A 114,711-nucleotide genomic window follows, 5' to 3' on the forward strand; every position below is an offset into this window, starting at 1 on the left:
CCGTGCCCGCCGCCCACGGCCGGGCGCCCCCCGCCCCGCCCCCGCCGCCCCCCGCCGCCGCCGCCACCACCGTCCACGGCCGGGCGCCGCGCCCGCGCAGCGCCCGGCCCAGCAGCGCTCCGATGCCGGCGAGCACCAGGACGTACAGGAAGAGGTAGTCGTTCCAGGTACGGGCAGCGGTCACGACGCGCGGGCCGAAGACCGGATAGGTGACGACGGTGCAGAGATAGCCCGAGACCAGGACGGCGAGCACACCCGCGCAGGCGAGCGGCAGCGGGCGGCACGGGCGCAGCGCGGCCGGACCGTTTCCGGTGCGGGCGGGACGGGAGAGCAGGCCGAGCAGGACTCCGGCGGCGAGGACTCCCCCGTACTCCCAGGTCGTCAGGACGGTCCCCGTGATCCGGGCGAAGCCGCCGGCCGAGGCGAGCAGGGAGTCCGGCGCCAGGATCGAGGTGGTCTCCGCGCCGAAGCGCTCGCGCCTGCGGAGGGAGCCCGGCGAGGTCATCAGCACGGCGGTGCCGACCGCGATCCCGGCCGCGGCGGTCAGCGCCCACGTCCGCAGGAAGGGCCACACCCGGTCGGTGACGAACCCGCGCCCGAACAGCAGCAGTCCCCCGAGTACCACCAGCGCCACGACCGAGGTCTCCTCGGAGAGGGTGCCCGTGAAGACCCCGGCGGCGGCCGCGACGGCCAGGGCGGCGATACGGCCGCGCCGCGTCCCGGCGACCAGCGCCGGGAGGACGGCGGCGCAGGCCAGCGCCGGGGCCACGGTGTGCGAGACGGACCCGGCCGGCCAGTAGAGGGTCTTGTAGGTGTTGGGGGTCGCGAGGAGGAAGACCGCGGTGGCCGTCGCGGCGACGAGCGGCGCGACTCCGCGCGGCACCGACCGGCGTGCTCCACGCAGCAGCAGGACGACGAGGGCCCACAGCACGGCCAGGACGAACAGCGTGCTCAGGGCCGCGTACCACTGGTGGCCCGCCACGGGGAAACGGGCGTACAGCCCGACGAGGAGGCCGTTGCCCACGCGGCCGTTGTCGGTGACGTAGAACTTCCCGATCATTCCGCCGATGCCGTGGTCGCGCACCACGGGCAGGAAGCACCACTCGTCGGCGCTGGGACGCACATGGCGGCCGAGCCAGGCGGCCGTCGCCAGCAGCGAGAGCGGCAGCGCGGCGAGGAGAGAGGCACCGGCGGTGACGGCGGAGGGGTGCCGCCACCGGCGGCCCCTCCCCCGGCCGTGCTGCCCTGAGGAGTCACCCGGTTCCCGTGGAACGGTCATATGAGATGCGCCGACGGCCATGTTCGTGACTAGTTGCACGGACCGTGGTCCGCTCAACCGCTCCACGGTCATCCGGAGCAGCAACAGGCCCCGATGGGCTCCGGGCGGGCGCGACGATCGCGTGTCGCCTTGCCGGGGCCGCTCCGGACGGTCGCGGTGGTTTCGGGAAGCCGGGCGAGGGGCTCCGACGCGGTGCACGGCGCACCCGCCAGGGTGCGCGGCCGGCCGGGAGGCCCGGTGCGAGGGTCTTCCCCGGGGCCGGCTGAGGGCACGACGGTCCGCCCGCTCCGGGCGCGGCAACGATCGGCGGACCGCGCGTCAGGGCCGTTCGGGCGGCTCCGGCTTGCGTCCGACGTGCTCGCCCGGCGTCGCCAGCTCCTCCACCGCGTCCGCCGCCACCACCGCGCCGGTGGACTTCCTGCCGCGCCGGAGCCGGCTCTCCAGCCGGGCCGCGAACGAGGTGAGCGCGAAGTTCAGCACGATGAAGATCACGGCGACGACGGTGAAGCTGGCGATGGTGTTGGCGCCGTAGTTGGCGCTCATGGGCCGCACCGACGCCAGCAGCTCGGAGAAGCCGAGCATCGCGCCGCCCAGGGCGGTGTCCTTGACGATCACCACCATCTGGCTGACGATCGCCGGGAGCATGGCCGTCACCGACTGCGGCAGCAGCACGTAACGCATCGTCTGGCCCTTGCGCATGCCGATCGCCCTCGCCGCGTCCGACTGGCCCAGGGGCAGTGCCAGGATCCCGGCCCGGACGACCTCGGCGAGGACGGAGGAGTTGTAGAGCACCAGACCGGTCACCACGGCGTACAGCGGCCGGTTGTCGGGGCTGATGTCGGAGAACGCTGCGTAGGCCGCGTTGGCGAACAGCATCAGGATCAGCACGGGGATGGCCCGGAAGAACTCCACCACCGCGCCCGCCGCGCCGCGCACCCACCAGTGGTCCGACAGCCGGGCGATGCCGAGGACCGCACCGAGCGGCAGCGCGATCGCCAGTGAGAGCGCAGCTGCGACGAGGGTGTTCTCCAGTCCGGGCAGGAGATAGGTGGTCCACACCCGTGAGTCGGTGAAGAACGGCGACCATTTGGACCATTCCAGCTGGCCCTTGCCGGCGAGGCCGGTGAGGACCCACCACGCCAGGGCCGCCAGAACGACCAGGAAGCCCAGCGTGTACAGGACGTTGCGCCGCCTGGCCCGGGGCCCTGGGACGTCGTACAGGACGGAACTCATCGCTTCACCGCCACCTTCTTGCCGACCCAGCCGAGGAACAGACCGGTGGGGAGGGTGAGGACGATGAAGCCCGCCGCGAAGACGGCCGAGATCAGGATGAGCTGCGCCTCGTTCTCGATCATCTCCCGCATCAGCAGCGCGGCCTCGGGGACGCCGATGGCCGCGGCCACGGTGGTGTTCTTGGTCAGGGCGATCAGCACGTTCGCGAGCGGGCCGACGACCGAGCGGAAGGCCTGGGGAAGGACGACGAGCGTGAGCACCTGGACGAAGCCCAGCCCGAGGGCTCGCGCCGCCTCGACCTGGCCCACGGGCACGGTGTTGATTCCGGACCGCAGGGCCTCGCAGACGAAGGCCGACGTGTAGGCGATCAGCCCGAGCACGGCGAGCCGGAAGTTGATCACGTCGAAGGTGTCGGCGCCGAGGCTGACGCCCAGGGTCTGGAACAGCCCGAGTGACGTGAAGACGATGATCACGGTGAGCGGGATGTTCCGGACCACGTTGACGTACCCGGTGCCGAAGCCGCGCATCACGGGCACCGGGCTGACCCGCATCGCGGCCAGCACGGTGCCCCAGACCAGGGATCCGATCGCGGACCAAAGGGTGAGCTGGACGGTCGTCCAGAACGCCCCCAGCACGTCGTACCCCTGCAGGAAGTCGAACACGATTGCGCCTCGATGACCTGGTCTCTGTGATGTCTGTGGTCTCTGTGCCTAGAGGTTCTCTGTGGTCTCTGTGCTTTAGGTTCTCTGTGGTCTCTGTGCTTTAGGTTCTCTGTGGTCTCTGTGCTTTGAGTGGCCTCGGTGGCCTGGGAGTCCCGGCGTCTGGGTGGCCTCGGCGGCCTGGGTGGCCTCAGCCGGCGAAGACACCGATCCGCGGCGGGGGTTCGCTCCGGTAGCCGGCCGGTCCGAAGTTGGCCTCCACCGCCTTCTTCCAGGAGCCGTCCTGGACCATCTTCTGCAGCGCGGCGTTGATCTTGTTCCTGAGTTCGGTGTCGCCCTTCTTCACGCCGATCCCGTAGAACTCGTCGCTCAGCTTGAAGCCGCCCAGCCGGAACTTGCCCTTGAACTGGTCCTGCGCGGCGTAACCGGCGAGGATCGCGTCGTCGGTCGTCAGCGCGTCGATGGTCCTGTTCTCCAGGCCCGTCAGGCATTCGGAGTAGCCGCCGTACTCCTGCAGCTGGGCCTGCGGCGCGATCTTCGTCTTGACGTTCTGCGCCGAGGTGGAGCCGGTGACCGAGCAGAGCTTCTTGTTGTTCAGGTCGGACGGCTCGGCGATGGACTTGTCTCCGGCCCGGACGAGCACGTCCTGGTGCGCCAGGAAGTACGGCCCGGCGAAGTCGACTTTCCTGCGGCGTTCGTCGTTGATCGAGTACGAGGCCGCGATGAAGTCGACGTCGCCGCGCTGGAGCAGCGTCTCGCGGTCGGCGCTCTTGGCCTCCTTGAAGACGATGTCGGACGGGGCGTAACCGAGTTGCCTGGCCACGTACCGGGCCACGTCGACGTCGAAGCCCTCGTAGTCGCCGTCAGGCGTCTTCAGGCCGACCCCGGGCTGGTCGTACTTGATTCCGACGGTGATCCTCTTCCCGTCGTCCGAAACACCGCCGCCGTCCGAACCGCAGGCCGTGGCGGCGAGTGCGAGCGCGAGCACCGCGGCGGCCGCGGCGGAGGGCTTGCGAGGCATCATGGTGATCATCCCTGGGGATCGCTGGACGGTGCGTGGTCCCGGCACTCGCGCGCGGGCGCCGGGGCCTCAGTGGTGGAGGATCTTCGAGAGGAAGTCCTTGGCTCGGTCGGTACGGGGGTTGGTGAAGAACTCTTCGGGGGTGGTCTCCTCCACGATCCTGCCGTCGGCCATGAACACCACGCGGTTGGCGGCCGAACGGGCGAACCCCATCTCATGGGTGACGACCACCATGGTCATCCCGTCCGCGGCGAGCTGCCGCATGACCTCCAGCACCTCGTTGATCATTTCCGGGTCCAGGGCCGAGGTCGGCTCGTCGAACAGCATGATCTTCGGGTCCATGGCGAGCGCCCTGGCGATCGCCACTCGCTGCTGCTGTCCGCCGGAGAGCTGGGCGGGGTACTTGTCGGCCTGCGTCCCCACGCCCACCCGGTCCAGAAGGGTGCGGGCCCGCTCCTCGGCACTCCTCCTGTCCTTCCCGCGAACCTTGATCTGTCCGAGGGTCACGTTCTGCAGGACCGTCTTGTGCGCGAAGAGGTTGAAGGACTGGAAGACCATGCCGACGTCGGCGCGCAGCCGCGCCAGTTCCCGGCCCTCGGCGGGCAGGGGCCGGCCGTCGATGGCGATCTCGCCGGAGTCGATGGTCTCCAGGCGGTTGATGGCACGGCAGAGCGTGGACTTGCCTCCGCCGGAGGGGCCGATGACGACGACCACCTCACCGCGGTCGACGGTCAGATTGATGTCCCGCAGGACGTGCAGCGGGCCGAAGTGCTTGTCGACGTGGTGCAGCTCGACCAGCGCACGGCTGCTCATGCCCGGGGTGAAGGGTTCCTCGCTCACGGCCGCTCCGCTCATCGGCTACATAGTCCGTCCGCTCCGGCCGGGCCGCACTCCGGGGACCGCCGCGCCGGTGAGGCCCGGCCCGCCCGCTCCCGGGGCCCGGTGCCGGGACGCCGCGCCGCGGAACCGGCCATTGTCGCACTTCCACTGAGTGACAATGCGCACACGTTGAGCGACCGGATGTGGAGGGTGCGAGCACGGGCATTGTCCGGCGCATATGCACCCAGGCGGACGCGGGGCGCGGAGCGCCGGGCCCGCGCGGGTCCACGGCGGTTTCACGCCGGGCGGCATCCGCCCCGCCCCGAGCGGGGCAGACGAAGCCGCCGGCGCTCTCCTAGCCTCCCGGCCCATGCGCATCACACACCTGAGACGACTCGGCCAGTCAGCCGCTCTCGCCACCGCCCTCGTCTGCCTCGGCGCGGCTCAGCCCGCCGCGGCCGACACCCCGGACCTGGCCTTCACCGTCGACCAACCGGTGACCACGCCGGGCTCGACGGTGTCGCTGACGATGACCCTGACCAACAACCAGTCGACGGACATCTGGTTCGTGTACCAGTCGGTGCAGCCGACCTGGGCGACGACCCAGCGCAAGGACCTCAAGTACAGCTTCGTCTCGTGCACCGCCCAGGGCGCCGCCTGCTCGGGCACCGGCTCGACCGCCCTCGGCGTCAACTACGAGATCCCGCTGGCCCCCGGCACCTCGCGGACCGTCAACCTGACGTACCAGGTCGCGGCCGACTCGGGCTGCAACGGAACCATCGGCTTCTACTCGTATCTGTACTACGAGTACGAGAACGGGCAGCGCACCAAGGACGGCATCCACAACACGCCGGAGACCCGGGTGGCCTGCGCCCCCGCGGACCCCGCCGCCTCCTGACGGCCCGGGCGACCCCGGCACTCGCGCCGGGCCGCCCCCATCGGCTCCACCTCCCCGACCTCCCCGGTACACCGCGGCGGCCACCGGACGCACTCGCGACGGCGGCCGCCGTCGGCCGTGGGCGCACGGCTTCGAGCGGCGGCGGCCGGCCGACAGGAGCCCGCACCGACGGCCGGCCGGTGCGGACCCGCTGCCCCTCGGGCCCGCCGGGCCGGTGCACGCCACTGGCCGAAAACGCTCATCCGCCACGGCCGTTGCCTTGTCCTCCCGACCGGCGCCTGCAAGCGTTTACCCGCCGCCCCCGTCCGGCCCCCAGGCGTGCCAACTGCCCCGGCCCATCGCCGACTTCCGTGCGACACCTGCGCTTTTCCGTCAATTTTCACCGTAGGCGCACAGAACCCACACGCAGCCACCACTATGTCTCGGGACAGGGCACAACGGCACGGCGTTTCCGGGGGGAGCCGCCGCGCCGTTGTGCCGGGGGGTCAGGGGGAGGGACACCACCGCATGAAACTGATCCGCGTCCGGCGGACCATACGCACGACCGCGATCACCGCAGCAGCGCTCGTCATCCCGCTCGGCGGACTGTCGGCGGCGCCGGCGGGGGCCGCCGAACCGGCGCCGAGGATCGACCTCCGGGTGCTGGTGGTCTCCGACGGGGGCCCGGCGACCGCCGCGATCGCCGCGGAACTCAACAGCGCGGGCACCCCGTACACCGTGGTCGACCTCGCGGACGAGGCCCGGCCCGTCATCGACGCCGCCTTCCTCGCGGACGAGGTCGACGGCCGTCCCCGCGCCAGGTACCAGGCCGTGGTTCTGCCCAACGACCAGCCGTTCCCCACCGGTTCGCCGGAGATGGCCGCCCTGGCCGCCTACGAGCGGACCTACGCCGTCCCGCAGGTCGACGCCTACACCTACGCCCGGCCGCAGGCGGGGCTGGAGTACCCCGTGAACGGCGGATACGCGGGGCCCGTGGACGGCATCACGGCAACGGTGACCGCGGCCGGGAAGGCCGGCCCCTTCGGCTACCTCGACGGAGTCCTCACCTTCGAGGACAACGACCCCGCGGTGGACGAGAGCTGGGGCTTCCTCTCCCGGCCGCGGGCGGGCGCCGACTTCACCACCTACGTCGACGCGCCCCTCCCCGGCGGAACCGCCCGGGGCTCGCTCGTCGGGGAGTACCGGCACGACGGCCGCCGCGAACTGGTGGTCACCTTCGTGGCCAACCAGCACCAGCAGCAGTTCCGCCTCCTCGCCCGGGGCATCGTCGACTGGATGACGCAGGGGACGCGCCTTGGCACCTCGCGGAACTGGTTCTCGGTCCACGTCGACGACGTCTTCGCCGCCGACGACCGCTGGGACACCGAGCTCAACTGCACACCGGGCGACGTCGACTGCCTGCCCGGTCAGGGCACACCGAACCCGATACGGATGACGCCCGACGACGTCGGACGGGCGGTCGACTGGTCGCGGTCCCGGGACTTCACCCTCGACCTCGCGTACAACGGCGGCGGCAGCGTCGAGTACCGGGAGGAGCACGACGGGGCGGATCCGCTGGCGGACCGGCTCACCGGTGACCGTGAGGCTTTCCGCTGGATCAACCACACCTACGACCACCCGTACCTGGGCTGCGAGCAGGACGTGAGCGTCGTTCCGTGGAAGTGCGCCACGAACGGGGACGGCAGTGTCCGCTATGTCGGGCGGGACGAGATATCACGGCAGATCTCCGACAACCGGCAGTGGGCCGAGCGCGCCGGACTTCCCCTGGAGAACGGCGAGTTGGTCACCGGCGAGCACTCCGGCCTGAAGCTGCTGCCACAGCAGCCCGAGGACAACCCCCACCTCGCCCCGGCGCTCGCGGACAACGGCATCACCTGGCTCGGCTCGGACAACTCCCGTGACCCGGTGCAGCGGCAGGTCGGCCCGGCGCTCACCGTCTCGCGCCACCCGATGAACGTGTTCTACAACGTGGGCCGGGCCGCGGAGCAGGTCGACGAGTACAACTGGATCTACACCAGCAGGGCCCAGGGGGGCAGCGGCATCTGCGAGGACTCGGCCACGACCACCTGTCTCGACGAGCCCCTCGACCCCGCGACGGGCTACGCGGAGCACATCGTGCCGCTCGAGGCACGGATCGCCCTGGGCCACGTCCTGGCCAACGACCCCCGGCCGCACTTCGTCCACCAGTCGAACCTGGCCGAGGACCGCATCGCCTACCCGGTCCTGGACCGTGTCCTCGACCAGTACGCGGCGCTGTACGCGGACAACACCCCGCTGGTGAACCCCAGGATGAAGGACGTCGGGGCTGAGCTGCGCGAACGGGCCGCGTGGGACCGCGCGGTGAAGGCCGGTCAGGTCACCGCGTACCGGATCGGCGACACGGTCACCGTCACGGCTCCGGCCGGTACCGCCGTCCGCGCCACCATGCCGGCGGGCACCACCCGGGTGCTCGCGGACGGGACGGCGGCCTTCGGGGAGCCGTACGCGGGCACCGTCTCCGGCAGCGTGCCGCCCGGTCCGGGCCAGGACACAGTGTCCCTCTCACTGCCGTCGGCGCCCGCGTCAGGGAGCCCGGCAGCCGGCCCCGGCCGGGCCACGGCCCCGGCCCCGGCCCCCGACGGTCCCGTGCCCCCGGGCGTCGCCCGCCCGGTGGTCCCGGGCGCCGAGCGCTGACCCGAACGCACCGGCCGCACCAGCACACCGCGAGGACGCGGGTTCCGGACGCCGCACGCCGGCCAGGGCGTGCGCCGTTTCCCGCCGGGAAGGCCCGGACCCCTCCCCGCCCCGCCCTCCTGCCGTGGAGCCCATCCATGCACGCATCGCCTCGTGCGCCGCGCCGAGACGCGGCACGCGTCACCCTCCTCACCGAAGGCACCTACCCGCACAGTCACGGCGGGGTGAGCGTCTGGTGCGACCAGCTCGTCGGCGGCATGCCCGACATCGACTTCGACGTCATCGCCGTGACCGGCACCGGACGGGAGTCCGTCGTATGGGAACTGCCCCCGCACGTGTCCGAGCCGGTCACGGTGCCCATGTGGGGTCCCGCACCGCCCGGTTCACCACCGCGCGGCCGGCGGGAACGCCGGCTGATGGCGGCGTACGAACGCTTCCTCACGGCGCTGGTGGACCCCTCCGCCGAGGAGGGGTTCTCCCCCGCCCTGTACGAACTGGCCCACGCCGCCCGGGACGGGGTGCTCGGTCCCGCGCTGCGCGGGGACCGGGCGCTGCGCGTCCTGACCGCGGTGTGGAACCGCCGCGGCCTGACCGTCCGGGAGGCGCGGCCCAGCCTCCACGACGCGGTCACCGCGACGGCGCTGCTGGAGCACGCCCTGCGACCGCTCGCGGCTCGGCCGCCGGAGCGCGGAGTGGCGCACGCGGTCAGCGGCGGTGTGGCGGTGCTGCCGGGGCTGGCCGCCCTCGAACTCCACGGCGTCCCCCTGCTGCTCACCGAACACGGGGTCTATCTCCGCGAGCGCTATCTCGGTTACCGGACCGCTCCGTACCGCTGGCCGGTCAAGGCGGTGCTGCTCGGCTTCTTCCGGTTGCTGGCCGAGGAGAGTTACCGCCGCGCCGCCCTCGTCACGCCCGGCAACCGCTACAACCGGCTGTGGGAGGAGCAGGGCGGCGCCGATCCCCGGCTCATCCGCACCGTCTACAACGGGGTGGATCCGTCCGCATTCCCACCCGCCGGCCCCGAACCCCAGGGCCCGACGCTCAGCTGGGCAGGTCGCGTGGACCCCATCAAGGACCTGGAGACCCTGATCCGCGCGTTCGCCGAGGTCCGCGGGGCGCTTCCGGCCGCCACCCTGCGGCTGTTCGGCGGCACACCGCGGGGAGGCGAGGCGTACCGGGAGCGGTGCGAGGCACTCGCGGCATCGCTCGGTCACGGCGACGCCGTCACCTTCGAGGGCCGGGTCGACGACATCAAGGACGCGTACGCCGCTGGCAACATCGTGATGCTGTCCAGCATCAGCGAGGGATTCCCCTTCACGCTGATCGAGGCCATGTCCTGCGGCAGGGCCACCGTCTCCACCGACGTCGGAGGCGTCCGGGAGGCCGTCGGCGACGCCGGACTGGTCGTCCCGCCCCGCGACCCCGCGGCCATGGCCGCCGCCGCACTGGAGCTGCTGGCCGACCCCCCGCGCCGGGCGGCGATGGGCGAGGCAGCGAGGCTGCGGGTGATCGAGCAGTTCACACTCCGGCAGACCATCGACACCTTCCGCGCCATCTACCTGGAACTGTCCGTCCGCGGGGTGCGGCTGGCCGATCCCTGGGGCACCCCCCTCAGCGACGAGGCGCCCCTGGGGAGCGTGGCCGGATGAGCGGGCCGATGGCTCTCGAACCCGACGACGGGCAGGGCGACACCCTGGCCCTGCGGCTCGCCGCACCGGACGCCACGCTGTCGCTGCGCCTGCCCCGGCGCAGACGCGTGCCGGACGACCCGGTGGACGTCCTCGCCGCCGAACTCGCCGATCGCATCGGACCCGCGGTGCACGCGTACGAGGTGGCGGCCCTGCTGGAGTCCGAGGGTCTGACGGGCGAGCAGATCCAGGAGCGCTACGGGCGTCCCGATCTGTTCGCGCTCGCCGCCGATCTGTACGGGAGGGTGCCGCGCAGTTTCCCCGAACCCCCGCGCGGGCCGGACCCCTGGGCTCCGGACCATGTCCGGTGCGCCCTGCGCGGGGCGCTGTTCGCCCTGCCTGGGCTGGCCTATCTGCTGACGGCCGGCCTGTGGCACTCGCCCCGCGGGGTGTACGCGCTCGTGGCCGCGGGCCTGCTGTCATGGGCCTGGGGCCAGGCGCTCAGCCACCGGGCGTATCTGCGGCTGGCGGCGGGGCCGCGGGAGGCGGGCCGGACTCTCCTTTTGGGCGCTCCCTCGGGTGCACTCCTCGCCACGGCGGCCGCCCTCGCGGTGGCGGGGCCGGGGCCCGCCGCTCTGTTCGGAGCAGGGCAGTCGCTGTATCTCGCGGCGGCCGGAGTGCTCCTGGTCCGCGGCCGGGAACGACTGCTGCTCGGCACGCTCGCCCCGCTCGCCGTGGGCGCGGCGGTGCTGCCGTGGTGGGAACCGGGCCCGCTGCCGCGGATCGCACTGCCGGTGCTGACGGTCGTACTGGCCGTCGCCGTCGCCGGCCGCGAGATCCGGGGGATGCTCGGTGCGGAGAGGGCGTCAGGTGGCACCGGGCCCCGGCTGCTCGGCTCGTTGCCGTACGGGCTGTTCGGTCTGGCCGCGGGCACCCTGGTGATGTCCGTGGGACAGCGTCAGCCCTGGGCGGTGGTCGTGCTCACGGTCAGCATGGGGCCCGCGGAGTGGCTGCTGTACCGCTACCGGGGGCTGTCGGTGGCGGCGCTGCGGGCCTCGGCGGACACGGCCGGGTTCCGGCTGCGGTCCGCCCGGACGCTGGCACTGTGTCTGGGCGGCTATCTGCTGCCGCTCGTCCCGGCGGCGCTGCTCACGGGCGCGCAGCCGGCGCCCCTGCTGACCCTCGCCGCGCTGCTGTGGACCGCGTTGCTGCTCCAGGCGTTCGGGCTTGCCTGGCTGCCGGCCGTGGTCACGCTCACGGCGGCCGCCGGGGTGGCCGCCGTGACCCTGCTCGCCGGCCCGACGGGCAACGCCCCACTGCTGATCTGCTGCGGCACCGCCGCCGGGGTGCTCGTCACCGCCGTCCTGTGGTGTCTGGGCAGGCCCACCGCGCACTCCTGACCCCGTCCGCCGCTCGTCGCCGATCGCGGCAACCACCTCGCCTGTTCCCGCAAGTCCGGGCCCCACATCCGGACCGCTTCGTCCGCCACCCGCACACCGTCGTTCGCCCACCACCGCTCATGGCAGCAAACCTCCCCGAAAGGAATAACAGTTGACATCCGCACCGCTCGCCGCAGTCACCGGAGCCGAGGGCTTCATCGGCTCCCATCTGACCGAGGCACTCGTCGCCTCGGGCCACCGGGTCCGCGCGATGGCGCAGTACAACTCCTTCTCCTCCTACGGCTGGCTGGAGACACTGCCGCAGGACGTCCTCGACCAGGTCGAGATCGTGCTCGGTGACGTCCGAGACCCCGGCTCGGTCCGCGGGCTGGCCGAAGGGGCCGAAGCCGTCTACCACTTGGCGGCTCTGATCGCGATCCCCTACTCGTACCGCGCCCCCCACAGCTACGTGGACACCAACGTCACGGGCACGCTCAACGTGCTGGAGGCCGTGCGGACCCTCCGGACCCCGCGGCTGGTGCACACCTCCACCAGCGAGACGTACGGGACCGCACAGACCGTGCCGATCACCGAGGACCATCCCATCAACACCCAGTCGCCGTACGCTGCTTCGAAGGCCGGCGGGGACCGGCTCGTCGACGGTTACCACGCCAGTTTCGGCACACCGGTGGTCACCCTGCGGCCCTTCAACACCTTCGGGCCCCGCCAGTCGATGCGGGCCGTCATCCCGACCGTCATCGGGCAGGTGGCCGCCGGGGAGCGGACGATCACCCTCGGCGACCTCCGGCCCACACGCGACTTCACCTACGTCACGGACACGGCCGCGGCGTTCCTGGCCGTGGGCACCGCACCGGCCGAGGCGGTCGTGGGCCGCACCCTCAACGCCGGTACCGGCGGCGAGATCTCGATCGGCGACCTGGTGCGGCTCATCGGCAAGGTGATGGACACCGACCTCGACGTCCGGGAGGACGAGCAGCGCATCCGGCCCGCGAACTCCGAGGTGATGCGGCTGGTCGCGGACGCGACCCGGCTGCGGGAGGCGACCGGGTGGGCCCCCGCCCTCGATCTGGAGCAGGGACTGGCGCGGACGGTGGAGTTCTTCCGCGAACCCGCCAACCTCTCCCGCTACAAGACCGGCATCTACAACATCTGACCCGGCGGACCACCGACCACCGTACTCACAGGGGGCTACCGTGCACGCAGTGATTCTCGCCGGAGGCAAGGGCATCCGGCTGCGCCCGTACACCACCGCGCTGCCCAAGCCGCTCGTCCCGATCGGCGACCGGCACGCGATCCTGGAGATCGTGCTGCGTCAGCTGGCGGCGAGCGGCTTCACGAGCTGCACCATCGCCGTCGGCCACCTCGGCCACATCATCCGCGCCTACGTCGGCAGCGGTTCACGATGGGGGCTGAGCATCGACTACGCGACCGAGGAGAACCCGCTGGGCACCATGGGCCCGCTGCTGACGATGCGCGACCGGCTGCCGGAGTCGTTCCTCGTCATGAACGGGGACATCCTCACCGACCTCGACTTCGCCGACGTCCTGGGCCGGCACCGCGAGAGCGGGTCGGCGCTGACCATCGCCACGTACGCCCGCAAGGTGCACATCGACTTCGGCGTGCTCACCACGGACGCCGGGAAGGTGGTCGGCTTCGCCGAGAAACCGTCCATGGACTACCGGGTCTCGATGGGCGTGTACGGGCTGTCCCGGGACACGCTCGACGGATACACCGCCGGGCTGCCGCTCGGCTTCGACGAACTCGTCCTGGACCTGCTGAAGGCCGGGAACCCGCCGCAGGCCTACGAGTTCGACGGCTACTGGCTCGACATCGGCCGGCCGGACGACTACGACCGGGCCAACGCCGAGTTCACCACCCACCAGTCACTGCTGCTCAAGGGAGCCTGAACACCCCATGCGCATCCTCGTCCTGGGCCACACCGGGTACCTGGGCCGCCATGTCGCCGAACAGCTCAGCGCGCTGGGGGGCGTGCGGCTGTTCGGCGGCGGCCGGTCCCCGGACGCCGACCTCCGCGTCGACCTCGCCACGGCCGACCCGGGCCGGCTGGCCGAGAACCTGGCGGACCTCTCCCCCGACGCGGTGGTCAACTGCGCCGGGTCGCTCGGCGCCGACCCGGTGACCGATGCAGAGGTCAACGCGCGCGGCCCTGCCGTGCTGTGCGCGGCGCTCCGCAAGGCCGCGCCGACCGCCAGGCTGGTGCACCTCGGTTCGGCGGCCGAGTACGGGGTGGGCGAGCCCGGTGTACCGGTCACGGAGGAGGCGCCGACGCGGCCGGTGGGCTCGTACGGAGCCACCAAACTGGCCGGGACGGTGGCCGTCGCCTCGTCGGGCCTCGACGCGGTCGTGCTGCGCGTGGGCAACCCGGTCGGACCGGGCGCCGCGCCCATGAGCCTGCCGGGGGGCACCGCCCTCCGGCTGCGCCGGGCGGGCAGGGACCGTGACGCGGTCGTGCGGTTCGGGGATCTGTCCGCCCATCGCGACTTCGTCGACGCGCGGGACCTGGCCCGGGCGGTGGTGCTGGCGGCGGACGCCGCCGGGCCGCTGCCGCGCATCCTCAACATCGGCGGCGGCCGGGCCGTTCCGATCCGGGAACTGGTGCAGGGGCTGGTGGCCGTCGCCGGCTTCCGGGGCCGTGTCGACGAGGCCGGCATCGGGTCGGCGCGCTCCGCCGGCGTGGCCTGGCAGTGCTCGGACATCTCGGCGGCGCGGGATGCCCTCGGCTGGGAGCCTCGGTTCACCCTGACCGACTCCCTCACCGCGCTGTGGGCGTCGCTCGGCGTCGACGGGGAAGCGGACCCGGTGGCATGACACTGCTGGTCCCGCTCTATGTGCACCCCGCGGAGGATCCGGAAGCCTGGCGGCTGGTCACGGCCGCCGGAAGCCGGGTCCACGGGGTGGTGCTGAACCCGGCCGACGGCCCCGGGTCGGCGCCCGATCCCGCGTTCGTCTCCGCCGCCCGCGCACTTCGGGAGGCGGGCACGCGCGTCCTCGGCTATGTCGACCTGGACTACGGGGTGCGCCCGGACACGGCGGTGACCGGTGATCTCGACCGCCATCGCCAGTGGTACGACACCGACGGGTGCTTCTTCGACCAGGTGCCCGCGGACCGGTCAGCCCTGCCCGGCTGCCGCCGTCTCGTCCGCGCCGCACGGCAGCGGGGCTGCCGCACGGTCGTCCTCAACCACGGGGTGCACCCCGCGCAGGGTTACGCCCGGATCGCCGATCTGCTGGTGACGTTCGAGGGCCCCTGGGCGGTCTATCTCTCCACCTTCTCCCGGCCCCGCTGGACGGCCCGGCATCCGCCGGAGCGGTTCTGCCACCTGGTGTACGAGGTGCCCACGGCGCTGGTGGACGTCGCGGCCCGGGCGGCCGGCGAACGCGGGGCCGCGGTGTCCTGCGCGGTCACCGACTCCCTGCCCAATCCCTGGGGCGCACCGCCCCCCGCCCTGTACCGGGAGGCTCCTTGAACCGCCCTCGTGTGACCGGGCTGTGCCTGCTGTTCGCCGTGCTGCTGGTGGCGGGCTGCTCCGGCGGCGCCCCACCGGACCGTGGCGGGGCCCGCTGGCAGCCGCGGCCCGGCACGGCGTGGCAGTGGCAACTCGACGGCCGGGCGGACCCTTCGGCGGCGGACGTGCCCGTGTTCGACATCGACGGCTTCGAGAACAGCGCCGACGACGTCGCCCGGCTGCACCGGGACGGACGCCGGGTCATCTGCTACATCAACGCCGGTGCCTGGGAGCGGTTCCGTCCCGACCAGGCGGACTTCCCGGTCTCCGTCAGGGGCCGGCCGAACGGCTGGGACGGCGAGCGGTGGCTCGACATCCGCCGGCTGGACGTGCTGGGCCCCCTCATGGAGAAGCGCTTCGACATGTGCCGGGACAAGGGCTTCGACGCGGTGGAACCCGATCTGCTGGACGCCCATCTGAACGACACCGGCTTCCCCCTGACCGCCGCCCACCAGCTCGCCTACAACCGCATGATCGCCCGTATCGCCCATGAACGCGGGCTGTCCGTCGGGCTGAAGAACGACCTGCCCCAGGTGGCGGAGCTGGTCGGGGACTTCGACTTCGCGGTCAACGAGGAGTGCGCCCAGTACGGCGAGTGCGCGAAGCTCACCCCGTTCGTCGCGGCGGGCAAGGCCGTCTTCCACGTCGAGTACGCGCTGCCCAACCGGGAGTTCTGCGCGGAGTCCCGACGGCTGGGGCTGTCCTCCATGCGCAAGCGGCTGGAGCTGGACGCATGGCGCCGGCCGTGCTGAGCGGACGGACCGACGGGCGCACCGGGCCGGGCGGTCAGGCCGAGGGGCGCAGGAAGCGCCTGAGCTTCGTCAACGGCCAGGTGTTGACGACGTCGTCCTTGGTGAGCCAGCCGCGCTGGGCCGTCGCCACCCCGTACCGCATGTAGGGCAGATGGGTGGTGGAGTGCGCGTCCGAGTCGATCGCGAAGCGCACACCGTGGCGCTTGGCGCGCAGGATGTCCTCGTCGCCGAGGTCGAGCCGCTCGGGGTGGGCGTTGATCTCCAGTGCCGTGCCCGTGCGGGCGCAGGCCGCGAAGACGGCGTCGAAGTCGGCGTCGATGGGGGGCCGTTTGCCGATCCTGCGGGTCGTCGGGTGGCCGATGACGGAGACGTACGGGTTCTCGCAGGCCCGGACGAGGCGGCGGGTGAGGGCGTCCCGGCTCTGGTTGAAGTGGGAGTGGATCGAGGCCACACAGATGTCGAAGCCCGCGAGGAAGTCGTCGGGCCAGTCCACGTCCCCGTCGGGACCGATGTTGAGCTCGGTGCCGTGCAGCAGTCGCATGCCCTTGTGCCTGCGGTCGAGTTCACGGACCCGTTCCCGTTGGGCGAGCGTCTTCTCCTTCGTCATGCGCTGCATGGCGAGGTCCGGGGCATGGTCGGTGACCGCGTAGTAGGAGTATCCGCGCGCCGCTGCCGCGGCGACCATCTCCTCCAGCGGGGCCAGACCGTCGGTGAGGTCGGTGTGGGTGTGCAGATCACCGCGGACGTCCTCCTCGGCGACGAGCACCGGCAGTTCACCGCGGAGTGCGGCCGCGATCTCGCCCCGGTCCTCGCGCAGGGTCGGGGGGATCCAGTCCAGGCCGAGGCGTTCGTAGATCTCCTCCTCGGTCGAGGAGACGATCCGCTCACCGCTCTCGGCGTCGAAGAGCCCGTACTCGGACAGCTTGAGCCCCTGGCGCACCGCGATCTCACGGGTGCGGATGTTGTGCGCCTTGGCCCCGGTGAAGTACTGCAGTCCCGCGCCCCAGGAGTCGGGCGGCAGCACCCTCAGATCGACCTGCAGCCCCTTGGTCGTGCGGATGGACGTCTTCTTGGCACCGTGGGCGATCACCTCGGCCGTGTACGGAAGTGCGGCGAGCGCGTCCATGAAGGGAGCCGAGGCTTCCGCCGCGACGAGGACGTCGATGTCGCCGATGGTCTCGCGCATCCGGCGCAGCGATCCGGCGTAGGCGCACCTCTCGCAGCCCTGGACACCGGACAGTTCGGCGACGATCTGCTCGGCCGCGTCCATGGCGGCGTTGAGGAGGATCCGGGTGCCGGCCTTCTGCATCAGCGCGATGCCGTGGAGGATGTTCGCCTCCGTCTTCTCTCCGAAGCCCCTCAGATCGCGCAGCCGCTCCTCGTGGACCGCGTCGAGCAGCTGGTCCACGGAGGAGATGCCCAGCTCCTCGTACAGGAGCAGCGCCTTCTTGGGGCCGAGCATGGGGATGGCGATGAGCTCCCGCACTCCGGCGGGTACGGACTGCCGCCGTTCCTCCACGGCGCTGATCCGCCCGGACGTCAGATACTCGACGATCTTGTCGGCGATGGACCTGCCGACGTGGGGAATCTCCCGCAGCCCCTTGGGGTCGAGGGCGGCCACGTCGGCGGGGTGGCCGCCGATCGCGCGGGCGGCCTTCTCGTAGGAACGGGCCCGGAAGGCGTCGCCGCCGGTGATGGCGATGAGGTCGGCGTATTCCTGGAGGATCGCCTCTATCTCGTCGTTCGCCCTGGCCATGGATCCAGCGTCACACGGCGGACCGGCGGGCGCCGTGCGGGCCCCGACCTCCGGAGGTCCCGGGAGGTCGGGGTCTCACGGGGTGCCGGGTGGGCCGACGGTGGCCGCGGGTTCACCGGCCGGCGGCCCGGGGACCGCCCCGCCTTCGTCCTGCGCCAGGAACTCGACGACAGCGAGGGCGAAGAGCAGGGCGAGGGCCAGGCCGACGACCACCCAGGCGGTGGGGTACGACCAGAGGACGTACGCCAGCACGGCGGCGGCGACCAGCACCCAGGTGATCCACGTCCGGTAGCGACGCACCCACGGACCGACCGGCCCGGTGCGCAGGCCCGCTCGGTTCGCCGTGGCGCGGGTGGCGCCGATGCCGGACGTCCACAGCTGCCGGGCGAGGCCGGCGTAGCGACCGGGTCCGGTGAGCCAGGCTGCGAGGGCGACGACGATGCCGAGCATCACGATGTTGCGGATCGTGGTGCGCAGGAAGCGGACGAGGGCGTCGAAGACGGACTCCGCCGCGGGCTGGGACACCCCCTTGGGCAGGGAGTCCAGATAGATCAGCCGGAACACCGTGAGGCCCGCGCCGAGCAGCGCTGTGGCGACCGCGACCCCGAGCGCGGCCGCCACCAGGGCCTTTCTGCGATGGGCGGAGAGCAGCACCCCGGCGGCGATCAGCACGACGGCCACGACCGGCAACCAGGTGCCCGCGAGCTGGAGCAGCCGGAACCCGGTCTTGACACGGCCGACGTCCTCGGACTGGAGGACGGTGAAGTCGGTGTGGATCTCGGGGATCTTCTCGGCGATGGTGAGCCCCTCGCTCACCAGCCGCTGCTTGACCTGCTCGATGACGGGCGCGAGGTCGATCTTGACGGCGTTGTCGGTGAGCTCGATGGCTCCGCCCCCACTGCCGGTGAGGGCCTTGTCGACCGCGGCGTGGATCCGGCGGTTCGCGTCGGTCCAGATCCGCTGGAAGGCGTCGGAGGCGACGATGTCCTGGGTGCGGGACTGCACGAAGCTGCGGACGGCGTTCTCCAGGGCGCCTCCGAGCCGGCCGATCAGGGCGTCGAGCCGCGGCCGGTCGGCCGGGGCCACGTCCTCCAGCAGCGCAGGGAGGTCGATGTGCTCCATCACGACGTTCGTGACCCGGGTCGCGACGGCTGCCTGGACATCGGGGTCGGAGGCGAGCGGGGCGACGGTGGCGACGTACCGGTCGGTGTCGCCCACCTCGCTCTCGGCCCAGGTCGCGACCGCACTGAGCGGGGCGAGCAGGCAGCCGATCACGATCAGCACCGCGGCGAGGGCGGAGCGCATACGGTGCCGGGGCGGCCGGGCCGGGGGCTGCTCCCGGGCCTCCAGTGCCGCGATCCGGTCACGCAGCTGCTCCAGGTCACGTCCCTCGGAGCCGGTGTTTCCGTCCGGCATGCGCACTCCTCGGCTGGTGGGCAGGCTGACAACAGCAGAACCCGGGGCCCGCGGGTACGCGAGCGGGGAAGGGCCGCTCAGGTGAGGGCCCCGCGCAGCCGCCCGAAGAGGCGCCTGCCGGAGCGGACGGGGCCGCCCACCACAGGGGGACGTCCGTGTCACCGCGAAACCCGGCTCCCCGCGGGGGGACGGCCGACTCACGGCCGAGGGCTCCGGAGCGAGTGCAGGGGGGCACGGCGGGGGCAGGGCAGGGGGGTGCGCCTGGTGGTTCCGGCCGCGGGCCGGAACCGCAAGGCGCGGCCGGAGCCCCGGGCCCCGGCCGCCGGGCCGCGCCGAGTTGCCCCCGGCACGCCGAAGGCCATCGTGGAACTGTGGACGGAGACGACGCACGGCGGCGGGACTCGGCCATCCTCGATGCCCTGTTCACACAGGCACCGCACGGCCTTTTCCTGTGCGACAAGGAGCTGCGGGTCGTCCGGTTCAACAGCGCGGCGCCCGGGGTGCGCGGCATCCCTCCAGAGGAGGTGCTGGGCAGGACCGTCGCGGAGCTCACCGACGGCTTCACGGGTGACCCCGTCGCAGCCCTGGCGGAGGACGCGCTCCGCACGGGCACGGTGGTCCGCGACCGCCTGATCACGGGCAGGCCACTGTCCGATCCCGACCGGGACATGACGGTGTCGCTGTCGATCTTCCGGCTGGAGGGGACCGACGGGGAGATACTCGGCCTGGCCGTCATCGCCGACGACGTCACGGAACGCGAGGCGGCTCTCGGCCGGCTGGACCTGCTCCACCAGGCGCGCCAGTCCATCGGCACGAGCCTGGACGCGTACGGAACAGCGGAGGAGCTCGTGGAGGTCCTCGTGCCCCGGCTCGCAGACGCGGCGGCGGTGGACCTGCTCGACGACGCGCTGCGCGGGCGGCCGCTGCGCCCCGGCCCCGTACCGGCGGACACGCCCTTGCGCCGGGCCGCGTTCAGGTCCGTCCTCGGCCGTGAGCAGGGGCCGCGGAAGGGCGAACTCAACACCTTCGGCGCCCACACTCCGTACTCCCAGGTCCTGAACGACCTCACACCGCGGCTCATCACCGACGTCGACGCGAACGACGCCTGGCTGGGCGCGGACCCCGAACGCGGCGAACCCATCGTGTCCGCCGGCGTCCACTCCCTCGTGGTGGTGCCGCTGGCGCTGCGGGAGACGGTGCTGGGGGTGGCCGCCCTCTACCGGTTCGAACGCCCGGAGCTGTTCGACGACGCGGATCTCGCCCTCTCGACGGAACTGGTGTCCAAGACCGCCCTGCACCTCCACAACGCCTGCAGCTTCGCCCGTGAGCGCACCGTGGCGACGACGCTGCAGCAAGGGCTGATGCCGAGCCGGCCACCCGAGTTGACCGCGGTCGACACGGCGTACACCTATCTCCCCGAGGGCGCGGGAGGGGACTGGTACGACGTCATCCCGCTGTCCGGCGCCAGGGCCGCCCTGGTGGTCGGCGACGTCGCCGGGCACGGCATCGAGGCCGCCGTCACCATGGGTCAGCTGCGAACGGCCCTGCGCACGCTCGCCCTGCAGGACCTGGAGCCGGGTGAACTGCTCGACCGGCTCGACGAGACGGCCGCCTTCCTCAGCCGGATGCGTTCACCGGTCGGGCACGGCGACGAGGCGCCCCCGGGCCACCTCGCCACCTGTGTGTGCGTGGTCTACGACCCGGTGTCACGGGTCTGCTCCGCCGCCCGGGCCGGCCATCCGCTCCCTCTGGTGCTGGGCCCCGACGGCTCCGCGATGGAGTTCGACGTACCCAACGGTCCCCCGCTGGGCGCGGAGGGCGCCGGTTACGCGTCCGCCACCGTCACCCTCCCGGAGTCCACCCTGCTGGCGCTCTACACGAACGGCCTGGTCAGTACCCCCGGCCAGGACGCCGGGAAAGCCCGTGCCCGGCTCCACCAGATCCTCGCCCAGCCCGAGGAGTCCCTCGGCCGGCTGTGCGACTCCGCGGTCTACAAGCTCCTGCCCCGCCGCCCCCGGGACGACGCGGTGCTGCTGCTCGCCCGCACCCGTGCCCTGGGCGCGAACCGTGTCACCAGCTGGACCCTGCCCCGGGACGACTCGGTGGTCGCCACGGCCCGCCGGCTGATCGAGCACCAGCTCCAGGTATGGGACATGCCGGACGCCGTCTTCACCACCGAACTGATCGTCAGCGAGCTGGTGACCAACGCGATCCGCCACGGACAGGGCCCGATCGAGCTGCGCGTGATCCTCGACCGCACCCTCATCTGCGAGGTCTCGGACGCCAGCAGCACCTCGCCGCACATGCGACATGCCACCGCAACGGACGAAGGAGGCCGTGGACTGTTCATCGTCATGCAGCTCAGTGACCGATGGGGCACCAGGACCACCGGAAACGGCAAGACCATCTGGTCGGAACAGGCGATCCGGCACGGCGTGGCCCGGTAGGGTCCCGCACACCAGAGCGCCGGGGGCACGGACCGCCCTCTGACTCGCCCGGACGGTCCCGGGCGCGACAGCATGGAGGGAGGACGGCACTCGGCGGCTGCCCGCGCAAGGAGGCGGAACAGACGGTGACCAGGCAACGCTTTGCGTTCTGCGGGGCTGAGCTGGCAGCTGTCTACGTCCTCGCGGGCGGGGGCCGCGAGCTCCATCTGGCCGAGCTGACCGGTGACCGCAGGATGCTGTACGGGCTGCCGGCGATCATCGCCGTGGAGGGCCACTCCCCCGCTGCCGAGGCCTTCCGCGCCGGCCGCCCGCTCTGGCTGAACCCGAAGGAGCTGGCGGCGTACGTCGAGCTCGACCCCCACCACTTCCCCGGCCGCCGCGTGGAGGGGGCGGAGACGACCGCCCGGCTCTCGCTCGGGGCGCTGCCGCTCGGGCGTGGCGCCAACGAGCTGGGGTGTCTGATAGTGGCGGGCGACGTCACCGACGGCTTCAGCCCCGACCGCCGCGCGCTGCTGGAGCTCTACGCCGACCAGGTCGCCGCCGGGCTGGAATCGGCCGTCGCCCGGATCCCGGGCCGTACGCAGCCGCAGCCGCACCTGGCGCAGGCCGCCCTCGTACCGCTGCAGGGCGGCGCGTTCATCCTGGAGCTGAGCACCGGTCGCATGGAGGCCCACGAGTACGTCCTGGAGCTGCTCGGCGTTCCCGCCGAGGAGTTCGACGGCCGGGTGGAGACCCTGCTGGCCTGCGCGGTCCCCGACGACATCCCCGCCCTGATGGAGATAGTCGAACCGGGGCGGATGTCAGCGGCCACCGAGCAGCTGGCGTTCCGGATCCGCCGGCCCGGCGGTGAGCTGCGCTGGCTGGGGCTGCGCTGCCGGGTCGAGGTGGACGCCGACGGCACACCCGAGCGGGTGCTGGGTGTGGTGGCCGACGCCGCCTATCTGCGGCCCAGTGCCGACGAGGTCTCGGTGGTGCAGCGACTGTCGGCCAAACTGGCCGGGGCGAGCACCATCCGTGAGGTCAGCAGGCTGGTGGTGGCCTCGCTCCGGGGTCCGCTGGCGGCGAGCCGGGTCGCGGTGGCCGAGCGGGAGGGGGACCGGCTGGTGGTCACGATCCTGGACCCGCCGGAGCCGGACGCCTGGCCCGCGGGCTGGCGCGCCGAATGGCGCTCCGAATGGCCGGACCTCTCCATCCACGACATGCCGACGCTCGAGGGTGCGCTGCGCGAGGGGCATGTGAGCCTGTGGCCGGCGGGCGCGGACCTCGAACCCGCGCTGGCCGAGATCGGACGCGGGGGTCTCGCGGTGCTGCCGCTCCGGGCGGACGGGCGAATGGTGGGGGTGTGCCTGGTGGGGTGGGACGACGAGCACCGGTTCGATCCGGAGGAGCGGTCGCTGCTGACCGCCGCCGCGGCCCTGGTCGGGCAGGCCCTGATGCGGGCCCACGCCATGGACGCCGGCCACGAACTGGCCACGATGCTCCAGCGCAGTCTGCTGCCGAGGAAGCTCCCCGAGCTGCCCGGCGGTGAGGCCGTCGCCCGCTACCTCCCGGCCACGGCGGGGCTCGAGGTCGGCGGCGACTGGTACGACGTCATCCCGCTCGGCGACGGCCATGTGGCCCTGGTCATCGGTGACGTGCAGGGACACAGCGCGGGGGCGGCGACCATCATGGGGCAGATGCGCACGGCGGTCAGGGCGTACGCGGTGGAGGGGCACCCTCCGGACGTGGTCGTCGCCCGTGCCAACCGGCTGCTGGTCGGTATGGAGACCGATCTGTTCGCCACCTGCCTCTACGTGGACCTCGACATGGAGGAGGGCATCGCCCGGCTGGTACGGGCCGGCCATCTGCATCCGGTGATCCGCTATCCCGACGGCAGCACCGAGGAGCTGATGGTCGAGGGCGGCCCCCCGCTGGGTGTCCTCGCCGACGAGGAGTACCCGATGACGGAGGCGGGCCTGGTGCCCGGCACTCTGCTGATGCTGCTGACGGACGGGCTGGTCGAGTCGGCGGCCCTCACCCTGGAGGAGGGCATGCGGCGGGTGTCCGACACGCTCGCCACGGCGGACCCCGCCGACGCCGGGCGCGTGGCCGACGAGTTGGTCGTGGGGGTGAACCGGCGCGACGACGACGTGGCGTTGCTGCTGCTCCGCTACGACGGCACCCAGGTGCGGCCGATGCGGACCCACTGGACGGTGTGGCGGCTGCCCAACGCCGTGATGCACGCCCGCCGTTTCACGGCGCGGACCCTGCGTTCCTGGGGTGCCGAGGAGGAGCTGGAGGGAGCCCTGCTGGTGGTGTCCGAACTGGTCACCAACGCCATCGCGCACACGCAGGGCGAGGTGCGGCTCGATCTCACGCTGTCCGCCGACCGGTTGCGGATCGCGGTCAACGACGCCTCTCCCCGCAGCCCGGTCAAGCCCGCCGACCAGGACTGGGAGGCGACCGGTGGCCGCGGGCTGCTCATCGTCGAGGCCACGACGGCGTCGTGGGGCGCGGTGCCGCTCAGCGGTGGCAAGCAGGTGTGGGCGGAGATTCCGCTGGCGCCGCGTGAGCGGCTGGCCAAGGCGCGTTGAGCACGGAGCGACCAGGAGTCCCGCTTCCGAGCCGGCCGACGGTGCCGTGACGCCGTGTACGCGCGGGCTACCAGGGCAGTGGCTGCTCGGTCCAGATGACCTTGCCGCTGCCCGTGTAGCGGGTGCCCCAGCGCTCGGCGAACTGGGAGACGAGGAACAGCCCCCGGCCGCCCTCGTCGGTGGTGGTGGCCCGGCGCAGATGAGGGGCGGTGCTGCTGCCGTCGGAGACCTCGCAGATCAAGGAGCGGTCGCGGATCAGGCGCACCGTGATCGGTCCGCCGGCATGCCGGATGGCGTTGGTGACCAGCTCGCTGAGGATCAGTTCGGTGGTGAACGCCTCCTCCTCGAGCCCCCACTCCTCCAGGGTCCGGGCGGCTTCGGCACGTACCCGGGCCACTTCCGAGGGGTCCGCCGGCACGTCCCAGGTGACGGCGCGGTTGCCGCCCAGCACCCGGGTGCGGGCGACGACCAGGGCCACGTCGTCACGGGGGCGCTCAGGCAGCAGGGCGTCCAGCACCGCACGGCAGGTCTCCTCCGGAGTCCCGCCGGCGTGGGCGAGCGTGCGGCGCAGCAGTTCCAGCCCCTCGTCGATGTCGCGGTGCCGGTCCTCCACCAGCCCGTCGGTGTAGAGCACCAGGCTGCTGCCCTCGGAGAGATGCAGCTCGCTGGACTCGAACGGGAGTCCGCCGAGGCCGAGGGGCGGCCCGGCGGGCACCCCGGGGAACTCGACCTCGCCGTCGGGGTGCACGATGACCGGCTCCAGATGCCCCGCGCGGGCCACCGTGCACAGCCGTGACGTGGGGTCGTAGATCGCGTACAGACAGGTGGCGCCGGTGAGGGCCGTGACCGAGTCGTCGGTGTCCTCGTCCTGGTCGATGCGCGAGACCAGTTCGTCCATGTGCCACAGCAACTCGTCGGGCGGGAGGTCGAGGGTGGCGAAGTTGTGGACCGCGGTGCGCAGCCGCCCCATGGTCGCCGCGGCATGGAGGCCGTGGCCGACCACGTCCCCCACCACGAGGGCGACCCTGGCGCCCGGAAGCGGGATCACGTCGAACCAGTCCCCGCCGACCCCGCCGACCCCGCCGAGTCCGGCCTGGGCGGGGAGGTAGTGGTAGGCGACGTCCAGGGCGGTCTGCTCGGGCAGGACCCGCGGCAGCAGGCTGCGCTGGAGGGCGACCGCCATCGAGTGCTCGCGGGTGTACCGGCGGGCGTTGTCGATGTTCACCGCGGCGCGGGCGACCAGCTCCTCCGCGAGCGAGACGTCGTCGTCGTCGAAGGGCTCCGGCTTCTCGGAGCGCCAGAAGGTGGCCACGCCCATCGTCACCCCGCGGGCCCGCAGCGGAGCGGCGATCATGGAGTGGATGCCGTAGCCGACGAGTCTGTGGGCCCGGGCCGGTTCCTGCTCCTGCCATCCGGAGAACGCGGCCAGGTCGGCCTCCAGGATGGTCTTGCCCCGGGCGTACGCGACGGCCTGGGGGGTGGTGGGCACGAAGTGGATCAGCCGGCCGGACGGGTAGAGCGGGGTGTCGTGGCGGACGCCCGTGAAGGCGATGCGGCGCATGTCCGTGCCGGTCTCCGCCGGCTCGTCCCCGCTGAGCACGGGATCGGGGAGGTCGACGGTCACGAAGTCGGCGAACCGGGGCACGGCGAAGTCGGCCAGCTCCTGCGAGGTCCGGACCACGTCGAGAGTGGTGCCGATCCGCATGCCGGCGTCGTAGACGAGTCGCAGACGGCCCTGCGCGGAGTCGGCACGGCCGCTGAGGGCCCGCAGCTCCGTGGTGTCCCGCAGGGTGGCGACGGTGCCGCAGGGCCCCGGGCAGTCCGACCGCGGGCCCATGACGCGCTGGTTGACGGCGACCAGTTGGTCCTCGACGACGTGCACCTCGTCGCTCGCCGGACGGCCGGACTCCAGCAGCCGGGCGATCTCGGGGTCCATGGCGATGTCGCGCACGGGGCGTCCCTGGGCGTCCGGGGGCAGCGCGAGCAGCCGTCGTGCCTCGTCGTTGACGAGCACCAGCCTGCGGTCCTCGTCGACGATCAGCACCCCCTCCCGCACCGCGTGCAGGACCGCGTCGTGGTGCTCGTACATCCTGGTCATCTCGGTGGGCCCCAGGCCGTGTGTCTGGTGCCGCAGCCGCCTGCTGATCAGCGCCGCCCCGGAGGTGGCGACGATCAGGGCGAACGCCGCGGCGCCGAGCAGGAGGGGAAGCTGCTCCTGGGCGGCTCCGCCGACCCGCTCGACCGTGATGCCCGCCGCCACGAGGCCGATCACCTCGCCGTTCGCGTCCTTCACGGGCGCGACACTGCGGATCGAGGGACCGAGGGTGCCGGTGACGGTCTCGGTCACCGTGCCGCCGGCCACCGCCGGTGCGATGGTGCCGATGTACTTCTTGCCGATCTCCTCCGGATTCGGATGGGTGTACCGGGTGCCGTCCGGAGCCATCACCACGACGAAGTCGACGCCGGAGGTCTTCCTCACGGCCTCGGCCTTGCGCTGCAGTGCCGCGCTGGGGTCGGGGCCGCGCAGCGCTTCCTTGACGCCCGGTGCGGTGGCGTACGTCTGGGCGACGGCGACCGACCGGTTGCGCGCCTCTCGCTCGCTGTCCGACCGGGCCTGCAGGAGCAGTCCGGCGACGGCGGCGACGACGAGCAGCAAAGCCACCGCCACCTGCAGGACGAACACCTGACTGGCGACGGTGCGTGCGCTCATCATGGAGCGGAGGCGGCCGAAAGGTCCGGCCATGTTCCTATCTAACACCGGGCCGCTACGGCGGGCGACCGCGTCGGCCCCGCCGTGGCTGCCGCCCCGGGCCACGCGCCGCCGCGAGGGGTCCCTCGCGGCGGCGGTGCGCGAGTGGTGACGCGGACGTTCCCGGGCTCGTACCACCGGCGTGCCCCGCCGGCGCCCGGCGCTCGGCGCGCATCTCGTCGCGGGCGGCGGCGACGCGGGGTGGCGCGCCGCGTGACGGCCACCCGGCGCCGTGGGTACAGCGCGCTGCTCGACGGAGGCGCCGCTCGTACGGTCCGGGTGCCGGCTCCGCGGCGTGACCGAGCGGGCGGGCATCGGGCCGGGGCCGGCGGTGGCCGACCGGGAGGTCTCCGGGGGCGTCAGGCGTCGGGCGCCGCCGCGCCGCGGGGCCGGCGCTGCCACCAGTGGTGGCGCCGCGGGTGCACGGCGCGGCCCAGCCGGCGGCCGACGAGGAGATAACCCAGCACGGCACCCGTGGTGTTCAGGATGACGTCGTCGACGTCGAACGCACGACCGGTGACCAACGCGCCCTGGACGAGTTCCACGAGCGCCATGACCAGGGCCGTCGCCAGCAGCACCCGTACGAGGCCGCGGGCCTTGGGCACCAGGACCGGGAGCAGCACGCCGAACGGGACGCCCAGCAGGACGTTGCCGCCGAGCTGCTTGACGGTGTCGCGGAAGGCCGGCTGGGACAGGTAGTCCCGGATGGACGCACCCGGCCGGACGTTGCTGTGGGTGAGCGGTTCCGAAGCGGCCGACGGCTCGAGGGTGAGCCGGGCGAGGACCACGCTGAAGGCGACGGTCGCCACGAACGCCGCCACCACTGCCAGTGCCCGCAGAACCGGTGCCATCGGTTCCGCTGCCGGTGCCGGCCGGGCACCGGCCTCCTTCGCCGCCGTGTCGTTGCCGCCGCTGCGCCTCATGGTCGCCTCTCCCCAGCCGTGTGGGCCCGTCAGTGCCCGCACCGGTTACCCGCGCCCCGTGGGCTTCATGCGCCCTGCCGCAGGCCCTGCGGGGGCCCGCGCCCGCCCTCCCCGTGCTCCCTCCCGGACGGCCGGCTCAGGCCCGGCCCCATGGACAATGGGCTCATGAGGCTGGTACTGACCTCGGACACCCATCTCCCCAAGCGGGCCCGGGCACTGCCGGGTGAGCTACTCCGACGGATCGAGTGTGCCGACGTGGTGATCCATGCCGGCGACTGGGTGGACACCGCCACCCTGGATCTGCTGGAAGCCCGAGCGCGGCGGCTCGTCGCGGTGTACGGAAACAACGACGGTCCGGCGCTGCGGGGCCGGCTGCCGGAGGTCGCCCGCGCCGAACTGGGCGGTCTGCGTTTCGGCGTCGTGCACGAGACGGGCTCCGCGCAGGGCCGCGAGCGGCGTTGCGCGGAGCGGTTCCCCGACCTGGACGTCCTGGTGTTCGGCCACAGCCACATTCCCTGGGACACCACCGCCGAGGGCGGGCTGCGGCTGCTGAATCCCGGCTCGCCCACGGACCGGCGGCGGCAGCCGTACTGCACGTACATGACCGCCGTGGCGGCGCGCGGGCAGCTGACCGAGGTCGGACTGCACCGGCTGCCGCCACGGCGGCCGTGAGGGCGTCCGTGCCGGGTCAGGCGCGGTGGAGCAGGGCTTTCATGGTGTCGAGCAGGGCCGTCTCCGGGTCGCGGACCGCACCGGGCGCGCGCCAGGCGACGAAGCCGTCGGGGCGCACCACAACGGCGCCCTCGTCCGTCGTGCCGTGCAGCTCGGCCCAGTCACCCGATTCGGGCACGAGCTCCGCGTGCGGCTCGGCGCCGATCCGATAGGCATCCAGAGTGATGGACAGCTTCTCGGCCACCTTGGCGGCCGCCGTGTGCCACGGAGTGCCGCCGGAGCCGGTGAGCAGCACGAAGTTGCGTTCGTACAGGTCCAGCGTGGAGATCGTCCGCTTGCTGTCCTGCGGGTGGAGCCACATGTGCGGGGCGCGGGTGCCGGGGTCCCCGGAGAGGTCCATCCGATCGGGTACGACCGCCATGTCCGGATCGGCTCCGACGACGGCGCCGCGCGGATAGCGGTAGCCCATGGCGACGGTCAGCATGCCGCGCTGGCGGCCGCCGACCATCTCCGGTCCCGGGGTGTAGCCCGGATGGCTGTGCTCCGCCGACCGAGCCGAGGCGCGCTCGCTGGTGGCCTCCGCCACCGGCCGGCGCTCGGCCTCGTAGCTGGACAGCAGGCCGGGGCCCGCGGACCCGTCGAGGACGTGTGCGAGCTTCCAGGCGAGGTTGTGGGCGTCCTGGATGCCGGTGTTGGAGCCGAAAGCGCCGGTGGGCGACATCTCGTGCGCGGAGTCCCCGGCGAGGAAGACCCGGCCCTGGCCGTACCGTTCCGCGACCCGCTCGGCGGCGTGCCAGGGAGCCTTTCCGGTGATCTCCACGTCGATGTCCGGGGCGCCGACGGCCCGGCGGATGTGGGCGGCGCAGCGCTCGTCGGTGAAGTCCTCCAGCGTCTCGCCGGTGTCCGGCTGCCAGGGGGCGTGGAACACCCAGTTCTCGGTGTTGTCCACGGGGAGCAGTGCGCCGTCCGCGCCCTCGGCGGTGAGGTAGCAGACGATGAAGCGCCGGTCGCCGACGATGTCCGCGAGCCCGCGTGAGCGGAAGGTGACGCTGACGTTGTGGAACAGGTCCCCGTGGCCCGTCTGGCCGATGCCGAGGTGCCGGCGGATCGGGCTGCGGGGTCCGTCGGCCGCGATGAGGAAGTCGGCTCGCACGGTCCTGCGCCGTCCCGACCCGCGCTCCTGCACGACGGCGGTGACGCCCTCCGCGTCCTGCTCGAACGAGACCATCTCGGTGGAGTAGCGCAGGTCGCCGCCGAGCTTGCGCGCGCAGTCCAGCAGCACGGGCTCGAGGTCGTTCTGACTGCACACGCACCACCCGGACGGGCTGAAGCGGGCGATCCCGCCCCCTGGGTCGATGTCCTTGAGCAGCCACTCCCCCGCGTCGCCGTGGAGCGAAGGGGTCTGGAAGATGCCGTGGTTGCCGGCGAGGAGGGACGCGGCCTCGTGGATCAGCGGCTCGGCCCCCGCCACCCGGAACAGCTCCATGGTCCGGACGTTGTTGCCCCGGCCGCGCGGATGCCTCGACGTGCCAGCGTGTCTCTCCACCAGCATGTGCCCGACGCCGAGCCTGCCGAGGAACAGCGATGAGGACAGCCCCACCAGGGAGCCGCCCACGATGAGTACCGGTACGCGCTCGTCGATGTGTTCTTCCATCAGTAGCTCCAGCTCCAGCCGCCGGTAGGGGGAATGGAGTTTCCATGCCCTGGCGGGAGGGGCGCGATCGCCCGGTTCACCCACCTGGTTCACACATCTCGCGCCACCCGTGGTACCGGCACAGGATCGAAGCCTGAAACCCCGAGCCGGCTTCGTGCACCGCACGCGGCGGCCCCACCGTCTCGAAGGAGATGCGTGCATCATGACAACGCTTTCCGAACGTATATCTCAGTCGGCCTTTGACGGCTCCAGGCTGCGTGTCGTACTGCTGCTGGACCTTCACGACGGCGCTCAGCAGAACTTCCTGAAGGCGTACGAGCACATGCGCAACCAGGTCGCGTCGGTGCCGGGACACATCAGCGACCAGCTGTGCCAGTCGATCGAGAATCCCTCGCAGTGGCTGATCACCAGCGAGTGGGAGAGCGCTCCGCCCTTCCTCGCCTGGGTGAACAGCGAGGAGCACGTCGAGACCGTGCGGCCGCTCCACAACTGCGTCCGGGACACCCGGTCCCTGCGCTTCAGTGTGCTGCGCGAGACGGGCAAGCTGCACACCTCCCCGGCCGCCGACGCGGTTCAGGGCGGACTGCAGCCGTTCCCCCGTGTGGGTGACAACGTGGTGCGCCACGCCCTCACCTTCACCGTGAAGCCGGGCGCCGAGGCGCTCGTGGCCGACATCCTCGCGGGCTACCAGTCGCCGCAGTCGAAGGTCGACGAGCACACCCGGCTGCGCCGGACCTCGCTGTTCATGCACGGCAACCGGGTCGTGCGGGCCGTCGAGGTGGAGGGCGACCTGATGGCGGCGCTGCGTCACGTGGCCCGGCAGCCCGAGGTACGGGCCGTCGAGGAGGCCATCAACCCCTATCTGGAGCAGGACCGGGACCTCAACGACCCGGACTCCGCACGGGTGTTCTTCACCCGGGCCGCGCTCCCCGCGGTGCACCACCTGGCCTCCGCGGGCTCCGACGACGAGGCCGTCAAGCGGCACGCGCTGTACTACCCGGCCAAGCCCGGTTGCGGCATGGCGCTGGCGCGGCTGCTCGCCGGACAGGACGAGGCGGCGGCGGGCGACCCGTCGACCCCGATCGACAGCAGCACGATCTTCCAGCGGGACGACATCGTCGTACGCCTGGTCGACGTGCGCGGTTCGGGTGACGCGGCGCCGCTGCAGGTGATCGGGGCGCACGGCCCGCGCAAGGCGGCCATGCTGTCCCGCCTGCTGGACAGCGAGGCGCTGGGCATCGACGCCCCGGCCACGGAGGAGGACATGTCCAAGCTCCTGTCGTCCGCCGACATGCGTCCGATCACCGACCGCCACGCCCCCTGACCCGTGCGACCGGCCGCCCAGGCACCCGCACACCCCGATCCGCCGGCGCCCCATCGCGCGGCCACGTGGAGGAACCCGTCATGACCACACCCCATCGCATCGTCGATCTCAGCGAGACCCAGCACAACACCAAACGCGGCGGCGATCTGCGCGCCATGCTCACGCCCACCGCGGTGGGCGCCACGAGCGGCTTCATGGGCCTGGCGACCGTCGAGCCCGGCGACCGCATCGGCGAGCACTACCACCCCTACTCCGAGGAGTTCGTGTACGTCGTGTGCGGCGAGATGGAAGTCGACCTCGACGACGAGACGCTGTCGATCCGGCCGGACCAGGGGCTGTTCATCCCGCCTTACGTGCGGCACCGGTTCCGCAACGTCGGAAGCACCCAGGCCCGGATGGTCTTCCACCTCGGCCCGCTGGCCCCGCGGCCGGAGCTGGGCCACGTCGACACCGAGGAGACGCCGGGCGCGGAGGCCGCGGCGGCCCACCGGCCGCCGGAACGCACCGGGACGGCTTCATGACCCGGCGCGTGGCGGTCACCGGTGTCGGCATAGTCGCGCCGGGGGGTGTCGGGATACCCGCGTTCTGGGACCTCCTGGCCAACGGCCGTACGGCGACGCGCGGCATCACCCTCTTCGACCCGACCGGCTTCCGCTCGCGGATCGCCGCCGAGTGCGACTTCGACCCGAAGGAGCACGGGTTGGGCCCGGAGGAGGTGCAACGCGCGGACAGGTACGTGCAGTTCGCCATGGTGGCCGCCCGGGAGGCGCTCCGGGACGCCGGGCTCGACCCGGAGAGGGAGGACCCCTGGCGGATCGGGGTGTCCCTCGGCACCGCCGTGGGCGGCACCACCCGTCTGGAGCACGACTACGTCAAGGTCAGCAGTTCGGGCCGGCGCTGGGACGTGGATCCCAGCGAGGCGGAGCCGCATCTGCACCGGGCGTTCTCGCCCAGCGCCCTCGCCTCCGAGGTCGCCGAGCAGACGGGCGCCCACGGTCCGGTCCAGACCGTGTCCACGGGCTGCACCTCCGGCCTGGACGCGATCGGGTACGCCTTCCACGCGATAGAGGAGGGCAGGGTCGACGTCTGCGTCGCCGGCGCGTCCGACTCGCCCATCTCCCCCATCACCGTGGCGTGCTTCGACGCGATCAAGGCCACGTCGCCCAACAACGACGATCCGGCCCATGCCTCCCGCCCGTTCGACGCCCGCCGTGACGGGTTCGTCATGGGCGAGGGCGGAGCCGTGCTCGTCCTGGAGGAACTCGAACACGCGCGTGCCCGCGGTGCCACGGTGTACTGCGAGATCGGCGGCTACGCCACGTTCGGCAACGCGTACCACATGACGGGTCTCACCCGTGAGGGCCTGGAGATGGCGCGTGCCATCGACAGCGCCCTGGACCACGCCCGGATCGACGGGTCGGACATCGACTACGTCAACGCGCACGGTTCGGGTACGCAGCAGAACGACCGGCACGAGACGGCCGCGGTGAAGCAGTCGCTCGGTTCACACGCGTACAAGGTCCCGATGAGTTCGATCAAGTCCATGGTGGGTCACTCGCTCGGGGCGATCGGGGCGATCGAGGTCGTCGCCTGTGTGCTGGCACTGGCCAACCAGGTGGTGCCGCCGACGGCGAACTACGAGACCCCCGACCCCGAGTGCGATCTCGACTATGTGCCGCGCACGGCGCGCGCCCTCAAGCTGCGCAACGTGCTCTCGGTCGGCAGCGGATTCGGCGGGTTCCAGTCCGCCGTGGTCCTGACCCGGCCAGGAGGGAGGACACCATGAGTCCTCGGCAGGACCGGCGACCGGTCGTCACCGGAATCGGTGTCGTCGCCCCCAACGGGGTCGGTACCGATGCCTTCTGGAAGTCCACACGGGAGGGCATCAGCGTCCTCGACCACATCACACGTGAAGGCTGCGACCACATGCCGGTCCGGGTCGCGGGAGAGGTCCGCGGCTTCGACCCCGAATCCCTGGTCGAGGAGCGCTACCTCGTCCAGACCGACCGGTTCACGCACTTCGCGATGGCCGCCGCCGACATGGCGCTGGCCGACGCGCGGATAACGTCGGGCGACTACAGCGAGTCTCCGTTCGCGGTGGGCGTGGTCACCGCGGCCGGCTCAGGCGGCGGCGAGTTCGGCCAGCGGGAGCTGCAGCGGCTGTGGGGACAGGGCTCGCGCTATGTGGGCCCGTACCAGTCCATCGCCTGGTTCTACGCGGCGAGCACCGGTCAGATCTCCATCCGCGGCGGGTTCAAGGGCCCCTGCGGTGTGGTGGCCAGTGACGAGGCGGGCGGTCTCGACGCCCTCGCACACGCGGCCCGGGCCATCGGCCGGGGCACCGACGCGGTCGTCATCGGGGCGGCGGAGGCGCCGCTCGCGCCGTACTCGCTGGTCTGCCAGCTCGGATACCGGGAACTCAGCACTGTCGAGGACCCGGAACGGGCCTACCGGCCCTTCACCTCGGCCGCGAGCGGCTTCGTGCCCGCTGAGGGCGGCGCCATGCTCGTCGTCGAGGAGGAGTCGGCCGCCCGCCGGCGGGGCGCCACGGTCCGCGCCGTCGTCGCGGGTCATGCGGCGACGTTCACCGGGGCCTCCCGGTGGGAGGAGTCGCGCGAGGGGCTGGCCCAGGCGATCCGGGGAGCCCTGGCGGAGGCCAGGTGCGCGCCCGAGGAGATCGACGTCGTCTTCGCGGACGCGCTCGGCATCCCGGACGCGGACCGCGCCGAGGCCCTGGCGCTCGCCGACGCGCTGGGGACCCACGGCCGGCGGGTGCCGGTGACGGCGCCCAAGGCCGGTACGGGGCGGGCGTACTGCGGAGCGCCCGTGCTGGACACGGCCGCCGCCGTGCTCGCCCTGCAGGACGGTGTCGTCCCGCCCACGCCCAACGTCTTCGACGTGTGCCACGAGCTCGAGGTGGTCACCGGCAGGCCCCGCCCTGCCGAGCTGCGCACCGCCCTGGTGCTGAGCCGAGGGCTCATGGGCTCGAACGCGGCGCTCGTGCTGCGGCACGGCGCCAACACCCGGTGAAGAACCGTGAGAAGGAGGACCTCATGACCATGCAGATCTCCAAGCTGACCATCGAAGAGCTGGCCGCCCTGATGAAGAAGGGCGCCGGCATCACCGTCGACCCCGCGGAGATGGGCGGCCGGCCCGAGGCGCGGTTCGACGAGTACGGCCTCGACTCCCTCGGTCTCCTCGGCATCGTCGGGGAGCTCGAGAACCGCTACGGCCGCGCGCTCCCTCAGGACGCGGACCGCTGCAAGACCCCGCGCGAATTCCTCGACCTCGTCAACAACTCCCTCATGGCAGGAGCCTGAAGTGTCCGGGCACACCGAGAACAAGATCGTCATCAACGCTCCCATGGACCTCGTCTGGGACGTCACCAACGACATCGAGAACTGGCCCCAGCTGTTCAGCGAGTACGCCTCCGTCGAGATCCTGGAGCGCGAGGGAAACCGGACGAAGTTCCGGCTGACCATGCACCCGGACGAGAACGGCACGGTGTGGAGCTGGGTGTCGGAGCGCGTCGTCGACCCGGGTGCGAGGACCGTCCGCGCCCGCCGGGTCGAGACGGGGCCCTTCCAGCACATGGACATCCACTGGAAGTACGACCGGACGCCCGACGGCGTCCTCATGCACTGGACCCAGGACTTCGCGATGAAGCCGGACGCCCCGGTCGACGACGACTGGATGACCGACAACATCAACAAGAACTCCAAGGTCCAGATGGCCCTCATCAAGGAGAAGATCGAGCAGCGCGCCAGGGAACGCGGCACGCCGGTCTCGGTCCACTCCGACTGACCGTCCAGCGAAGGGACCCCTCTCGATGCACCACGCCCTCATCGTCGCCCGTATGGCTCCGGACTCGGCCCAGGACATCGCCAAGGTGTTCGAGGCCTCGGACCGGGGCGAACTGCCCGACCTGGTCGGGGTGACCCGGCGCAGCCTCTTCCAGTTCGGCGATGTCTACCTCCATCTGATCGAAGCCGACCGGCCGCCGGGGCCGGCGGTGGCCAAGGTTGCGGGCCACCCCGAGTTCCGTGACATCAGCGACAAGCTCTCCGCCTACGTCAGCGCGTACGACCCGGAGACGTGGCGGAGCCCGAAGGACGCCATGGCCCACGAGTTCTACCGCTGGGAGCGAGCGGCGAAGGGATGAACACGACGAGTCGCCGGCTCCGCGTGCGGACGCGGAGCCGGCGAGGGGGAGGGAGCCCGGCGGTCAGCCGCCGGGTGTGACGCTGTCGAAGGCGTGCAGGTACGCGTTGACCGGACGGACGTCGCCGACGACGAGTCCGGCGTCCGCCATCCTGGTGGTCATGCTCTGCCGGGTGTGCTTCGCACCGCCCACGTTGAGGAGCAGCAGCAGGTCCATCGAGGTGGTGAACTTCATCGACGGGGTGTCGTCGACGAGGTTCTCGATGATTACCACCCTGGCCCCCGGGCGGGCGACCGAGACGACGTTGCGAAGGGTTCTGCGGGTGCTGTCGTCGTCCCATTCCAGGATGTTCTTGATGATGTAGACGTCGGCCTCGACCGGGATGGCCTCCCGGCAGTCGCCGGGGACGATGGTGACCCGTTCGGCGAGGGACCCGCCGTCCCGCAGCCGGGGATCGGCGTTGGCCACGACACGGGGCAGGTCCAGCAGCGTGCCCCTGAGGCCGGGGTTCTTCTCCAGCAGGCTCGCCAGGACGTGGCCCTGACCGCCGCCGATGTCCGCGACGGTGGCCGCTCCCGTGAGGTCGAGCAGTTCCGCCACGTCCAGCGCGGACTGCATGCTGGAGGTGGTCATGGCCTGGTTGAAGACGTGCGCGGACTCGTGCGCGTCCTCGTGGAGGTGGTCGAAGAAGCCCTTGCCGTACAGGCCCTCGAAGACGCTCCGGCCCGTCCGTACCGCCTCGTCCAGGCGCGGCCAGGCGTCCCAGGTCCACGGCTCGGTGCACCACAGGGAGATGTACTTCAGGCTGTGCGGGTCGTCCTCCCGCAGCAGCCGTGACATCTCGGTGTGGGCGAACCTGCCGTCCGCCTGCTCGGTGAAGATGCCGTAGCAGGTCAGCGCGCGCAGCATCCGCCGGAGCGCCCGGGGGTCGGCCTCGACGGCCGCCGCCAGGTCCTCGGCGGAGGCCGGTGTCTCGCCCAGCGCGTCCGCGACGCCGAGCCGCGCGGCAGCCCGGACGGAGCCGGCCAGGGCCGCGCCGAAGACGAGCTCCCTCAACCGCATGGACGGCGGAGTGGCGGTGCGGACGGCGGTGTCCGCGGTGTCCGCGGCCGCACCGGTCGTGCCGGTCGTCATGCGCACTTCCCCGCCTTCTCGGACAGGCGGCAGTAGTTGCCGGAGAAGGTGTTGCCGGTGCCGGTGTCCCGGTTGGCCAGGTCCGCCGGACGGTTGGCCACCAGCATGTTGGCCTTGATGACGTTGCCGCTGTTGGGGGCGCCCACGATGCTCTTGAAGAGCACGATCCCGCCGGAGAACGGGGAGGTGCCGACGTTGCTCCAGACCGCGTTGGACGCGACGGTGGCGCCCTCGACGCCGGTGAGGACGATGCCGGCGCCCTGGATCCTCGGGAGCCGTGCGGTCTTGGCGCAGGACTTGTTGTTGTGGTGCACGCGGTTGCCGCGCACGGTCAGGTCGCCCGTCCGGGGGACGCCCTCGTCGCCCACGATGAACATGCCCGCGCAGTTGCCGGTGACGACGTTGTTGTTCACGTAGAGGTTCCGCAGGCGCCGGACGGTGACGCCGATGCGGTTGCCGGCCAGCAGGTTGTCCATGACCACGGTGCGCCTGGTGTTGACGGCGCCGGCCTCGGTGTCGATGGTGTTCGACACGAAGATGCCCGACTCCGCGTTGTCGCGGGCCGCGTTGCCGCGGATCTCGGACCGCAGGGAGCGTTCCTGGGCGATGCCCCAGTTGCCGTTCCCCACTGCGGTGACGCCGCGGATGCTCAGCTTGTTGGTGCGCGAGGCCCAGATGCCGTTCTTCTTGAACTGCGACACCGTCAGCGAGTGGACCTGGACGTTCGTGGCGGGCTTGGCGTCGGTGCCGATGACGCAGATGCCGTTGCCGCCCAGCCCGCAGACGTGCGTCGCCTTGGCCGTGGAGGGCATGAGGACGGTCCGCTCACCCGCGCCGCGCAGCGTCAGGTCGGACTTCCTGATGATGACGCTCTCCCGGTAGACACCGGGGGCGATGTCGATGGTGTCGCCGGGTCGCGCCCGGTCGACCGCGAGCTGGATCGACTCGCCGGGGACCACGTCGTAGGTGGTGCGGGCGCCTGCCGGTGCCGCCGCGCCCAGCCCCGAGGTCACCATCAGAGCGACACAGCCGAGGTACATGAACTGTCGTTTCGTCATGAGCTCAAATTAGGTGTCGAATAGGACAAGTCGCCACATAACTCACCCATCAGAAGCGTGTCGTGGAGGTCTCCCGGGTGGACCCGTCAGCAGGGGCCGTCACCCTCCAGCCGGCGCAGCCGCTCGGCGTCACCCGTCCGGGGGCAGGTGCCGCACGCCTCGGCCGGGCGGAGGGTGTAGTAGAGGCAGCAGCCCGCGCGGGTGCGGGTCGGGTACGACCGGCCCGCGCGGCCGGTGAGCCTCCGGAAGTCGGCACCGCCGGGGAACGGGGCGACGGGCTCCGGCAGCAGTTCGGTCGCGGCCCGCACACCGCGCTCCTCCTCCCCCAGCATCCGGCCGAGGTACCAGACGCCGGACACCAGGTCGTCGCCCGCCATGCCCCACAGCGCGCGGGGCCCGCGGCGCACCCGCGGGGCGACCGCGGTCAGCAGCGGGCGCACATGGCCGGCGAAACCGGCGCGCAGCTCCGCGCGCAGGGCCTCCTCGTGCGGCAGCACCCTCGCACCCGGCAGCCCGGCGGCAGGATCCCCCGGGAGGCACGCGAAGCCCCCGGGAACGACGGAGAACGCCCCGGTGGAGAGGCTGACACGGACGCTCTCGGGCCGGATCCGCGGGACGCGGCGCTCCAGGCACCAGGGACCGCTCATCAGCAGACCGACGGACCAGAGGTAGTCGTGCAACGCGCGGGACGCCGCGACGTCGGGACGCGGAGCGCGGCCGTGGTCGCGCTCCGCCCTCAGGGTCTCGGCGGCGACCAGGGCGTCCAGGAACTCGGGGCGGCCCGCCAGCTCGGCGCCGTCGACCCAGCCCTGCGGGGTCCGCGAACCGGGCTCCGCGACGTCCGCCTCGAGCGCGGGGCAGAGCGCCACCAGCCTGCGGAACACCGAGCCGGCCAGGGCTGAGCAGCTCACGGCGGAGGCATGAGGGTACACCGGGGCCAGGGTCACGGACGCTCCTCGACACGGCGATCGACACGAATGAGGTAAGGCGAGCCTCACCTTAACTGCACAAGTGATCTCATGCGCCAACCGGGGCCGCGTCGAAGCGAATTGACAGACTTAGGTGTGCCTAACCTAGGCTCTCGCCCGTGATCCGGAACTGTCGGATCACCGGATCCGAGCGCGGAGTGGCCCCCTCATGCGGTTGTACCTGCTTGCCCTGAACCCGACCGACTCGGTCACCGAGGGATTCCTCCCGGCCGCCCGCCGGCTCGGCCTGGACGTCACACTGCTCACCGACCGGCCCGCCGCACACCGCGCCGTGCACCCGGACGTCGAGGTGCTGGAGTGCGACGTGCGCGACTTCCGGGCCGTGGTCTCCCGTGTCTCCTCCCACGGCACCCCTGAGGCGGTCTTCACCAACAGCGACCACCTGCAGACCCAGGCCGCGCTGGCCGCCGACTACTTCGGGCTGGCCGCGAAGGACTGGCGGGCGGCGCTGCGCACGAAGGACAAGGCCGAGATGCGCCGCAGGCTCGCCGCCTCGGGCGCCGACACCGTGCGGTTCGTGGAACTGGCCGCCGGGGAGGACCCCGCCGCCGTCGCCGCTGCCGTCCCTTACCCGTGCGTCGTCAAGCCGCGCGAGGGCGTGGCCAGCGAGGACGTGGTCATGGCCGGGGACCCGCCGGAACTGGTGCGGCGCTGCGAGGAGATCCGGGCACGGCGGCCGGGAGCCGCGCTGGTGGTCGAGGAGTACCTGCCCGGCGAGCTGTTCACCCTGGAGACCCTCGGCGACGGGCGGGTACGCCATGTGCTGGGCGGGTTCCGCACCGAACTGTCCCCTCCCCCGTACTTCATCGAGGAGCGGCTGACCTACGTCCCCCGGCACCCGGGGGACATCGAGACGCAGGTGCTCGCCCAACTCGACGCGCTCGGAGTCGGGTTCGGCGCCTGCCACACGGAGTTCACGGTGCACGAAGGCCGCGCGCGGATCATCGAGGTCAACTACCGTGCCATCGGGGACCAGTGCGATCTGCTGCTCGCCGGGCTGCTGGACATACCGCTCTTCGAGCACGTCCTGCGCACCCATCTCGGCGAGCCGCTCCCGCCGGTGCTGGGCGCGCGGACCGACGGGGCGGCCAGGCTCGACTACCCGTGCGCCGACCGTGCCGGGACGCTGACGACGGCCCCCGGGGCGACCGAAGTGGAGGCGGACGGAGTGAAACTGACGTACCGGCCGCTGCGCGGCCTGGGCGAGCGCCACCCGGTGTACCGCACCAACCGGGACTTCCTCGGTGTGGTGCGGGCCACCGGAACCGACCGGTCGGCCGTGGACCGCGCCGTGACCGCGTTCCTGGACGCGCAGCGCTGGGAGATCGCACCTTGACGGTCTCCCCGGCGGGCGCCGCCGCCCGGGCCCGGACGGCCGGGCCGGCCACTGCCGGTGGCGAACTGCTGCTGCGGGTGCTGAGCGCCCTGCTGCGCGAGGACGTCGCGGGGCTGCGCAGCCGCGGCCGCCCCGTCGAGCACGTGGACGGGACCTGGCTGCGGCTGGAGACCCCGGGGCCCGACGCGCTGCTGCTGCCGGTGCGCGAGGACGGCTTCCAGTGCGTGTGGGCGGCCAGGGAACCGCTGCTGCTCCGGGAGTCCGACGGCGCCGGGCTGACGGACACCGACACGGTCCTGGCCGAACTCCGTTCCCTCGCCGCGCCGGTGGACCGGGGCGGCTTCGAGGCGTTCGCCGAGGAGTGCCGCCAGACCCTCGCCACCGTGCGGCTGCACGAGGCCACGGAGGAGGAGGTGCTGCGGACGCTCGCGGAGCGCCACGGCGACGATCCCGCCGACTGGACCGGGCTGTCGGGCGGCCTCGCCCTGGACGCCCTCGCCGCCCGGCTCGACCACCCCGTGTACCCCACCGCCCGCGGCAGGTCCGGCCTGGCCGACGCGGCGCTGCGGGCGTACGCGCCGGAGTTCCACCCCCGGTTCGCGCTGCGCTGGCTCGCCGTGCCGCGCGACGCCGTGACCGCCGTCGGCCCGCTCCCCTGCCCGGCGCCCTCGGCCCTCGGGCTGTCCGGCCTCGACGGCAGCCATGTCGCGCTGCCCGTGCATCCGCTCACGGCAGCTGGCCCACTCGGCGAGGCGGTGCGCGCGGCGGGGCTCCGGGGCCGGGCGGTCCCGGCGCCGCGGGCCCGTCTGGACGTCGTACCCACCCTGTCCATGCGGACGGTCGCCCTCGTGGAACGGCCCGGGGTCCACCTGAAACTGCCGCTCGCCACCTCCACACTGGGCCGGCTCAACCGGCGCACCATCAAGCCCGGAACCCTGAGCGACGGTGCCGCCGTCCAGCGTCTGCTCCAGGCCGTGACCGCCCGCGAACCACGGTTCAGGGACACCGTCCTGCTCGCGGACGAGACCCGTTACGCGCACGCCGGGCACGAACTGCTCGCCGTGCTGCTGCGCCGCCAGCCCGCGGGGCTCGACCGCTGCGTCGTCGTGCCGATGGCGGCCCTGCTCGCCCGGGCACCCGGAGGGCGGCTGGTCGTCGACCATCTGGCCGACCGCTTCCACGGCGGCGACTCCCTCGCGCTGCTGGACGCCGTTCTCACGCTGCTGCTGGACTTCCAGACCACGCTCTTCGGGTACGGGATCGCCCTCGAGTCGCACCAGCAGAACGTGTCCCTGGTGCTGGACGGGACCGGCCGCGGACCCCGCTTGCGGCTGCTCCTCAAGGACAACGACGGCCCCCGGGTCCACGGCGGCCGGCTGCGGGCGGCGCTCGGCGCGGACGCGCCCGGGCCGGGGGACTTCGACGACCGCCGCATACTCACCGACGGCGACGGTCCGCTCGCCGACCTCTTCACCACCGTCACCGTCCATCTGTGCGCAGGGGCCTACGCCTTCGGCCTCGCCCGCCACGGACGCGCCCCGCTGGACCGGCTGCTGCGGCTCGTCCGCGATCGGCTGGCCGAGGCGGTCGCACGGCTCGGGACCGGACCGGGCGACCCGGGGGCCGTGCTGCGGGCGCGGGTGCTCGACGCGCCCGAACTGCCCGTGAAGGCGATGGTGACCGCGGGAACCCTGCTGGCCAAGGAACGTTCGGGAGCGTCCGACATCAACAAGCACTACACCACCGGCCCCAACTACCTGCTGCGGGGAGCGTGAACCGGGATGACCTCCACACATCCTTCCGCGCACCGCTCCGCGACGGCGCCCCCGGCCCCGCCCCCGGCCGACGAGGCGGTCACCCACACCCTCCTCAACTGCCTCCTGCGTGAACTGTGCGGACCCGAGCACCAGACCGCGGTCATCGACGGGCACCTTCTGCTGCGGCTGCCCCGCCGAGGGGTGCTGCTGCGCGTCGAGCTGCGCCGTACGTCGCTGCTCGGCGCCCACCGGTTCGCCGGACCCGTCACCGAGGAGACCTCGGTCGGCTGGTCGCCCGTCGGCTGGCGGCGGCTGGCCGAGCACGTCCACGCGGAGCTGACGCTGCGCACGGGCGTGCGCAACGAGGAGTTCCTGGAGCAGGTGGCCTCCAGCCACCGGGGCGTCGCCTCCGCTCTCGCCGTGCGCCGCACGGCCGCCGGGCCGCGTGCCGGGTCCGCCGGATACCTCGCCTCGGAGCAGTCCCTCGCCCTCGGACACCGCTTCCACCCGACGCCCAAGGCCCTCGGCGGGGACCCCACGGCCTGGGCGGCGTACGCGCCCGAGGCCGGAGCGTCGTTCCCGCTGCGGCTGCTCGCGGTCCGCGAGGACCTGGTCGCCGGGGAGTCGGCGGAGCCGGGCGCCGAGGTGGCGCTGGACCGGCTGGGACGTGCCCCGGACGGCTACCGGCTGCTGCCCGCGCACCCGTGGCAGTACGCACTGCTGCGCGGCGACTCCCGGCTGCGTACCGCCCTCGCCCGCGGTGAGGTGCTCGACCTCGGCCCCGGCGCCGCGCCGTTCGCGGCCACGGCCTCCGTCCGCACCCTGTTCGACGGCAACGGTTTCCTGAAGTTCAGTCTCAACGTCCGCATCACCAACTGCGTGCGGAAGAACGCGGGATACGAGCTGGCCGGCGCGGTGGCGCTGACCCGGCTGCTGGAGCCGGTCCTCGCCGAACTGGCGGCCCGCTTCCCCGGCAGCGACATGCTGCGCGAACCCGCGTACCGGAGCCTCGCCCTGCCCGGGCCGGACGGAGTGCCGGTCCGCGGACTCCTGGAGGGCTTCGGCGTGATCGTCCGCGAAGGGCTCGACCGGAGGCTGCGGCCCGGGCTCACCCCGCTGCTCGCCGCGGCGGTCGCCGACGAGTACGCGACCGGGCCCGCCCACATCTCCCGGCTCCTGGCGGACACGGACCCGCGCACGGCGCTGTCCTGGTGGCGCGCGTACCTCGGGCTGCTGGTGCCGCCGGTGCTCGCCGCGTACTTCGACCACGGCCTCGTCCTGGAGCCGCATCTGCAGAACGTCCTGGTGTGCGTGGACGACGGGGGCCGCCCCCGGCAGGTGCTGTTCCGTGACCTGGAGGGCACCAAGCTCCTCGCGGACCGGCACTCGGCCGTGCTCGCCGCGCTGCCCGCGGACGTGGCGGGGCCCATGACGTACGACGCCGGGCGCGGCTGGGACCGGGTGGTCTACTGCCTTCTGGTGAACCACGTGTCCGAGATGCTCGCCGCCCTCGCCGATCTGCATCCGGGCGCGGAGGCCGCGCTGTGGGCCGAGGTTCGGGACACGCTGCGCCGCCACACCGCCGAGCACGGGCGGCAGCCGCGGCTCGACGCGCTGCTGTCGGGCGCGCCGCTGCCCGCGAAGGCCAACCTGCTCACCCGCTGGGCGCGTACGGCCGACCGTGACGCCGGTTATGTGCGGCTGCCCTCCCCGCTCGCCGAGGACGTGCTGTCCGGAGCGGCCCACACCGACAACATCCGGAGCGCACGATGACGGACTCCCCGACGGCCGTCGCGGCACCCGTCGCGGTCTCCTCCGCGGTCACCGCACCGGTGCGCGAGCGGGCCCTCTCCCTCCCGGCCGACCAACTCCCCGCCTATCTCTACGACCTCGGCGCGCTGCGGCAGCACGCCGCGGCGGTACGGGAGGCCCTCCCGGAACGGGTCGAGCTGTACTACGCCGCCAAGGCCAATCCCGAACCGGAGGTCCTGACGGCCCTCTCGCCGTACGTGGACGGCTTCGAGGTGTCCTCCGGGGGCGAACTGGCCCATACGGCCGAGGCCGTACCGGACCGTCCGCTGGCGTTCGGCGGTCCCGGGAAGACGCCGGCCGAGACGGCGGCTGCACTGGCGGCCGGCGTGGCGCGGTTCCACGTCGAGAGCACCCATGAGCTGCGGATGCTGGCGGCCCTGGCCGCCGAGCGTCCGGCCCCAGCCCCACCGGTCGCGGTTCTGCTGCGCTTCAATCTGCCGCTGTCCGACGGGGCGTTGAGGGCGAGTGCGCTGTCCATGGGCGGGCGGCCGACACCGTTCGGTCTGGACCCGTCCGAGGCCGGCGACGTGATGCGGTTCCTCACCGGCGGATCCCGCCACCCGCTGCGGTTGCGCGGGGTCCACGCCCATCTGGCGAGCGGTCTCGGGGCGGCGGCTCAGCTCGCCGTCGCCGAGTCCGTGGTGTCATGGGCCGTAGGGCTCTTCGCGCACCACGGCGTACCGCTCCACGAGGTGAACGTCGGGGGCGGCATGACCGTGGACTACGCGGATCCGGGCACCCGGTTCGACTGGGCCGGCTACGGGGCCGGACTGGCACGCCTCACCGAGGACCACCCGGACCTCCGGCTGCGCATCGAACCGGGGCGCGCGCTGACCGCCTACTGCGGCTGGTACGCCACCGAGGTGCTGGACGTGAAACGCAGCCACGGCGAGGACTTCGCCGTGGTACGGGGCGGAACGCACCATCTTCGCACCCCGGCGACGAAGGGCCACGACCAGCCCTGTGCCGTGCTGCCCGTGACCGGCTGGCCCCACCCGTGGCCGCGTCCCGCGGCCCGGGGCGACAGGGTGACCGTGGCGGGGCAACTGTGCACACCGAAGGACGTACTCGCCCGCGGGGTGCCGGCGCCGGGGCTGCGGGCCGGGGACCGGCTCGTGTTCGCGCTCGCGGGCGCGTACGCCTGGAACATCTCGCACCACGACTTCCTCATGCACCCGCGGCCCGGCTTCCACTTCCTCGACGGGTGAGGGCGGTTCCTCGACGGGGGAGGGCGGCCCACGGACACCACGCGGCCCGGGCGGCCGTGCCGCGCGAGACGCCCGGGCCCGCGGGCCGCCCTGAGATCGTCCACCCCGGGCTCCGGTCCCGGCGGTCGCCCAGCGAAGTCCCCGGCGCAGGGGCCGGGCCCGCGCGCCGAAGGCGGGCTCGCGGCGTCCCCCGCGCGGGACGTCTCGGGCTGCCGGCGTCGTACCGGGCGCACCGGGCCCGACGACGCAGCGGGTGCGCGTGCCGGGCGTCGCGGACCGGCGGCACTTCGCGCACCGGGCCACGGGACAGTCCTCAGGGACGCGGAGGTCCCGGCGGGGTGCAGATCGCAGCCGCGCGAGGGGCGGCGCGGATGATCGCGCCGACCAGGTCGGCACCGGGCTCCGGGAAGGAATCCTCGGTGGCCGGACCCGGGCACTCCGCGGCGGGTCGCGCGGTGCGGCGGGCGGGGAACCGCCCGGGGTGTCCGCCGGTCACGGCCGGCTCGGCGTGTCCGCCGGTCACGGCCGGCTCGGCAGTCGGCTTCCGCGACGGCAGGCGCGGGCCGCCGCCAGGAGTTCCCGGATCCGGTCGCCCGCGTGCCCCGGGTCGTGCACGGGCCCGGGGAAGGACAGGAGGACGTCCCGGTGGCTGTACGGATGTTCGAGACGGAGGGTGATCCCCCGCCGGTCCATCGCCAGCGGCCACACCCGGACCACGCCCTGGAGCAGCCGGGGGTCCACCAGCCGGGTGAGCAGGGCCACCACGTCGGCGTGGTCGTCGACGAGGTGGGTGAGCATGGCGGCCTCATGGAGGGCGAGCACGTCCGGCCGGGCCAGGGCCAGTTCGTCGAGGGCGACGGTGACCGGCCCGGCGGGGGTCTCCAGAGCGACGTGCGCAGTGACCACCCGGAATGTGGCGGTGCCCGACTCCTCGCATTCCGGCGCGGCCGGGGCCAGCCGGCCGGCGACGGTGACGCGGGATCGCACCCGGTCGCGGACCGCGACCGGCGCGACATCGGTGAACTTGAGCACGACGGCGAGCGTGCCGCGTGGTGCGAGAGCGACCTCACCGGCCAGTCGGCAGTCGGCCGGCACCCTCAGCAGCAGCCGGCCGTCGCCGCCGACGCTGTGCAGACCGCCGCCGACCAGGTCGCAGGTGTGCCCGTCGGTGACCACCGTGAACGATTCGGCGGCAGCCAGCACAGTGCGCACCCGCTCGGCGGCGCTCGCCTCCTCGCCCGCGCAGACGTCATCAGCAGTCATTCCGCACCCCTCGAATAGTTAGGTTAGGCACACCTAACCTAGCGCAGAATCAGGTGCGGGCGCACCACGCCCCGGGGCCTGGCACCGGCTCCTCCGCCGTACCCGCCCGCGCGCGACGACCCGCCGCCCCGCGCGACGGTCGCGACGGGGGCCCGCGGTGAGCCCGGTGCACCGCCCTTGCGGCCGGGGGCGGACGGGCTCGATGTCCCGCGGGCTCAGGGCGCCGGAAGAGCATGAAGCGCCATCGCCGCAGCGGGATGGGCACGGACGGGTACCGCGCCGCGCGGGCCCGGGTCCGTCGTCTCCCACACGACGTCGCAACCCAGCAGCTCCGCCACCGCGCCGCAGGTGGCGGGGTGAGCGGCGAGCAGCGGGGCGCCGGGGCCGGCACCCTGCGGCCGGGCCGAACGGGCTGTCCGCTGGTCCGGCTCCACGCGCCACGGCGGCACCCATGGGTCGAGGTCGCCGAGCCGTCCGGGAATGAGCCGGCCGGCCTCACGGATCAGCAGCGGCGCCTGCTCCGCGCCGCCGGATCTCAGGGTGCCGATCAGGGTCGGCGGCCACGGCGGCAGCACCGGGGCCGGGAGGGGACGGACGACCACCCGGTGCGCACCCTGGGTGTCCGCGGACGCACAAGGGGTGTCCGACCCCCGGGCGTCGGACACCGCTCGCGGTGCAGAGCGGGCCAGGGCTCTCTAGCCTCGAAGCAGAAGCAGCACGAAGAACCGCACGACCCGGAAGGCGCTCCGGTACGCCCGCCCGTCCGATCCCGGAGGTGGCCCCACATGCCCGAGCTCTTCATCGGCGGCACCTGGACCGCCGCGGCCGGCGGACGGAAGCGGGAGATCCGCTGTCCGGCCGACGGCACACTGGTGGCGGTCGTCGACGAGGCGGGACCGGAGGACGTGTCCGCCGCCCTCGCCGCAGCCCGGGACGCCTTCGACAGCGGGCCCTGGCCCCGCACCCCGGCCGCCGAACGCGGCGAACTGCTGCTGCGCACCGCCGCCCTGCTGGAGCGCGACAAGGCCGAATTCGCCCGCGCCGAGTCGCTGGACACGGGCAAACGGCTGGTGGAGAGCGCGTACGACATGGACGACATCGCGGGGTGCTTCCGCTGGTTCGGCCGCCTCGTGGCGGCGGGCGGTCACGACCGCGTCGTCGACACCGGACAGCCGGACGTGGACAGCCGGGTCGTCCACGAGCCCGTCGGGGTCTGCTCGCTGATCACTCCGTGGAACTACCCGCTGCTCCAGACCGCGTGGAAGGTCGCCCCGGCCCTCGGTGCCGGCAACACCTTCGTCCTCAAGCCGAGCGAACTGACCCCGCACACCGCGGTGATGCTGATGCGGCTGCTCGCCGAGGCGGGGCTGCCCGACGGCGCCGCCAACCTGGTGCTGGGCACGGGCGGTGTCGTCGGGGCCCCGCTCACCGAGGACCCCAGGGTGGACATGGTGTCGTTCACGGGCGGCCTGGTCACCGGCCGTCGCATCATGGCGGCCGCCGCGCCGACGGTGAAGAAGGTGGCGCTCGAACTCGGCGGCAAGAATCCGAACGTGGTGTTCTCGGACGCGGAGTTCGAGGCGGCGGTGGACTACGCGGCGACTGCCGTCTTCCTGCACTCCGGCCAGGTCTGCTCGGCCGGGGCCCGACTGCTGGTGCAGGAGGATCTGCACGACGCGTTCGTCGCGGAGGTGGTCAAACAGGCGGAGTCCATCAGGCTCGGCGGGCCCTTCGACGACAACGCCCGCGCCGGCCCCCTGATCTCCGCCGGGCATCTGGAGAAGATCGAGGCGTATGTCGCGGCCGGTCTCGCCGAGGGCGCGGTCCTGCGCTGCGGCGGCTCCCGACCGGACGACCCGGAACTCGCCGACGGCTTCTACTACCTCCCGACAGTGCTGGACGAGTGCACCCCGGACATGACCGTGGTGCGCGACGAGTCCTTCGGCCCGGTGCTGACCGTGGAGCGGTTCCGCGACGAGGAGGAGGCGGTGGCGCTGGCCAACGACACGGTCTACGGGCTCGCGGGGGCCGTCTGGACCGGGGATCCGGCGCGGGCCCACCGGGTGGCTTCGCGGATGCGGGCCGGCACGGTGTGGATCAACGACTTCCATCCGTACGTCCCCCAGGCGGAGTGGGGCGGGATGAAGCAGTCCGGCTTCGGCCGCGAACTCGGCCTGGCCGGTCTGGCGGAGTATCTCGAGGCCAAGCACATCTGGCGCAATCTCGCGCCGATCCCACAGAGGTGGTTCGCATGACGGCGCCGGCGGGACGGGCCCCGTGCGCGAGGGGCCCGTCCGGTCCCGTAGGCCACGACGACCCGTCGCTCGCGGAACCGGGCCGCACGCCGGAACCCGTTCGTCCGGCGCCACAAGACGGTCGTGCTCGTCGAGCACGCCCACGAGTCCGCGCCGACCGTTGGTCCGGCGGCTCCTGACGAGCCCTCCGGGCCCGCCCGGACGTCTCCGGACACGGCCCGACGGCTCCCCCGACGACCTGGAGATGCCATGGTTTCACCCATGTCCGCGCCGGAGTTCGACCACGTCGTCGTGGGCGGCGGCACGGCCGGCGCCGTCGTCGCCGCCCGGCTCAGCGAGGAGCCGGACGTCAGCGTCTGCCTGCTGGAAGCCGGTCCCTCGGACGTGGGCGACGACAACATCCTGGTGCTGGAGCGCTGGATGGCCCTGCTCGAGTCGGGATACGACTGGGACTACCCGGTCGAACCGCAGGTGAACGGCAACAGTTTCCTCCGCCATGCCCGTGCGAGGGTCCTCGGCGGCTGCTCGTCGCACAACTCCTGCATCGCGTTCTGGGCACCCGCGGAGGATCTGGACGAGTGGGCGGCGGAGGGCTGCACCGGCTGGAGCGCAGCGGACTGCTTCCCGCTGTACCGGCGGCTGGAGAACAACGACGCGCCCGGCGAGCACCACGGGCGTTCCGGCCCGGTGCGGCTGCGGACGGTGCCCCCGAGGGACCCCTGCGGGCGGGCGCTGCTGGAGGCCTGCGCCGAGGCGGGCATCCCGACCACCCCGTTCAACGCCGGCACGACGGTGGTACGGGGCGCCAACTGGTTCCAGATCAACGCCCGCCCGGACGGGACCCGTTCGTCCGCCTCGGTGTCGTATCTGCACCCGCTGCTCGGCAACCGGCCGAATCTGGAGGTGCGGACCGGGGTACGGGCGCGGCGTCTGCTGTTCTCGGCCGACGGCCGGTGCACGGGTGTCGAGTACCTGGAGCCGGACACCGTCCACACCTCCGCGGTGACCGCCCGTGGTGAGGTGGTCGTGGCCTGCGGGGCGATCGACTCCCCCAAGCTGCTGATGCTGTCGGGCATCGGCCCGGGAGGGCATCTGCGGGACGTCGGGGTCGACGTCCGGGTGGACGCCCCCGGCGTCGGCTCCCATCTGCAGGACCACCCGGAGGGAGTGATCATGTGGGAGGCGAGGCAGCCCATGGTCACCACCTCCACGCAGTGGTGGGAGATCGGCATCTTCGCGGACACCGTGCCCGGACTGGACCGCCCGGACCTGATGTTCCACTACGGTTCCGTGCCCTTCGACCTGAACACCTACCGGCAGGGCTATCCCACGTCCGACAACGCCTTCTCGCTGACGCCGAACGTGACCCGGGCCCGCTCGCGGGGGACCGTCCGGCTGCGCAGCCGGGACTTCCGCGACAAGCCGCTGGTCGACCCGCGGTACTTCACCGACGAGCACGACATCCGTGTGATGACGTACGGGCTGCGGCTGGCACGCGACATCGTCTCCCGCGCGCCGATGACGGACTGGGCCGGTGCGGAGCTCGCCCCCGGGCCCGGCACCACGAGCGACGACGAGTTGTTCGCCTATGTGCGGGCGACCCACAACACCGTCTACCACCCTGCGGGCACGGTGCGGATGGGCGGCGACGACGATCCGGAGTCGCCGCTCGACGCACGCCTGCGGGTCAAGGGCGTACGTGGCCTGCGGGTGGCCGACGCCTCGGTGATGCCGCTGCTCACCACGGTCAATCCGTGCATCACCACGATGATGATCGGCGAGAAGTGCGCCGACATGGTCAAGGCCGACGCGGACGCGGGGAATCGCTGAGCGGGCCGCGGCGGGGAGCGGCGGTCCTGGAGGCGCCCCGGGCGGAACGCCGGCCGGACGGACCACGGCGGCGCCCGGCAGGAAGGCCGCAGCGAGGCTCCCTTTGGCGTGGGCCCGGGGAGCCTCGCTGCGGCTCCCGGGGCCGCCGACGCCGCCGCCCCGTCCGGCGGTCGTGCACCGGACGGGGCGGAGGGCCGCCGGGGCGAGGGCGTCCCCGCGGGGGAGGACGCCCCTTTCCGCCCGGGTTCAGCCGAGGGTCGCGAGCGCCTGGTTGAGGGTCTGCGACGGACGCATGACCGCGGAGGCCTTGGCGGCGTCCGGCTGGTAGTAGCCGCCGATGTCGGCGGGCGATCCCTGCACGGCGATCAGCTCGTCGACGATGGTGCCCTCCTGCTCGGTCAGCGTCTTGGCCAGCCCGGCGAACGCCTCGGCGAGCCGGGCGTCGTCGGTCTGCTTCGCCAGCTCCTGGGCCCAGTACAGTGCCAGGTAGAAGTGGCTGCCGCGGTTGTCGATGCCACCGAGGCGGCGGCTAGGCGACTTGTTCTCGTTGAGGAAGGTGCCGGTCGCGCGGTCGAGCGTGTCGGCCAGGATCCGGGCGCGGGCGTTGCCCGTCGTGGTGGCGAGGTGCTCGAAGCTGACCGCGAGCGCCAGGAACTCGCCCAGGCTGTCCCAGCGGAGGTAGTTCTCCTTGACGAGCTGCTGGACGTGCTTCGGCGCGGAGCCGCCGGCGCCGGTCTCGAACAGTCCGCCGCCGTTCATCAGCGGGACCACCGACAGCATCTTGGCGCTGGTGCCCAGCTCCAGGATCGGGAACAGGTCGGTCAGGTAGTCGCGCAGCACGTTGCCGGTGACCGAGATGGTGTTCTCGCCGCGGCGGATGCGCTCCAGGGAGAAGCGGATCGCGTCGACCGGGGCCATGATCTCGATCTGCAGGCCCTCGGTGTCGTGCTCCGCCAGGTAACGGCGGACCTTCTCGATCAGCCGGGCGTCGTGCGCGCGGCCCTCGTCGAGCCAGAACACGGCCGGGTCGCCGGTGGCGCGGGCGCGGGTGACCGCGAGCTTGACCCAGTCCCTGATCGGCGCGTCCTTGGTCTGGCACATGCGGAAGATGTCGCCGGCGCTGACCGTCTGCTCGAGCACGGCGTTGCCGTCGGCGTCGACGACGCGGACCGTGCCGGTGGTCGCGACCTCGAAGGTCTTGTCGTGGCTGCCGTACTCCTCGGCCTTCTGGGCCATCAGACCGACGTTCGGGACAGAGCCCATGGTCGCCGGGTCGAAGGCGCCGTTGGCGCGGCAGTCGTCGATGACGACCTGGTAGATGCCCGCGTAGCTGCTGTCCGGGATGACGGCGAGGGTGTCGGCCTCCTGGCCGTCCGGGCCCCACATGTGGCCGGAGGTGCGGATCATCGCCGGCATCGAGGCATCGACGATGACGTCGCTCGGCACGTGCAGGTTGGTGATGCCGCGGTCGGAGTCGACCATCGCCAGAGCGGGCCCCTCGGCGAGTTCGGCCTCGAAGGACTCCTTGATCGCGGCGCCCTGGGGGAGCGACTCCAGGCCCTTGAGGATGCCGCCGAGACCGTCGTTAGGGGTCAGGCCGGCCGCGGCGAGGGCCTCACCGTGCTCGGCGAAGGTCTTCGGGAAGAAGGCCCGGACTACGTGGCCGAAGACGATCGGGTCGGAGACCTTCATCATCGTGGCCTTGAGGTGCACGGAGAAGAGCACGTCCTCGGCCTTGGCGCGGGCGACCTGCTCGCCGAGGAACTCGCGCAGGACGGCCACGCGCATCACGGACGCGTCGACGACCTCGCCGGCGAGCACCGGGACCGACTCGCGCAGCACGGTGGTGCTGCCGTCGTCGCCCACGAGCTCGATGCGGAGCGTGCCGTCCTCGGCGACGACGGCGGACTTCTCGGTGGAGCGGAAGTCGTCGGCGGTCATGTGCGCGACGTTGGTCTTCGACTCGGAGGTCCAGGCACCCATGCGGTGCGGGTGGGCCTTGGCGTAGTGCTTGACCGAGGCGGGCGCGCGGCGGTCGGAGTTGCCCTCGCGCAGCACCGGATTGACGGCGCTGCCCTTGACCTTGTCGTAGCGGGCGCGGACGTCGCGCTCCTCGTCGGTCTTCGGGTCGTCCGGGTAGGCCGGCAGCGCGTAGCCCTGCTCCTGCAGCTCGGCGATCGCGGCCTTCAGCTGCGGGATGGAAGCCGAGATGTTCGGCAGCTTGATGATGTTGGCGCCGGGGGTCTTGGCCAGTTCGCCGAGCTCGGCGAGGGCGTCGTCGATGCGCTGGCCCTCCTCCAGGTACTCCGGGAACTGGGAGATGATCCGCCCCGCCAGCGAGATGTCCCGGGTCTCCACGGCGACTCCGGCCGTCGAGGCGTACGCCTGGACCACCGGCAGGAACGAGTACGTCGCCAGGGCCGGGGCCTCGTCAGTGTGTGTGTAGATGATGGTCGAGTCACTCACCGGGTGCTCCGCTCTCCACGTCTGCAACATTGCTCGACATCAAGATATCTCGGTGCGGCTCCCCTCTCGACAGTGGCCTGCCCCACAACCGGCGGAGCACAGCGGGCCCGCGGTCTCACGGTGAGTGGCCGCCCGGCACGAGGGGCAGGGACTGCTCGGACCAGACGGTCTTCCCCTCCCGGGTGTAGCGGCTGCCCCAGCGGCGCGAGAGCTGGGCGACGAGGTAGAGACCGCGGCCACCCTCCTCGGACGTCCGGGCCCTGCGCATCCTGGGCTGGGTGTTGCTCGGGTCGGACACCTCGCAGGTCAGCGCGTCGGTCCGGATCAGCCGAAGGCGTACGGGACCGCCGGCGTAGCGGATCGCGTTGGTGACGAGCTCACTGGCGACCAGCTCGGTGGTGAAGCCCAGTTCGTCGAGGTCCCAGCGGGTCAGCTGCTCCAGGACCAGATGGCGCGCGTCCGCGACGACGGCGGGGTCGGCGTCGAGCAGCCAGGTGGCGGTGGAATCGGCGGGCACCTCGCGGGTACGGGCCAGCAGCAGCGTGACATCGTCCCTCAGCCGGCCCGGCGGGAGGTCCGCCACGATGTCGTGGCGGGCGTGGCGCAGTGGCCGTTGCGCCACCTCAGCACGCCGCAGCCGGTCCGCCAGGTCCCGCATGCCCTCGTCGACGTCTCCCTCCCCGCGTTCGATCAGGCCGTCGGTGTAGAGGGCCAGGACGCTGCCCGGCGCCAGATCGCGCTCGACGGCCTCGAAGGGCCAGCCGCCGACCCCGAGCGGCGGGCCGGGGCTCAGGTCGACCCAGTCCACCGTGCCGTCCGGCGCGACGACCGCGGGCGGCGGATGCCCGGCGCTCGCCATGACGCAGCTCCGGGCCACCGGGTCGTAGACGGTGTACAGGCAGGTGGCGCCGGCCGGACCACCGGGAAGGGGGATGCCGGTGTCCGCGTTGCCGGGTTCCTCGCTCTCGGCCTCTGCGGCTACCTGGAGGACCAGGTCGTCCAGGTGCGCGAGCAGTTCCTCGGGCTCCAGGTCGAGATCGGCCAGCGCCCGCACGGCGCTGCGCAGCCGCCCCATCATGGCCGTGGCGTGCAGTCCGTGACCGGCCACGTCACCGACGACCAGGGCGACCCGGGCCGAGGACAGCGGGATGACGTCGAACCAGTCACCGCCCACGCCGCTGTCGGCATCGGCCGGCAGATAGGCGCCGGCCGCCTCCAGCGCGGGCCGCTCGCAGGTCGCGGGCGGCAGCAGGCTGCGCTGGAGGCCCACGGCGGTTCGGCGCTCCTTCGTGTAGCGGCGGGCGTTGTCCACCGCGAGCGCGGCCCGTGCGGCGATCTCCTCCAGCAGCGCCAGGTCGTCCAGGTCCAGGGACCGGCGGTGCCCGGTGCGCCAGACCAGGAGCCTGCCGAACACGATGCCCCGGGCGCTCAGCGGGGCGGCCATCGCCGAGTGGGCGCCCGGCACGGCGGCCGTCCACTCCGGCGCCCCGCCGGTGGTCGCCGTGTCCCGGCCGAGTCCGGTGACCAGCACACCGTGACCGTTGCCCGCGAGATCGCCGGGATCGCGCTCCTCGGGGACCTCGACGGGTTCCACATGGGCCGTGCCGGTGCGCGGTACGCCGGCCTCCGCTCCGGCGACGGCCATCCGCAGCAGCACCAGCGTGTGCCGGCCGTCCGCGGGCGGTTCGCCGCCCGTCAGCACGGTCTCCGCGAGGTCAACGGCGGCGGCGTCCCCGAGCGCGGGTGCCAGGACCTCCGCCAGGTCCTCGACGGTGCGCATGACCGAGAGCGATCCGCTCAGCGCCTCCGTGGCGCGGTACAGGAGCTCCAGTCGGCCGCGGGCCCGCTGGTTGTCGGTGACATCGGTGAAGACCGTCGCCACGCCCATCGCACGGCCGTCGGACTCCAGCAGCCGGAACGCCGAGAAGGACAGCTCCCGGCCGCCCAGGGGGTCGGCCAGGGTGCGCACGGCGGTGCTGAAGCCGATCAGCGGGGCTCCGGTACGCAGGACCTCGCTCAGCTGTGCGTCGATGGTGTCGGCGTCCTCCGCGCGGAGGAAGTCCCCGAGGCGCCGGCCGCCGAGGTCGACGGGCACCCCGGTGTAGGGCAACAGGTGGGAGTTGGTCCGCAGCAGCCGCAGTCCGGCGTCGAAGAGTGCGAGCCCCACCCGGCCCTGGAGGAACAGCTCCCGGGTGAGGGCACGGTCCTGACGCCACCGCACGAGCGCGTCGGCGGGCGCACCGACGACCAGGAAGCGGGCCGTGCCGTCGCCGCGGCCCTCGTCGAGGGGAAGTACACCGAAGCCGACGTCCAGGTCGTGCCCGGAGCCGTGCCGGAGCGTCACGCGGCCCTCCCAGCACCCCGGCGGATCGGGGTGGCCCTGCTCTCCCCGGCCGGTGGCCGTCGAACCGTCCGGGTCCGGTCCCACGTCCCGCCGCGACACGCCCATCCGCTGCGCGAGCAGGGTCTCCCAGCCGCCCGCGTCCGCCAGCAGCTCCCGTACGGGCCTCCCGCAGACGTCCGAGGAACGACGGCCCAGCAGCACCTCGGCGGCCGGCGTCAGGGCCACGACGGTGCCGTCGCCGTCCAGCAGGGCCGCCGCCGTGCCCGCGACGGCGAAGGGGTAGTCGTCGCGGTCGGTCCCGGTGGCGCCCGCACGGCGGTCGCCCGCCCGCCGCACCGACCGGTCTCCCGGTCCTCCGGGGCCTGCGGGGGGCCACATGTCCGGGAACGACGACGGTGTCACCGCGCCGCCCGCCGGCGTGAGCGTCTGGCCAGCAGCACCGCCACGTCGTCGCGTGCCGCCGACGGCAGCAGCCGGGAGAGAACGCGGTCGCAGGTGTCCTCCAGGGGCAGGTCGAGGTACCGCAGTGCCGTGGCGAGTTCCCGCATTCCCTCGTCCAGGTCCCTGCCGCGGGTCTCGATCAGCCCGTCCGTGTAGAGCACCAGCAGGGCGCCCGGCGCCAGCGGCACCCTTTCGGTGCGGAACTCCGCGCAGCCGGTGCCCAGCGGCGTACCGGGAGAGCCGTCGAGGAAGGACACCGCGCCGTCCGGGGCGACCACGGCCGGGGGCGGATGGCCCGCGCGGGCGATCAGGCAGTCCCCGGACACCGGGTCGTAGACGGCGTACACGCAGGTGGCCATCTCGTTCTCCCCGAGATCGGCCACGGCGGCGTCGAGGGAGTGGAGCATCCGGGCCGGGGGGACGTGGTGCCGCGCCAGCGTCCGTACCACGGTGCGCAGCTGTCCCATGACCGCCGCCGCGTGGATGCCGTGCCCCATCACGTCGCCGATGACGAGTCCGGTCCGGCCGTCTGGCAGGGCGATCACGTCGAACCAGTCGCCGCCGACCTCGTGGTCGCTCGCGGGCAGATAGCGACCGTTGAGCTCCAGACCGGTCACCTCCGGCAGCGCGGCGATCGACAGGCTGCGCTGGAGGGTGAGGGCTGCATCCCGCTGGCCGGTGTACATGCGGGCGTTGTCGATGTTGAGCGCCGCCCGGGCGACCAGCTCGTCGATCAGCACCTTGTCCAGTTCGTCGAACGGCTCGCGGTCCCGGGTGCGGGTGAGCACCACGGCACCGAGGGCTCTTCCGCGGGCGACCAGCGGCACCAGGCGCGCGCAGCGGATGCGGGCGCCGAAGTACTCGCGCAGCCGCTCGTCCCCCGGGCCGGGGAACAGCGTCGGCAGATCACTGCGGAAGAGGTCCATCGGCCGGCCGTCGGCGATGACCCGTTCGTACACCGAGCCGAGCGGGACCTGGTAGGTGGTGCCCGCGACGAGCGGCGCGGTGGGGGCGTCGGCCTCGGGGAACACGGCCGCCATCCGGCGCACCACGCCCTTGCTGGACTCCGTGGCCTCGTCGGGGCCGAGGACCTCCTCCAGCAGCTGGACGTCGGCCGAGTCGGCGATCTCCGGCACCAGCATCTGCACCACCTCCTCGGCGGTCCGGCGCAGGTCCAGGGTGGTGCCGATGCGTGCGCCGGCATCCGCCAGCAGCGCGAATCGCCCCTCGGCCCGGCGGGCCTGGGACCTGGCCTCCTCCTGGTCGCTGATGTCGAGAAGCGAGGCGATCAGCCCCCGCCGGCGCCCAGTGACGTCGAGGAGAGGCGCGAAGGAGCAGGACCACATGCGGTCGCGTCCGGGCTCGGCGGGGGTTCGGGCGGTGCCCCGTACGTCGACCATCGCCACGCCCCGCTGCAGGACCTCCCGCATCAGCGACTCGAGGACCTCGACGTTGACCCCGGGCACGACCTCGGTGGGCCGCTTGCCGAGGTGGCCTTCCGCGGGCACGCCGTTCATCCGGGCCAGCGCCTCGTTGACGCGCAGATAGCGCAGGTCGGGGCCGAGCATCGCGAGCCCGATGGGTGACTGGGTGAACAGGCCCTCCATGGCCGCCAGCGAGTCCCGCATGCGCAGGACGGCGGAGGTCTCGACGGCGATCGCCATGACGCCCGTCTCGCCCTGCGGGTCGGCCGCAGGGCAGATCCACATCTCCATCGCCACGAAGTGGCCGTCGCGGTGGCGCACGGGGAGGGTGCCGACGACCGTCTCGCCGGCCAGAACACGCTGGGTGAGCTGCTCGGCCAGCTCCTGGTTGCCCTCCGGGACGAGTACCTGGTTGATGTCGCGGCCGAGCAGGTCCTCCGGGGCGTGCCCGAGGACGTCCTGGGCGGCCAGCGACCACTCGACTATGCGTCCGCCCGCGTCGGTCCGGCACAGTGCGACCGGCAGCAGTTCGCGCAGCACACCCGCGTACCCGACCACTGTCAGGGGCTGGTCGGGCAGCGTGCTCGTCGGCTCGTGAATGTCCACGCGACCGCCTCACCCCGGGGAGCGGGGGCGCAGCGCGGACCGGGAACTCCCCGGCGATTCCCGGATGAGCGCTGCTCGCCCGGCACCGGTGCAGCCATTTGGGTGCATTTTCTCAGGAATCACCCTATCCAAGGCACCGGAACCGGCAAACGAGGGCGCCGGGGCCGGGCCGCGCGGCGACCCGGCCCCGGTGTCGGAGCGCACCCAGGACCGCCCGGGACTCAGATCCTCTCGAAGACCATCCGCAGCGCGGTGTAGCGACGCTCGCGCAGGAACTTCAGCGCGGTGCGCTGCTCCCTGATGATGTCGGCGACCGCGTCCTCCCCGATGAGCTCGGCACCCCTGGCACGGTTGGCCTGCGCCCGCTCCAGCCAGCTCGCCACGGTCTTCACGCCGTCGTCGGGGTCGCTGCGCACCTCGGGAATCCGGAACAGGCCGCGGGCCGCCTCGGTGAGCTCGCCCCGGGTCGGGAGGAACACCTCGGGGAAGACCTTGCGGGAGGCGTGCATGCCCTCGCGGACGTTGCCGAATCCGTCCCGGACGTCCTTCAGGGCCGTCCGGACGCGCCCGACACCGTTCCCCTCGTGCCCGGCGGGCCTGCGCGGCGGGAGAACCAGGGAGGTGAACCAGCCGCCGCTGTTCCAGGCGTTGGCCTGGAGGGAGATGCGCCCCCCGGGCCGCAGCCAGGTGTGACAGCGCTCGAAGAACATGCGGTAACTGGCCACGCGCTTGCGCCGCAGCATGGTCGTGCCCGCGAAGTGCTCGATCGCCTCGATCGCGATGATCGCGTCGTACGGGGCGTCCGGCTCGTGGTCGAACCAGTTCTCGGCCAGGATCTCGCAGTTCGGCCAGCCCTTCTGGCGCACCCATGCCGCCTGGCCCGGGCTCATCGTGAGCCCGACGGCATGGCGCACGTCATGGTTCTCCACCAGCCGCTGCATGAGACTGCCCCAGCCGCAGCCGACGTCGAGCACGCGGCCGGCTCCCGTCGCCCGCGCCGCCTCCACATGGTGGTCCAGCTTGCGGAGCTGTGCCGACTCGAGCGTGTCACCGTCCTCCCACATGCCGTAGGAGTAGACGAGTTCGGGGCCGAGCGTCAGCCGGTAGAACTCTCCCAGGAAGTCGTACTGATGAAGGATCGCCTCTGACGAGGTGCCCTTGTAAGCGGACGTTCTTCTCGACCCGATCAACGCGATCACCTGCCTGCCTGTCGATTCGGCGGAGTTCCGACGGCCGCGGGCGGGCCGGATCGGGAACGGCGGCGGCCGTTCGGAGGAGGTGTGCACGCGAGACGGTTCCCGGACGCCCGGGTCGCACCGGAGGACCGCGCTGCTCACGGCCGTGACCCGCCGGCGATCCGGACCGCGTTCGCGGAACGCACCTTCCGGTCACACTAACCGTGTGTCGCCGAACCGGCACGCCGAGCGATCGACCGCGGGCCCCGTCGGGGGCGGTTCGCGGTGCGCGCCGGCCGGAACGCCTCGGAGCAGCGCCCCCGCCGCCTTCGCCCGCCGCCCTGGGGGACGCCGCGGCGGGCGGCCCGGCCCCGGCCGGAACGCCCGCCGCCACAGGGCCGTCCGGCCCGTGTTGCGAAAGTAGCTCCGTCCGCCCGCAGGGCGGGGCCTGCGGCGCCCGGTGCGTGCGATCGCAGGGCGGAGGATCGCCCTCGCACCGGACGTACTCGGATGCCTCCGACCACGCAGCGCGGGGGTGCCTCCCGTGCCGAAGGGCTACGGGGGAGTGCGTGCCGGGCGTCGCGGGCCAGGAGGGATTCGCGACACGTCCTAGGGCAGCCGGCTGCCGGTGGGCGCGCCTTCCCCGGCCTGTCGCCTGGTCCTGAGCACGTCCCCCGCACCACCGCGTGCTCGGCGGCGCCCGGTCATCTCCGGCGCGACGTCCATGATCTCCCTGTCGAGCTCTTCCTCGGCCTTGGGAACGGGCTTCCCGTGCTGCCTGGCTCGCTTCATGGCGACCTCCTTCACTGCGTGAGGTTTCTGCGCCGTTGGCTACCCGGTCGGGGCGCCGTCATACGTACGCGTCACCCCCGAGTGGGATGCCACTAGGAATAAACCACAGAACCGTTGCCGCGGCCTGCCGGGCGTCCTCACCCGTCCGGCGGCGCCGCCCGCCGATACGATGTGTCCTGTTCCGGCGGTGCGGCAGGAGAGTTCCAGCGGTACGGCAGGAGGGCGATGACGGCACTCCCGAGTTCCGGCACGACACACGCCTGGGTGGTCGAGCACCCCGCGCCGATCGCCGCGGGGCCGCTGCGCCGCGTCGAGCGGGAGGTCCCCGCCCCCGGTCCCGACGAGCTGCTGCTGACGGTCCTCGCGTGCGGGGTGTGCCGTACGGACCTGCATCTCGCCGAGGGCGACCTGCCACCGCGCCGGCCCCGGTGCACCCCGGGCCACGAGATCGTCGGCGAGGTGCTGGCGGCGGGTGCGTCCGCCGGCGGATTCGCGCCCGGTGACCGGGTGGGCGCGGCCTGGCTGGCCGGGACCTGCGGACGGTGCCGCTGGTGCCGGGCCGGGCGGGAGAACCTCTGCCCCTCCTCGCGCTACACCGGCTGGGACGTCCACGGGGGGTTCGCCGGGCGCACGGTCGTGGACGCGCGGTACGTGTACGGGCTGCCGGAGGGCCTGCCGGACGAGAACGCGGCCCCGCTGCTGTGCGCCGGGATCATCGGCTACCGGGCCCTGGAGCGCGCCGAACTGCCGCAGGGCGGGCGGCTCGGCGTCTACGGCTTCGGCGCCTCCGCCCATCTGACCGCCCAACTCGCCGTGGCCCGGGGCGCCGAGGTCCATGTCGTCACCCGCTCGCCGAAGGCGCGGCGGCTGGCGCTGGAGCTCGGGGCCGCGTCCGCCGGGCCGGACGCCCCTCCGTGCGCCCTGGACTCCGCGATCCTGTTCGCACCCGCCGGGACCCTCGTGCCGAAGGCGCTCGAGGCCCTGGACCGGGGCGGGACCCTGGCGATCGCCGGCATCCACCTGACCGACGTGCCGCCGCTCCACTACGAGCGGCACCTGTTCCAGGAGCGCACCGTGCGCAGCGTCGCCGCCAACACCCGGGACGACGGCCGTGCCTTCCTGGCGGAGGCGGCACGTGTGCGCCCCACCGTGCGGGCCGTGCGCTACCCGATGCGGCAGGCGGACCGGGCGCTGGCCGACCTGGCGGCCGGGAACGTCACGGGCGTGGCCGTGCTGGTGCCGCCGTGAGGCAGACGGACCACGACAGTGGGACCCACTTGCCGAAACGGCAAGAAACATTGCCTCGCTGTCCGGCACGGACGCAGGCTGTCGCCATGAACGAGACGAACGAGCGGGACCCCGTGGAACTGGATGTCGTGATCGTGGGGGGCGGCGCCGCGGGGCTGTCCGCCGCGCTCACCCTGGCGCGGGCCAGGAGAACCGTGCTGGTGATCGACTCCGGGGAACCGCGCAACGCCCCCGCCGCCGGAGTCCACGGCCTGCTCGGCCGGGAGGGGATGCCCCCGGGCGAGCTGGTCCGAACCGGGCGGGAGGAGGTCGGACGGTACGGCGGGATGATCGTGACGGACACGGTGACGGGCATCCACCGGGAGGCCGGCCGCTTCGTCGTGGGGACCGCGGGCGGCCGCAGCCACCGGGCGCGACACCTCCTGGTGGCCTCCGGTCTCGTCGACGAGCTGCCGGGCGTTCCGGGCCTGCGCGAGCGCTGGGGCCGGGATGTGCTGCACTGCCCTTACTGCCACGGCTGGGAGGTGCGGGACGAGCCGATCGGGGTGCTCGCGAGCGGTCCCGCCGCGGTGCACCAGGCACTGCTGTTCCGGCAGTGGACGCCGGACGTGACCTTGTTCCTCCACACCGCGGACGACCCGGCCGAGGAACAGTGGGAGCAGCTCGCGGCGCGCGGCATCGCCGTGGTCGACGGCGAGGTGACCGGTCTCGCGGTCGAGGACGACCGGCTCCGCGGGGTGCGGCTGGCATCGGGCCGGGAGGTGCCGGTGCGGGCCCTGGCGGTGGGCCCGAGATTCACGGCCCGCGGGGGTCTGCTCGCCGGGCTCGGCGTGACGACCGCCGAACACCCCATGGGCGTGGGCCGTTGCGTGGAGTCCGACGCACGGGGGGCAACGGGCGTCGAGGGCCTGTGGGTGGCGGGCAACGTCACCGACCTCATGGCGAGCGTCGCCGTGGCGGCGGCGTCCGGGGCCCAGGCGGCCATGGCCATCAACGCCGAACTCGTGGCGGCCGACACCGCCGCGGCGGTCGCGGCTCGCCGCTCGGCGGCCCGCGCCCCGGAGGCGTTCGGCACGGCGGCCGAGGCGGCGGCCTCCGAGAGGGTCCTCGGCGAGCGCCGTCACGGGCTCGGATCCCTGCTCGACGGGGATCGCGGCAGCAGAGCGGGGGGAGGCGGACCGACCGGGTACGGGTCAGGTCGGGGCGGACCGACCGGGCGTGGGGCGGAGTGACGGGAGACCGTCCGACGAGGATCCCGGCAGGGCGCACAGCCCCGGCAGGTGCGGGGAAGCGCGAAGCGGGGCAGCGGGTCAGGAACGGGCCGGCACCAGGTCGTCCGGGAGGCCGGTCGAGTCGCCGACGCCGGGGCGCGGACGGGCCGGTGCCGGGAGGGCCTGTTCGGTCCAGATGGCCTTGCCGTCCTTGCTGTACCGCGTGCCCCAGCGCTGGACGAGCTGGGCGACGATGAACAGCCCGCGCCCGCCCTCGTCGTCGTCGGCACTGTGGCGGAGATGGGGCGCGGTGTGGCCGGCGTCCGCCACCTCGCACACCAGGGTGCGGTCGTGGATGAGCCTCAGGTGCAGCGGCCCTTCGGCGTATCTGACCGCGTTGGTGACCAGCTCGCTGGCGATCAGCTCGGTGGTGAAGACCAGCTCGTCCAGCCCCCAGGCCCGCAGCCGGTTCGCGACGAGCCCGCGCGCACGGCCCGCGGCGACCGGTTCCGCCGGCAGGCTCCAGACGGCCACCCTGCGGTCGTCCAGCTCCCGGGTCCGCACCAGCAGCAGCGCGGTGTCGTCGTTGGTGGTGCCGTCGGGCAGCAGCTCGGAGATGGCCCGGTCGCACAGGTCCTCCAGGGAGTCCGCGGGATCCGCGCCTCCGGCGAGGACGTGCCCCAGCGTCTCCAGCCCCTTGTCGATGTCCCGGTCGCGGGCCTCGACCAGACCGTCCGTGAAGAGCGCGAGCAGACTGCCGACGGGCAACTCGATCTCCAGGCACTCGAAGGGCAGCCCGCCGAGCCCCAGCGGGGGTCCGGCCGGCAGGTCGGGGAAGGTGACGCGCCCCCCGGGTTCGACCACCGATGGCGGCAGGTGCCCGGCGCGCGCCATGGTGCACCGCCGCGACACGGGGTCGTAGACGGCGTACAGGCAGGTGGCACCGGCCGCGACGTCGTCGTCACCCGTGAGCGTGCCGAGGGCGTCGGCACTGTCCTGGGCGGACTGCCCGACGAGGTCGTCGAGCCGCTTGAGGAGTTCGTCGGGCGGCAGGTCCAGGGGCGCCAGCGCCCGTACGGTCGTGCGCAGTCTGCCCATGGTGGCCGCCGCGTGCAGACCGTGGCCCACGACGTCGCCGACGACGAGCCCGACGCGCGTCCCGGACAGCGGGATGACGTCGAACCAGTCGCCGCCGACCCCGCTGAGGTCGTCCGTGGGCAGATAGCGGTACGCCAGGTCGACGGCCGAGTTCGACGGGAGGTGCTGGGGCAGGAGCTGCCGCTGGAGGGCCAGCGCCGACTCCCTCTCCCGGGTGTAGCGACGGGCGTTGTCGACGGACACCGCGGCGCGGGCGACGAGTTCGTCCGCCACTGCGACCGCCCCGCGGTCGAAGAAGCTCCGCCCTCCGTCGCGCACGAACGTGGCGAGCCCCAGCACACCGCCCCCGGCACGCAGGGGAACGACGAGGATGCCGTCCTCCAGTACGAGCCCGCCGGAGGCGAGGCTGCGGTGCTGCGGCGAGCCCTCCGCGTAGGTCACCGGCCGCGGGAGGCCGCTCCGTTCCCCCGGGGTGCCACCGGCCCGCCCGCCGGCGGTGACGTGGGCGGCGGTCCCCGCGCCCGGGTCCCGGGAGTCCGGAGCCCCCGCCGGTCGGGAGGCGGCGCGCAGCAGATCCGTAGCCCAGCCCCCCGTACCGCCCGGCACCTCGCCCTCCAGTACAGCGGGGGCCAGGTCCACGTCCACGCGGTCGGCGAACTTCGGCACGGCCACCGCTGCGAGTTCGCCGGCCGTGACGAGCACGTCCAGGGTCGTTCCGACGCTGCGGCCCGCCTCGACCAGCAGGTTCACCTGGCGCTGCGCCTCGTAGCGGTCGGAGATGTCGAAGGCGTCCTCGCACACGCCGAACACATGGCCGCTCGCGTCCTGCAGCCGGTAGTAGGAGCAGGACCAGAGGTGTTCCTGGCCCGGATCGCTGGGCTGTTCCGCGCGGAAGTGCAGGTCGAGGAACGGCTCCCCCGTGTCCAGCACCTGACGCATGACCGCGTGGAGCGTCTCCGGGTACCCCGGAGTGACGAACCTGCCCCTGGGGTAGAGGTCCTCGGCGAGTTCGCCGCGGGTCTCGGCGAGCGGGCGCCCGATCTCCCGCTCCGAGGCGGCGTTGCACCAGACGAGCCGGAGGTCGACGTCGTATATGGCGAAGCCCAGGGGCGACTCGGTGGCCAGCCCCTGAAGCATGGCGAGGCGGGACTCCCATTCCCTGAGCCGGTCCCGGTCGGCCACCACGACGACGCGCTCCGCCTGTCCCGTCCCGGAGAGCAGGCAGACGGCGGTCACGAGCCGCATCCGGTGGCCGTCCCGGTGGACTGCGGAGTGCACCTCGTATTCGGGGAAGGGTGGGACCAGAGGGCTGCCACCCCGGCGGGCGGCGCGGCCGGCTGCCGCCCGGCGGTCCGGTGCGGCGCCGGGACCGGGTGCGCCGTCGGGCTCCAGGATCACGGCGACGGGCCGTCCGATGATCTCGTCGGTCCGGTAGCCGAGGAGCTCCTGCGCCGCCTGGCTCCAGCCGATGACGACGTCGCGCTCGTCGAGCACGAACGTGGCGGCGCTCGTGACGTCGAGCGGTCCGCGGAAGTCGGCGTCCTCGGTCGCCTTTCTCGCGTTGTTCATGACGCCCTCACCGGCCGGCTTCGTCAGGTCCAGAATCCGCCTGATGCTGACCCTGCGCAACCGATCGGACCGGATGCGCGGCCGGCTCCTCCGTACCCGGCTCCGAAGGTGTGGGCAAAGGTGAGCGGGGCGGTCGTGACGGACCGCTACGAGACGCGACCGGTGCGGACACGCACCTGGTCGGAGGGGTCGGGTGTGAACTCCCACGAGCACGGATGACAGCATGGGCACCATGAGCAACGACGTTTTCTTCGACATCACCATCAACGACGAGCCCGCCGGGCGGATCGTCTTCACGCTGTTCGACGACGTGGTCCCCAAGACCGCGCGGAACTTCCGTGAGCTGGCCACCGGCCAGCACGGCTTCGGCTACGAGGGCTCCGGCTTCCACCGCGTCATCCCCGACTTCATGCTCCAGGGCGGTGACTTCACGGCCGGCAACGGCACGGGAGGCAAGAGCATCTACGGCGAGAAGTTCGCCGACGAGAACTTCCAGATCAAGCACACCAAGCCCGGTCAGCTGTCCATGGCCAACGCGGGCCCGAACACCAACGGCTCGCAGTTCTTCATCACGACCATCGTCACCGACTGGCTGGACAACAAGCACGTCGTGTTCGGCGAGGTCGTCGAGGGCATGGACGTCGTGAAGCGGATCGAGTCCCTGGGGTCGCGCAACGGCGCCACCCAGGCGAAGATCACCATCGCCAAGTCGGGCGTCGTCGAGGGCTGAGCCCGGCCGAGGCCGACCCGGCCCCCGGCGGCGGTCACCGAGCCGCCGGGGCGGGGCGGCGGGCGCTCCTCGTCCGCCGACCGCCCCGTACGGGCGGGCACCGGCCCGCGAGGGTCCTCGTCCGTGCACGGGCCGGGTCGTGCACGACCCGGCCCGCATCAGTCCGGTCGTGTACGGACACCGGCCCGTGTGGGGGTCCCGGTCGTGCACGGGGCCCGTCCGCGGACGGCGAACTCCCGTAGCCCGTCCGCCCCGGCGTGTCCCGTTCCGCCGCAGTCAGGCGTGCGGTCCGCGTACCAGCGACACGACCCGGCGCCCTGCCGGGTTGTCGTCCGGCTGCGGCACGTCCCGGCGAGTGGCGGCCCCGGCCACGTAACCGCCGTGCGGTCAGCCCCCGTTCGCCCTCCTGATGCCGGGCGGCCGCCGGAGCTCCGACTCCTCTGACCATCGCCCCGGACGTCCGCCACGACCCGCTCCGCGGGACGCCCCGAGTGCGGAGCCCGCCGAACCGAACGCCGTGAGCGACGTGCTGACGGGCCGGGGGAAGCGGCCTCGCCACGGTCGGCCAGGGCCCTGCGGCGGAGTGACGGCCGGCAGGACGGCCCTGGTGGGTGGTGCTTCCGCATCCGGCGGACACCCCGGGCCCTGTCCGTGGCCGGGGCGTCCGCCCGAGCCGGGAACGGCAAGCACCCGGCGGCAGGTCATCGGTCGAGTACCGGGAGGGGCGCTGCCGCACGGAGCATCCACTGCCGTCTGCTTGGTGCGACGGGCGCGGGGTACCCGGGGACGACACCCGAGGGAGAGGACGTCCGATGACCGATGTGTCGCGCCTGCCCGGCGCAGCGAACCACCACTGGGACTGGCAGTTGCGCGCCGCCTGCCGGGGCGCGGACAGCAGCCTGTTCTTCCATCCGCCCAACGAGCGCGGTGAGGCCCGGGACGAGCGGGAGAAGAAGGCCAAGCACGTGTGCGGCTCGTGTCCGGTGCGCAGGTCCTGTCTGCGCCACGCCCTGGAGACCCGTGAGCGGTTCGGTGTGTGGGGCGGACTCGGCGAGCGCGAACTCCGGACGCTGATCGGGCCCGCCAGGGGCGAGCGGGAGGAGCGCGGCGAGCGGGAGACCGAGCGGGACGAGGCGTGCCGCCCGGCCGCCTGAGGAAGCGGGCGGTACCCCCGGACCGTCCGTCCGGGCATCCGCACCCGGCGGCCTCCACACCCCCGGGCGTCCGCACCCCGGCCTCCGGGACGTCCGGGCATCCGGGCATCCGCCGTCGAGGCGTACGGCCACCGCGTGCGCACCGACCCGCCCGGGCGCCCGAGCGCCCCCGCCCGGCTCAGTCGCGTGCGCGGCGCCGGTGACTGGTGTCGCACCAGGGGAAGCGAAGGCTTCTCCGGCAGGTGCACAGGGCGACGCAGAAGCGGTCCGAGGACACCACGGTTCCGTCCTCGAGGACGATCTCGACCGGACCCTCGACGAGCACCGGCCCGTCGGTCCGAGCGGTGATGCGGCGCGGTTTCTCACCGCGTTCGTTCGGCACGGATGACCACCAGTTCCTCCCTCTGACCGCCCGGGCTCAGCAGGCCCCGGCGGCACAGCCAGGTCCGCCTCGACCGCAGCACCGGCCCCAGAGCCACCTGGCGCCGCTCGACGACCTCCGTCTTCAGCCCGGCCGACCGCAGCCGGGCCAGCGTGGCTCGCTCACCGCTCAGCGCCGAGTGCACGAGGAGCAGCACCCCGCCCGGCCGCAGCAGCCGGGGCACCTCACCGCAGATCCGGTCCAGTACCAGCCGTCCGTCGTGCCCGGCGTCCCAGGCGCGCGCCGCACCCCGGCCGGGCGGGCCCGGACTGGGCACGTACGGCGGGTTGGCGACGACGAGGTCGAAGGTGCCGCCCTCGACGGGGGCGGTGAGGTCGCCGCGCAGCACCCGTACCGGCGTCCGGGCCAGCAGTGCGTTGAGCCGAGCCGTCCACACCGCAGGCCGGGAGATGTCCACGGCGGTGACCCGGGCGCCGCGTCGGGCCGCCGCCACGGCCAGGACGCCCGTCCCGGTGCCCACGTCGAGAACCCTGGCCCGCGGCGGCAGCATCTCCCGCCGGAGGGCCCCGGCGAGGAGGGCGGTGTCGTCCTGCGGGGCGTACACCCCCGGCAACATGATGAGCGTCACATACAGCGCTTACCCCGACATACGGCCCCAATACTCGGTGCCCGCTCGCCCGCCCGCACAGGTCACCGCATTCAGGCCCCGTCGTCCGATCGGCCTGCCGGGCTCCCGCCCCTCAGCGACGTCCGACCCTCCCGCCAGGCGGCGAGCACATGCCGCTCCAGACGCTCGTCGAGATGGACGGTCGCGTCGATGCCGAACGCCACATCCGCCTCCAGGGAGGGCTCCTCGTCGAGAAGACCGGCGATGACCTCGCGCCGCACGACCTGCTCGTGGACGGCGTCCGCCTCGACGTGCTCGTCGTAGAAGAACTCGGCCGCGGGACCGGCCCCGGTGCGGCGCATCGCCCCGGCCATCCGGCGCGACGCCGGCGAGGACGTGATCTCGACGCTCGCGAAATGGCCGACCAGACAGCCTCGGAGCGCGCGGTGCAGCCCGAACAAGGACATGACGTTCACCGTCGCCAGCATCGGCGCCGGCGCCGAGTCGACATAGCGACCGTACGCGGTGTCCAGCCCCAGGTCCTCCATGAGGGCGGCGTAGAGTCGCGCATGGATCCGGTCCGCCCGACCGCCGCCGTACTCGTCGAACTCCACGGCGGCCATCCCCGCCTTGGCCCGTCCCCACAGCCTCGGCAGCACCCAGGCGTGCGGGTCGGCCTCCTTCAGGTGGTAAAGGGACCGCTGGGCCGCAAGCTCCCTCAGCTGCCACAGTTCCCCCTCGTGCCACAGATGGTGCGATATCGAGGTGCCCTGGACCGGCTCGACCAGGAGCCCGGCCACGGCCTCGTCCACGGTCCCGTGGCGCGTGGCGTCCCTCCGCAGGACCGTCAGGAACCGGTCCTCCAGAGCGCGCCGCACCCCGAGCAGGGCCGGATCCCACTCCAGGTCCGGATCAACCCCGGAGAAGCCGCGGTAGTGGAGCTCGTAGCAGAGGTAGAGGGCAAGCTGAAGATCGTCGCCGTACGGGTCCGCCCCGGCGGCGACCGTAGCCGCGGGAGGCGGCGTTCCCTCCGTGAGGCGGCCGATGACCGCCTCGGAGAGCACGCCCCGCGGCTTCGGCAGCGCCGGCGCCCGAAGGTCGGCCGCTGTGTCACTCATGTCTCACGTCTACCCACTGTGCCCGTCTTCGCTCCCGCCGGTCTTCGCCTCCCGCCGCGGGAGGGTGGCGGGAGCGAAGTGGTCCGCCGTGGCGATGGCAGCGGGGTGGGGCGAGGGGGCGGAAAAGGTGGTGGGGACCGGTCAGGTGGTGGGGCGGATCCGTCCGCGCCAGGCCCCGGACTCGTCACCCCGGCCCTCGATGAAGTCCTTGAAACGCCGCATGTCGCCCTTCACCCGCCGGTCGATCATCCCGGTCATGGCCGCGGTCTTCTCGGCGGCGCCGGTGGGTTCGACGTCCATCACCAGCTCCACGCGGGTGTGCGTGTCGTCCAGGCGCTGGAAGCTGACCGTGCCCTTCTGCCTGGTGTCGCCGCCGGTGGTGCGCCAGGTGATGCGCTCGTCCGGGAGCTGGTCCACGATCTCGGTGTCGAACTCCCGGTGGACCCCGCCGATCCTGGTGGTCCAGCGGTTGTGCCGGTCGTCGAGCTGCTGCACCTCCTCGACGCCCTCCATGAAGCTCGGGAACTCCTCGAACTGCGTCCACTGGTTGTATGCGGTGCTGACGGGGACGTCGACCTCGACGGACTCCCTCACCGTGCTCATGACTGCGACTCCTCTCGTCCGCCGCCGTGCGGAGGTGGCCGCCGCACGAACGTGCACGCCCGGCACATACCCGGTACCGGCGGAGCTACCGCCTCCGCCCCGGCCCGGGCTACCCGCGGGCCCGTAGCAGGAAGGAGTGACCCGCCGGGTCGGACAGCAGCCGGGCTTCCCGCGGAGTCCCCCGGTCGGTCACGTCCATCGGGGTCGCCCCGAGACTCACGGCCTCGCGTTCCGCCTCGTCCAGGTCCCCCGGAGGCAGCAGAACCAGCAGATGGGCCTGCTGGGCGTCCTCCGGGCGGGGCCAGCTCGGGGGCGCGAGTCCGTGATCGCGCTGGAACCCCAGTACGGAACCGTCCTCTCCGGCGACCTCGATGAGATCGGGGTCGGACGTCCTCCGCACCTCGGCGCCGAGCAACGCCGCGTAGAACTCGGCCAGCGCCTCCGGCTCGGCGCAGTCGAGGGCGAGCATCGCCGTCTTGGGAACCGCCATATCCCCTCCCCTTCGGCAGGACTTCACGGGTGGGTACAGCGGGTACCCCCGCTCCGAGCCTTCAGTCACGTCCCTGCCCTCGGTCACGGCGAGGCAGTGGGCTCGCGGAGCCGACGGACGCTTCGGGGCCGGCGGGACGCCCCGGTCCCTGGACGGGGCCGCCGCGCACGCGCCCGGCGCGGCTGCGGCACCGGGCACATCGCACAGACCCCGTCGCGCAGCGGCCGGTCTCCTCACGGACGGGCGGGCCCCGGGCACTCGGGGTGACCGGCCCGGCGGGGGCCGGACGAGCGGAGTAGCGTGAGAACTCCAGTCTCGCGTGTCCGGACTCGCGCGAAGTGGAGATGGGCGGCTGTCGTGTCTACGTCAAGTCATGCGCTGTTCGGCGCTCCGTGCTGGGTGAGCCTCATGGCTCGTGACCTGCCGGCTGCGGAGGAGTTCTACTCGAAGGTGCTCGGGTGGGTGTTCCGTCCGACCCGGCTGGGCGAGGAGTTCTCCGTCGGCTTCCTGGACGGCACTCCGGTCGCCGGTATCGGGGCGCTCGCGGACAGCCTGGCGGTCGCCGTGGCGTGGACGCCGTACTTCGCGGTGGACGACGCGGACGCGACCGCGGCACGTATACACGAGCGCAGTGCCACGGTGGCAGTGGGGCCGCTCAGCTTCGGCACCGGCCGGGCCGCGCTGGCCGCGGACCGCGACGGCGCCGTGTTCGGCATCTGGCAGGGCAAGGCCATCCCCGACTGGAGCATGGGGACCGACAAGGCCCCCGCCTGGCTGGAACTGCGCACCCGCGACGCCTTCGAAGCGGCGATCTTCTACGCCGAGGTACTGGACTGGGCCTGCGCACAGCCAGGCTGCTGCCAGGTCGCCTACGAGGAGGACCACGTCGTCCTCCGCCACCAGGGGGACGTCGTCGCCCGGATCACCGGCGGGGCGGCCGGCGAGGCCCCCGACCCGCACATCCGCCCCCGCTGGCACGTGTACTTCTACGTGCCCGACGTGGACTCCGCCGTTCGTACGGCAGTCGGTCTCGGCGGCCGGGTCGCCGCACCGGCCCGACCGACCGGGACGGAGGACTGGATCACCCTCGTCGACCCCGACGGCGGCCTGTTCACCGTCACGTCGAACGACCCGGTGCCGGCGGCTGCTTCCTCCACGCGCTGAGCCCGCCGTCCTCCGGCCTTCGGCCGGCGAACGGGGGCCGGGAGGTGCGGGCGCCCACGGCATCCTGGCCGGCCCCGTGTCGACGGGACCGGCCAGGAGCGGATGCGAGAGCCGTGTCAGTGACGGCGTGCGGACGCGCGCTGCGGACGCCGCGTACGGAGCAGCAGGACTCCCGCGACGAGCAACACGGCTCCGGCCGCGGACGGCCACAGCTGGGCACCCGTCTCGGCGAGCCCGCCGCCCTGGCCCGCGACCACGGGCCCGTTGTCGCCGTTGGGCTCGGGAGCGTTCTCCTCCGCGTCCTTCGTGACCTGGGCGGCGGGTTCGCCGTCGCCCGCACCGGTCTGCGACGAGCCGTTCGACCCGGCGGACGAACCGGCGAGGACTTCGGGGTCCTTCACGTCACCGCCGCCCTCCGGGGCGTTCTGCTCCCCGGAGCCGTCGCCGTCGTCGCCCGAGCCGTCCTGACCGGCACCGGCGGCAGCGCCGGGCTTGTCGTCCCCGCCGGGGGCACCGGGTGCGTCCTGACCGCCGGCTCCACCCTCGGCGGGCGGGTTGTCCCCACCGGGGTTCTGCGGCTCGCCCGGTGCGCCGGGTGCGTCCTGACCGCCACCGTCGTTCGGCGGGGCCGGGTCAGCCGGCTTCTCCCCGTTGCCGGCGTCGCCGTTGTCCCCGCCACCGTTGCCGTCACCGCCACCGTTGCCGTCACCGCCGTCGGCGGGAGGTGCGCCCGCATCGCCGGGACCGCACTCGCGGCCCTCGTTGATGCAGCTCACCAGCTCCTCCATCAGGTTCTCGTCGAAGACGTTGATGAAGTCGCCGTGGTCGGTGATGGGCTTGTGCAGCTGCTCCGGGAAGGAGTCGACCGCGAAGACGCTCGGGTTCGCCCCGTCGAAGACCGGCGGCGGCACGTCGTAGACGATGCGCTGCACGAGCTGCGGAATGGCCCGGAAGCCATTGGGGCAGGCACCGTTGTCCTGGGCGAAGGCGACATGGGTCCGGTGGTTGGCGCTGTCGGTGTTCTGGCCGTCCCAGCAGCTCTGGAACTTGAAGGTCCGCACCACCTGGCTGCCCTCGGGGCAGATCGGGTACTTGTCCTTCAGCTGGCGGTCCTCGAACCCGGTGCAGCTCCACGACGCGTTCGCGTTCGCGTCACCGTTGACGAACGCCTTGGCATCGCCGGTGATGATCCGGAGGAACCGCGGCATCGCCGTCACCTTGGACCGCGGGTTGCCGACGAAGTTCAGCGTGACCTGCGACGGCGTCTGGATCTCGCCGACGTTCTGGTCCTTGCCGCCGCCGTCGGCGTTGGCGTCGTTCTCCTGCTGGCCGTTCTGCAGCCGCAGCACCGGCCAGTAGTACGTCGACCTGTCGCCCTGGTCCACACAGGTCGTCTGCCCGTTGGCGAGGTCGTCGTCGCTGGCGAAGGCGTCGTTGGCCTGGTTGCCCACGTAGTCGTGCATGTGGTGGGCGCCGTTGGCGACACCGGGAGCGACGATCACGTTGTCCGGGTTGAACTTCCCGTTCTCGTTCACACCGCACTCGGTCGCGAACGTACCCCGGGACGCGTTCTGCTGATCGGGCGGGTTGTTGACGTTCGGCTGGACGGACTGGATGTCGACGAAGTCGGACTGCTCGGGGCCGTTGCCGGCCTGACCGCCGTTGCCGTCGCCCTGGCCGTTGTCCTGGCCCTGGTCCTGACCGCCGTTGTCCTGGTCCTGGCCGTCGCCCTGACCACCGTCCTGCCCCTCGTTGTCGGCGTCGTCCTCCTTCAACTCGCAGGCCGCCATGGACTCGAGGCCCTTCGGGCGTTCGCCGGACCGGCCGATCGCCGTCGAGATGCGGTCGAGGCTGGCCGTCCGCTTGTCCTCCAGCGGACCGAGGACCGCGTTCTCTGCGAACTTCGGGTCCCGCGCGACCTGTTCCTTCTGCTCGGCGAACCGCTTGTACGCCTCCGTGATCTGGCTGTCCATCGCGGCCAGTTCCTTGTCGACCTCCTGCCGAGCCGCGTCCGGCACCTCCGAGATCCCGTTCGCGACCTCAGGACACTTGATGGTGGACGCCGCAGCACCGGCTCCGAGAGTCTGGTTCTGCGACTGCCCCCACCCCTCGCCGGCCGAGGCATAGGTGTTGACGGCGATCAGCCCGCCCCCGCCCAGCATGAGCGCGATCGAGGCCGCAACTACTCTCCTGCCGCCCGTTGAGCGTCTGCGTGCACTTCTTCTCAATGGAACTCCTGTGCGTCTCTGCCGGTTCGCGCGTGGACGCGAACGGCTGTGGGGGACCCGCTGAGTTCCATACGGACGCGTGCCGCCGAGTGTTCAAAGCAGTCCGCAACTCGTCGCCCCCCTGGGGGGTGGGACGGCCACCGGAGGCACTTACTCGCAGCCCCGCGGCGGGCCCCGGGACACCGCGGCTTCAGCCGCCGGCGCCGCTGCCACGCACCACGGCGACGGGGCAGGCAGCATGATGGAGCATGGCCTGACTCACCGATCCCAGCAGCAGCCCCTTGAAGCCCCCGCGCCCCCGGGCACCGACCACGAGGACCTGGGCCGACGCGCTCGCGTCGATCAGAGCCTTCCGTGTGTCGGCCCGCACGACCTGGTGCTCAACCGGGACACCCGGATAACTCGCCGGCCGGCCCGCCAGCGCCTCCGCCAGCAGACGTTCCTCCGCCTCCATGAGCGCGCCCGGTGGATTGGCGTACGGCATCGAGGGGTCCTGCGGGGGCGGAAGCGGAGCGTTCCACGGCGTGAAGGCGTGGAGGGCGAGCACTCCGGTCCCGCGCAACGCGGCCTCCGCGAAGGCGAAGTCGACCGCCGCCTCACTCGCGGGAGAACCGTCGACGCCCACCAGGACTGGACCACCGCTGTGGGAACGCTCCCGGACCACCAGCACGGGGCATCGTCCGTGCGCCGCCAGATGCACGGCCGTGGACCCGACCAGGAGCCCGACGAAACCGCCCATCCCGCGGGAACCGACGACGACCAGTTCCGCTCCCCGGGACTCCGTACCGAGCACGGTCAACGGCTCGCCCGACACCACGGCGGAGGCGACCTCCACTTCCGGTGCGGTGGCCGCGGCCCGCTCGACCGCTTCGGCCACGAGCCGGTCGGCCGCGTTCCGCAGACCGCCCTGGGGAGGCCCGTACGGCGACGGGCCCAGCGGCACGTGCATCCTGTCCCAGATGAACGCGTGCACGACCCGGAGCGTGGCCCCGCGCCACCGGGCCTCCCGGGCCGCCTCCTCGACCGCGGCCAGACCGGACGCCGATCCGTCCACTCCCACAACCACCAGGCCGCCCATGCCGCCGCCTTTCGACCGGGTCTCCGTCCTCACCACCAGACTCACCTCGGTCGCGTCCCGCCGCCACAGCGGCGGGCCGCTCGGAGCAGACACCCGCACGACCGCGCCACGCGTCCGGCCCCCTCAGCCGCGCCTCCCCCTGAACGGCGGCACGGCGTCCTCGTCGCCCTCCCCGGCCCCCCTCGGCCTCCCCGCCCTCGCCGCATCCGCCGTGCGTGTCCGGTGGTCCCGCACGGCCGAGTCCATACGGCCGAGTCCATGTCGCGCTCCGGCGGAGTCCTGTCCATGGCGGTCGCCAGGTCCTCCAGCGCCTGCAACTGGAGTTCCGCCCCGCGCCGCACCACCCGCTCCTGCAGGCCGCCCTGGCCGTGCACCGCGTGCGCCCAGGCGTCGAGCGCCTCCTCCACCCGGTCCCACTGCGGGTTCCGCCGCTCGCGTACGTCACGGGCGGCCCGGGAGGTGTCCGCCTCCATGGCACGGCGGCGATCGGCACCCAGTAGCCGTGACCCGGGGAGCAGGCTGCCCGTCACATACCCCACCGGGGCCACCACCGCCAGCCGCAGGGCGAGCCCGATCACGACTGCGACCCCGGCGGCCGCACGGATCGCGACCAGGGGTTCGAGCCGCTTGCGTTCGACCGCCAGGCCGGTGCGCCCCGCGGCCGGCCGGGCGGCGGCTGCCGGGTGGGCCGCAGCCCTCGCGTGCGCACGAGGCGGGCCACGTGCGCACGGCGCCGACGTTCGCGGCGTGCGGCCCGGCGCTGCCGGTCCGGGCGCGCGCCCCCAGGAGCCGGGAGGGTCACACCATGGCACCGTCGATGTAGCACCAGCGCCAGTCCTCACCCGGTTCGAAGGACTGCACGATCGGGTGACCCTCGGTCGCGGCGTGCCCGCCGGCGTGCTTGAGCGGCGAGGAGTCGCAGCACCCGACGTGACCGCAGGTGAGGCAGAGTCTCAGGTGGACCCAGCGCGATCCGAGCTGCAGGCACTCCTCGCAGCCCTCGGGAGTGTTCGGCGACACCGCACGCACCATGTCGAGATGCGGATCGGTCTCCATCACGGGCGGCCTCCTTCGGCGGCTTGCGGGAGTCTGTGGCGACCCCGCAGATTGTGTTCGACCCACTGGCGCAGAGCGGATGCGGGAGCCGCGCCCGTCTGTCGGGCGATGACCTCTCCCCGGTCCACAAGGATCAGGGTGGGCACGGCCTGCACCTGGAACTTCTGTGCGATGCGCGGCGACTGGTCGACGTCGACCCTGACCAGCTTGATCCGTCCGGCCAGTTCCCGTGCGACCTGCTCCAGTGCCGGACCGACCGTGCGGCACGGCCCGCACCAGGTGGCCCACAGGTCGACGAGCACGACGGGCGCGGCCTTCTCCGCGACCTGCTCGAAGTCGTCGTCGCCCGCGTCGGCGATCCATGGGAGCGGGGCCCTGCAACTCCCGCAGCGCGGGCGGCCGTCGGCGGCCGCCGGCACGCGGTTGCCTCGCCCGCACTCGGTGCACGCGACCGTTCCGCCGTCCGTGTCGGTCGGGTTCATGGGGCTCACGCGGCCTCCTGGACGGGTCGCGGACGGCTGGGCGCGTCGTCGTAGGTGACGGCGAGTTCTCCGTCCCGCTCGCCGACCCGGACCGTCGAGCCGTCCCGCACGTCACCGCGGATCAGCGCACGGCCGACCAGGGTCTCGACCTCGTGGGATATGTAACGGCGCAGCGGCCGGGCACCGTAGACGGGGTCGAAGCCCTGCTCGGCGATGTGCTCGCGGGCGGCGTCGGTGAGTTCCAGGGTGATCCGGCGCTCCGCGAGCCGGCGGCGCAGATCATCGAACTGAAGGTCGACGATCTTCTTGATCTGTGCCATGCCGAGGGGCTTGAACAGTACGACGTCGTCGACGCGGTTGAGGAACTCCGGCCGGAAGTGCGCCTGCAGATCGCCCATGACCAGGGCCCTGGTCTCGGGCTTGATCTCGCCGTCGGCGGTGACTCCGTCGAGCAGGTACGTCGACCCGATGTTGGAGGTCATGATGACGACTGTGTTGCGGAAGTCGACCGTGCGGCCCTGGGAGTCGGTGATCCGGCCGTCGTCGAGCACCTGCAGCAGGGTGTTGAAGACGTCCGCGTGCGCCTTCTCGATCTCGTCGAACAGGACGACGGAGTACGGCTTGCGGCGGACTGCCTCGGTGAGCTGCCCGCCCTCCTCGTAGCCGACGTATCCCGGGGGCGCGCCGACCAGCCTGCTGACGGTGTGCCGTTCCTGGTACTCGCTCATGTCCAGGCGGATCAGGCTCTCCTCGCTGTCGAAGAGCGCCGCCGCCAGCGCTTTGGCAAGCTCGGTCTTGCCCACGCCGGTCGGGCCGAGGAAGACGAACGAGCCGATCGGCCGCCGCGGGTCCCGGATGCCGGAACGGGCCCGGATGATGGCGTCGGTGACGAGCTTGACCGCCTCGTCCTGGCCGACCACGCGCTCGCCGAGAATCTCGTCGAGGCGGAGCAGCTTCTCGCGCTCGCTCTCCTGGAGCCGGGTGACGGGGATGCCGGTCCACGCGGCGACGATCTCGGCGATCTCGTCCTCGGTGACGACCTCGTGCAGCAGCCGGTTCTCGCCCTGCTTGGCGGCGAGGGAGTCCTCCTCGGCCGCGAGCCGCCTCTCCAGTTCCGTGATCCTGCCGTAGCGGAGTTCCGCGGCGCGGTTGAGGTCGTAGTTCCGCTCGGCCTCCTCGGCGTCCTGCCGTGCCTGCTCGAGGTCCTGGCGGAGTTCCTGCACCCGCCTGATGGCCTGGCGCTCGGCCTCCCACTTGGCGTGCATGGCGTCGGCCTCGGCACGCAGGTCGGCCAGTTCGCGCCGGAGTTCCTCGAGGCGCTTGCGGCTGGCGGGTTCGGTCTCCGTGGCGAGAGCCGCCTCCTCGATCTCCAGCCGGGTGACCCGGCGGGTGATCTCGTCGAGTTCGGCCGGCATCGAGTCGATCTCCGTCCGCAGCCGGGCGCACGCCTCGTCCACGAGGTCGATCGCCTTGTCCGGCAGGTACCGGTCGGAGATGTAGCGGTGGCTGAGGACGGCCGCGGCGACGAGCGCGGTGTCCTGGATCTTCACTCCGTGGAAGACCTCCAGGCGTTCGCGCAGACCGCGAAGGATGGAGATGGTGTCCTCGACGCTGGGCTCGTCCACGACCACCTGCTGGAAACGGCGTTCGAGGGCGGCGTCGGACTCGACGTACTTGCGGTACTCGGCGAGGGTGGTGGCTCCGATCATATGGAGTTCGCCGCGTGCCAGCATCGGCTTGAGCATGTTCCCGGCGTCCATGGCGCCCTCGGGTCCGCCGCCCGCGCCGACGACGGTGTGCAGTTCGTCGACGAAGAGCAGGATCCGCCCCTCGGCGCCCTTGACCTCGCTGAGCACCGCCTGCAGCCGTTCCTCGAACTCGCCCCGGTACTTGGCGCCCGCGACCAGCAGGCTCATGTCCAGGGCGAAGATCGTCCGGTCGCGCAGCCCGTCGGGCACGTCCCCGCGTACGATCCGCTGGGCCAGTCCCTCCACGATCGCCGTCTTGCCGACGCCCGGGTCGCCGATCAGGACGGGGTTGTTCTTGGTCTTCCGGCTCAGGATCTGGATGACGCGGCGGATCTCCGCGTCGCGGCCGATGACCGGGTCCGTCCTTCCACCGCGGGCCTCGGCGACCAGGTCACGGCCGTACTTCTCGAGTGCCTCGTACGAACCCTCGGGGGTGGCGGAGGTGACGCGCTGGTGCCCGCGGATCTGCGTGAGGGCGTCCAGGAACGACTCCTTCGTGACGCCGAACTCCTTGAGCAGCCGGCCCGCGGAGGTCCTCGACCCCTCGTCCACGAGGGCGAGGACGAGGTGCTCGACGGAGACGTACTCGTCCTTGAGCCGCTTGGCCTCCTGCTCGGCGGTGTCAAGCACCTGTGCGAGCCGCTGGGTGATGAACACCTGGCCTGGCTGGGCCCCGGGTCCGGTCACCCTGGGCCGGCGGGCCAGCGACTCCGTCACGGCCCTGCGCAGCCCCAGGGTGTCGACGTCCGCCCGGTCGAGCAGCCGGGGCACCACGCCCTCGGGCTGGTCGACGAGGGCGAGCAGCAGATGCTCGCCGTCGACCTCGGTCTGGTCGAGCCGTCCGGCGATCGTCTGTGCCTCCCGCAGGGCTTCCTGCGACTTCTGGGTCAGCCGGTTCATATCCACGATTCATCACTCCTGGCGCCGGAGTTGCTGCGCCTCAGCGCGTCCTCCAGTTCGCTGATCCGGTCGAGCAGATCGAGCACCAGACCGAGGGAGGCGTAGTCGAGGTGCAGTCCGGCCCGTAGGCGCTGGATGCGGGCCAGTGCCGAGGGGGCGCTCCGGTCGAACCACAGCCGTCCGTCGGCACCTCGGGTCGCGTCGATCAGGCCGAGCGCGACGAACCGCCGGACGGCCTCGGGGTGGAGGGAGGCTCGGCGTGCGACGGCGTCCAGGTCCAGCCGGGGGACGGGATCCATCGCGTAGCGCCGTACGACGACGCTCACGCCCGACTGGCGGGCCGGTGGTGCGGCCGGGCGGTGTCCTGGGGCCCGTCCGGAGGACCGGGGGTCGTGGGTCATCCTGGCTTCCTCGGGTCGAAGGTGGAGTCGGCGGCGAGTCGGCCGAACAGTTCGTGTTCGCTCTCGGAGAGCTTCGGCGGCACCATGATCCGGACCTCCGCGTAGAGATCCCCGTCGCCGCCGCGGGGGTTGGGCATCCCCTGGCCTCGCAGCCGCAGCCTGCGGCCGCTCGACGAACCGCCGGGCACGGTGACCTTCGCCGTGCCGCCGGGAGTGGGAACGGGCACGGTGGCACCGAGCGCGGCCTCCCAGGGTGTGACCGGGAGGACCACGTGGATGTCACGGCCCTCCAGCCGGAACCGCGAGTCCGGTGTGATCCGCACCCGCAGGAGCAGGTCGCCCGGCGACCCGCCGCCGCTCCCCCGGCCGCCCTCCCCGGCCAGCCGGATGCGCTGGCCGTCGACGACCCCGCGGGGAACGGAAACGTCGTAGGTCCGCGGACCGTCCGGTCCGGAGAGGGTGATGCCGCGCCTGCCGCCGTGGTAGGCCTCCTCGACGCCGAGCGGGAGCTCCACCTCCTGGTCCGCGCCTGGCACGGGCCCCCTGGCCCTGGTCCCGCCGCGGCCGAACAGCCCGCCGAACAGGTCCTCGAAGTCCACGCCGGCGCCGCCGTCGTGGCCCTCGTATCCGTCGCCGAAGTCGGACACGAAGCGGACCCGGCGGCCGTCGCCGCCCGGGCCGGCGCCGGTCCGGGTGTACCCCCCGCGGCCGCCCCGGGCACCCGCGGCGGCCGCGGCCCGCTCGTCGTAGTCCTCCGGGACGTCCCGGAAGTGCTCGCCGAACCGGTCGTAGCGGCGGCGCGTGTCGGGGTCCGACAGCACGCCGTACGCCTCGTTGATCTCCCTGAACCGCTCCTCGGCCGCCGGGTCCTTGTTGATGTCGGGGTGGTGCCGGCGGGCCAGCTTGCGGAAGGCCGCCTGGATCTCGTCGGAACCGGCGCCGCGGCCGACCCCCAGCACGTCGTAGTAGTCACGCGCCATGGGCGTCACTCCTGCCGCTTGTTCACCACGACGGACGCGGGACGCAGCTGCCGGTCGCCCTCGCCGTAACCGGGCCGCTGCACCCGGACCACGGTGTTCGGCGCGGCCCCTGGGTCGTCGACGAGACCGACGACCTCGTGCCGGGCCGGGTCGAACGGCACACCCGTCTCCTCGTAGCGGGGGTATCCGAGTCCCCGGAGGACGTCGACGGCCAGATCGCGCACGGCCTTGACGCCCTCCAGCACGGCGGACTGGTCGGATCCCGCGTGCTGGAGGGCGAGTTCGAGATTGTCGACCACCGGAAGCCAGGCGGCGGACGTGCGGGCCCGCTCGTCGCTCCGCTCGCGCTGCAGCTCCCGCGCATGACGCTTGCGGAGGTTGTCCAGATCCGCGAGGGAGCGCCGCCAGCGGTCCCGGACCTCGTCGAGTTCCGCGGTGGGTTCCCCGGAGTCCGGCTGCTCCTGCGCGGCCGGTGCCCGGGTGGGCTCCTCCGGCGGAACGGGTGCGTCGTCGGTGGTCATGTACCGTCTCAGCCCTTGTCGAACTCGGCGTCGATCACGTCGTCGTCGGACCCTCCGACTCCGACCGACGCACCGTCGTCGGCCCCCGCGCCCGGCGCGGCACCGGCGGCGGCACCGGCCCGGTGGGCGGACAACGAGGCGTGGATCTGCTGGAGTTCGGACGTCAGCGACCTGACCCGGTCGGCCGGCGCCTCCTCCTGAACGGCCTGCCGGGCGTCGCCCACCAGGATCTCCGCCCTGGCCTTCTCGTGCGGCGGCGCGGCGTCGCCCAGGTCCCGGAGTGCGCGCTCGACCTGGTAGGCCACGGCGTCCAGTTCGTTGCGGGCGTCGACGGCCTCGCGCAGAGCGTGGTCCTCGCCGCGGTGGCGCTCGGCCTCCCGGACCATCCGCTCCACCTCGCCCTGGTCGAGGTTGGAGCCCTCGCTGATGGTGATGCCCTGCTCGGCTCCCGTGTCCTTGTCGCGTGCCGTGACGTTCAGGATGCCGTTGGCGTCGACGTCGAAGGTGACCTCGATCTGCGGTTCGCCCCGGGGGGCCGGCCGGATGTCCTTCAGCTGGAAGCGCCCGAGGACACGGTTGTCGGCGGCCATCTCCCGCTCGCCCTGGAGGGCGACGACGTCGACGGCCGGCTGGTTGTCCTCGGCGGTGGAGAACGTCTGCGTACGGCGAACGGGGACCGTCGTGTTCCGTTCGACGAGCCTGGTCATCACACCGCCGCGGGTCTCCACGCCCAGCGACAACGGGGTCACGTCGAGCAGCAGGACGTCCTTGACCTCGCCCTTGAGCACGCCCGCCTGGATCGCGGCGCCCAGGGCCACGACCTCGTCGGGGTTCACGCTCATGTTCGGCTCCTTGCCGCCCGTCAGCCGGCGGACGAGGGCCTGCACGGCCGGGATGCGGGTGGACCCGCCGACGAGGATGACCTCGTCGATGTCGTTCCCGGTGACCTTGGCGTCCGCCATGGCCTGTTTGACGGGCTCCAGCGTCCGCTCGACGAGGTCGGAGGTGATCTGCTCGAACGTGGACCGCATGACGGTTTCCGTGAGGTGCTTGGGGCCGGCCGCGTCGGCGGTGATGAACGGAAGGCTGACCTGCGTCTGGGTCACGGAACTCAGTTCGACCTTGGCCTTCTCCGCGGCCTCGAACAGCCGCTGCAGCGCCTGGGGGTCCTGGCGCAGGTCGATGCCGTCGTCCTGCTGGAACCTGTCGGCCAGGTGGTCGACCAGCCGCCGGTCGAAGTCGTCGCCGCCGAGGTGACTGTCGCCGGCGGTGGACCGTACCTCGACCACGCCGTCGCCTACGTCGAGCAGGCTCACGTCGAACGTGCCGCCGCCGAGATCGAACACCAGCACCGTCTCGTGGCCCTTCTTGTCCAGGCCGTAGGCGAGGGCCGCGGCGGTCGGCTCGTTGATGATGCGGAGCACTTCCAGACCGGCGATCCTTCCGGCGTCCTTGGTGGCCTGGCGCTGGGCGTCGTTGAAGTACGCGGGAACGGTGACGACCGCCTCGGTCACCCGCTCCCCCAGCTGTTTGCCCGCGTCGTCGACCAGTTTGCGCAGCACCAGCGCGCTGATCTCCTCCGGTGAGTACAGCTTGCCCCGCACGTCGAAGCGTGCGTTGCCGTGCTCGTCCGGAACGACGTCGAACGCGACGGCCTTGGCCTCGTCGGAAATCTCGTCGTAGCGGCGGCCGATGAACCGTTTGGCCGAGTAGATCGTTCCCTTGGGGTTGAGGATCGCCTGGCGGCGTGCCAGCCGGCCGACGAGCCGTTCCCCGGTGTCGGTGAAGGCGACGACGGAGGGGGTCGTGCGGCTGCCCTCGGAATTCGGGAGGACTGCGGCCTCTCCCCCCTCCCACGCCGCGATCACCGAGTTGGTGGTCCCCAGGTCGATTCCGACTGCCTTGGCCATGAGGTTCTCCTTCGTCGCACGACGCGCGGTTCACAGGTCGGGAAGCGGATGCCCGGGTCGGTGGCACGGGCGCGCGGCTGCGCGGGGGCGGCGCCGCGCCGGAACGGCTCGGCTGGTCGCCGCGTCCGGCGGTCCGGCCGCCGCTCATGGGGCGGGTGCCATCGGCGCCGTCGGCCGGGCGCCTGCTCCGGCGCCGCGCCCCGGACGACTCGCGGCCTGCTCCTGCCACGTCCACACACGGGTCCGCTCCCGTCCTGCCAGTACAAGCCTGACGGATATCGACCAATCGGGGCAATTCGGACCATCGCCGCCGATCCTTGCGAGGCTCGGGGCCCGGCCCCGGACCTCACCGCCGGCGAGGGTTGCGCCACCCCGTCCGCACGCACGGCCGGAGCGGCGACGCGGGCCCCTGCACCCTCCCTGCGCCGGCAGGGGCCCGGCCGCGCGATCGAAGCCGCCCCCGCCGGGCAGCCGGGCGCGGCGGAGGACCACCACCGGCGTGGGCGGGCCGAACGCGATCACGCCAGGAGGCGCGTGAACGGAGACCGTGCACAGGGGACGAACGCCCGCGTCCGCCCGGGCCGCCCGCGGCACCGGACGGACGGGGGATCAGCGACCCGGCGGCGGCACGGGGAAGCCGGCGCCAACACCCGCGGCCCGGTGCGGCGATGGGAACCAAGTCGTTATCGGGGGCGGAGTGAACCCCGGTTCTCAGAAGGAGTACTGTGCGCTGCCATCAGACCAGGTGTTCGGACCTCCATGGAGGATTGATGAATGCACCCACCCGTGCGTGGAAGCGCTCGGGCGCTCTTATAGCGGGCGCTGCCTTCGGGCTCGTCGGAGTGGGCCTGAGTGCCGCTCCGGCGTCGGCCCACACGCCCGTCTGGACGGTGACCTGCTCCGAGGTCACGGTCGATCTCAAGGCGTACAGCCCCAACGTCACCAACACGGTGACCGTCACCGTCGACGGCAAGGACCTGCTGCCCACCGAAACGTTCGGGCGCGAGTTCAGCAAGACGCTGCAGCTGCCCGAGCACAAGGCCGAGGTCGAGGTGCGGCTCGTGGTGAAGGCAGGCGACGGCGACCGGTTCTCGCGCGACGAGACCAAGACCGCGCCCGTCTGCGAGACCCCGGAACCTTCGGGGACGCCGGAGCCCTCGAAGACGCCGGAGCCCTCCGAGACCCCGGAGGAGCCGGAGCCCTCGGACACCCCGAGCTCGGAGCCGCCCAGCTCCGAGGCGCCGCCCGCGCCCGAGCCGAGCACGCCGCCCCTCGCGGAGACCGGCGGATCCAGCGCCACGCCCGTGATCGCGGGCGCCGCTGCCGCTGCGGTCGCGGCCGGGGCCGGCATCCTCGTGGTGACGCGCCGGCGCCGCGCCGGCCGCGGCTGACCGCCGTACGCGCAAGGCCGGTTCCGTGCCCCGCGGCCCTCATGGGCCGCGGGGCACGGCCATGGTCCGGTGCCGTCACTCTCCGGTGATACGGCGGGCCCTCCGGGCCGTCACAAGGAGGTGCCGGCGGAACCCGTCTCGCTGCCCAACCGCGGCACCTCCGCGGGCAGGGAATCCGGTGCGCTCCGGGCCGCGGAGCCCGAAGGCCGAGCTGCCCACGGCCCCGGCGACGGCACTGGAGGCGCCTGGACGCCGTCCACGGGACGGTCCGGGCGACGGCGCCCGCGAGACGGTTCCTGCGGTGTGCGGTCCACGCGCGAAGTCGTCGGTGAAATCGCGCCGTTGGGGCTTCCGTGCCGGCGCTGGCATGATGGCGCCGTCCGCAGGGACGGTCCGGCGCGGGCCCGTCGGCGCAGTCCGCGAACGGGCGGCCCCGCTCCCCGGAAGCGGGCTCACCAATCCCCCGACGCACGGTGGCAGCCGCGTGCCATGATCACGGCATGAACGACAGAGGGCTGGGGCGTGCGGTGGTCCTCGCGGTGTCGGCCGCGGTCCTGGCCACCGGGTGCGGGCTGTCGGCGGAGCTGGACCGCGAGGCCGATCCCGCGCGGACGGGAGCGGACGCCCGCCCCGGGCGCCCGGCGACCGGTCCTCCCGTACCCGACCCTCCCGGCTCCCGACCCTCGTCCGGTGTGCGCGCCCCCTCACGGGAAGCCGCCGGGGAGCGGCCCCCGCACGGAGCGCGCGACTGCCCGGCATCGGGCGTACGGGTGTCGACCGGCATGGTCAGCGCCACCATGGGCCTGCGAGCCATGCCCGTCACGATCAGCAACTGCGGCACTCGCGACCAGCGGCTGAACGGCTATCCGGACGTCCGGGTGCGCGACGTGGACAAGCGGCCCATGGACGTGACGGTTCTCAAGGGGCCGGAACCGATCACCCGGCTCGACGACCCGGGCCCGCATCCGGTCCCGCTGCGCCCCGGGGAGTCGGCACGCAGCGTGTTCGTCTGGCGCTACTCCGCCGTCGACGCGGCGACCCTGAGGGGCAGCGGGGTGTACGTGGAGATCGGCCCGAGCGCCGGCGCCGCCCGGCAGACGGTCGTGCCGGAGGGCGGCCTCGACATCGGCGAGACGGGCCTGCTCGGCACGACCGCGTGGACGAAGACCACGGGCTGAAGCCGGTGGTCACGGTGCGGGGTGGGACTCCGGCCGTGGGGCCGGGCGGGTGCACATGCCTGCCGTCAGGATCGCCCCTCGGCCTACGCGTCCTTCTCGGCGCGCTTCTCCCTGAGGCGCACGGCCTCCTTGCGCACCTCGGCCTGGGTCGCGCGCTCCCGCCGGAGCCACTCGGGGCTCTCCTGCTTCAACGCCTCGATCTGCTCCGTGGTCAGGGCCTCCGTGACACCGCCACGGGCCAGGCCGGAGATGGAGACGCCCAGCTTCGCCGCGACCACGGGGCGCGGGTGCGGGCCGTTGCGCCGCAGCTCGCGGAGCCACTCGGGCGGCTCGGACTGGAGCGCGTTGAGCTCGTCGCGCGAGACGACACCCTCCCGGAACTCCGCAGGGGTGGCTTCGAGGTACACACCCAGCTTCTTGGCCGCCGTGGCGGGCTTCATGGTCTGGGTGCCGTGGTGCGACGTCATGCGACAAGGATATCGAGTGCCTGCACGAGCTCCGACCACGCCGGATAACCTGGAGCGGTGACTGGCTCGGAAGCTCCCCCCTCGTTCAGGCTCGCCTACGTACCCGGCGTGACTCCTGGCAAATGGGTGCGGATCTGGCAGGAGCGGCTGCCCGACGTCCCGCTGGACCTCGTCGCGGTGCCGGCCGCCGAGGCGCCGGGGCTGTTGCGCGACGGGGGCGCCGACGCCGGTGTGGTGCGACTGCCCGTCGACCGCGCCGTCTTCAGCGCCATCCCGCTCTACACGGAGACGACGGTGGTCGTCGTACCGAAGGACCACTCGATCGCGGCCGTGGACGAGGTCTCCCTGGAGGACCTCGCCGAGGACGTCGTGTTCCACCCGCTGGACGACACCCTCGAGTGGCGGGACCTCCCGGGACGTCCCGCGATCGAGCGCCCGGCGACGACCGCGGACGCGATCGAGCTGGTGGCCGCGGGGGTGGGTGTGCTGGTGGTCCCGCAGTCCCTCGCCCGTCTGCACCACCGCAGGGACCTGACGTACCGCCCGGTCACGGACGCCCCTCAGTCGGCCGTCGCCCTGTCCTGGCCCGAGGAGCGGACCACCGATCTGGTGGACGACTTCATCGGCATCGTCCGCGGGAGGACCGTCAACAGCACGCGGGGCCGCCGCCCCTCCGACGCGGAGCAGCCGAAGGACCAGCCGAAGGACAAGGCCCGGCGCTCCGGCCGCCCGGCGGCGGGCGGCAGGACCGCTTCCGGGGGACGGCGCGGTGCCGCCGCCGGGCGCGGCGGCGCTTCCGCCGGGCGCAAGGGTGCCCGGCCAGGCAAGCCGCGCCGCCGCTCCTGATCCACGGAGGTCCGTTCGGGCGCCGTCCGGACACGGGAACGCGGGTGCCCCGGGAGGTCCTCCCGGGGCACCCGCGTTCGCGCAGTCGGCGGCCGGAGCCGAGCTACCAGCGGTACCAGCGTCCTCGGCCGCCACCGGGCCCGGCCGGCCGGATGACGAAACCGAGGAGCCAGACGACCAGGACGATCGCGGCGATCCACCAGAGCGCTTCGAGAGCGAATCCGGCACCGAAGAGCAGCGCGGCGAGTATGAGAACCAGCAGCAAAGGAACCATGTTTATCAACCTCCGAAGCCACGGTTGCCCGGGCTCCGCGGATTCACACCTGTGGCACGTTCGATGATTTCGCCGTGCTTTCCCGGACGGACCGGGGTTTGACATCGCGGGCTCCGGTTACTCGACGCAGTGCACCTGTCGTCGACTTCCGGGAAGTGAGAGTCATGGCTGCGGACGAGAAGACCCAGGCCAGGATCGAGCAGGCCAAGGGCAAGGTGAAGGAGACCGTGGGACGCGCGGTCGGCAACGAGCGGATGACCGCCGAGGGGCGCGCCGAACAGTCGAAGGGCGACATGCGCGCGGCGAAGGAGAAGGCCAAGGACGCCTTTCACCGCTGAGGCTTGCCCTACGGCCCCGAGGCCCGGTATTCGCGCGGCGAATACCGGGCCGGCCTCTTTCTTCGCGCGGGTCACCGGAATGGCAGCTCACCGAACGACCGTGCCCGGCAAATGACCGGTCGCCGAACGACCACCCGGCGAACCACCGCTCATCGATGACACCGCGCCCCCAAAGCCCGTGCGGACCGAGGCCCGCCGCAAGGCCGCCCCCGCTCCCGGCCCGGCCGCGTCCCCGATACCCCACGTGCCGTTGCCCCGCCCGTCCGGCCGCGCACCCGCGGAGTCCGGCGCCCACGCCCGGGCGGCCGGCGAAACCGCCGGCCGCGCCGCCCGCCCCGTGCACGACGGTTCGGCACACCGGCCGCCCGCCCGGGTGCGAGATCCCGCCGCTCCGTTCCCGGGGGGTCGGCGGAGGCCGTCACGCCAAGCGGCACGTGATATTCCGGTAATCGAACACATCATGGACACTGGGTTCGGCCAACGGTACGGTGCGGCAACATGTGGCCGGAACCATCGGGGGCCGCGGACCGACGGACGCTCAGTGTGTCGACTTCCTGCGGAGGGGGCCGTTTTGCGTGTCGCCAAGTTCTGTGAGGACGCTCGTGGTGGGGTGCCCAGCGTCGACGCTCTCAGCCGGTCCGCACTCGCGGTACTCCACCTGAACGGCAGGTTCACGGCCGAGCTCAACAGGCTGACGCTGGCTCACGGGCTCAGCGCGGCCCAGTGGCAGGTCCTCAACACCATAGGGAACGGGCCGCGACCGGTCTCCGACGTGGCCCGCCTCCTGGGTGTCACCCGGCAGAGCGTGCAGCGTACGTCCGATGTGCTGGTGAGTCGGAGGCTGGCAGCCTACCGGGACAACCCCGCACACCGGCGCGCCAAACTGCTGGAGGCCACCGACGGCGGCAGGGCGGTCCTGCGCGGAATCGAGCCCGGCCAGGCCGAACTGACCCGCCGACTGTGCGGAGAACTGGGTGGCGAGGATGGATTCCGCAAGATCATCGAGGTGCTTGGCGAATTGTCGCGGGCCCTCTGCGCCGTCGCACCGCAAGCCCGTTCCTGAGTCTGCGAGGACCTTGTGGGGCCACCGTGCCCGCACGCTCCGCGGTCCACCCGTCGGGGCTGGAAATCGCCCTACCGGAGGGGTTGTTGATGGCCGATTTCAAGTGCTTCCGTACTGTACCGTCAGCGCCTTGAACGGGGTCACATCGGGGGGACCTTTTGAACCAGTTAGTCTTCAGATTGCTCGGCCCCCTGCTGGTTCAGGCAGACGGGGTGCCGGTCCGGATCAAAGGCAGACGCCAGTCCACCGTCCTCGCGGTGCTGCTCCTCTCCGCCGACCGGATCGTGTCCGTGGACACCCTGGTGGACGCGGTGTGGCCGGACAGCCCTCCGGCGACCGCCCGCAACCAGATCGCCATCTGCGTCGCCACGCTGCGCAAGACCTTCAAGGAAGCGGGCGAGAGCGAGCTGCTGCTGACGTCCCCGCCCGGATACGTACTCGCCCGCGGTGAGCACCGCATCGACGTGATGGAGTTCCTGCAGCACGCGGAGCAGGGGCGGGACGCCGCACGCCACGGCCGGGCCGAGGACGCCTGCGTGCTGCTGGAGGAGGCTCTCAGCAAGTGGCGGGGGGCGGCTCTCGACAAGCTCTCGGGCGAGCGGATCGAGGCGGAGGCGGCCAGGTTGGAACAGCTCCGGCTCGATCTGATGGAGGAACGCGCCGGTCTCATGCTGGAGCTGGGCAGACACCGGGTGCTGACCGGGGAGCTCGGTGAACTCGTCGCACGGCACCCCCTGCGGGAGCAGTCGCGCGAGCATCTGATGCTGGCCCTCTACCGCTCCGGACAGCGTGCCGAGGCCCTGGAGGTGTTCCGGCTGGGGCGCCGGCTGCTGAACGAGGAGCTGGGCATAGAACCGGGGCCCGCCCTGCAGCAGTTGCACGATCTGATCCTGCACGACTCGCCCGAGCTGTCCCGCCCGCCCGCCACCGCTCCCCCCGCGTCGGTCAGCGTCCTGACGGTGCCGGCACAACTGCCCGCGGACGTCATGCGGTTCACCGGGCGACAGCAGGAGCTGGCCGCCCTCGACCGGCTGCTCAAGGAGCCCTACCATCCGCACGCCCCCGCCTTGGCCACGGTCGTCGGTGTCGGCGGGGTGGGCAAGACCGCACTGTCCGTTCACTGGGCGAGTCAGGCCGCCGACCGTTTTCCGGACGGTCAGCTCTTCGCCGATCTGCGCGGCTACGACGAGGAGAACCCCCCGGTCTCCCCCGCCGCCGTGCTCGACCGCTTCCTGCGCGCGCTCGGGGTGCCGGCTCCGCAGATCCCGGAGGAGCCCGACGAGCGAGCGGCGCTGTACCGGAGCCTGCTCAGCACGCGCAGAATGCTGGTTCTCCTGGACAACGTACGGTCGTTCGCCCAACTGAGGCCCCTGCTCCCGGGCGGCGGCCGCAGTGTCGTCCTGGCCACCGGGCGCGAGGTCCTGGACGATGTGACCGGCGACTACACGGCCCTGCGGATCAGGCTGCGCGTCCTCCCGCCCGCCGAGGCCACCACACTGCTCACCAAGATCGCCGGCGCCGACCGCTTCGGCAGCGACCCGGTGGGACTCGAGCAGCTGAGCGCTCTGTGCGACTGCCTGCCGCTGGCGCTGCGGATCGCGGGAGCACGACTCGCGGCCAAACCCGGTCTCACCGTGCGCGGGCTGGTCGAGAGGCTGCGCGACCAGCGGCGGCGGCTGGACGAGCTGAGCCCGGAGGAGGGCGGGGTCCGGGCCGGCTTCCGGCTCACCTACCGGGACCTGTCACCCGAGGCGGCCCGGATGTACCGCCGGCTCGGGCTGCTGCGCACCCCGGACTTCGCGGCGTGGGCCGCGGCCGCCACCGTGGACACCAGCCTGTGGCGGGCCGAGGAACTGCTCGACCAGCTCGTGGACGCCCAGTTGCTGGAGGCCGTGGAACCGGTACCGGGCAGGCCCGACCGGTACCGGTTCCAGGACCTGCTCCAGCTCTTCGCGCGCGAGCGTGCCGAGGCCGACGAGACGGAGGAGCAGTGCGACGCCGCGCTGGAGCGCGCGTTCGCCGCCTGGCTGTGGCTCGCGGAAGAGGCACATCGGCGGCTGGACGGTGGGGACTTCCCGGTGGGCCGGCCGGCGCAGCGGGCACCGGCGTTCCTCTCCGGAGCGTCGGACGAACTGCTGGCCGCACCGCTTGACTGGTTCGAGTCCGAGCGGGCCGCGTTGGCGGACGTGGTGGCGCACGCGGCCGAGACGGGCCGGGCCCGGTACGCGTGGGCCCTGACGGAGAGCGCGGTGCCGCACTTCGAGACACGGAACTACCTGGAGGACTGGCAGCGTTGCGCCGACGCGGCCCTGTCCTCCGCCCGGCGTGTGGGCGATCGGGTGGGCGAGGCCACCATGCTGCGCCTGCTGGGCTCGCTCGCCATCTACCAGCGGCGCTACGAGCAGGCCGAAGGCTGGAACATGGCCGCTCTGCGACTCCTGCGGTGCAGCGACGACGTCCACGGGGCGGCGCTCGCCAAGCGGAACCTGGCGATGTGCGCCAGGCTCCAGGGGGACTGGGACCGGGCACTGGAGTTCTGCCGGGCTGCGCTGGAGGGCTTCTCCAAGGTGGGCGACACCCGCAACCAGGCCCATCTGCTCGGCTATCTGGCGCAGATCGAGCTGGACCGCGGGCAGGTGGGGCAGGCGCTCCCCCTGGCCGTGGAGGCGGTGGCGCTCAGCCGACGTTCCGGGTCGGTGCGCGCGGAGACCCAGAACCTCTACCGGCTCGCGGAGGCGCGGCTGTGCGCGGACGAACTGGACGACGCGGCCCAGTCGTTCCGCGAGGTGCTGCAGTTGTCCCGCAACGAGGGCGACCGGGTCGGCGAGGCACACGCGCTGCGCGGACTCGGCGAGACGCAGTGGAGCCAGGGCCTGCTCCCGGCGGCGGAGAGCACGCTGCGGCAGGCCCTGGAGATCACTGAGGAACTGTCCGACCGCTTCCTGTACGCGCGGGTGGAGACCGACCTCGGCTGTGTGGAGGCGCTGGGCGGTCGGCACTCGGCAGCGGCGGAGAGGTTCGAGCGGGCCCATGCCGCGCTCGGCGAAGTCGGGGCCCAGCCCTGGCGGGAGAGGGTGTTGAGGCTGCTCGCCGCGCTGCGCGGCGGGCCGGGCGCGGTCCCCGGGACGGAACGATGCTTCACACCCGGGACGTTGCGGCTGCTCCTGGCGGACCGGTCCGTCTGAGCCGGTCCCCGAGGGGCCGGGCACTCAGCCCCAGGGCATGTCGTCGTCGGAGGCCGTGGTCGGCCCCGTCGGTTCGACGATGCCCCAGGGCATGTCGTCGGCGCTCGAGACCGTCGTGGAGTGCGCGGTGAAGCCCAGTCCGGCGCCGGCTCCCGTGATCAGCCCCGCCAGTACGAACAGACCGGCCATCGTCGCCCGCTTCGCCGTCCGAGTGCTGCGCATAGCGATTCCCCCCTCATCGGTGGACCGTCATTGCCGCTTGCTGCGGTACGAACGGACAGTAGGGACGCCTCCTTTCGATCCCTTGTCCCACCGATTTCACGCGTCGGGACCCCCGTGAAACCGACACGATATCGAGAAAATAACGCACCCCTCTAGCGTCGTCCCCGAGATTCTTCGCGTGAATCACGAACGGGGCTGCCCATGGAATTCCGAGTGCTCGGGCCCGTCGAGGTCCGCCGGTACGGGAGCAGAGTGCCGCTCTCCGGCACCAAGCTGCACACCGTGCTGGCAGCGCTGCTGATGGCCCGCGAGGAGGTCGTCTCCGACGACCGGCTGAGCCGTCTGCTCTGGGGCTGGACACCGCCCGCCACCGCGAGCGCCCAGCTGTACACCTATGTGTCGCGGCTGCGGAAAATCCTGGGCGACGACATACTCATCGACCGCAGGCCACCCGGATATGCCATGGCCATAGGCAATTCCTCACTCGATCTGATCGAATTCGAGGAACTCGACCGGGAGGGCCGGGAAGCCCTTTCCGAACAAGACCACGAAAAGGCGGGGGATCTTCTCCGGGGTGCCCTCGCGCGGTGGAACGGCCCTCCCCTGGCGAACACCACGGACCATCTCGCGGCCGCCGAGGCCCCCTGCCTCACGGAGGCGCGGGCCGTCACCCTGGAGCACCGGATCGCCGCCGACCTCGCACTCGGCCGCCACGAGGAGATCACCGTCGAACTCACCGGTCTCGTGGCGGAGTTCCCCCTGCGGGAGCGCTTCCGCTGCCAGCTGATGACCGCGCTGTGCCGCTGCGGACGGCAGGCCGACGCGATCCACCTCTACCACCACGGCCGCGCGGTGCTGGCCGAGGAACTGGGCGTCGACCCGGGTGAGGAACTGCAGGCCACCTACCGGGCACTGCTCGACGGCTCCCTGGTGCGGCACCCGCGTCGGACCGGCGCCCCGGCGGCTTCGGAGGCCGGCGACCGCCGCCAGGGCGACCAGGAGGCCCACGGCGTGCCGGCCACCCTGCCACCGGACACGGCGGACTTCACGGGTCGCGAGCGCGAACTGGAACTGCTGTCCCGGGCCCTCACCCCGGACACGTCCGCGGCGGACCGGCCCCGCAGGGTGCTGGTGACGGGGATGGCCGGGGTCGGCAAGACCGCGCTCGCCGTGCACGCGGCGCACCGCTGCAAGCGGCACTTCCCCGACGGACAGCTGTACGCCGACCTGCGTGCTCCTGACGGCACCGCGCGGCCGGCCGGCGGGGTGCTGTTGCAGCTGCTGCGGGCTCTGGGGCTCGCCGTCGGCTCGGTCGTGGCCGACGACACCGACGAACTCGTCCGTCTCTACCGGGAACGCACCGGCGGCCGGCAGTTGCTCGTCCTGCTGGACAACGCCGCGAGCGCGGCGCAGCTCGGACCGCTGCTCCCCAACACCCCGGAACCGGCGGTCCTCGTCACGGGACGCACCGCGCTGCCCACCGTGACCGGGGCCCACACCGTGGCCCTCGATCCGCTGGAGGACGGACCGGCGCTCCAGGTGCTGGCCGCGGCGGCCGGAGCCGAGAGGATCGCCGCCGCCCCCGGTGCGGCGGCGGTCATCGTGGAGCACTGCGCGGGACTGCCGCTGGCGCTGCGCATCGCGGGCATGCGGATTGCGGCCCGGCCGCACTACGCGCCGGACCGGTTCGCCCGGCGGCTGGCGGACCCCGGCACCCGGCTGCGGGAGCTCCACTCGGGCGACCTGGACGTGCAGGGCGCGCTGCTCGCCTCGTGGCGGGCGCTGCGGCCGGATGCCCGCCGGGCGTTCCCGGACCTCGGCGGTCTGGGCCCGGAGCCGTTCCCCGCGGTGCGGGCCGCCGGGTTGCTGGGGCTGCCCGAGGGTGAGGCCGAGCTGCTGCTGGAGGCCATGGCGGACGAGGCGCTGCTGGAGGTGAGCGGCGCCGACGAGTGGGGCCGGCCCTGCTACGTGTTCCACCCGCTGGTGCGGCTCTTCGCCCTCTCCCTTCCGGACGACCGGGCGCAGGGCACGCCGGCCGGACGGTTCGGTGGGGGCGTAACCGGTGGCTAACCGGCGCGGCCTACCCTCGCCCCGCCCGGCGGAGCGGCGACGCCCCGGCAGCCCCGGCCCGATGAATTCCCTTCAGAGCGAGTGGAGTTGGACCATGACCGAGCTCTTGCACGGCCCCGCCGACAGCGCCGTCCCCTTCCCCATGACCGAGACGCAGCAGGCGCTGATGATCGGGCGGGGAGAGGGCGTCGAACTGGGCAGCATCGGCTGCTACGGGTACTTCGAGTGGGAGCGCGAGGACCTGGATCCGCAGCGGTTCGCCGCCGCCTGGCGCCGGGTCGTCGCCCGTCACGACATGCTGCGTGCCGTCGGCCGCTCCGACGGCACACAGCACGTGCTCGCGGAGCCCCCGCCGTACGACACACCGGTGCTGGACCTGCGGGGGCTCGCCGCCGACGACGCCGAGAAGCGGCTCGCCGAACTGCGCGAGGAGATGAGCCACCGGGTGTTCCCGGTGGGCGGCTGGCCGCTGTTCGACCTGAGGATGGTGCTGCTGCCGGGCGGGGGGAGCCGGGGCCGGGTCCATCTGGGCATCGATCTGCAGGTGCTCGACGCCTCCAGTGCCTTCCAGGTGCTCTTCCCGGACCTGATCGACCTGTACGAGGACCCCGGGGCCGAACTGCCCGAGCCCGGCCTCACGTTCGCCGACTACGCGCGCTGGCGTGCCGACGTCATGCCCGGCACGGAGGCGTTCCGCGCGGCCCGTGACTACTGGCTGGAGCGGGTTCCCCAGCTCCCGCCGGCGCCTTCGCTGCCGAAGGGCGGGGGCGGTGCGGCCGGGGTCCGCTTCGAACGGCACGAGCACCGGCTGTCGCCCGCGGACTGGGAACGCCTCAGGAACGTGGCTCGCGAGGCGGAGGTCTCCCCGTCGGTGCTGCTCACCGCCGCGTTCGCCGAGGTGGTCCGCTGCTGGGCGGAGGAGACCGACTTCACCCTCAACTACCCCGTCTTCGAGCGTCCCCGGGTGCACGAGGACATCGGTTCGGTGCTGGGGGACTTCACCAACGCCGTGCTCCTCGCCGCGGACGGTTCGGGCGCGACCTTCCTCGACCGGGCCAGGGCCCTGCGCGACCAGCTCGGCCGGGACATGGAGCACGGTTCGTTCAACGGCGTCCGGGTGCTGCGCGAACTGACCCGGCTGCACGGTGCCGGCGCGCAGGCCGGAATGCCGGTGGTCGTCACCAGCCTGCTGGACTACCCGGCCCGCCGCCCGGTCACCGACCTGGGGCACGAGGTCTATTCGATCTCGCAGACCCCGCAGGTGTCCCTCGACGTCCAGTTGCGCGAACTCGGCGGGGAGCTGCGGATCATCTGGGACTACGTCGACGGCGCCTTCGCGCCCGGATTCACCGCGGCCGCGTTCGGGGCGTACGTCTCCCTCGTCCGGCGCCTCGTGGAGGAACCGGAGAGCCTGCGCAGCCGGCGCTTCGACCTGATCCCTCCCGCCGAACGCGAGCTGCGCCGCCGGGTCAACGACACGGCGGGCCAGATCCCGTACACCACCCTGCACGAGCTGTTCGCCGAGCAGGCCGCCCGCACTCCGGACGCCGAGGCGGTCGTGGACGCCGGGCGGCGGCTCACCTACGCGGAACTCGCCTCCTACGCCTGGCGGATCGGCCGCAGGCTGCGCCTGCACGGCGCGAAGCCGGGCGAGCTGATCGCCGTCGTGATGGAGAAGGGCTGGGAGCAGTACGCCGCGGTGTACGGGATCCTGGCGTCCGGTGCGGCCTATCTGCCGCTCGACGCCTCCCTGCCTCCCGAGCGCCTGCGCAGGCTCCTGGCCCACGCCGGAGTGGACAAGGTGCTCACCCAGTCCCGGCTGGAGTCCCGCATCGGCTGGCCGCCCAACGCCCACCGCTACCGCGTGGACGAGGACTTCGAGGTCGGCGACGCCGGCCCGCCGGAGGTCGCGCAGACCCCGGCCGACATGGCGTACACCATCTTCACCTCCGGTTCGACGGGTGAGCCCAAGGGCGTCATGGTCGACCACATCGGTGTCGTCAACCTCATCCGCGACGTGGCCCGGCGGTTCGGGGTGGACGGGGCGGACCGGCTGCTGGCCGTCTCCGGGCTGCACTTCGACGCATCGATCTACGACGTGTTCGGCGTGCTGACGCAAGGAGGCACCGTCGTCGTGCCGCCGCCGTTCGAGCACGCCGAACCGGACGTGTGGGCCGACCTGGTGTCCGCGGAGCGCGTCACGCTGTGGAACTCCGTGCCGGTGCTGATGGAACTGCTCGTCGGCGAGGCGGAGGTCCGCGAACGGCGCGGCGGCGGACGGCCGCTGGAGTCACTGCGTCTCTCGGTGCTCTCCGGCGACTGGATCCCGCTGACCCTGCCGGACCGGTTGCGCGCCCAGAGCCCCCGTATCCAGGTGGTGGGCTCGGGCGGCCCGACGGAGACGATCTGCTGGTCGCTGTTCCAGCCGATCGGCGAGGTCGACCCGGCCTGGTCCAGCATCCCCTACGGCAAGCCCATCACCAACCAGCGGTACTACATCGTGGACGGCTCCGCCCACGAGCGCCCGCTGGGCGTGGTGGGCGAGATGGCCGTGGCCAGCGACGTCGGGCTGGCGCTCGGCTACCTGAAGAACGAGGAGCTGACCCGCAGCCGCTTCGTGGCGCTGCCGGAGACCGGCGAGCGGGCCTATCTGACGGGGGATCTGGGGCGCTACCTCCCGGACGGAGGCATCGAGATCCTGGGCCGGGACGACTTCCAGGTGAAGGTCCAGGGCCACCGGATCGAACTCGGCGAGATCGAGGCCGCGCTGCGGCAGGACGAGCGGGTCGCGGCGGCCGTGGTGGTCGCGCCCGCCAGCGCCCACGGCGTCCGGCGGCTGCACGCCTACGTCGTCGCCGGGCGGGCGGGCACGGGGGAGCAGATCCTCGCCCGGCTCTCGGAGCAACTGCCCGCGTACATGGTCCCCTCCGCGCTGACCGTGCTGGAGGAGCTGCCGCTCACCCGCAACGGCAAGGTGGACCGCTTGCTGCTCGCCTCCACCGCCGGCAGCCGCCAGGCCGCCGACGACTCGGCGGCGGCCGACGCGGCCGCGGAGCCGGGCGACGCGCTGGAGCTGGTGCTGTGCGCGGCCGTCGCCGACATCCTCGGCCTCGACCGGGTCGGCCCCGGCGACAACTTCTTCAAGCTGGGCGGCGATTCGCTGAGCGGAACCCGGCTGGCCGGCCTCCTCCAGGACCTGCTGGGGGTGCCCGTGCCCGTCAGGACGGTGTTCCGTACCCCGGTGCTGGCGACGCTGGCCGCGCGGATCGCCGCCGACGAGAAGCACGGCGCTGAGGCGCTGGCCGCAGCGGAGGCCCTCGGTGCGCTGCCGGACGAGGACGGCGCGGATCTCCCCGCCGGGACGCCGGACCTGCCCGGGGCCGCGGCCCGCGTCTGACCGACGACCACAGGAACTCCACGAGGGGACAGTCATGACCTTCACCCTGCCCGCGCCGCTGGGCGCGCCGGCCGCATACGGTGCTCCGACGGCCGCGGGTCCGCGGCCGGAAACGCCCGACATGATCACCTTCGCCGGGCACGCGGCCACCCGGCTGCGCCGCGCCGACGCCGTCCTGTACGAGTTGCTGAACCGCGAGGCGGACCGCCAGAACAGCACGCTGACGATGGTCGCCGCGTCGAGCGTCGCCGACCCGTCCGTGCTGGCCTGCGGTGGAAGCGCGCTCGGGAATCTCACCGCCGAGGGCTATCCGGGCGGGCGCTACCACGCCGGCTGCTCGGTCGCGGACGAGATCGAGCGGCTGGCGATCGAGCGGGCCCGTGCGGCGTTCTCGGCCCAGGACGCCATCGTCCAGCCGCACTCGGGGTCGTCGGCGAACCTGGCGGTGCTCACCGCCCTGCTGGCACCCGGCGACACCCTGCTGGGCCTGGACCTCGACTGCGGGGGGCATCTCACACACGGTTCACCCGCCTCGGTCAGCGGCCGCTACTACAACGCCGTGGGGTACCGGCTCACGCCCGAGGGGCTGCTGGACTACGACCGGATCCGCGATCTGGCCCTCACCCACCGGCCCAAGCTGATCGTCTGCGGGGCGAGCGCCTACCCTCGCAGCATCGACTTCGCCCGCTTCCGGGAGATCGCCGACGAGACGAACGCCTATCTGCTCGCCGACATCTCCCATATCGCGGGCCTCGTAGCGGCGGGACTGCACCCGAGCCCCGTCGACCACGCCCACATCACCACCACGAGCACCTACAAGCAGCTGTACGGCCCTCGGGGCGGACTGATCCTGCTCGGCCGTGACGCCGGCAAGTCCGGGCCCGAGCGCGGGACGCTCGCCTCGACCATGCGCCGCGCCGTGTTCCCGTTCACCCAGGGCACTCCGGACCTGGCGTCGATCGCGGCCAAGGCCCGGGCCCTGGACTTCGTGGCGGGGCCCGAGTTCGCCGAGCTGGCCAAGCGGCTGGCGGACGGGGCCCAGGCGATCGCCGAGCGGCTGTCCGAACGCGGCCTGCGCCTGGTCACCGGCGGCACAGACACCCACATGGTGCTCATCGACCTGCGCCCGTCCGGTCTGACCGGGGACGTCGCCGAGGAGGCCCTGGAATCCTGCGGCATCGTCGTCAACCGCAATCGCGTCCCGGGCGACACCACGCCCGTGCGGACCACCGCCGGACTGCGGCTGGGCAGCAACACCCTGGCGGCTCGTGGCATGGACCGCAACGCGGCGGGCGAGTGCGCGGACCTGGTCGCGGACGTCCTCGACGCGCTGCGGGCCGGCTCCGGGGTGCTCCCGGCCGAGGTGCGCGCGGCGGCGCGGGCACGCGTCGACGCCTTGTGCGCCCGCCACCCGCTCCCGGGGTACGGGTCGTGACGTTCAGCGGCTTCCCACCCTCGGCACCGCGCCTGTACGAGGCACTCGCCGCCGACAACTCCAAGGAGTCGTGGCGGGCACGTCATCGCGCGGTGTACGAGAGTGACGTCCGGGCGCCCATGGAGGAGCTGGCCGGCGAACTGTCGGCGCGCTTCGCCGAGCACACGGGCGGGGTCCGTCTGCTCGGCCCGGTCAGGGACACCCGGATGTCCCACGACAAGTCCCCGTACAAGACGTACCAGGGCGCGTACCTGGACGTGCTGCCCGCGCTGGGCTTCTGGCTGCATCTGGACCGGGAGGGGCTGTACGCCTCCGGGCGCTGGTACCCGTACGGGGGCGCCGAGGTCGCCCGTTACCGCGCAGCCGTCCAGGAGGAGGCGGACGGCGCGGAACTTGCCGCGATCACCGACCGGCTGACCGGCCTGGGGTTCACGATCGGCGGGGACCGGCTCGCGACCCGGCCGCGTGGCGTGCCGGCCGACCACCCCCGCCTGGAGCTGCTGCGGCACCGCAGGATCGACGCCGGACGGCGGCTCGGACCGGGCCCCGCGCTCGGTTCGGCCGCCGCCGGCGCCTTCGTCCGGGAGACCTGGGAGCTGGTGCGGCCGCTGCTGGACTGGGCCGCGGACCGCGGGCTGACACCGCGACCACGAGGCGGGCAAGGAGCTGACACACCGTCATGAACATGGAGACCGTCGATCTGCGCAGCGACACCGTGACCCGTCCGACGCCCGCGATGCGCCGTGCGATGGCCGTCGCCGAGGTCGGCGACGACCTGTTCGGGGAGGACCCCACCGTCCGGGCGCTGGAGGACCGTCTGGCCGGCCTGTTCGGCTTCGGCGGCGCCCTGTTCGTCCCTTCGGGTGTGATGGCCAATCAGATCGCGCTGCGGCTGCTCACCGCGCCGGGACAGGAGATCGTCTGCGACTCCGAGGCCCACATCCTGGCCCACGAGGAGGGCTCGCCCGCCCGGTACGGCGGGATCCAGACCCGCACCGTCCCCGGCGAGCGCGGACTGCTCGGAGCCGTGGAGCTGGAGACCGTCCTGCGTCCGGGCAACGCCTACACCGTCGGCACCCGCGCGGTGGCGCTCGAGCAGACGCACACCCGCGCGGGCGGCACCGTGTACCCCGTGGAGACGCTGCGCGCGATCCGGCGGCTGACCGCGGGCGCCGGGGTCTCGGTGCACATCGACGGCGCCCGGATCTGGAACGCGCACACCGCGACCGGAACGCCGCTCGCGGAGTACGGGGCCCCGGTCGCCGACACCCTGTCGGTGTGCCTGTCGAAGGGGCTCGGCGCCCCGGTCGGCTCCGTCCTGCTCACGGCCGCCGAACACCTTCCCAGGGCGCGGTCGTTGCGGCACGGTCTGGGAGGAGGCATGCGGCAGTCGGGGATCCTGGCGGCCGCGGGCCTGCACGCGCTCGACCACCACCTGGAGCGCATGGCCGAGGACCACACCCACGCGGCCCTGCTCGCGACGGAGCTGCGGGACGCCGGATGCGCGGTGCGCCCGCAGGAGACCAATGTCGTCCTCGTCGACACACCGGACGCCGAGGAGGTCGTGGCCGGGGCGGCCCGGGAGGGGGTCCTGGTGACCGCGCCCGGTCCACGGACGGTCCGGCTCGTCACGCATCTGGGTGTCGGACGACAGGCGTGCCGTCGTGCCGCGGGGGTCCTGGCGTCCCTCATGGGCGAGGGTCGCCGGACGGGGGGCGTGCCCGCGGCCGCGGGACACGCACAGCAATGGAAAGAGAGCGAAGTAGCCTGATGAATTTGGAAGTTCTGCCGGCGACCGCCGAACGATGGGACGACGCGCGAGCGGTCCTGCAGCCGCGCAAGAGCGCGCACACCTGCTGGTGCATGGCCTGGCGGCTGACCACCGGCGACTACGGGCGGATGACCGCCGACGAGCGGGGCGCGCACCTGCGCTCCCTCGTCGAGGCGGGGAGCCCGGCGCCCGGAGTGCTCGGCTATCTCGACGGGGAGGTGGCGGGCTGGTGCAACGTGGCGCCGCGCAAACACCTGGACCGGCTCACCTCGTCGAAGACCATCACGCCCGTCGACGACCTGCCGGTGTGGTCCGTGACGTGCTTCGTCGTGCGCAAGGAGTTCCGCGGCAAGGGCGTCGCGTCCGGCCTGCTGGAGGGTGCGGTGGAACACGCCCGGGCCAACGGCGCCCCCGCGGTGGAGGGTTACCCCGTGGACCCGGAGGGCGGCCGGGTGAACGCGACACTCGCCTACGTCGGCACGATGGAGATGTTCGAGCGGGCGGGCTTCCGCCGGGTCCGCAGGACCGAGGCCAAGAGCGACAAGCGCTATCGCTGGGTGATGCGCCGCGAGCTGGACTGAGCGTCTCGTGGCTCCGGGGCCCGACGTGCCGGCGGGCCCCGGAGCCACGGGCGCGGCCGGCGCGGACGGCCCGGAGCCAGGGGCGCCCGCCCCGGCGGGAGCCCCTGCCCGTGTCCCTCCTCAGGCGGTGTGCGCGGCGATGTCCCACAGCTGGGCGGGGCGGCCGCAACGCAGTGCCTCCCAGGCGGCCCGCCGGTAGCACCCGGCCACCAGCCCGTCCCTGACCAGACCGGACGCCCCGTGCAGATGGACCGCGTCACGGGTGACGTCCAGCGCGGTCTCCGCGGTCAGGGCGATCAGTCCTGCCGCGTCGCCGGGGCCGAGCCGGTTCTCGTCCAGGTCCTTGGCGGCGTCGCCGACCGCCCAGCGCACCGCGTCGAGACGGGCCAGCAGACCGGCGACCCTCAGCCTCGGCCCCTGGTGCTTCACCAGTGCCTGGCCGAACTGCCGGCGGCTCCTGATCCGGGAGACGACGGCCGTCAGCGCGGCCGCGGTGATCCCGGCCAGCAGGGACGCCTGGTGGACTGCGGCGCGCAGACCCGCCCGGGCCAGCGCCTGCTCGGCCGCGACCCCCCGCAGGACGACGGATCCCACCGGTATCCGGGCTCCGTCGAGTACGGCGCCGGAGACCGCGCCACCGCCGTGGTCGCGCAGCGCGCGCAGCTCGACCCCTGGGGCCGACGGGTCGACGAGGGCGACGCACGGCCCGTCGGGCCCGGAGGCCAGGACGAGCAGCGAGCCCGGCTCCACACCCGCGGCGAAGGGCCCTGCGGAGCCGCTCAGCACGACACCGCCGTCGTCACCGTCGGGCTTCCAGGTGATGCCGGGCGGAACGCAACCGCGCGGGTCGGGCAGCCGGCCCGGCACGGCGACGGGGTGCGATCCGTCCCGTACCCGGTCGAGCAGGCCGTCGAGGCCCTCCGGGACGAGCGGACCGAGCCCGGACAGCAGGTCCAGCGCGAGGAAGGTGTCGGTGAGCGGCACGGGCTGCATCGCGCTGCCGCCCTCCTCGCAGACCATGGCGACGACGGCCTGGCCGAGATCGAGGCCGTCCATCCCGATGGGCAGGGCGAACTCCCAGGCCCCCACGCCCGTCAGGGCCTCCCACGCGCTGGTGGGCGTGGCGGCGTCGATCTCCAGGCCCTGCCGGACGGTGAGCCGGAGCTGCCGGAAGAGGGAGTCCTCGTCCTCGCGCTCCCGCCACCGCTCCGCGGGCGGGCTGCCGTCCGCCGTCCTCTGTGCTGAGCTTGTCAAGGCCGTACCTCCGCCCCTGAGTCGAGACGCAGCCGGGCCAGCGTCTCGAGCATCATCTCGGCGGTGCCGCCCGATATCCGCATCCCGGGGGCTTCCCGCAGCGCCGAGTCCAGTGGATGTGCCACCCCGTCGGTGCCGGGGTCGTCGAGGGTCATGCTGTGGTCGCCGTCCAGTTCGGCGGCCCACCAGGCGATTTCCGCGGCGAGTTCGGTGGTGTACCACTTGGCCGCCGCCGCCTCGTCCTCGTTGAGCTCGCCGCGGTCCAGCCGGGTCAGTACGCGCCGTACGAGCGTGCCCGCGGCCAGGAGGCGTGCGTTGAGCTTGGCGAGGCCGATCTGGTCGTGCTGGCCGGACTGCAGCCGGTCGGTGTGGGCTTCGAGCCGTTCCACGGCGGCGCGGTACCAGCGCAGGGCCTTGACGTAGTAGTCGAGTCCGGTGCGTTCGAAGGCGAGCGTCTTGACGACGATCGCCCAGCCCTGGCCCGGCTCGCCGACCACGTCCTCGGCCGTGACGGCCACCCCGTCCAGGGTGACCTCGTGGAAGGCGTCGTCCCCGATGCCGGGGACGGCGGTGATCGTCACGCCGTGCTGGGACAGGGGCACCAGGAACAGGGTGAAGGCGTCGTTCTCGGCACGCGCGAGGCACAGGCCGTAGTCGGCGAGCCCGGCGAACAGCGAGTGGACCTTCGTGCCGTAGAGCTTGTACCCACCGTTGCCGTCGGAGACGGCGCGGGTGGACAGGATGTTCAGGTCGGAGCCGGCCTGGGGTTCGCTGAAGAGCACGCAGCCGAAGGCGGTTCCGGCGGCGAAGCCCGGCAGATGACGGGCCTTCATGGCGGCGCTCGCGACGTTGAGGAGGGTGGACCCGACGATCTGCACGGTCAGGGTGTGCAGCAGGTCGGGCACGTCGTGCATCGCCAGTTCCTCGACGAGCACGGCGGCGGCGACCTGGCTGACTCCGCGGCCGCCGTACTCCGCGGGCCACTGCGGGGCGAGCAGTCCCGCGTCGCCGAGGGCCCGGTGCACGGGACGGGGATCCCTGCTGCGTCGGGCGGCGGCGACGGGTGCGGACACCAGGACGTCATGGATCTCCTCGCGGAGTGCTCGCATGGGTGTGCGGGGCGCACCCTCACCGGAGCGGACGAGGCCGCAGTCGGCGGGTGCCCGGTAGAACTCGGTGGTGAGCAACGGTTACTCCCAGGGGCTAGGGCACGTCAGAGGGGGGTGCCGGGGGACGCGGCGGCACGGGCGAGGACGTCCTCGACGCCGCCGAGCAGCGCGGTCACGTCCTCGGGACCGGCGGCCCTGCGGTTGAACTCGGCCGTTCCGCCGATCTCGCCCTCACGTTCGACCAGGCCGACGCAGGCCAGCGTGGCGGCGGGATCGGTGCTGTACAGCTCCAGGTGGTGGGCGGGCGGACCGGGGAGCTGGCCCACCTCGACACCGGGCAGGCCGAGGGAGACGGCGGGATAGTTGTGGAGGGCGAACAGGACGCCGTACGGCTGCGTCCCGCCCGTGAAGAGCTCGTCCGCGGGGAGCCGTTGACGGCTCAGCCCTTCGGCGACCGCCGTGCGGGCGCGGTGGAGCACTTCCACGAAGGAGGGGTGGCCGGACAGGTCGATCCGGATCGGGACGACCGTGGTGAACTGCCCGACGGCCCCCTCGAGCGGCCCGGCGAAGCGGCCCGCCGCCGGCGTGCCGACGACGGCCTCGGTGGTCCCGTCGCGCCGGGCCAGGACGACGGCGAGGGCCGCGACGAGCGTCATGAAGGGGGTGGTGCCCTCGGCGGCTCCCAGAGCCAGCCCCGCGGAGAGCGGGCTGCCCGGCGCGCGGTCCAGGCGTACCGGGACATGGCCGCGCTCGAAGCCGCCGGGTGCCCGCGGCGCCGGCTCGGTTCCGGCGAACGCCGCCCGCCCGCCCGCCAGTTCGGCGGCGCCGTCGGGGGAGGCGAGCCAGCGCCGTTGCCAGTCCGCGTGGTCGGGGAACTGCAGCTCCGGCGGGGCGAGGCTTCCGGGGCCCTCGCGGTAGGCGGTGGCCAGGTCGTTCAGGAACACCCCCGACGACCACCCGTCGAAGACGCCCAGGTGCGAGGCGAGGACGAGGACGTGGTCGTCCTCACCGAGTGTCAGCAGCCGGAACGCGCTGGTGCGGCCGCTCTCCAGGGACAGCGGCGTCGCGGCGCTCTCGGCCAGCTGGGCGTGTACGGCGTCCCGCCGCGCCGCGGCCGTGCGGTGCGTCAGGTCCGTGCGGGTCAGCCGCAGGCACGGCTCCTCGTCCACCGTCAGCAGCGGTCCGCCGCCGTCCGCGGACTCGGTGATCCGGCAGCGCAGTGCCTCGTGGCGGGCCAGTACGCCGGTGAGCGCCTCGCGCAGCCGCCCCGTGTCGAGTCGTCCGGTGAGCCGCACGGCGTGCGAACCGGTGCCGCTGCTGCCCGCGGTGCCCAGCCGCTCGCGCCTCAGGAGGCGGGCCTGGAGTGCGGTGGCCGGGACCGGCCCCGTGCCGGAGCGCGGGGCTGGCCGGGCAGGGACGGGGCTCCGGGCCGCGAGCAGCATCCGGGCGAGCTCCCGCTTGGCCTCCGGCAGGGCGGCGAGGACCCGGTCGACCCCGGTGCCGGTGTCCGCTGTCATCGCCCGCCGTCCGGGTTCTGCAGCGAGTCGAGCAGCGCTGCCGCTTCCTCGTCACTCATGTTCTCGATCTGGTCGAACACGGCCAGCAGCCGGTCCTGCTCGCCGGCCGCCTCGGCCCGGGCGGTGCGGACGAGGTCGGCGAGCCCGGCGACGGTCGGGCGGCTGAAGAAGTCGGCCAGCGCGATGTCGATGCCGAAGACGGCGCGGACCCGTGAGACGACGATCGTCGCCTGGAGCGAACTGCCTCCGAGGGCGAAGAAGTCGCCTTCGACGTCGGGGCTCGTCCACTCCAGCAGCGGGGTGAGGATGTCGCGGCAGATCTGCTCCTCGACCGCGTCGCGCGGGGCGGTGCCGCCGGCGGCCTGCTCCACGGGCAGCGGCAGCGCTGCGACGTCGACCTTGCCGTGCGGGGTGAGGGGCAGGTCGTCCAGGACGACGACCACCGGCACCATGTAGCCGGGCAGCCGGGAGGCGGCGTAGGCCCGCAGTCCCTCGGCGTCGGCGACCTCGGAGGCGTACCCGCCGGCCTGTTCGACGGTGACGTACGCGGCGAGGACGGGTTCGCCCCCGGCGCCTGGCCGGGCGACCGCGACGGCCTGCTGCACGGAGGGGTGGCCGAGGAGCACGGCCTCGACCTCGCCCGGTTCGATGCGGTGGCCGCGCAGCTTGAGCTGCCGGTCGGTGCGGCCGAGGAACTCCAGGTTCCCGCCGGGGAGCCAGCGCACGAGATCACCGGTGCGGTAGAGCCGTTCGGTCTCGGGACCGTCGGCGTAGGGGTTGGTGACGAACCGTTCCGCCGTCAGTTCGGGCCGCCCCAGGTAGCCGCGGGCGACGCCGGGCCCGGCGACGCACAGTTCGGCAGGTACGCCGGGCGGTACGGGGCGCAGCCTCTCGTCGAGGACGAACGCCTGGTGGCCCGGCATCGGGCGGCCGATCGGCGGATTGCGGTCGTAGCCGCCGGCGCAGTCCATGAGGGTGACGGCGACGGTGGCCTCGGTCGGGCCGTAGCCGTTGACGAACCGCCGCTCCCCCGCCGTCCATTCGGCGACCAGCTTGCCGGGGAACGCCTCACCGCCGACGGAGACCAGCCGCAGGTCCGGCAGGCGGGCCTGGTCGAGCAGGGGCAGCAGGGCGGGCGGCAGTTCGGCGACGGTCACCGCGTCGTCGCGCATCCGGGCCTGGAGCAGGGCCGGGTCCCGGCGCTCGTCGTCGGTGGCGATGACCAGTTCCCCGCCGGACAACAGGGTGGTGAAGACCTCGAAGACGGAGACGTCGAAGGTGAGCGGGGCGAAGTGCAGGACGCGGTCGCCGGTGCCCATCTCGTACGCCCGGGCGATCGTGCGGGAGAAGTGGGTGACCGAGCGGTGCTCGATCATGACGCCCTTCGGGGTTCCGCTGCTGCCCGAGGTGTAGAGCACGTAGGCGAGGTCCGCGGGGCTCGACGTCGGTGCCAGGGACGGCACTTCGCGCACCGGGGCCGTGGTGCCGGCCGTGACGAGCTCCAGCGGGACGGGCAGGTCGGCCCCGTCGTCGACAAGGGCGTGCCGGACGCCGGCGTCGGCCAGCACGGTCCTGGTCCGCTCGGCCGGGGCGGCCGGGTCGACGGGCAGGTAGTGGGCGCCGGCCTTGAGGATGCCGAGCAGGGCCGCGACGGCCGCCGGACCCCGCCCGAGGCAGACGGCGACCGGGTCACCGTGCCGTACTCCCCGGTCGCGCAACCGGTGGGCGATGGCCTCGGACCAGCGGTCCAGGGCGGCGTAGTCCAGCGTCGTGCCGCCGTGGCGGACGGCGACGGCGTCGGGCTGGATGGTGGCGCGCTCGCGGAAGGCGCGGTCGAGGGTGGCGGTCCAGGCCGCCTCGTCGACCGGTCCGCCGCGGGACAGTTCACGGGCGTGCCGGGACGCCGCCGGCTCCTCCACGAGGCTGATCTCGCCGATGGGAAGGTCGGGGTCGGCGGCGACCTGCTCGATGACCCGGCGGAAGGCCGTCAGCAGCGCGGAGGCGGTGCCGTGGCGGTAGAGCGAGGTGTTGTACTCCAGGGACAGCTCCAGCCCCTCGTTCTCGCCGACCAGGAAGCTCATGTCGAACTTGGCTGCTCCGTCGTGCAGTTGCTCGACGGCGAAGTCCACGTCGGCGGACCGTGCGGTGTGCGCGCCCCAGCGGCCGAGCGAGGTGAACTCGATCTGGAACAGGGGGTGCCGCAGCGGGTCCCGGACCGGCCGCACGGCGTCGACGACCTGCTCGAAGGGGAGCTCGCTGTTGGTGAAGGCGTCCATGACGGTGCCCGCCGTGCGCGAGACGAGCTCACGGAAGGTGAGGCCGTCCCCCACCTCCGTGCGCAGGGTGATCATCTGCACGAAGCAGCCGATGACCCGTTCCAGGTCGGGGTGGGGGCGGGAGGCGCTGGCCGTGCCGACGACGACGTCCTCCGTGTGGGTCCAGTGCCGCAGCAGCGCGTTGAAGGCGGCGAGCAGGGTGGTGAAGACGGTGGTGTCGGAGCTCTCGGCCAGCACCCTGAGCCGGTCCAGCAGGTCCTGCTCCAGCCGCAGGCTCAGGCCGCGCCCGTCACCACGGGTCTCGGGGCTGCGCGGATGGTCGGGCATGACCTCGGTGGCCTCGGCGCCGGCGAGCAGTTGACGCCACTTGTCGGCGAGCGCCCTTCGGTGCTCCTCGTTGTCGAGCTTGGCGCGCTGCCAGGCCGCGAAGTCGGCGTACTCGACGGGCGGGGCGGCCGCCTCCGGGCGCCGCCCCTGGGCCGCCTGGGTGTAGCAGGAGGTCAGCTCCTCGGTGAAGATGCGAGTGGAGCCCGGGTCCCAGACGACGTGGTGGACGACCCACAGCAGCACGTGACGCTCGTCCGCGAGCCGCACCAGATGGGCACGCACGGGCGGGGCCTCGGCCAGGTCGAACGGTGCCGACGCGCAGGACGCGGTGAGTTCGGCCAGCTCGCGCTCCGGGTCCTCACTCGCGGCGAGGTCGCTGGTCCGGAAGCCGAGAACGAAGGCGGGCACGGGTTCCTGCCAGGGCACCCCGTCGATCTCGACGAGCCTGCTGTGCAGGACCTGGTGGCCGGCGACGACGGCGTTGACCGCCTCGTGCAGCGCGGCCCGGTCGAGCGGCCCGTCCAGCCGGACGGCGAGGGCTATGTTGTTGCGCGCCTTGCCGGCGCCCAGCCGGTCGACGAACCACATCTGCTCCTGCTGGAAGGAGGCACGGGAACGCGGCCCGTGGTCGGCACGCCTGAGTTCGACGCGGTGGCCGACACCTGCGGTCATCTGGTTGCGCATCCGGCCCAGCAGCCGGGAGCGCTGTCCCTGGGGCAGTCGGCCGAGCCGTTCGGCGAGGTCAGACATGGGTTCCTCCGTTGCGGTGCAGATCGGCCAGCAGCGCGGCGAGCCGGTCGGGCAGATGCTTGGCGAAGTAGTGGCGGCCGCCGGGGATCACGGCGAGCCGCAGGTCACGGGCGTACCGGCGCCACGCCCGGTGGCCCTGCTCATATCCCCGGGTGGCGTCGTCGGCGTCGCCGACGACGCAGGTGAGCGGGGTGGCGAGCGGCCGTTCGTAGCCCTGCGGCGTCCGGGCGAAGAACCGGGCGGCCTCGGTCATGTCGTGGCGGACCATCCGCATCACGGCCGTCAGGTCGCTGTCGTCGAGGACGCCGTCGAAGCCGTCCATGGCGGTGAGGTAGGCGACGAGGTCGTCGTCGCTGGAGGTGCGTTCCATCTCGAGGGCGAAGCCGGGGTCGTCCTCCGGGAGCGCGGCCGCCAGATGGAGCGCCACGGGCCGCAGACCGTCGCGTTCCAGCACCCGCGTGGTCTCCAGGGCGGCGACGACGCCGGCGCAGTGGCCGTAGACCGCGAACGGCCCGGTGACGGTGCGGGCGATCTCCCGGGCGGCGAGTTCGGCGAACTCGGTGACGGGGAGCATGGGGCCCGGGGCGAGCGGGTCGTGGCCGGGCGGCGAGACGGCCAGCAGCTCCATGTGCGGCGGCAGTTCGGCCGCCAGTGGCCGGTAGGCGATGGCGTCACCGCCGCCGTGCGGGAAGCAGACGAGGGTCAGGGCGGCCCTGTCGTTCTCGTCCCCGGAGGACAGCCGGTGCAGCAGTCGGTGCGGTTCCGCCCCGCCGCGGCTGCCGGCCAGTTCGGCGGCGCGGGCGGCGAGGCCCGCCGGGGTCGGGTTGCCGAACAGGTCCACCACGCGCAGCGAGTGGGCCTCGGGCAGGGCCTCGGCGACGGCCCGGACCGCGCGTACGGCGGCGAAGGAATCACCGCCGAGGGCGAAGAAGTCGTCGTCGGCGCCGACATCGGCGAGTCCGAGGACGTCCGCCCAGACGGCCGCGATCCGCCGGGCCGCCGGCGTCACCGGGTCGGGGCCCGCGGCCGCGGTGGCGGATCCGTCCGAGGGAGCCGCGGCGCGTCGCGGTTCGGGCAGGGCCTTGCGGTCGATCTTGCCGTTGGGGCTGAGCGGCAGTCGCTCCAGGACGACGAGTTCGGCGGGCACGCAGTGCGGCGGGAGCACCGTGCCCAGCGCGCTGCGCAGGGCGGCGGTGTCCGGGGCCGCGCCGTCCTCGGGCACGACGTAGCCCACCAGGCGCGCCGAGCCGGCGGTCTGCCGGGCGACGACGACGGCCTCGCGGACGCCGGGCAGCTCTCGCAGGGCGCCCTCCACCTCGCCGGGTTCGATGCGCAGCCCGTTGAGCTTGATGCGGAAGTCGGTGCGGCCGAGCAGCTCGACGGTGCCGTCGGGCAGATAGCGGGCGAGGTCCCCGGTTCGGTAGAGCCGTTCGGTGCGTCCGGGCTCGAGTTCGACCTGGACGAACTTCTCGGCGGTCAGCTCCGGCCGGTTGAGGTACCCGCGGGCCAGCCCGGTCCCGCCCAGATGCAGTTCGCCGGGGACGCCGACCGGCACGAGCCGGTCCTCGGGGTCGAGGATGTAGGTGCGCTGGTTGGCCATCGGCCGGCCGTACGGCAGCTTCGTCCAGCCCGGCTCGACCCGGCCCACCCGGTACTCGACGGAGTGGATGGACGCCTCGGTCGCCCCGCCGAGCGCCGCGAACCGCAGCCCGGGGGCGAAGGCCCGGATCCGGTCGGGCTGGGTGACGGGGATCCAGTCGCCGCCGAGGAAGGCGGCGCGCAGTCCGGGCAGCGCGGGACCGCGGGCGTGTTCCAGCTGGTCGAGGAGCAGCCCGAGCAGCGCGGGCGCGGAGTTCCACACGGTCACGCCGTGGCGCTCGATCAGTTCGGCCCAGTGCGCCGGGTCCTTGGCGGCCGCGGGGTCCGGCAGGACGACGGTGCCGCCGGCCGCGAGCATGCCGAGCGTCTCGTAGACGCTCATGTCGAAGCTCGGTGAGGAGAGGGCGAGGACCGCGTCGCCGGGGCCGATGCCGTAGGAACGATTGAGGTCGAGCAGGTTGTTGACGACCCCGCGGTGCTCCAGGGCGATCCCCTTGGGTGTGCCGGTGGATCCGGAGGTGAAGATGACGTACGCGAGGTGGCGGGAGGTGACGGGGACGGCGGGACGCGTCGCGGGGAACGTCTCCAGCAGCGGCCGGTCGGCGTCCAGCAGGATCCGGTCGGTGCCGGGGCGGAGCGGCAGCCGGCCCACGAGTTCCGCGTCGGAGACGACGATCGGCGGTGCGGCGTCGTCGAGAAGCAGGCCCAGTCGCTCCTGCGGGTACTCGGGGTCGAGCGGGACGTAGGCGGCGCCCGCCTTGAGGACGGCGAGGATCGCAGTGATCAGTCCGGGGCCCCGGCGCAGGCACAGGGCCACGGTCCGGTCGGGGCCCGCGCCCGCCTCGGTCAGCCGGTGGGCGAGCCGGTTCGCGCGCTCCTCCAGCTCCCGGTAGGTGACGGTCCAGCCGCCCAGGCCACCGCAGACGACCGCGGCGGCGTCCGGCCTGCGGTCGGCGTGCTCCTCGAACAGCTGGTGGAGGCAGGCGTCCTGGGGGAAGGGGGCCCTGGTGGCGTTCCAGTCGTCCAGCGCGGCGCGACGCTCGGCATCGGTGAGCAGCGGGAGGTCGCGGAGCTGTGCCTCGGGGCGTTCGACGGCTCCTTCCAGGGTGGTGAGGAAGTTGCCCAGGAGCCGGTCGACGGTCGCGGGGTCGAACAGGTCGGTGGGGTACTCCACGAGTGCGCGGACGGTGCTGCCGGTGTCGTGGACGCTGATCATCAGGTCGTACTTGGTGGCGCGGGAGGCGAAGTCGAGGGGCTCGGTGGCGAGTCCGGCGAGTGCGGGCGCGGTGTCCGGGGTCTCGTCCAGCAGGAACATCACGGAGGTGAGCGGCGGCCGACTGGGATCGCGCGGCAGGCCGGCCGTGTCCACGATCAGGTCGAACGGCAGCTCCTGGTGGGCGTACGCCTGCAGGGTGGTGTGCCGGGTGGCGCGGACGAGTCCGGCGAACGAGAGGTCGCCGGGCGCGGCGATGCGCAGCGGCAGGGTGTTGACGAAGAAGCCGACGAGGTCGCTGAAGGCGGGGTGGTCCCGGCCGGACACGGAGGTGCCGACGACGATGTCGTCCTGGCCGGTCCAGCGGCGCAGGGTGGCGGCGAACCCGGCCAGCAGCGTCATGTAGAGGGTGGCGCCCTCGGACTTGCCGAACTCCCTCAGCCGGTCGATGAGCCGGGGGGGCAGTTCGATGTAGCGGGACGCTCCCGAGTGGCCGAACACGGGCGGCCGGGGCCGGTCGGTGGGCAGGTCCACGGGGCTCGCACCGGCGAGTTCCTCGCGCCAGAAGCCGGTGAGGCGTTCCAGCCGCTCGCCGCTGATGCGGCGGCGCTGCCAGGCCGCGAAGTCCGCGTACTGGAGGGAGAGCGGGGACAGGGGTGGCGCCTGTGCCCCGATCCGGGCGGCGTAGGCGCACTCCAGTTCGGTGGTCAGCAGCCGCATCGACCAGCCGTCGGTGACGATGTGGTGCAGGTTGAGGACGAGGACGTGGTCGTCGGCGGCCATCCGGGCGAGCGAGGCGCGCAGCGGGATGTCCCCCGCGAGGTCGAAGGGGGCGGAGGCGTCGGTGTCGTAGAAGGCGCGGACGGCGGCCTCGTCCGGCAGTTCGGTCACCGGCAGCGGCAGCCGGTGCCCCTCCAGCACCCTGGGCACCGCCTCGGCCGCGCCGGGGACGTCCTCGTGGACGGTGCGCAGGATCTCGTGCCGGTCCACGAGGTCCTGGAGCGCACCGTGGAGGGCGTGGACGTCGAGGGGGCCGCGGATGCGGGTGGCGACCGGCACGTTGTAGGCCGGGCTGCCGGGCTGGAGCTGGTCGACGAACCACAGCCGGCGCTGGGCGAAGGAGAGCACCGGCGGCTCGTCCGGGTCCCGCGGTGCCGGTTCCGGGTCCTCCCGTACGGCGGCGCGTCCCCCGTTGCGGCCCGCGAGGGCCTGGAAGAGTGCCCGGCGGGACTTCGGCAGTGCGGCTATGCGTTCGGCGAGGGACTCGCTCACCTTGTGCCTCCGTGCGTGTGGTCGAGAGGAAGACGGCGCGGGGGTGCGGATGCGCGCCGGCGGTACGTCAGCCGGTGCGGGGTTGCGGTGCGCGGCTGCGGAGCGGGGGCCGGCCCGGGGCCGGCGCCCGCTCCGGTGCGCGGGGAGTCCTGGGGCGTGTTCGAAAGCAGCGTCGTCCGCCCCCGGAGCGGGCCCCCGCCCAGACGGGACTTTCGAACCACGCCCTAGGCGCGGATCTTGGTGTCGTCCCCGGCGGACGCCGTGGGCTCGGTTCCCTGGGCGTCCTGTGCCCCGGGGGCGTCGCCGCCCGGCATCTCCTTGATGGCGGCGACCGGGCCGCCGAGCAGTGTCAGACCGCCGATGGCGGTGATCGCTCCGGCGACCGCCAGGGCACCGGTGAGACCCAGCGCCTCGCCGAGCGCGCCGCCCACCAGGTAGCCGAGGGACAGGGCGCCGTAGACCGCGGAGAGGGCGGTGCCGCTGACGCGGCCCATCTGCTCGTTGGGCGTGACGCCCTGGACCAGGCTGAGGACGTGGATGTCGAACATCGGGGACACGAAGCCGATGACGGCCTGGACCACGATCAGTCCGACGAACCCGGCGACGGCGCCGCCGGTCGGGACCAGGATGTAGCCGGCGCCGAGGACGACGGCCGTCAGGACCAGGGTGCGGCCCAGGGTGAGCGCCTTGGAGACCTGCTCGGACAGCACCGCACCGACGATCACGAAGACGGACATCACGGCGAAGGCCGCACCCACCTGGCCGGGGCTCAGGTCGAGGACCTTGTAGGCGTACACGATCAGCAGCGCGTCGCCCATCGCGGCACCGAGGTTGACCACGACGTTGGCGGTGAACAGGCTGCGCAGGACGGGGGTTCCGAAGAGGGTCTTCAGGCCCTCCTTCATCTCGGCCTTGGCCGATGCCTTCGTCTCCTCGACCCTGGCGCGGGTGTCGCGGTGCCGGATGAGGAGCAGGGCGACCAGCGAGACGAGGAAGGTCAGTGCGTCCGCCGTGATCGCGCGGGCGGCGCCGAGGACCTGGATCAGCGCGCCGCCGGCGCCGGCGCCGACCGCTTCGGCGACGCTTCGGCTGATCTGGAGCTTGGTGTTGCCCTCGACGAGGTTCTCGGTGCCGATCAGCTGCGGCAGCCAGGACTGGTAGGAGACCTCGAAGAAGGCGGTCAGGATGCCGGTTGCGGCGGCCACGACGTAGACGTGCGTCATCGTGACGGAGTCGAGTGCGAAGGCCAGTGGGATGGTGCCCAGTGCCAGGAAGCGGCCGAGGTCTGCCACGATCATGACAGCGCGGCGCGAGACCCGGTCGGCGACGAGCCCGGCGACCGGGGCGAGCAGGAGGAACGGGAGGAAGCGCAGCGCGCCGAGCACGCCGACCTCGAACGCTCCCCCGTCGAGAAAGACGACCGCGAGGGTCGGCAGCGCAAGCAGCGAGATCTTGTCACCGAAGTTGCTGACGGTCTGCCCGAACCACAGGCGGTTGAAATCGGAATGCCGACCGAGTGCCATGTCGACGCCCTTTTCTGATCGGGGACGGAATTGTCGGACGGCACTGAAGGTAGGGACGCGCGGTTAGTGTCCGGTTACGAATCCGGGCGGTTGGAGACCGGGCGTAGAGAGGGTGTGAGAACCGTTGTAGAACCGTGCGAGATCGGCGCCCTCACGGGCGATCCCGGCCTCGATCTCCTCCGTCGCGGCCTCGTCCGCCGCCGCCGGCGACTCTCCGCCGGTGAAGGGCTCGACGACGGGACCGCTGCCGTGCCTGCCCCCCGTCCAGGTGCCCACCGCCCGGCCGTCGACCATCACGGTCGCGCGGATGATCCCTCCTCCCGGCCAGACCCGGCGCTCATGTGCGGCGGGCACCGACAGTTCCCTCCGCCGGTATCCCACAAGGTAGTTGTCGAAGGCCGGCAGCAGCCGCACATCTCCCCGGGGAATCTCCTCCGCGTTTCCCCGAGAGGGTTCTCCGGCGGCCGCCCAGGCCCTCTTGCACACAGTGGCGCGCAGCCCCGACCAGTGCGCGAAATCGGCCGCGTCCGAGGGACCGTGTGCCCGCCGGTAGCGGCGGGCCAGCTCCTCCTCCGCGGCCTCCCCGGAGAAGGGCGGGGGGCCTTCCGAGGGCAGCCAGTCGTCGAGGAGGACGAACGTCGCCTCGCCGTCGCGCTGGGGCCCGTGGCAGATGAGCCCCAGGAGCGCGGCGCGCCGGATGAGGTGGAACGCGGACTGGCCTTTGGACTCGACGCCCAGGGTGGCGAGGCGTTCGGTGAGTTCGGCCCGGCTGAGCGGTCCTTCGCCGTCGACGGCCTTCACGATCAGCCGGGACGCACGGTCGCACAGGTGCTCGTCCAGGCCGAGTTCCCGCAGCCGGCGGGCGCCGAGGGCCAGCTGGACGGGCCCGAGCAGTCCGAGCAGCCAGCGGGCGTCGGCGGCCGGGACGAGTTGCAGCGTCCCACGCATGAACCAGCCCCGGACGGCAGTCCGTTCGCAGTCAGTGGCGCGCCGTACGTCGTCGGCGGTCAGTCCGCCGATGCGGGCGCGCAGGCCGAGAGCGGCGGCGCCGAGGTCCTGCGCCTGGACGGCCACGACCCGCTCCAGGGCGCCGGCGACCGTCTTCTCCCGGGCCAGGCCCCCGATCGCCTGTGCGTGTGCTCTCAGCAGCCGGTCGGCGGTTCGTCGTTCCACGGTTCCCCAGTCTCTCACCGGAATGGTCCTTGCGGCCGCCGAACACCGTCCGCGACCGCATCTGTTTCACGGGCCGCCGCGCAGGCGGCCGCCCTGGTGCCCGCCTCGCGCCGGACCCCGGCCGGACGTGGGGGCCACGCACCGCCGTCGCCCCGCACGCCCGTCAGGCTCCGCGCCGGGAGCCCGAGGGGTTCGGCGGCGCGGAGCCTGACGAGAGCGTGGCGGCGACGGCGACCCGGTGGTGGTCGGCGGCCGACCGCCGGCGGCCGCACGGACCCGCTCACCGCGTTCAGCACCGCCTCCCCCGCCCTTCCAAAGCGACGGAGCGCCCCCCGCGCGCCATAGAC

87 protein-coding genes are annotated in these 114,711 nt (G+C 72.9%); 42 read left to right on the top strand and 45 right to left on the bottom strand.

The genetic code is table 11. The features are described 5' to 3' along the window. From AB0J10_RS26060 to AB0J10_RS26080, 5 genes are all read right to left on the bottom strand, one after another. Window positions 1-1,300, bottom strand: a 1,300-nt coding sequence (locus AB0J10_RS26060; RefSeq protein ID WP_363064969.1) for a DUF6056 family protein, incomplete at its 3' end; no start/stop codon positions are given. Window positions 1,301-1,597: 297 nt separating this feature from the next. Next, window positions 1,598-2,512, bottom strand: coding sequence for an amino acid ABC transporter permease (locus AB0J10_RS26065; protein ID WP_363064892.1), 915 nt, complete (start codon window positions 2,510-2,512; stop codon window positions 1,598-1,600). Continuing rightward, window positions 2,509-3,174, bottom strand: a complete 666-nt coding sequence (locus AB0J10_RS26070) for an amino acid ABC transporter permease (protein WP_363064893.1) — start codon at window positions 3,172-3,174, stop codon at window positions 2,509-2,511. Before AB0J10_RS26070 ends, AB0J10_RS26065 begins: the two co-directional genes overlap by 4 nt. A 187-nt stretch (window positions 3,175-3,361) precedes the next feature. Then, on the bottom strand, window positions 3,362-4,195 hold the full coding sequence (locus tag AB0J10_RS26075) for a glutamate ABC transporter substrate-binding protein (RefSeq protein WP_363064894.1): 834 nt from the start codon (window positions 4,193-4,195) through the stop codon (window positions 3,362-3,364). A 66-nt stretch (window positions 4,196-4,261) separates the two neighbouring features. Beyond that, window positions 4,262-5,047, bottom strand: a complete 786-nt coding sequence (locus tag AB0J10_RS26080; RefSeq protein ID WP_363064895.1) for an amino acid ABC transporter ATP-binding protein — start codon at window positions 5,045-5,047, stop codon at window positions 4,262-4,264. A gap of 334 nt (window positions 5,048-5,381) precedes the next feature. Here AB0J10_RS26080 and AB0J10_RS26085 point away from each other — a divergent pair, with 334 nt between their 5' ends. The 9 genes from AB0J10_RS26085 (at window position 5,382) to AB0J10_RS26125 (ending at window position 15,889) form a co-directional block, all read left to right on the top strand. Next, window positions 5,382-5,909, top strand: coding sequence for a hypothetical protein (locus tag AB0J10_RS26085; RefSeq protein WP_363064896.1), 528 nt, complete (start codon window positions 5,382-5,384; stop codon window positions 5,907-5,909). A 507-nt stretch (window positions 5,910-6,416) separates the two neighbouring features. Further along, a complete protein-coding gene (locus tag AB0J10_RS26090; protein WP_363064897.1) occupies window positions 6,417-8,582 on the top strand; it encodes a hypothetical protein in 2,166 nt (721 codons plus the stop codon). Between the two features lie 137 nt (window positions 8,583-8,719). Beyond that, window positions 8,720-10,231, top strand: coding sequence for a GT4 family glycosyltransferase PelF (gene pelF / locus AB0J10_RS26095; RefSeq protein ID WP_363064898.1), 1,512 nt, complete (start codon window positions 8,720-8,722; stop codon window positions 10,229-10,231). 8 nt (window positions 10,232-10,239) lie between these two features. Then, entirely contained in the window at window positions 10,240-11,610 is a 1,371-nt protein-coding gene (locus tag AB0J10_RS26100) for a hypothetical protein (protein ID WP_363064899.1), read from the top strand. 151 nt (window positions 11,611-11,761) lie between these two features. Beyond that, the gene (locus AB0J10_RS26105; protein ID WP_363064900.1) at window positions 11,762-12,763 is read left to right on the top strand and encodes a GDP-mannose 4,6-dehydratase; all 1,002 of its coding nucleotides are present in this window, start codon (window positions 11,762-11,764) and stop codon (window positions 12,761-12,763) included. A gap of 40 nt (window positions 12,764-12,803) precedes the next feature. Beyond that, a complete protein-coding gene (locus AB0J10_RS26110; protein WP_363064901.1) occupies window positions 12,804-13,517 on the top strand; it encodes a sugar phosphate nucleotidyltransferase in 714 nt (237 codons plus the stop codon). Window positions 13,518-13,524: 7 nt separating this feature from the next. Next, window positions 13,525-14,439 (top strand): NAD(P)-dependent oxidoreductase, encoded by a 915-nt coding sequence (locus AB0J10_RS26115; protein WP_363064902.1) that lies wholly within the window; start codon window positions 13,525-13,527, stop codon window positions 14,437-14,439. Continuing rightward, window positions 14,436-15,098, top strand: a complete 663-nt coding sequence (locus AB0J10_RS26120; protein ID WP_363064903.1) for a spherulation-specific family 4 protein — start codon at window positions 14,436-14,438, stop codon at window positions 15,096-15,098. The genes AB0J10_RS26115 and AB0J10_RS26120 overlap by 4 nt, the downstream gene beginning before the upstream one ends. After that, window positions 15,095-15,889 (top strand): endo alpha-1,4 polygalactosaminidase, encoded by a 795-nt coding sequence (locus AB0J10_RS26125; protein WP_363064904.1) that lies wholly within the window; start codon window positions 15,095-15,097, stop codon window positions 15,887-15,889. Before AB0J10_RS26120 ends, AB0J10_RS26125 begins: the two co-directional genes overlap by 4 nt. Before the next feature lie 34 nt (window positions 15,890-15,923). On the opposite strand, the gene polX is transcribed toward AB0J10_RS26125, so the two are convergent. Both polX and AB0J10_RS26135 read right to left on the bottom strand, forming a co-directional pair. Further along, complete coding sequence (gene polX / locus AB0J10_RS26130) at window positions 15,924-17,645, bottom strand: DNA polymerase/3'-5' exonuclease PolX (RefSeq protein ID WP_363064905.1); 1,722 nt, start codon at window positions 17,643-17,645, stop codon at window positions 15,924-15,926. Between the two features lie 75 nt (window positions 17,646-17,720). Next, complete coding sequence (locus AB0J10_RS26135; RefSeq protein ID WP_363064906.1) at window positions 17,721-19,061, bottom strand: hypothetical protein; 1,341 nt, start codon at window positions 19,059-19,061, stop codon at window positions 17,721-17,723. 371 nt (window positions 19,062-19,432) lie between these two features. Between AB0J10_RS26135 and AB0J10_RS26140 the strand changes: the two genes are divergently transcribed. Together AB0J10_RS26140 and AB0J10_RS26145 are read left to right on the top strand one after the other, a co-directional pair. Further along, window positions 19,433-21,508: a SpoIIE family protein phosphatase gene (locus AB0J10_RS26140; RefSeq protein WP_363064907.1), complete on the top strand. Its 2,076-nt coding sequence runs from the start codon at window positions 19,433-19,435 to the stop codon at window positions 21,506-21,508. Between the two features lie 125 nt (window positions 21,509-21,633). Continuing rightward, a complete protein-coding gene (locus AB0J10_RS26145) occupies window positions 21,634-24,081 on the top strand; it encodes a SpoIIE family protein phosphatase (RefSeq protein ID WP_363064908.1) in 2,448 nt (815 codons plus the stop codon). A 67-nt stretch (window positions 24,082-24,148) separates the two neighbouring features. Here AB0J10_RS26145 and AB0J10_RS26150 read toward each other — a convergent pair whose 3' ends face one another. Together AB0J10_RS26150 and AB0J10_RS26155 are read right to left on the bottom strand one after the other, a co-directional pair. Next, window positions 24,149-26,824 (bottom strand): SpoIIE family protein phosphatase, encoded by a 2,676-nt coding sequence (locus AB0J10_RS26150; RefSeq protein ID WP_363064909.1) that lies wholly within the window; start codon window positions 26,822-26,824, stop codon window positions 24,149-24,151. A gap of 365 nt (window positions 26,825-27,189) precedes the next feature. Then, window positions 27,190-27,753: a VanZ family protein gene (locus AB0J10_RS26155; RefSeq protein WP_363064910.1), complete on the bottom strand. Its 564-nt coding sequence runs from the start codon at window positions 27,751-27,753 to the stop codon at window positions 27,190-27,192. Window positions 27,754-27,918: 165 nt separating this feature from the next. On the opposite strand from AB0J10_RS26155, the gene AB0J10_RS26160 reads away from it, so the two are divergent. Continuing rightward, entirely contained in the window at window positions 27,919-28,425 is a 507-nt protein-coding gene (locus tag AB0J10_RS26160; RefSeq protein ID WP_363064911.1) for a metallophosphoesterase, read from the top strand. Window positions 28,426-28,441: 16 nt separating this feature from the next. On the opposite strand, the gene AB0J10_RS26165 is transcribed toward AB0J10_RS26160, so the two are convergent. Further along, on the bottom strand, window positions 28,442-30,079 hold the full coding sequence (locus tag AB0J10_RS26165; protein WP_363064912.1) for an FAD-dependent monooxygenase: 1,638 nt from the start codon (window positions 30,077-30,079) through the stop codon (window positions 28,442-28,444). 202 nt (window positions 30,080-30,281) lie between these two features. On the opposite strand from AB0J10_RS26165, the gene AB0J10_RS26170 reads away from it, so the two are divergent. The 7 genes from AB0J10_RS26170 to AB0J10_RS26200 all read left to right on the top strand — a co-directional run bounded on the left by AB0J10_RS26170 (window position 30,282) and on the right by AB0J10_RS26200 (window position 35,565). After that, window positions 30,282-31,403 (top strand): SchA/CurD-like domain-containing protein, encoded by a 1,122-nt coding sequence (locus AB0J10_RS26170; protein ID WP_363064913.1) that lies wholly within the window; start codon window positions 30,282-30,284, stop codon window positions 31,401-31,403. A gap of 80 nt (window positions 31,404-31,483) precedes the next feature. Then, window positions 31,484-31,924, top strand: coding sequence for a cupin domain-containing protein (locus AB0J10_RS26175; protein WP_363064914.1), 441 nt, complete (start codon window positions 31,484-31,486; stop codon window positions 31,922-31,924). Further along, window positions 31,921-33,189, top strand: coding sequence for a beta-ketoacyl-[acyl-carrier-protein] synthase family protein (locus tag AB0J10_RS26180; protein ID WP_363064915.1), 1,269 nt, complete (start codon window positions 31,921-31,923; stop codon window positions 33,187-33,189). Before AB0J10_RS26175 ends, AB0J10_RS26180 begins: the two co-directional genes overlap by 4 nt. Then, window positions 33,186-34,433 carry a ketosynthase chain-length factor gene (locus AB0J10_RS26185; RefSeq protein ID WP_363064916.1) on the top strand — a complete coding sequence of 416 codons (1,248 nt, stop codon included), beginning with the start codon at window positions 33,186-33,188 and terminating at the stop codon, window positions 34,431-34,433. The genes AB0J10_RS26180 and AB0J10_RS26185 overlap by 4 nt, the downstream gene beginning before the upstream one ends. A gap of 23 nt (window positions 34,434-34,456) precedes the next feature. Beyond that, a complete protein-coding gene (locus AB0J10_RS26190; protein WP_093652936.1) occupies window positions 34,457-34,723 on the top strand; it encodes an acyl carrier protein in 267 nt (88 codons plus the stop codon). Window position 34,724: 1 nt separating this feature from the next. Beyond that, window positions 34,725-35,207 carry an SRPBCC family protein gene (locus AB0J10_RS26195; protein ID WP_363064917.1) on the top strand — a complete coding sequence of 161 codons (483 nt, stop codon included), beginning with the start codon at window positions 34,725-34,727 and terminating at the stop codon, window positions 35,205-35,207. Window positions 35,208-35,232: 25 nt separating this feature from the next. After that, entirely contained in the window at window positions 35,233-35,565 is a 333-nt protein-coding gene (locus tag AB0J10_RS26200; RefSeq protein WP_363064918.1) for a TcmI family type II polyketide cyclase, read from the top strand. Window positions 35,566-35,628: 63 nt separating this feature from the next. Here the strand turns inward: AB0J10_RS26200 and AB0J10_RS26205 are convergent, their stop codons facing one another. The 3 genes from AB0J10_RS26205 to AB0J10_RS26215 all read right to left on the bottom strand — a co-directional run bounded on the left by AB0J10_RS26205 (window position 35,629) and on the right by AB0J10_RS26215 (window position 38,704). Next, window positions 35,629-36,699: a methyltransferase gene (locus tag AB0J10_RS26205; protein WP_363064919.1), complete on the bottom strand. Its 1,071-nt coding sequence runs from the start codon at window positions 36,697-36,699 to the stop codon at window positions 35,629-35,631. Then, a complete protein-coding gene (locus AB0J10_RS26210; protein ID WP_363064920.1) occupies window positions 36,696-37,757 on the bottom strand; it encodes a right-handed parallel beta-helix repeat-containing protein in 1,062 nt (353 codons plus the stop codon). Before AB0J10_RS26210 ends, AB0J10_RS26205 begins: the two co-directional genes overlap by 4 nt. 86 nt (window positions 37,758-37,843) lie before the next feature. Further along, window positions 37,844-38,704, bottom strand: coding sequence for a (2Fe-2S)-binding protein (locus tag AB0J10_RS26215; protein ID WP_363064921.1), 861 nt, complete (start codon window positions 38,702-38,704; stop codon window positions 37,844-37,846). 190 nt (window positions 38,705-38,894) lie between these two features. Here AB0J10_RS26215 and AB0J10_RS26220 point away from each other — a divergent pair, with 190 nt between their 5' ends. From AB0J10_RS26220 to AB0J10_RS26235, 4 genes are all read left to right on the top strand, one after another. Further along, complete coding sequence (locus tag AB0J10_RS26220; RefSeq protein ID WP_363064922.1) at window positions 38,895-40,082, top strand: ATP-grasp domain-containing protein; 1,188 nt, start codon at window positions 38,895-38,897, stop codon at window positions 40,080-40,082. A 65-nt stretch (window positions 40,083-40,147) separates the two neighbouring features. After that, complete coding sequence (locus AB0J10_RS26225; RefSeq protein WP_363064970.1) at window positions 40,148-41,857, top strand: IucA/IucC family protein; 1,710 nt, start codon at window positions 40,148-40,150, stop codon at window positions 41,855-41,857. A 6-nt stretch (window positions 41,858-41,863) separates the two neighbouring features. Continuing rightward, entirely contained in the window at window positions 41,864-43,612 is a 1,749-nt protein-coding gene (locus AB0J10_RS26230) for an IucA/IucC family protein (RefSeq protein WP_363064923.1), read from the top strand. Beyond that, the gene (locus AB0J10_RS26235) at window positions 43,609-44,859 is read left to right on the top strand and encodes a type III PLP-dependent enzyme (RefSeq protein WP_363064924.1); all 1,251 of its coding nucleotides are present in this window, start codon (window positions 43,609-43,611) and stop codon (window positions 44,857-44,859) included. The genes AB0J10_RS26230 and AB0J10_RS26235 overlap by 4 nt, the downstream gene beginning before the upstream one ends. A 519-nt stretch (window positions 44,860-45,378) precedes the next feature. Here AB0J10_RS26235 and AB0J10_RS26240 read toward each other — a convergent pair. Both AB0J10_RS26240 and AB0J10_RS26245 read right to left on the bottom strand, forming a co-directional pair. After that, a complete protein-coding gene (locus AB0J10_RS26240) occupies window positions 45,379-46,122 on the bottom strand; it encodes a DUF2470 domain-containing protein (RefSeq protein ID WP_363064925.1) in 744 nt (247 codons plus the stop codon). A 215-nt stretch (window positions 46,123-46,337) separates the two neighbouring features. After that, window positions 46,338-46,724, bottom strand: a complete 387-nt coding sequence (locus AB0J10_RS26245) for a hypothetical protein (RefSeq protein WP_363064926.1) — start codon at window positions 46,722-46,724, stop codon at window positions 46,338-46,340. 183 nt (window positions 46,725-46,907) lie between these two features. Here AB0J10_RS26245 and AB0J10_RS26250 point away from each other — a divergent pair, with 183 nt between their 5' ends. After that, on the top strand, window positions 46,908-48,377 hold the full coding sequence (locus AB0J10_RS26250; protein WP_363064927.1) for an aldehyde dehydrogenase family protein: 1,470 nt from the start codon (window positions 46,908-46,910) through the stop codon (window positions 48,375-48,377). A 261-nt stretch (window positions 48,378-48,638) separates the two neighbouring features. Then, a complete protein-coding gene (locus AB0J10_RS26255) occupies window positions 48,639-50,207 on the top strand; it encodes a GMC family oxidoreductase N-terminal domain-containing protein (RefSeq protein WP_363064928.1) in 1,569 nt (522 codons plus the stop codon). A gap of 246 nt (window positions 50,208-50,453) precedes the next feature. Here the strand turns inward: AB0J10_RS26255 and AB0J10_RS26260 are convergent, their stop codons facing one another. The 5 genes from AB0J10_RS26260 to AB0J10_RS26280 all read right to left on the bottom strand — a co-directional run bounded on the left by AB0J10_RS26260 (window position 50,454) and on the right by AB0J10_RS26280 (window position 59,455). After that, window positions 50,454-52,673, bottom strand: coding sequence for an NADP-dependent isocitrate dehydrogenase (locus tag AB0J10_RS26260; protein WP_363064929.1), 2,220 nt, complete (start codon window positions 52,671-52,673; stop codon window positions 50,454-50,456). Window positions 52,674-52,788: 115 nt separating this feature from the next. Beyond that, window positions 52,789-55,353, bottom strand: coding sequence for a SpoIIE family protein phosphatase (locus AB0J10_RS26265; protein WP_363064930.1), 2,565 nt, complete (start codon window positions 55,351-55,353; stop codon window positions 52,789-52,791). Window positions 55,354-55,415: 62 nt separating this feature from the next. Further along, complete coding sequence (locus AB0J10_RS26270; RefSeq protein WP_363064931.1) at window positions 55,416-57,488, bottom strand: SpoIIE family protein phosphatase; 2,073 nt, start codon at window positions 57,486-57,488, stop codon at window positions 55,416-55,418. 221 nt (window positions 57,489-57,709) lie between these two features. Then, a complete protein-coding gene (locus tag AB0J10_RS26275; RefSeq protein WP_363064932.1) occupies window positions 57,710-58,687 on the bottom strand; it encodes a class I SAM-dependent methyltransferase in 978 nt (325 codons plus the stop codon). 585 nt (window positions 58,688-59,272) lie between these two features. Then, window positions 59,273-59,455 (bottom strand): hypothetical protein, encoded by a 183-nt coding sequence (locus AB0J10_RS26280; protein ID WP_269731766.1) that lies wholly within the window; start codon window positions 59,453-59,455, stop codon window positions 59,273-59,275. Window positions 59,456-59,680: 225 nt separating this feature from the next. Here AB0J10_RS26280 and AB0J10_RS26285 point away from each other — a divergent pair, with 225 nt between their 5' ends. Then, window positions 59,681-60,703 (top strand): zinc-binding alcohol dehydrogenase family protein, encoded by a 1,023-nt coding sequence (locus AB0J10_RS26285; protein ID WP_363064933.1) that lies wholly within the window; start codon window positions 59,681-59,683, stop codon window positions 60,701-60,703. Window positions 60,704-60,789: 86 nt separating this feature from the next. Further along, on the top strand, window positions 60,790-61,935 hold the full coding sequence (locus AB0J10_RS26290) for an NAD(P)/FAD-dependent oxidoreductase (RefSeq protein ID WP_363064934.1): 1,146 nt from the start codon (window positions 60,790-60,792) through the stop codon (window positions 61,933-61,935). A gap of 78 nt (window positions 61,936-62,013) precedes the next feature. On the opposite strand, the gene AB0J10_RS26295 is transcribed toward AB0J10_RS26290, so the two are convergent. After that, window positions 62,014-64,581 carry a SpoIIE family protein phosphatase gene (locus tag AB0J10_RS26295; protein ID WP_363064935.1) on the bottom strand — a complete coding sequence of 856 codons (2,568 nt, stop codon included), beginning with the start codon at window positions 64,579-64,581 and terminating at the stop codon, window positions 62,014-62,016. Between the two features lie 232 nt (window positions 64,582-64,813). On the opposite strand from AB0J10_RS26295, the gene AB0J10_RS26300 reads away from it, so the two are divergent. Both AB0J10_RS26300 and AB0J10_RS26305 read left to right on the top strand, forming a co-directional pair. After that, window positions 64,814-65,311: a peptidylprolyl isomerase gene (locus AB0J10_RS26300; RefSeq protein ID WP_363064936.1), complete on the top strand. Its 498-nt coding sequence runs from the start codon at window positions 64,814-64,816 to the stop codon at window positions 65,309-65,311. A gap of 812 nt (window positions 65,312-66,123) precedes the next feature. Next, a complete protein-coding gene (locus AB0J10_RS26305; protein ID WP_363064937.1) occupies window positions 66,124-66,465 on the top strand; it encodes a WhiB family transcriptional regulator in 342 nt (113 codons plus the stop codon). 178 nt (window positions 66,466-66,643) lie between these two features. Here AB0J10_RS26305 and AB0J10_RS26310 read toward each other — a convergent pair whose 3' ends face one another. The 5 genes from AB0J10_RS26310 to AB0J10_RS26330 all read right to left on the bottom strand — a co-directional run bounded on the left by AB0J10_RS26310 (window position 66,644) and on the right by AB0J10_RS26330 (window position 69,665). Then, the gene (locus AB0J10_RS26310; RefSeq protein ID WP_269731759.1) at window positions 66,644-66,847 is read right to left on the bottom strand and encodes a CDGSH iron-sulfur domain-containing protein; all 204 of its coding nucleotides are present in this window, start codon (window positions 66,845-66,847) and stop codon (window positions 66,644-66,646) included. Further along, window positions 66,828-67,475, bottom strand: coding sequence for a HemK2/MTQ2 family protein methyltransferase (locus AB0J10_RS26315; RefSeq protein ID WP_363064938.1), 648 nt, complete (start codon window positions 67,473-67,475; stop codon window positions 66,828-66,830). Before AB0J10_RS26315 ends, AB0J10_RS26310 begins: the two co-directional genes overlap by 20 nt. Before the next feature lie 71 nt (window positions 67,476-67,546). Further along, a complete protein-coding gene (locus AB0J10_RS26320; RefSeq protein WP_363064939.1) occupies window positions 67,547-68,572 on the bottom strand; it encodes an iron-containing redox enzyme family protein in 1,026 nt (341 codons plus the stop codon). Window positions 68,573-68,713: 141 nt separating this feature from the next. Then, window positions 68,714-69,175, bottom strand: a complete 462-nt coding sequence (locus AB0J10_RS26325; protein ID WP_363064940.1) for an SRPBCC family protein — start codon at window positions 69,173-69,175, stop codon at window positions 68,714-68,716. Between the two features lie 109 nt (window positions 69,176-69,284). Beyond that, window positions 69,285-69,665, bottom strand: a complete 381-nt coding sequence (locus AB0J10_RS26330; protein ID WP_363064941.1) for a VOC family protein — start codon at window positions 69,663-69,665, stop codon at window positions 69,285-69,287. 408 nt (window positions 69,666-70,073) lie between these two features. On the opposite strand from AB0J10_RS26330, the gene AB0J10_RS26335 reads away from it, so the two are divergent. Then, window positions 70,074-70,829 carry a VOC family protein gene (locus AB0J10_RS26335; RefSeq protein WP_363064942.1) on the top strand — a complete coding sequence of 252 codons (756 nt, stop codon included), beginning with the start codon at window positions 70,074-70,076 and terminating at the stop codon, window positions 70,827-70,829. Window positions 70,830-70,945: 116 nt separating this feature from the next. Here the strand turns inward: AB0J10_RS26335 and AB0J10_RS26340 are convergent, their stop codons facing one another. The 9 genes from AB0J10_RS26340 to dnaK all read right to left on the bottom strand — a co-directional run bounded on the left by AB0J10_RS26340 (window position 70,946) and on the right by dnaK (window position 82,133). After that, window positions 70,946-72,991 carry a DUF1996 domain-containing protein gene (locus tag AB0J10_RS26340; protein ID WP_363064943.1) on the bottom strand — a complete coding sequence of 682 codons (2,046 nt, stop codon included), beginning with the start codon at window positions 72,989-72,991 and terminating at the stop codon, window positions 70,946-70,948. Window positions 72,992-73,247: 256 nt separating this feature from the next. Further along, the gene (locus tag AB0J10_RS26345; protein ID WP_363064971.1) at window positions 73,248-74,135 is read right to left on the bottom strand and encodes a universal stress protein; all 888 of its coding nucleotides are present in this window, start codon (window positions 74,133-74,135) and stop codon (window positions 73,248-73,250) included. Window positions 74,136-74,933: 798 nt separating this feature from the next. Further along, on the bottom strand, window positions 74,934-75,191 hold the full coding sequence (locus tag AB0J10_RS26350; protein WP_363064972.1) for a UBP-type zinc finger domain-containing protein: 258 nt from the start codon (window positions 75,189-75,191) through the stop codon (window positions 74,934-74,936). After that, the gene (gene trxA / locus AB0J10_RS26355) at window positions 75,191-75,673 is read right to left on the bottom strand and encodes a thioredoxin (protein ID WP_363064973.1); all 483 of its coding nucleotides are present in this window, start codon (window positions 75,671-75,673) and stop codon (window positions 75,191-75,193) included. Before trxA ends, AB0J10_RS26350 begins: the two co-directional genes overlap by 1 nt. A gap of 5 nt (window positions 75,674-75,678) precedes the next feature. After that, entirely contained in the window at window positions 75,679-78,327 is a 2,649-nt protein-coding gene (gene clpB / locus AB0J10_RS26360; protein WP_363064944.1) for an ATP-dependent chaperone ClpB, read from the bottom strand. Continuing rightward, window positions 78,318-78,722 (bottom strand): chaperone modulator CbpM, encoded by a 405-nt coding sequence (locus tag AB0J10_RS26365; protein ID WP_363064945.1) that lies wholly within the window; start codon window positions 78,720-78,722, stop codon window positions 78,318-78,320. The genes clpB and AB0J10_RS26365 overlap by 10 nt, the downstream gene beginning before the upstream one ends. Further along, window positions 78,719-79,702, bottom strand: a complete 984-nt coding sequence (locus AB0J10_RS26370) for a DnaJ C-terminal domain-containing protein (RefSeq protein WP_363064946.1) — start codon at window positions 79,700-79,702, stop codon at window positions 78,719-78,721. The genes AB0J10_RS26365 and AB0J10_RS26370 overlap by 4 nt, the downstream gene beginning before the upstream one ends. Before the next feature lie 5 nt (window positions 79,703-79,707). Beyond that, window positions 79,708-80,223 (bottom strand): nucleotide exchange factor GrpE, encoded by a 516-nt coding sequence (locus AB0J10_RS26375; protein ID WP_363064947.1) that lies wholly within the window; start codon window positions 80,221-80,223, stop codon window positions 79,708-79,710. Window positions 80,224-80,231: 8 nt separating this feature from the next. After that, window positions 80,232-82,133 (bottom strand): molecular chaperone DnaK, encoded by a 1,902-nt coding sequence (gene dnaK, locus AB0J10_RS26380; RefSeq protein ID WP_363064948.1) that lies wholly within the window; start codon window positions 82,131-82,133, stop codon window positions 80,232-80,234. Between the two features lie 770 nt (window positions 82,134-82,903). Here dnaK and AB0J10_RS26385 point away from each other — a divergent pair. Beyond that, complete coding sequence (locus tag AB0J10_RS26385; protein WP_363064949.1) at window positions 82,904-83,524, top strand: LAETG motif-containing sortase-dependent surface protein; 621 nt, start codon at window positions 82,904-82,906, stop codon at window positions 83,522-83,524. Window positions 83,525-84,024: 500 nt separating this feature from the next. Next, the gene (locus AB0J10_RS26390) at window positions 84,025-84,702 is read left to right on the top strand and encodes a DUF4232 domain-containing protein (protein ID WP_363064950.1); all 678 of its coding nucleotides are present in this window, start codon (window positions 84,025-84,027) and stop codon (window positions 84,700-84,702) included. Window positions 84,703-84,785: 83 nt separating this feature from the next. On the opposite strand, the gene AB0J10_RS26395 is transcribed toward AB0J10_RS26390, so the two are convergent. Then, the gene (locus AB0J10_RS26395) at window positions 84,786-85,169 is read right to left on the bottom strand and encodes a DUF5997 family protein (RefSeq protein WP_363064951.1); all 384 of its coding nucleotides are present in this window, start codon (window positions 85,167-85,169) and stop codon (window positions 84,786-84,788) included. A 57-nt stretch (window positions 85,170-85,226) separates the two neighbouring features. On the opposite strand from AB0J10_RS26395, the gene AB0J10_RS26400 reads away from it, so the two are divergent. Then, window positions 85,227-86,015 carry a LysR substrate-binding domain-containing protein gene (locus AB0J10_RS26400; RefSeq protein ID WP_363064952.1) on the top strand — a complete coding sequence of 263 codons (789 nt, stop codon included), beginning with the start codon at window positions 85,227-85,229 and terminating at the stop codon, window positions 86,013-86,015. A 103-nt stretch (window positions 86,016-86,118) separates the two neighbouring features. On the opposite strand, the gene AB0J10_RS26405 is transcribed toward AB0J10_RS26400, so the two are convergent. Beyond that, on the bottom strand, window positions 86,119-86,289 hold the full coding sequence (locus AB0J10_RS26405; protein WP_109294168.1) for a hydrophobic protein: 171 nt from the start codon (window positions 86,287-86,289) through the stop codon (window positions 86,119-86,121). 164 nt (window positions 86,290-86,453) lie between these two features. On the opposite strand from AB0J10_RS26405, the gene AB0J10_RS26410 reads away from it, so the two are divergent. The 3 genes from AB0J10_RS26410 to AB0J10_RS26420 all read left to right on the top strand — a co-directional run bounded on the left by AB0J10_RS26410 (window position 86,454) and on the right by AB0J10_RS26420 (window position 90,875). Then, window positions 86,454-86,627 carry a CsbD family protein gene (locus tag AB0J10_RS26410; protein WP_363064953.1) on the top strand — a complete coding sequence of 58 codons (174 nt, stop codon included), beginning with the start codon at window positions 86,454-86,456 and terminating at the stop codon, window positions 86,625-86,627. Between the two features lie 610 nt (window positions 86,628-87,237). Next, complete coding sequence (locus AB0J10_RS26415; protein ID WP_363064954.1) at window positions 87,238-87,690, top strand: MarR family transcriptional regulator; 453 nt, start codon at window positions 87,238-87,240, stop codon at window positions 87,688-87,690. 179 nt (window positions 87,691-87,869) lie between these two features. Then, the gene (locus AB0J10_RS26420) at window positions 87,870-90,875 is read left to right on the top strand and encodes a BTAD domain-containing putative transcriptional regulator (protein ID WP_363064955.1); all 3,006 of its coding nucleotides are present in this window, start codon (window positions 87,870-87,872) and stop codon (window positions 90,873-90,875) included. Window positions 90,876-90,899: 24 nt separating this feature from the next. Here the strand turns inward: AB0J10_RS26420 and AB0J10_RS26425 are convergent, their stop codons facing one another. Then, on the bottom strand, window positions 90,900-91,097 hold the full coding sequence (locus tag AB0J10_RS26425; RefSeq protein WP_363064956.1) for a hypothetical protein: 198 nt from the start codon (window positions 91,095-91,097) through the stop codon (window positions 90,900-90,902). 201 nt (window positions 91,098-91,298) lie between these two features. Here AB0J10_RS26425 and AB0J10_RS26430 point away from each other — a divergent pair, with 201 nt between their 5' ends. The 6 genes from AB0J10_RS26430 to AB0J10_RS26455 all read left to right on the top strand — a co-directional run bounded on the left by AB0J10_RS26430 (window position 91,299) and on the right by AB0J10_RS26455 (window position 100,351). Further along, on the top strand, window positions 91,299-93,167 hold the full coding sequence (locus AB0J10_RS26430) for a BTAD domain-containing putative transcriptional regulator (protein WP_363064957.1): 1,869 nt from the start codon (window positions 91,299-91,301) through the stop codon (window positions 93,165-93,167). Window positions 93,168-93,261: 94 nt separating this feature from the next. Continuing rightward, the gene (locus AB0J10_RS26435; RefSeq protein ID WP_363064958.1) at window positions 93,262-96,564 is read left to right on the top strand and encodes an amino acid adenylation domain-containing protein; all 3,303 of its coding nucleotides are present in this window, start codon (window positions 93,262-93,264) and stop codon (window positions 96,562-96,564) included. Window positions 96,565-96,685: 121 nt separating this feature from the next. Further along, the gene (glyA, locus tag AB0J10_RS26440) at window positions 96,686-97,999 is read left to right on the top strand and encodes a serine hydroxymethyltransferase (protein WP_363064974.1); all 1,314 of its coding nucleotides are present in this window, start codon (window positions 96,686-96,688) and stop codon (window positions 97,997-97,999) included. Then, a complete protein-coding gene (locus AB0J10_RS26445) occupies window positions 97,996-98,682 on the top strand; it encodes a DUF2461 domain-containing protein (RefSeq protein ID WP_363064959.1) in 687 nt (228 codons plus the stop codon). Before glyA ends, AB0J10_RS26445 begins: the two co-directional genes overlap by 4 nt. After that, complete coding sequence (locus AB0J10_RS26450; RefSeq protein WP_363064960.1) at window positions 98,679-99,770, top strand: GntG family PLP-dependent aldolase; 1,092 nt, start codon at window positions 98,679-98,681, stop codon at window positions 99,768-99,770. Before AB0J10_RS26445 ends, AB0J10_RS26450 begins: the two co-directional genes overlap by 4 nt. Window positions 99,771-99,775: 5 nt before the next feature. Continuing rightward, entirely contained in the window at window positions 99,776-100,351 is a 576-nt protein-coding gene (locus AB0J10_RS26455; protein ID WP_363064961.1) for a GNAT family N-acetyltransferase, read from the top strand. Between the two features lie 120 nt (window positions 100,352-100,471). On the opposite strand, the gene AB0J10_RS26460 is transcribed toward AB0J10_RS26455, so the two are convergent. The 7 genes from AB0J10_RS26460 to AB0J10_RS26490 all read right to left on the bottom strand — a co-directional run bounded on the left by AB0J10_RS26460 (window position 100,472) and on the right by AB0J10_RS26490 (window position 114,364). Beyond that, the gene (locus AB0J10_RS26460; RefSeq protein WP_363064962.1) at window positions 100,472-101,605 is read right to left on the bottom strand and encodes an acyl-CoA dehydrogenase family protein; all 1,134 of its coding nucleotides are present in this window, start codon (window positions 101,603-101,605) and stop codon (window positions 100,472-100,474) included. Further along, entirely contained in the window at window positions 101,602-102,792 is a 1,191-nt protein-coding gene (locus AB0J10_RS26465; RefSeq protein ID WP_363064963.1) for an acyl-CoA dehydrogenase family protein, read from the bottom strand. The genes AB0J10_RS26460 and AB0J10_RS26465 overlap by 4 nt, the downstream gene beginning before the upstream one ends. A gap of 26 nt (window positions 102,793-102,818) precedes the next feature. Next, on the bottom strand, window positions 102,819-104,231 hold the full coding sequence (locus tag AB0J10_RS26470) for a condensation domain-containing protein (RefSeq protein WP_363064964.1): 1,413 nt from the start codon (window positions 104,229-104,231) through the stop codon (window positions 102,819-102,821). Further along, the gene (locus tag AB0J10_RS26475) at window positions 104,228-107,584 is read right to left on the bottom strand and encodes an amino acid adenylation domain-containing protein (RefSeq protein ID WP_363064965.1); all 3,357 of its coding nucleotides are present in this window, start codon (window positions 107,582-107,584) and stop codon (window positions 104,228-104,230) included. The genes AB0J10_RS26470 and AB0J10_RS26475 overlap by 4 nt, the downstream gene beginning before the upstream one ends. Then, complete coding sequence (locus AB0J10_RS26480) at window positions 107,577-111,668, bottom strand: amino acid adenylation domain-containing protein (RefSeq protein ID WP_363064966.1); 4,092 nt, start codon at window positions 111,666-111,668, stop codon at window positions 107,577-107,579. Before AB0J10_RS26480 ends, AB0J10_RS26475 begins: the two co-directional genes overlap by 8 nt. Before the next feature lie 224 nt (window positions 111,669-111,892). Next, on the bottom strand, window positions 111,893-113,191 hold the full coding sequence (locus AB0J10_RS26485; protein ID WP_363064967.1) for an MFS transporter: 1,299 nt from the start codon (window positions 113,189-113,191) through the stop codon (window positions 111,893-111,895). Window positions 113,192-113,254: 63 nt separating this feature from the next. Further along, window positions 113,255-114,364 (bottom strand): winged helix DNA-binding domain-containing protein, encoded by a 1,110-nt coding sequence (locus AB0J10_RS26490; protein WP_363064968.1) that lies wholly within the window; start codon window positions 114,362-114,364, stop codon window positions 113,255-113,257. Window positions 114,365-114,711: the final 347 nt, after the last annotated feature.

It is taken from the genome of Streptomyces sp. NPDC049887, from assembly GCF_040656535.1.
Lineage (GTDB): Bacteria > Actinomycetota > Actinomycetes > Streptomycetales > Streptomycetaceae > Streptomyces.

Excerpts from the sequence above, each read along its gene's own strand:
- AB0J10_RS26395 (WP_363064951.1), bottom strand. The coding sequence starts at position 85,169 with ATGACGTCGCACCACGGCACCCAGACCATGAAGCCCGCCACGGCGGCC.
- pelF (WP_363064898.1), top strand. The coding sequence starts at position 8,720 with ATGCACGCATCGCCTCGTGCGCCGCGCCGAGACGCGGCACGCGTCACC.
- AB0J10_RS26075 (WP_363064894.1), bottom strand. The coding sequence starts at position 4,195 with ATGATGCCTCGCAAGCCCTCCGCCGCGGCCGCCGCGGTGCTCGCGCTC.
- AB0J10_RS26205 (WP_363064919.1), bottom strand. The coding sequence starts at position 36,699 with ATGACGACCGGCACGACCGGTGCGGCCGCGGACACCGCGGACACCGCC.
- AB0J10_RS26365 (WP_363064945.1), bottom strand. The coding sequence starts at position 78,722 with ATGACCCACGACCCCCGGTCCTCCGGACGGGCCCCAGGACACCGCCCG.
- AB0J10_RS26220 (WP_363064922.1), top strand. The coding sequence starts at position 38,895 with ATGCGGTTGTACCTGCTTGCCCTGAACCCGACCGACTCGGTCACCGAG.
- AB0J10_RS26155 (WP_363064910.1), bottom strand. The coding sequence starts at position 27,753 with ATGAGGCGCAGCGGCGGCAACGACACGGCGGCGAAGGAGGCCGGTGCC.
- AB0J10_RS26450 (WP_363064960.1), top strand. The coding sequence starts at position 98,679 with ATGAACATGGAGACCGTCGATCTGCGCAGCGACACCGTGACCCGTCCG.
- AB0J10_RS26335 (WP_363064942.1), top strand. The coding sequence starts at position 70,074 with ATGGCTCGTGACCTGCCGGCTGCGGAGGAGTTCTACTCGAAGGTGCTC.
- dnaK (WP_363064948.1), bottom strand. The coding sequence starts at position 82,133 with ATGGCCAAGGCAGTCGGAATCGACCTGGGGACCACCAACTCGGTGATC.
- AB0J10_RS26255 (WP_363064928.1), top strand. The coding sequence starts at position 48,639 with ATGTCCGCGCCGGAGTTCGACCACGTCGTCGTGGGCGGCGGCACGGCC.
- AB0J10_RS26100 (WP_363064899.1), top strand. The coding sequence starts at position 10,240 with ATGGCTCTCGAACCCGACGACGGGCAGGGCGACACCCTGGCCCTGCGG.
- AB0J10_RS26285 (WP_363064933.1), top strand. The coding sequence starts at position 59,681 with ATGACGGCACTCCCGAGTTCCGGCACGACACACGCCTGGGTGGTCGAG.
- AB0J10_RS26210 (WP_363064920.1), bottom strand. The coding sequence starts at position 37,757 with ATGACGAAACGACAGTTCATGTACCTCGGCTGTGTCGCTCTGATGGTG.
- AB0J10_RS26430 (WP_363064957.1), top strand. The coding sequence starts at position 91,299 with ATGGAATTCCGAGTGCTCGGGCCCGTCGAGGTCCGCCGGTACGGGAGC.
- AB0J10_RS26200 (WP_363064918.1), top strand. The coding sequence starts at position 35,233 with ATGCACCACGCCCTCATCGTCGCCCGTATGGCTCCGGACTCGGCCCAG.
- AB0J10_RS26370 (WP_363064946.1), bottom strand. The coding sequence starts at position 79,702 with ATGGCGCGTGACTACTACGACGTGCTGGGGGTCGGCCGCGGCGCCGGT.
- AB0J10_RS26340 (WP_363064943.1), bottom strand. The coding sequence starts at position 72,991 with ATGCTGGGCGGGGGCGGGCTGATCGCCGTCAACACCTATGCCTCGGCC.
- AB0J10_RS26320 (WP_363064939.1), bottom strand. The coding sequence starts at position 68,572 with ATGAGTGACACAGCGGCCGACCTTCGGGCGCCGGCGCTGCCGAAGCCG.
- AB0J10_RS26300 (WP_363064936.1), top strand. The coding sequence starts at position 64,814 with ATGAGCAACGACGTTTTCTTCGACATCACCATCAACGACGAGCCCGCC.
- AB0J10_RS26065 (WP_363064892.1), bottom strand. The coding sequence starts at position 2,512 with ATGAGTTCCGTCCTGTACGACGTCCCAGGGCCCCGGGCCAGGCGGCGC.
- AB0J10_RS26185 (WP_363064916.1), top strand. The coding sequence starts at position 33,186 with ATGAGTCCTCGGCAGGACCGGCGACCGGTCGTCACCGGAATCGGTGTC.
- AB0J10_RS26090 (WP_363064897.1), top strand. The coding sequence starts at position 6,417 with ATGAAACTGATCCGCGTCCGGCGGACCATACGCACGACCGCGATCACC.
- AB0J10_RS26305 (WP_363064937.1), top strand. The coding sequence starts at position 66,124 with ATGACCGATGTGTCGCGCCTGCCCGGCGCAGCGAACCACCACTGGGAC.
- AB0J10_RS26350 (WP_363064972.1), bottom strand. The coding sequence starts at position 75,191 with ATGGAGACCGATCCGCATCTCGACATGGTGCGTGCGGTGTCGCCGAAC.
- AB0J10_RS26435 (WP_363064958.1), top strand. The coding sequence starts at position 93,262 with ATGACCGAGCTCTTGCACGGCCCCGCCGACAGCGCCGTCCCCTTCCCC.
- AB0J10_RS26160 (WP_363064911.1), top strand. The coding sequence starts at position 27,919 with ATGAGGCTGGTACTGACCTCGGACACCCATCTCCCCAAGCGGGCCCGG.
- polX (WP_363064905.1), bottom strand. The coding sequence starts at position 17,645 with ATGGCCAGGGCGAACGACGAGATAGAGGCGATCCTCCAGGAATACGCC.
- AB0J10_RS26180 (WP_363064915.1), top strand. The coding sequence starts at position 31,921 with ATGACCCGGCGCGTGGCGGTCACCGGTGTCGGCATAGTCGCGCCGGGG.
- AB0J10_RS26330 (WP_363064941.1), bottom strand. The coding sequence starts at position 69,665 with ATGGCGGTTCCCAAGACGGCGATGCTCGCCCTCGACTGCGCCGAGCCG.
- AB0J10_RS26150 (WP_363064909.1), bottom strand. The coding sequence starts at position 26,824 with ATGGCCGGACCTTTCGGCCGCCTCCGCTCCATGATGAGCGCACGCACC.
- AB0J10_RS26170 (WP_363064913.1), top strand. The coding sequence starts at position 30,282 with ATGACAACGCTTTCCGAACGTATATCTCAGTCGGCCTTTGACGGCTCC.
- glyA (WP_363064974.1), top strand. The coding sequence starts at position 96,686 with ATGATCACCTTCGCCGGGCACGCGGCCACCCGGCTGCGCCGCGCCGAC.
- AB0J10_RS26175 (WP_363064914.1), top strand. The coding sequence starts at position 31,484 with ATGACCACACCCCATCGCATCGTCGATCTCAGCGAGACCCAGCACAAC.
- AB0J10_RS26375 (WP_363064947.1), bottom strand. The coding sequence starts at position 80,223 with ATGACCACCGACGACGCACCCGTTCCGCCGGAGGAGCCCACCCGGGCA.
- AB0J10_RS26080 (WP_363064895.1), bottom strand. The coding sequence starts at position 5,047 with ATGAGCGGAGCGGCCGTGAGCGAGGAACCCTTCACCCCGGGCATGAGC.
- AB0J10_RS26190 (WP_093652936.1), top strand. The coding sequence starts at position 34,457 with ATGACCATGCAGATCTCCAAGCTGACCATCGAAGAGCTGGCCGCCCTG.
- AB0J10_RS26165 (WP_363064912.1), bottom strand. The coding sequence starts at position 30,079 with ATGGAAGAACACATCGACGAGCGCGTACCGGTACTCATCGTGGGCGGC.
- AB0J10_RS26410 (WP_363064953.1), top strand. The coding sequence starts at position 86,454 with ATGGCTGCGGACGAGAAGACCCAGGCCAGGATCGAGCAGGCCAAGGGC.
- AB0J10_RS26425 (WP_363064956.1), bottom strand. The coding sequence starts at position 91,097 with ATGCGCAGCACTCGGACGGCGAAGCGGGCGACGATGGCCGGTCTGTTC.
- AB0J10_RS26345 (WP_363064971.1), bottom strand. The coding sequence starts at position 74,135 with ATGGGCGGCCTGGTGGTTGTGGGAGTGGACGGATCGGCGTCCGGTCTG.
- AB0J10_RS26475 (WP_363064965.1), bottom strand. The coding sequence starts at position 107,584 with ATGTCTGACCTCGCCGAACGGCTCGGCCGACTGCCCCAGGGACAGCGC.
- AB0J10_RS26085 (WP_363064896.1), top strand. The coding sequence starts at position 5,382 with ATGCGCATCACACACCTGAGACGACTCGGCCAGTCAGCCGCTCTCGCC.
- AB0J10_RS26280 (WP_269731766.1), bottom strand. The coding sequence starts at position 59,455 with ATGAAGCGAGCCAGGCAGCACGGGAAGCCCGTTCCCAAGGCCGAGGAA.
- AB0J10_RS26405 (WP_109294168.1), bottom strand. The coding sequence starts at position 86,289 with ATGGTTCCTTTGCTGCTGGTTCTCATACTCGCCGCGCTGCTCTTCGGT.
- AB0J10_RS26385 (WP_363064949.1), top strand. The coding sequence starts at position 82,904 with ATGAATGCACCCACCCGTGCGTGGAAGCGCTCGGGCGCTCTTATAGCG.
- AB0J10_RS26115 (WP_363064902.1), top strand. The coding sequence starts at position 13,525 with ATGCGCATCCTCGTCCTGGGCCACACCGGGTACCTGGGCCGCCATGTC.
- AB0J10_RS26240 (WP_363064925.1), bottom strand. The coding sequence starts at position 46,122 with ATGACTGCTGATGACGTCTGCGCGGGCGAGGAGGCGAGCGCCGCCGAG.
- AB0J10_RS26135 (WP_363064906.1), bottom strand. The coding sequence starts at position 19,061 with ATGCCGGACGGAAACACCGGCTCCGAGGGACGTGACCTGGAGCAGCTG.
- AB0J10_RS26230 (WP_363064923.1), top strand. The coding sequence starts at position 41,864 with ATGACCTCCACACATCCTTCCGCGCACCGCTCCGCGACGGCGCCCCCG.
- trxA (WP_363064973.1), bottom strand. The coding sequence starts at position 75,673 with ATGAACCCGACCGACACGGACGGCGGAACGGTCGCGTGCACCGAGTGC.
- AB0J10_RS26470 (WP_363064964.1), bottom strand. The coding sequence starts at position 104,231 with ATGACAGCGGACACCGGCACCGGGGTCGACCGGGTCCTCGCCGCCCTG.
- AB0J10_RS26390 (WP_363064950.1), top strand. The coding sequence starts at position 84,025 with ATGAACGACAGAGGGCTGGGGCGTGCGGTGGTCCTCGCGGTGTCGGCC.
- AB0J10_RS26290 (WP_363064934.1), top strand. The coding sequence starts at position 60,790 with ATGAACGAGACGAACGAGCGGGACCCCGTGGAACTGGATGTCGTGATC.
- AB0J10_RS26485 (WP_363064967.1), bottom strand. The coding sequence starts at position 113,191 with ATGGCACTCGGTCGGCATTCCGATTTCAACCGCCTGTGGTTCGGGCAG.
- AB0J10_RS26235 (WP_363064924.1), top strand. The coding sequence starts at position 43,609 with ATGACGGACTCCCCGACGGCCGTCGCGGCACCCGTCGCGGTCTCCTCC.
- AB0J10_RS26250 (WP_363064927.1), top strand. The coding sequence starts at position 46,908 with ATGCCCGAGCTCTTCATCGGCGGCACCTGGACCGCCGCGGCCGGCGGA.
- AB0J10_RS26120 (WP_363064903.1), top strand. The coding sequence starts at position 14,436 with ATGACACTGCTGGTCCCGCTCTATGTGCACCCCGCGGAGGATCCGGAA.
- AB0J10_RS26295 (WP_363064935.1), bottom strand. The coding sequence starts at position 64,581 with ATGAACAACGCGAGAAAGGCGACCGAGGACGCCGACTTCCGCGGACCG.
- AB0J10_RS26325 (WP_363064940.1), bottom strand. The coding sequence starts at position 69,175 with ATGAGCACGGTGAGGGAGTCCGTCGAGGTCGACGTCCCCGTCAGCACC.